Below are 106,613 nucleotides of genomic sequence, written 5' to 3'. Positions count from 1 at the left end.
GGGGAGGGAGAGGACGGCAGCGGGGCGGGCGGATGCTCGGCTCGGGCATGCGATAGGGCCAAGCCCAGCCCCGCCAGGGCACGCGAAAGGGCCCGGGATGCGTGCATCCCGGGCCCTTCGCTCAGCGGGTCAGCTTAGAGCTGGCCAGCCTCTTCTCCGATGTTGGAGTAGGTGTTGCCGTTGCCGTACTGGTAGATGCCGATCGTGGCCTCTGACGGGTCGCCGTTCTCGTCGAACGAGATCGGTCCGGAGACGCCGTCGTAGTCGATGTCGGTTCCAGCTTCGAGGAGCGCGACGCAGTCGGCGTAGGTGGTGCACTTCTCACCCTCTACGGAAACCTTCTGCATGTTGTCCTTGATCGTCGCCGGGTCAGCGGCACCGCCGGCCTGTGCGGCGAGGGCTGCCAGGATGACCGCGTCGTACGACTCAGCGCCGTACGTGAAGTCCTTCAGGTCCGGGTCGATACCGAGCAGCTGGGCGCGGAAGTCGTCGGAGGCGACGACACCGGGGATGGTGCCCTTGGCGCAGTTCAGCGTGCCCTCTTCGAAGTCAGCGGAGTAGTCGGCCATGTTGCCGTCCACCATGTAGAGCTTGTCGGCGGGGAAGCCCTTGGTGCCGATGAGCTGCGGAACGATGGTCGCCGTCTGGTCGAACGCGACGAGCGCGATCGCGTCGGGGTCGGCGGCCGTGACGGCGTCGATCTGCGCGGAGAACTGGCTGTCGCCCTCGTTGAAGGCTTCAGACGCGACGACCTCGCCGCCAGCAGCCTCGACTGCTGTGGTGATGCTCTCGGAGAGGCCCGAGCCGTAGGCGTCATTCAGGTAGATGATGCCGACGGATGCGTTGCCGTCGTTGACGATCGTGTTTCCGTTGACGCGTCCCTGGAGGATGTCCGAGGGGGCCGTGCGGAAGTAGAAGCCGTTGTCGGCGTAGGTGGAGAACTCGGCCGAGGTGTTCGCCGGCGAGATCTGCACGACGCCTGCACCGGTGATCTGGTCGATGACCGTCATCGAGACGCCCGAGGATGCCGCGCCGACGATGGCGGACACGTTCTGGCTCAGCAGGTCGGTGACCGACTGCGTCGCGATGTCGGTCGACGTGTCGCCCGAGTCACGGTGGACGACGGTGATGTTGCCGCCGAGCACACCGGACGGCGAGGCGTTGATCTCGGCGACTGCGAGGTCGACACCCGCGATCTCGGGCGGGCCGAGGAAGGCGAGGGTTCCGGTCTGCGGAAGCAGCGAGCCGATCTTGAGCGCCTCGGAGCGCTCCTGAGCGGTCGGTGCGTCGACGGGCGTGACGTCGGCTACGGATGCAGCCGTGTCGGGCCCACAGACGGCAGCGGCAGCATCGCCCTCCGCATCTGGACTGCCACCTTCGGTCGTCGACGAGCACGCAGCCAGCATGAAGACGCCGACGCTCATGGCGGCGATTCCTGTGGTGATGCGCAACTTCCTGGAGGGAGACGACTTGGCAAAGTTACTCATGGTGCTCCTTTATACGTAAGCAGAGAGCGAGCGCCGCGCAGCGGCGCCCGGATCTCAAGCTAGCCGCGGCACTGCGACCAACTGATTCATGCTTGTTACGAGCGAGTAAATCATGAGTCAGGGCTCGATGTGTATTTCACCATCGGCACGTGGGGAATGTCGTCCTCCATGAAGTTCTCACCGCATCGTTCGAACCCGAATCTCGCGTACCAGGATTCGAGGTGGGCCTGCCCGTTGAGGGAGGTCGAGAGGCCTTCACTCTCGGCGATCTCGACGAGGTGGCGGATGATCTGAGCCGAGTATCCGAGGCCGCGGGAGCTCTCGGCCGTCACGACCCTGCCGATGGGGCGTGACAGGTGCGTCGGCAGGTGCTCGTCCGGCCAGCCGATGGGGAGGAGTCTCGCGTAGCTGTGCGGGTAGAGGGGGTCGTCGCCGATGAACGCATGCAGGGTGCCGTCGGCGAAGTCGGCCGTGTCCGGGTCGAGGTACACGCAGTCCTGCTCGACGACGAAGATGCTCGAGCGCAGGTGCAGGATGCCCCAGAGCTCGGCGGCACTGAGTTCGGTGAAGGTGCGGACCGTGATCATGCCAGCCAGTCTTGCAGAGCGGCAGCGCAGCAGAGCAGCGAGCGGCGAGCGGTCGGCTCCGTGCAGCGGATCCTGGGGAGCTCTGATCCGCGCCCCCTACGATGGCGCCATGGTTCGCGGATACCTGACGACGAAGTCCACCGACGACGCGGGGAAGCCTCGCATCGACGTCGCGTTCGATGAGCTCGGCGACGAGCTGTTCGGCGACGGCCGCCTCCATCGCGGCCAGGTGCTCGTCGACGTGGCCTACTCGAGCCTCAACTACAAGGACGCCCTGCTGCTCGCCGGCAGGCCCGGCGTGAGTCGAGCGGATGTGCTCGTCCCGGGCATCGACGTCGTCGGCGTCGTTCGGGAGTCGCGCACGCCGAACTTCGTGCCAGGCGACCGCGTCGTGCTGAACGGTGCGGGGCTCGGCGAGAGCAGGCACGGCGGCCTCGCCGAGCTGTGCCTCGTCGACGACGAGTCGCTCATCCACCTACCCGAGGAGATGTCCCTCATGCAGGGGGCCGCCATCGGCACTGCCGGGTACACGGCGATGCTGTCGGTGCTGGCGCTCGAGAAGCAGGTCGCGCCCGGCGACGGCGATGTGCTCGTGACGGGTGCGGCGGGTGGCGTCGGCAGCGTCGCGATCGCCCTGCTGGCGGGACTCGGCTACCGGGTCGTCGCATCCACTGGCCGCGGTGACGAGGAGGGTGACTACCTGCGCCGCCTCGGCGCGGCCGAGATCATCGACCGGCACGTGCTCTCCGATGCGCCGGGCAAGGGACTGCAGACGGAGCGCTGGGCCGGGGCCATCGACGCGGTCGGCTCGACGACCCTCGCGAACGTGATCGCGCAGACGAGACGAGAAGGGCTGGTGACGGCGTGCGGGCTAGCGCAGGGTACCGACCTGCCGACGACGGTCCTGCCGTTCATCCTGCGCGGCGTGACGCTGCGCGGCATCAACTCGGTCGTGCAGAGCCTGGAGGTGCGGGCCGAGGCCTGGAACAGGCTCCTCGAGCTCGACAGCGAACTGCTCGAGTCGATGACCGAGGTCGTCGCCCTCGAGGAGGCGGTCGAGGTCGCGCAGCCCATCCTCGATGGGGCGGTGCGCGGGCGAACGGTCGTGCGCGTGCGGGGTGACGCCTGATTCGAGGGCGACTGACGCTGGATCAGGTCAGCGGGGCGTGCTCGAGGTTCTCCGATGCCCACGTGCCGAGCTGCTTGAGCACCGGGATGAGGCGCTGACCGGCCGTCGTGAGCTCGTAGCTGACCGAGATCGGCGGGCCATCGTTGACGGTGCGCGCGACGAGTCCGGCCCCGGCGAGCTCGGTCAGGCGGTCGGAGAGGACCGCGTCGCTGATGCCCGTCACCGCGCGGCGCAGGGCGACGAAGGTGAGGGGCTGCGAGCCGAGCACATCGATGATCATGCCGTTCCAGCGCTTGCCCAGCAGCGTGAAGGCGAGCGAGATGGCGCCGTCGCATTCCGCGGCGCCGTGCTCCTGCGCTTTCTCTGCCATGCCGCCAGTGTACCCGTGCTAATCTGCACAGAGTCGCTCTGGTTTTCATAGCGACTCTGTGAAATTTCAAGGAGCCCCGCATGTCCCTTCTCCGTATCGATGCCAGCCTGCTCCCCGCCACCTCCGCCAGCCGCGCGCTCGGCGACCTCGTCGAGGCCGAGTGGACCCAGGCACACCCCGACTCGGTTGTCACACGCCGCAACCTCATCGAGTCGCCCATCCCCGCCGACGCCTGGCAGAACGCCGTCTACGCTGGCTTCACGCCCGAGGACGACCGCACCGAGGAGCAGCGCGCCGCCGTCGCCCTCGCAGCGCAGCTGGCCGACGAGATCATCGCGGCCGACGCCCTGCTCTTCACCGTGCCGCTCTACAACTACGGCATCTCGCAGCACTTCAAGCTCTGGTTCGACCTCGCCTACACCGACCCGCGCACCAACGCTGGAAGCACGACGCTCGCCGGGAAGCCCGCAACCCTCGCGACCGTCCTCGGTGGCAACTACGACGAGGGCACCCCGAAGGAAGGCTGGGACCACTCCACGCCGTACCTGACCCGTCTGCTCCAGGACGCATGGGGCCTCGACCTCCGCGTCGTGCAGCGTCCCTTCACGCTCGTGGGCGTCAACCCGGCACTCGACCAGTTCGCCGACCTCGCCGCCGACCTCAAGTCCGAAGCCGAGACGAAGGCGGCGGAGTCCGGCCGCGAGCTCGCCGAGCTCCGCGGCAAGACCGACGCCGCGTAGGCAGGCGGAGCCCAGCTCCACCGCTCCGACCGTCGACAGCCGGGCAGTCTCGGGATACGGAACTCGCTTCCTCGAGGGGAACGCCTCTCAGCGAAGCGCGTTCTGCATCCCGCAGACTCTCCGACTCCGTGGGCGGGGTGCCCTAGCTTGCGACGTCGGCCTTCCGGCGGTCCGTGAGCTTCTCGAACCAGCCGTTCACCACCTGCGCGAGAAGGCCAAGAGCGATGGCCGTGACCACGGCGAGCACCATCATGAGCAGCGGGTTGTCCGTGCTGAACGAGCCGAACACGGCGCCGATCACCACCGCGTAGCCAACCCACACGGCACTCGCGAGCACGGAAAGCGGAAGGAAGGTGGGCATCGGCATCCGGGCGTCGGATGCGGCGAGCACCGTCGCGATGCGCCCAAGCGGCAGCAGCCGCACGGTGACCATGACCCACTTCGGACGGGTCTTCAGCTGATCGCCGACTCGCGTGCGCACGGCGGTGAGCCGGCGCCCGTTCATCCAGCTCCACTTGCCGAACCCGACGCCCCTGGCGAGCCAGTACGTGCCGATGTCGCCGAGCACCATGCCGACGACGCAGAACGCGAAGAGTCCGAAGAGGTTGATGAGGGCCGTCCACCCCTGATCTCCGGCGGTGAGGGCGGAGATCGCCACGACCAGCGATTGACTCGGCAGGAAGGTGACGACGCCGCCGACGAGCAGCACGAGCGCCACGACCGCGAAGCTCCAGCCGGAGCCCCTCAGGTCGAGCACCCAGTTGGTGAGTTCCTCCACGTGGCTTCTAGGCCCTTTCGTCGACGGCTCGGCGTTCCAACGCGGCCCTACTCGGGTGCCGAGGCGTTGGCCGCGGCCCGGGCTGCTGCGGGGAGCGCCGCGAGAACGCGGTCGATGGCCGCATCGTCGTGGGCAGCCGAGACGAACCAGGCCTCGAAGACGCTCGGCGGCAGGTTGACACCGGCGTCGAGCATCGCGGCGAAGAACGGCGGGTAGCGCCAGGCCTCCTGGCGCTTGACCTCGTCCTCGTTCCGCGGCCCGCCGCCGGTTCCGGTCCAGCCGAGCGCCGCGCCATCGCCGAAGGTGAAGCTGAAGAGGTTGCCGACGTTCTGCACCGAGTGGGCGACGCCCGCGGCGGTGAGCGCCTCGGAGGTCGCGGTGCGGATGCGCTCGGCAGCCGCGTCGACGCGAGCGTAGACGGCGTCGTCGGCGTGCGAGAGCGTCGCGATGCCGGCGGCGACCGCGACGGGGTTCCCCGAGAGCGTGCCAGCCTGGTAGACGGGGCCCTGCGGGGCGAGGTGGCTCATGATCTCGCGCGGACCGCCCAGGGCCGCGACGGGCATGCCGCCGCCGATGACCTTGCCGAACGTGTACAGGTCGGCCTGCCATCCGCTCGAGGACTCGGTCTTCTGCTCCTCGCCCCACCAACCTGCTGGCCCGGTGCGGAACCCGGTGAGCACCTCGTCGCAGACGAGCAGGGCACCCTCGGACGAGCACAGCTGGGCGAGCTCGCGATTGAAGCCAGGCTCGGGAGGGACGACGCCCATGTTCGCGGGTGACGCCTCGGTAATGACAGCGGCGATCTCGCCGGGATGCTCGGCGAACGCGGCGCGCACGGCGTCGAGGTCGTTGAACGGGACGACGATGGTCTGCGAGGTGATGGCTTCCGGCACACCGGCAGAGCCCGGGAGCGCGAGCGTGGCGAGGCCCGAGCCCGCGGCCGCGAGGAGGCCGTCGGAGTGGCCGTGGTAGCAGCCCGCGAACTTCACGATGAGGTCGCGGCCCGTGTAGCCGCGTGCGAGCCGCAGGGCCGTCATGGTCGCCTCGGTTCCCGTGGAGACGAGGCGCACCTGCTCGATGGGGGCGATGCGATCGACGACGAGCTCCGCGAGCTGCGTCTCAGCGGGGGTGGGGGCTCCGAACGAGAGTCCGCGAGCCGCCGCGTCTTGGACTGCCTCGACGACGGCGGGATGCGCGTGCCCGAGCAGCATGGGGCCCCACCCGCTGACGAGGTCGACGTACTCGTTGCCGTCGACGTCGGTCAGGTACGGACCCGTCGCGGAGGCAGCGAAGGGAGGCGTGCCCCCAACCGAGCCGTACGCGCGGACCGGCGAGTTCACACCCCCGGGCGTGACCTCGAGCGAGCGGGCGAAGAGCGAGGCGGAGACGTCGTGGTTCATCGTGCATCCACTCTGCCATGGGCCGCCGACACTGGCGTGCCCGACTGCGACGCCAGGGTGCGCGCGAGCTCACTCGCGTAGTAGGTCAGCACGGCATCGGCGCCAGCGCGTCGAATCGACGTGATGGACTCCGCGATCGCGCGATCGCGGTCGATCCAGCCGTTCGCCGCGGCGGCCTCGATCATGGCGTACTCGCCGCTGACCTGGTAGGCCCACACGGGAACGATCGACTCCGCGGCGACATCGGCGAGCACGTCGAGGTACGAGCCAGCCGGCTTCACCATGACGACGTCGGCGCCCTCATCGATGTCGATGAGCGCCTCCCGCATGCCCTCGCGGCGGTTGGCCGGGTCGAGCTGGTAGGTGCGACGGTCTCCCTGGAGCTGCGAGTCCACAGCCTCCCGGAACGGGCCGTAGAACGCCGACGCGTACTTCGCGGAGTAGGCGACGATCGCGACGTCGGTGTGCCCGGCTGCGTCGAGGGCGGCCCTCGCACTCGCGACCTGGCCGTCCATCATCCCCGACATCCCGAGCATCGCAGCACCGGAGTCGGCTTGGGCGATCGCCATCGCGTCGTACCGCTCGAGCGTCGCGTCGTTGTCGACACGACCGGCCGCATCCAGCACGCCGCAGTGGCCGTGGTCGGTGAACTCGTCGAGGCAGAGGTCGGTCTGCACGACGATGTCCTCGCCGAATTCCTCCGCGAGCTTGCGGGCCGCGACGTTGAGGATGCCGTTCGGATCGGTCGCGCCCGAGCCCACGGCGTCGCGAGTCTCCGGCACGCCGAAGAGCATCACCCCGCCGACTCCGAGCGTCGCCGCCTCCTCGACCGCGCGGCGCAGCGAGTCGAGCGAGTGCTGCTGCACGCCGGGCATCGACGAGATCGCGATCGGCTCGCTCACGCCCTCGCGGACGAACAGCGGCAGGATGAGGTCGTTCGGGTGCACGCGCACCTCGCGGACCTGGCGGCGCACGGCGTCGCTCTGGCGCAGGCGACGAGGCCTGCGGCTCGGGGAGATCATGCGATCGTGTCCTTCCTCAGGAGTTCTGCGCCGACGGTCGCGGACGCGGCCCGGCTTGTCGGCATGTGGGTCCGATCCGCCCAGCAGGCGGCGAACTCAGCGGTCATTGGGGGCTTGACCGCGTCCCTCGTCGAGGGCAGGGATGTCTTCCTTCGGCACCGGTCGACTGTCGTGCTCGGCCTGCAGCTCGCTCGCCTCGAACGCGCGAAGCGCCTTCAGATCGATGGCCTCGGTCACCGGCATGTCGCTGCCGCTCGCAAGCCACTCGAGGCCGTCGAGCAGCGATGCGACCGAGCGCTGCTTGGCGACGACGTCGACGCGGAGACCCAGCTGCCTGGCGTCCTTCGCGGTCCGGGGGCCGATCGCGGCGATGTAGATCTCATCAGGGATCGGCGAGAACTGCTTGTGCACCTGCTCCGCCACGGAGCCGCTCGTCACGAGGATCGCTCGGATCCGGCTGTTGCGGATGTCGTACTGGATGCTCTCCGCCGCCGGCACACCCACCGTGCGGTACGCGACGACCGAGTCGACGAGGTGCCCGCGCCTGGCGAGCCCTTCCGCGAGCGTCGGTCGAGCGACCTCCGAGCGCAGCCACAGCACCGAGATGGGCGGCTGGCGGCGAGCCGCCTCGGCCCACTCCAGGAGCAGCCCCTTGGCGGAGTTGTCGTGCGTGGGAACGAAGTCCACCCGGTACCCGGCCGTCGTCAGCGAGGCCGCGGTCGTCTCGCCGACCGCCGCGATGAGCGTGTGGTCCGGCACCTTCACGCCGAGCGAGTGCATGACATCGGCAGCCGTGGCGCTCGTGACCGCGATCCAGTTGTAGTGCCCGCTCTCGAGCAGGCGGATCTTGTCGCTCAGCACCCGGGAGTCGTCCTCGTTCGGGCTCGCGAAGTTGATGAGCGGGGCCGTGATGGGGAACGCCGAACGGGCGCGAACGGCCTCCGCGACGTCGCCACCCCAGACGCCTCCACGGGGTACGAGGATCTTCCAGCCCTTCAGCGGTGCATCCATCGTGGTTCCTCCGTTCACGTCCGGACCCTCCGTTCAGGCCATCAGCGCGACAGCACCCTGATCGAAGAGGTCCGTCGAGATGAGCGAGACCAGTTCTGCCTGGGCGGCATCGAATGCGCCGGGGTCGGAGACCTCCACGGCACGCCTGCTGGAGACCCGCGAAGATCCGTCTACTGCATACACGGTAGCCCACGCCTCGAGTTTTCCGTCGGCGTACCGGGCTGCAGCGCCGACGGGAGCCGCGCATCCGGCTTCGAGCGTCGCGAGAATGCCGCGTTCGACGAGCACCGCCGCACGCGCTTCTCGGTCGTCGAGTTCGGCGACGCCCGCAGGTGCGTCGTCGTCGCGCACCTCGATGGCCAAGCAGCCCTGACCGGGAGCGTTGGGGAAGTCGGCGAGGTCGAAGCGCTCGGTGATGGCATCCGCGAAGCCGAGCCGCTCGAGCCCGGCAGCAGCGAGCACGACGGCGTCGAGCTCGCCGTCCGTGACGAAGCGGAGACGACGCTCGACGTTGCCGCGGATATCGCGGATCTCGAGGTCGGGCCGCAGCGTCAGGAGCTGCGCCACGCGCCGTGGCGAACCGGTGCCGACCTTCGCGCCGTGCGGAAGCTCCGCGAGGGAGAGTCCGGAGGCTCCGCCGAGCGAGCAGAGCGCGTCACGCGCATCTTCCCGCACGGGGTACGCGGCCACCGTGAGGCCGGGAGCCTTCGCGGTCGGGAGATCCTTGAGCGAATGCACGACGAGGTCGCACTCCCCCGCGAGCAGCGCATCCCGCAGCTCGCTCGCGAACACACCGGTGCCGCCGAGCGACGACAGTGCGGCGCGCGTCACATCGCCATGGGTCGTCACTCGCACCAGCTCGGTCTGCTCACCCGTGATGCGCTCGAGCTCCCGAGCCATCGTCGACGTCTGCGCGACCGCGAGCGCGCTGCCTCGCGTGCCGATCCGCAGGGTCACGGCAGCAGTCCGGAGACCGCCGGCTTGAAGCCCAGTCGCTTGTTCGCGCAGCACCCTGGGCGGCATACGTCGAACCACGGTCCGATCGAGGTCATCGCAGGACGCTCTTCGACGGGGAGCGCGTCGCGGCGCTCCAGTACGAGGTCGACGAGACCTTCGACGTACTTGGCGTGGATGCCGGGGGTCGGAGTGCGGCGGAACGCGAGTCCCGCATCCGCTGCCGAGTCCTTCGCCTCGTTGTCGAGGTCCCAGAGCACCTCCATGTGGTCGGAGACGAAGCCGATCGGCACGACGACGACCGCCTTGGTGCCCTTCGAGGGGAGCTCGGCGATGACGTCGTTGATGTCGGGCTCGAGCCACGGCTGCGAGGGCGGGCCGGAGCGCGACTGGTAGACGAGCTGCCAGGAGAGCTGCTCTGGCACTCGGTCTGAGATGGTCGTGTCCTCCGCGAGCTCCTGCAGGGCCGCGAGGGCCACGACTTCCGCGACGGCGAGATGCTGGGCGGCGTATGCGCCGCTCTCACCGAAGCCCGCGCCAGGAGGGCCCGAGTTCGCGGCGTCCGCCATCGGCACCGAGTGCGTCGTGAAGAGCACCTCGACCTCGGTGGCCAGGTCGAGCTCGGCGTCTTCTCGAGCGAGGCTGAGCACGGCGTCGCGAACACCCTCGATGAAGGGGGCGATGAAGCCAGGGTGGTCGAAGAAGGCGCGCACCTTGTCGATCGTGAGCTGCCCGCCGAGCCCCGTGTCCTCGAGCGCGTCAGCGAAGTCCTCGCGGTACTGACGGCAGCTGGAGAACGACGAGTAGGCGCTCGTGGCGACTGCGATGAGCGTCGAGCAGCCCGCTTCGCGGGCGTCGAGCAGCACGTCGTTGAAGTACGGCTCGGAGTTGCGGTTGCCCCAGAAGACGGGCAGGTCGATGCCGCGCCGCTCGAGCTCCCGCTCGATGGAGGCCTTCAGCTGACGGTTCTGCTCGTTGATGGGGCTCACGCCGCCGTAGTGCCGGTAGTGGTGGGCCACCTCCTCGAGCCGCTCGTCGGGGATGCCACGGCCTGCCGTGACGTTGCGCAGGAACGGGATGACCTCGTCCTGTCCTTCCGGGCCGCCGAAGGAGGCGAGCAGGATGCCGTCGTAGGCGACCGGCTCGGTCGTGTGCTCGGGGCCGAACTTGGCGGCATCGGAGGCGGCGCTCACGGCAGCATTGACCTCGACGCGGGTGAAGGTCGCCGGGCCTGGCTTGCGGCCCTGCGGCTTCGAACCGGTCTGCTGTGCGGCGACGTCGGTCACTGCAGTACCTCGACGATCTCGGAGGTCTGCAGGAAGCGACCCGTGTAGAACGGCACCTCCTCGCGCACGTGGCGCCGAGCGTCGGTCTGTCGCAGGTCACGCATCATGTCGACCAGGTTGAGGAGGTTGTCGTCCTCGAGCGCGAGGAGCCACTCGTAGTCGCTGATGCCGAAGGATGCGACGGTGTTGGTGAGCGTCGACGTGTACGCCGATCCGGCTCGGCCGTGCTCGGCGAGCATCTGACGACGCTCGTCCTCTGGGAGCAGGTACCACTCGTAGGAGCGCACGAACGGGTAGACGGTGACCCACTGGCGCGGCTCCTTGCCGAGCATGTACGCCGGCATATGGCGCGCGCTGAACTCGGCGGCGCGATGCACCCCGACGATCTGCCAGGACGGCGTGAGCGGCGCGATGAGCTCGCTTCGGCGGATCTGGCGCAGGCCCCACTGCAGGCTCTCGGGCACCTCACCGTGCAGCCAGACCATGAGCTCGCCGTCGTGCCGGAACCCGGAGACGTCGTAGAAGCCGCGCACCTTGACGCCGTTCTCCGCCAGCTCCGCGACGATGCCGTCGAGTTCGTCGACGGCCTTGATGGCGTCGCGCCCGGACAGGACGAGCTCGTTGAGCGTCTCTCGTCGGAAGACCGAGATCATCGTGTACTCGGTGAGCGTCGCGCCTCCCCCCTGCTCCTCAGCGCCATGGTGGGCCTCTGGGGCGCCCTGCTGAGCAGCCGATGCGTGCTCTGCGGGGACTGCGGACGTTGCGTTGGGCTCGGCGGCGAAAGCCGGGACCTCATTCGAGTGGGTCATGGTCCTATTCTACGAAATGTCGAGGAGTGTTTGGGGTGCGGCGCACAGCCGACCACGAGCTCAGCGGGAGCGGCGGTACAGGGCGACGGCGGCGGTCACGCCACCGGCCACGACGACCGCGGCACCAGTTGCGATGCCCGCGAGCAGGAGCGGATTGTCTTCCTTCAGGCGCTGGATGCTGTGACGCGTTGATTCGAGGAGTTCGCGGCCGCGGATGCGCGGGTCGACCTTCACCTCGATCGCGTCGAGCGTCGCCGCGAGCTCACGTCGGGTGCGCTCGATGTCGGCCTTCAGCTGGCCGTCGTTGCGCTTGTCTTCCTTCTTCGCGAGAGTCGCCTCGCCGTTCTGCTCACTCATACTGTCCGAGCCCCTTCACTGCGTTGACATCCTGCTTGACGCTGGCAATCGTGCGCTCCGGCGCGAGCTTGCCCGCGCGCTTCAGCGCGAGGTAGCCGGCGAGGCCGAGCACGATGACCAACAGCAGGAACGCGCCTGCCACGATGAGCGCGGAGAGCCACGGCGCGAACACCGTGTTGAGTCCGAGGACGGCGGCGGTCACGAGCACAGCCCACAGCGTGAGCGCGAAGAACGCCGCGGCGGCGAAGAGACCGACCGCGATGCCGTACTTCGTGCCGGTCGAGATGAGCTCTCGCTTGCCCTGCTCGACCTCGTCGCGCACGAGCTTCGTGAGGAGCTTGGGGACGTCGGTCACGAGCGTGCCGAGGCTCGACCGTGACTTCGGGTTGGCCCTCGTGCGGCCGATGCCGGGGAAGGGCCCGCGGATCGGCGTCTTTTCTGACGACTCAGACATGGGTGTGTCGCTCTCTGCTGGGAGTGCTGGTTAGGACGCGTCGCTGCTCGGGTTGCCGACGGTTCCGGAGGGAGCAGGCGGGTTCGACTTGCCGGACGAGCTCTTCTTGCCGTTGTCCTTGACCGCCTTCGTGACCTGGGCCGTCACGAGCTTCGCACCGCTGACGGCCGCGTCGGCGACCTTCGGAGCCAGCTTGCGGGAGAACTCGTCGACCTCAGCGCGCTTGGAGCGGACGAGCTTCGTGTCCCACACCGTCTGCGCGACGGAGGAGATCTGCTCGTAGCGCTTGCGCCCCGCGCGAGCACCAAGGACGTACCCGGCACCGAGGCCAAGCACAAACACGAACTTCTTCATGAAAACTCCTATCGTTCGCCGGTACGCCAGCGATCGGTCAATCGGGCGCGATCAAGCCACGGAGCAAGCCTAGCCCCGCGAGGCATCTCAACTCGCGCTAAGCCTGTGCGTCCTCGGGGAAGAGCTCATCCACGGCGCGCAGCACCCCTGGGATGACGCTCGCGAGCCCCGTTCCGTCGATCCAGGTGCCGGCGAGCGCGACCCCAGCCGTCCGCCGCGCCTCGTCCCGCGCACCCCGGAGCTCTGTGGATCGTCCGATGCGCGCGGCCGGGGCCGGGATGCGCCAGACGTGCCTGGCCATCGCGATGACGTCCTCGCGCTCGATGGTCGTGCCGAGCAGGCGCCCGGCATCGCCGCGCGCGAGCTCGGTCGTCTCGTCGTCGCTGAGCGAATGCGTGAGCGGCTCGCTGCCCCCGCGAGCGTGTGGACCGTAGGAGAGCCGGAGCACGTGCATCCCGTCGGCTGCCGCCTCCTGCCAGGCCCATTTCGCGGTGACGTGAGTCAGGGCCTTCGCCCGGATGGTCGTACTCGGGTCGCCGACGAGCACGCCAGTGCCTCGCGGGTGAGCGTCGAGCTGCGGGGCTCGCACGAGCAGCGCGACGACCTCGGCGGGGACTGCGGCAGCGCCGCCGATCGCAACCGCCTCGCCGGATGGCCCCTCGGAGTCGTCACCGCGGGCGGAGACGGAGCGCGGCACGGCGACGGTCGACAGGATGCGCTTCGCGAAGAGCGACCCAGCGCCCTCGAGCTCGACGCGCCAGGCCTGCTCGAGGGCGGAGCCGTCTTCGAGCACTGAGGCGACGCGAGTGGAGAGCCGGACATCGACGCCGAGCTCGGCGAGCTCGTGCTCGAGCCGCGCCACCACGCGGTGCATGCCTCCCTCGACGGTGCGAACTGCGGCGCCAGGGGGCGCGCTCTTCCTGAGCGCCGCGACGGCGGCCGACAGGGAGCCGTGCTCGTGGACGCGCTCGGCGAGACCGGGGATGAGCACCCGGTGGTCGAGCTCCGCCGGGTCGAGCGAGTACACGCCCCGCGTGACCGGCGCGACGAGCCGGCCGAGCACCGTCGGCCCCATGCGCGCGAGCACCAGCGACTCGAGGTCGGAGGCGTCGGCGCCGACACGCGGGTCGAGCGTCCGGTCGCGTTCGAGCTCCGCGATGCCCTCATCGCCGATCGCGGCGTGCACCGCGGCGCGGGACTCCGCATCACGCAGAGCCGCCTCCCCGGGTATGCCGAGCATCCCCCCAGCCGGCATCGGAGCAGCAGTCGCATCGGTCACGACCCAGGAGCCCAGTGCTCGCGGCTCGACGATGTCATCGTGCATCCCGAGCTCGTGCAGCAGGGCCGCGAACGCGCCACCGCGCGTGGCGAACGCCTCCGCACCGATGTCGATCGGCAGCCCGCCCAGGTCTGCGCGGCAGATCATCCCGCCGAGCCGATCTCCCGCCTCGACGACCACCACGCTGGCACCGCGGCCCGCTGCCCGTCTGGCGGCGAGCATGCCCGCGATGCCCCCGCCGACGACGACGAGATCGGGCGTCGACTGGCCGAGGGACGATCGGTTCACTCGACCCGACCGCCGTCCGGCAGCGAGTGGGCGAACTCCACGAGGCCGGTCAGCACCGCTGGATCGGCGGACGGCGGGACGCCGTGGCCGAGGTTGAGGATGTGCGCGGGCGCCGAGTTCCCCCGGCGAACGACATCTCGCACGTGCTCCTGCAGCACCGCGGCGCCCGCTCCGAGCACAGCAGGGTCGACGTTGCCCTGCAGCGGCACTCCGCCGCCGAGGCGCCGCGAGGCCTCGTCGAGCGTGATGCGGTCATCGACCCCCATGACGTCGGCCCCGATCGCGTGCATGTCCGGCAGCAGCTCGGCAGTGCCCACGCCGAAGTGGATCGTGCGGACCCGCTCGCCACCCGGCGTGCGCAGGGCCCGTACCCGCTCGAGCGCCAGGCCGCTCGAGGCGGCGATCGACTTCTGGTAGCGATCGCGACTGAGCGAGCCAGCCCACGAGTCGAAGAGCTGCACGATGCTCGCCCCCGCGCGCACCTGCGCCTCCAGGAACGCGGCCGAGAGCTCGGCGATCGCGCCGGAGAGGTCGGCCCACGCCTCGGGGTCGGCCTGCATGAGCGTGCGCGTGCGGAGGTGGTCCTTCGAGGGACCGCCCTCGACGACGTACGCGGCGACCGTGAACGGCGCCCCGGCGAAGCCGATGAGCGGCGTGGAGCCGAGCTCCGCCACCGTCAGCGAGACGGCCTCGGTGATGGGAGCGAAGAGCTCCGGGCTGATGCGGGCCCTGATGCGCGCAGCGAACTCGTGTGCCTCCTGCGAGGAGCGCACCGGGTTGTCGAAGACCGGGCCTGTGCCTGGAACGATATCGACGGCCTCGCCGATGAGCTTGAGCGGAACCACGATGTCGCTGAAGAAGACCGCCGCGTCGACGCCGTGACGGCGCACGGGCTGCAGCGTGATCTCCGCGGCGAGCTCCGGGCGCAGGCAGGAGTCGAGCATCTCGATGCCCTTGCGCAGCTCGCGGTACTCGGGCAGCGAACGGCCAGCCTGTCGCATGAACCACACCGGGAGCGTCTCAGGCCGGTCCCCGCGTGCCGCGCGGATGAGCGGAGCATCGGCGGTGAGGCCTGAGGAGAGGGGGTGCGAGTCGCTGAGCGGCAGGGGTGCAGGAGCTGTTTCGGTCACCCGCCCATTCTCCACCCGGCACCCGAGCGGGGCCGTACAGCGGGCATCCGACGACGAATTCCCGGCTGTGCCGGATCGCAAGAGGTTTAAGGGAAGGTATGGCTCAGAAGCGAAAACGCGGAGAACTTCTACAATAAGTAATCGTGTTGCTGTGTCTGAGTGCCAATCACCGCACCGCGAGCTTCCCAGTCCTTGAAAAGCTCGCGGCCCGCGAAGATGGCGGACTTGAGTCCGCGCTCCGCGACGCCCCAGGCGTCGACGGAGCCATTGTGCTCGCCACCTGCAACCGCTTCGAGATCTACCTCGACATCGACACGGCGCAGCCGGTCGCTCCCGAGCTCATGCCGACCATCGCGACGGCACTCGACGTCTCCGTCGAGACGCTCCGCGCCAACATGGCCGTCATCCACGACACGCAGGTGCCCGAGTACCTCTTCGCCGTCTCGAGCGGCCTCGAGTCCGTGGTCGTGGGCGAGGGCGAGATCTCCGGTCAGGTGCGCCGCGCGCTCGAGGAATCACGTGCGGCCGGCATGTCGACCTCGCAGCTCGAGCGTCTCTTCCAGTCGGCGTCCACCACATCGCGTGGCATCAAGTCGGGCACGAAGCTCCAGAGCGCTGGCCGATCGCTCGTGCGCCTCTCGCTCGAGCTCGCCGCATCCCAGATCGCCGACTGGAGCACCGCGCAGGTCGTGCTCGTCGGCACCGGCTCGTACGCGGCAGCCTCGCTCAAGGCCCTGCAGGACCGCGGCGTGACCCGCGTCGGCGTGTACTCCCCCTCGGGTCGCGCCCACAAGTTCGCCGAGCGCGACGGCGTCTTCGTCATCGACGGCCAGAATCTCCCAGAGCACCTCTCGAACGCCGACCTCGTCGTCACCTGCTCGAGCGCCGACACGGTGGTCATCGACTACGACCTCATGCTCGGCGCGCGACTCGCGCCCGGATGCGCCGAGGCCACGCTCATCATCGACCTCGGCATGCCGCGCAACGTCGACCCGGCCGTGGGCCGCCTCGACGGCATCTCGGTGCTCGACCTCGAGACCATCCGCATCCACGCTCCCCTCGAAGAGCTCGGGGCCGCCGATGAGGCTCGCTGCATCGTGTCCCGCGCAGCCAGCGAGTTCGTCGAGCAGCAGGCTGAGACGAGCGTCGCGGAGGGCATCGCAGCGCTTCGCTCGCACATCACCGACATCGCGCGCGCGGAGACCGAGCGCGTCGCGAACAAGGACGAATCGGGCGTCGCCGAGGCTGCTCTGCGTCGCCTCGCGAACACGCTCCTGCACAGCCCGTCGGTGCGCGCGAAGGAACTCGCCCGCGCTGGTCGCGGCGACGAGTACCTCGACGCGATCGAGCTGCTCTTCGGCATCACCGTCGAGCGCGAGACCCCCGCGACGAAGCCGGCGACCCCGGCGGCGGCACCCGTCGTGCCCACCGCGCTCCCCCGCGTCGCTCAGGCGGAAGACGACGGGGCGCTCGAGTGCCCCGTGCACACCTCCTAGCAGCCCCCACCCGACGCCGAATGCGCGGCACTGCGGTCAGGCTCACCCGAATCCTCGAGCACACGGGGCAGAATCGATGCGCGCCGGCGATCTCGGGAACCGCACCTTCTCGCCCTGGGCTGAGCATCCCGAGATGACCACCGAGTGCACGCTCCGTCGATGGGAACCCCTGCGAATGCTCCGCGAACACCGCTCCAAGCTGCTTGTCGGCACCGTTGCTGCGACCGCGCTCCTCGCGCTGAGCGGATGCTCGGGCTCCGGGCAGACCGATGGTGCCGTCCCCGAGGAGGGCATGCAGCCGCCAGACACGTCGATCGCGGATGCCCTGAGCGAGAACGAGATGGGGGCCACCCTCGATTTCGCCGCGCTTCTGCCGAGCGGCGCGACCGGCGCGGTCATCGCCTGCCCCGGCGATACGGTCGAGTCGCTTGCTGAGAGCACTGGCATCGACGCGGGGAACTACGAGCTCGCGGATGGAACCCTGCCGGTCGCCGATGGCTCGTTCGCCCTGCTCTTCGGCGATGCGGAAGACAGGATCACGACGTCGACCCTGTACACGGGGGAAGGCGTCGACCTGTGTGCAGGTGACGCCGTCGCGTCGACGTACCTGGGTTCAGGCGCCCGCATCATGCTGACGGGGTCGACCGGGGCCTGGGCACCGATCGGCGTCGAGTAGCGGCGCAGCGACGAGACGAGACGACGCCTCCCGGAGCCGTCTTGCGTCCCGGGAGGCGTCGAGGTGATGCCTGGCTCAGCGCCCGGCTACCAGATGGTGACCCGGGATTCGGGGGCGAGCCAGAGGGCATCGCTCTCGGTGACGTCGAAGGCGTCGTAGAAGGCATCGACGTTGCGGACGATCTGATTGCATCGGAATTCGGCGGGCGAATGCGGGTCGACCGCGAGGAGCAGCTTCGCGTACTCGGGGCGCGCCTTCTGCTGCCACGCCTGCGCCCAGCTGAGGAAGAACCGCTGCGCCGCGGTGAGCCCGTCGATGACGTTCTCGTCGTCTGCGTCGAAGCCGGCGTCTGCGCGGTAGGCGCGGTACGCCTTCCAGGCGATGCCGAGTCCGCCGAGGTCGCCGATGTTCTCGCCGATGGTGAGCTCGCCGTTGACCTTCTGGCCCTCGGTGCCCTCAGGTGAGAGTTCGTTGTACTGGTCGATGAGCGCCCGGGTGCGCTGCTCGAAGGCGGTGCGGTCGGTCGCGGTCCACCAGTCCTCGAGGCGCCCGTCTCCGTCGTACTTGGACCCCTGGTCGTCGAAGCCGTGCCCGATCTCGTGGCCGATGACGGCGCCGATGGCGCCGAAGTTCGCGGCGGGGTCGCGGTGCTCGTCGAAGAATGGCAGCTGGAGGATCGCGGCGGGGAAGACGATCTCATTCTCGCCTGGCGAGTAGTAGGCGTTGACGGTCTGTGGCGGCATCATCCACTCGTCGCGTCGCACGGGCGTGCCGAGCTTGGCGAATTCGTAGGCCGCCTCGTAGACGGAGGCCCGGCGCGAATTGCCGACCACGTCGTCGTCCCTGATCTCCAGGTCGGAGTAGTCGCGCCAGCGGTCGGGGTACCCGATCTTGGTGACGAACTTCTCGAGCTTGTCGAGGGCTCGCTCACGGGTCTCTGGGCTCATCCACTCGAGTTCGGCGATGGATGCGCGGTAGGCCCCGGTGAGGTAGCCGACGAGCTCGAGCATCTTGGCCTTCGCGGTCGGCGAGAAGTGCCGCTCGACGTAGGCCTTGCCGATGGCCTCGGGGAGCTTGCCCTCAGCGTGGCCCGTGCCCCGCTTCCAACGCTCGCGCTGCTCTGGCGTGCCCTGGAGGGTCTTGCCGTAGAAGTCGAAGTTGGCCGCGGAGACCGACGGGGCGAGGATGCCCGAGTACTGCGAGACGATGCCCCAGACGAGCCAGTCCTGCCAGGCCTGGAGCCGCTCGTGCGTGAGCAGGTCAGCTGCACCCTCGAAGAAGTCGGGCTGACGGACGATGACGCGGTCGAGTGCGCCGGCCGGTGCACCCCAGCGTGCGGTCCAGCCCGCGAAGTCGACGTTCGCGTAGGCCGCGCTGAGTTCCGCGAAGGTGCGCGGGTTGTACGCGAGCTCCGCCTCGCGCGACTTGACGACGTCCCAGTGGAGCTTGGCGATCTCGGTCTCGAGCGCGAAGACGCGCGCGGCCCGAGCCTCCGCGTTCGGCAGTCCGGCGAGGCCGAGCATGCGGGCGATGTGCGCCGTGTACTGCTCGCGGATCTCGGCGTACTGCTCCTCGCGGTAGTAGCTCTCGTCAGGCAGGCCGAGGCCCGACTGCTCGAAGTAGAGGGCGTACTCTGCGGGCGACTTGAGGTCGGGGTAGACGTAGGCCGAGACGAACGAGCCGAGGCCGGTGCGCTCGAGGTCGCCGAGCACGTGGAGGAACTCGTCGATCGTCGATGCGGCGAGTGCGCGGTCGATGTCGGGGCGAACCGGGTCGAAGCCGAGGGCCTCGAGCTTCTCCTCGTCCATGAACGCCGCGTAGGCGTCTGCCGCTTTGCGCAGCTCCGACCCGGGCTCCGCGTCCGTGCCGCTCTTCAGGATGTCGAGGACCGCCTTCTCGGCGTCTTCGCGCAACTGGATGAAGCTGCCGTAGGCGGGCAGGTACGCGGGCACCTCCGTGGCAGCGATCCACTTGCCGTTGGTGTGCCTGAACAGGTCGTCTGCGGGGCGGACCGAGGCGTCGAGCGCCTCCAGGTCGATGCCCGAGGGGAGCTGCTCGGTTGCGGGAGCGGTGGAGGCGAGGTCGTCCGTCTGTGACATGTCCCTCAGGCTAGAACACGCCACCGACACAGGCGCTGAGATCACCTCAGGGCGAACACGCGAGGGGACGCGGGGTCACCCACCGTGCACCTGCCCGCGTCTGGGCAACGGGCTTCGCGCTGACTCCTGGGAGGATGGATCCGTGCGCGCAACTCGGAACTCCCAACCCGCTGGACGCGCCGATGCACGCGCGCTCGACCGCAGCATCCTGACCCTCGCGGTTCCGGCGTTCGGGGCGCTCGTCGCCGAGCCGCTGTTCCTGCTCACCGACACGGCCCTCGTCGGCCACCTCGGCGATACGGCGCTCGCTGGCCTCGGGGTCGCGGCGACGATCCTGCACACGATCGTCGGCATCATGGTGTTCCTGGCCTACACGACGACCCCGGTCGTGGCGCGGCTGCTCGGCTCCGGCAACCGGCCAGGCGCCATCCGCGCCGGTATCGAGGGCATGTGGCTGGCGGCCTTCTGCGGGCTCGTGCTCCTCATCGTCGGCCTCCCCCTGAGCGCTCCGCTCGTCGGCGTCTTCACGAGCGATCCCGGCGCCATCGATGCCGCGAACACGTACCTGTCCCTGAGCCTGTGGGGTCTCCCCGCGATGCTGCTCGTCATCGCCGCCATGGGCCTGCTGCGCGGCCTGCAGAACACCAAGGTGCCGCTGGTCGTCGCCATCGCGGGCTTCGCCGTGAACGGGGCGCTGAACGCGGTCTTCATCTACGGCTTCGGCTGGGGCATCGCGGGGTCTGCCCTCGGCACGGTCATCGCGCAGTGGGGCATGGCCATCGTCTACATCGTCATCGCGGTCCGGGCTGGCCGCGAGCTCGGCGTCTCGCTGCGGCCGGGGATCGGCGACCCTCGGACGGTGTTCTCGGCGAACGCGTTCATGGTGCTGCGCACCCTCACGCTGCGCGCTTCCCTCGTCGTGCTGGTCTGGGCGGCCGGGCAGCAGGGGGTCGCGGAGCTGGCCTCCCTGCAGATCCTCCTCTCGGTCAACAGCCTCATCGCCTTCACCCTGGATGCGCTCGCCATCGCGGGCCAGGCGATGGTCGGGCACGCCCTCGGTGCCGGTGACACGAAGCGGGTCACGGCGATCTCCCGCCGCCTCAAGCAGTGGGGGTTCTGGTTCGGCGTGATCCTCGCGGTCGTGTTCGCGGCCCTCGCGTGGGTTCTCGGGTACGTCTTCACGAGCGACACCGCCGTGCTCTCCCTCTTGCCCGTCGGGTTCCTCATCCTCGCTGCCGGGACTCCGATCGCGGGGTTCGTCTACGTGCTCGACGGCATCCTCATCGGGGCGGGTGACGTTCGCTACCTGGCGCTGGCTGGCATCCCGCCGCTGCTCGTGCTGGTGGTCGGCGTGACGGTCGTGCTGCAGCTCGGGATGCAGGGTGCGGCTGGTCTCGGAGTGCTGTGGGCGTCGTTCGCCGTTGGCACCATGGGCGCTCGGGCGCTCGTCCTGGGTGCCAGGGAGCGCGGCACGAAGTGGCTCGTCCCGGGCGCCGCGAGGTAGCGGACGCACGGATCCGCTCGCTCGGCTTCGCGGATCCGAGCCGAGCCACGGGGAGTTCTCCCCATCGCTCCCCGGGTGATTTCCTGCAAATGTGGGGATTGCGGGTCGCCCCTGGGCTCGCAGACGCTGCGCGCATCTGACGCCGGCGCCAACAGATCCCCCTCTGGAGTTCCACCATGCGTGCATCCCTTCCCTCGAACAGCAGCTCGACCGACAAGCAGCTCCCCTCGCGGCGCGCCATCGTGACTGCCGGCGCCTGGAGCATCCCCCTCGTGACACTGGCCGTCGGAGCACCGTCGGCGTCGGCGAGCACGACGACCGCCGGGTTCGACCTCGCGATCGTCGGCCTGCAGTTCGGGGAATCCCTCCCCCTCTTCACGCCGGACTACTCCCAGCGGTACACGTCGTTCGTGCCGCTCAGCAACTTCGCCGTCGCGAACTTCGGCGACACGCCTTCCCCTGCCTCGGGCTTCCAGGCCAGCTACACGGTCGACAACGAGGTGGCCACGATCGACCGCGTCGGGTACCGGGTCGCCGGGGCCGCTGAGCCCACGTACGTCGACGATGTCGAGACGATCGTGACCGGAACGCGCACCGAGCACAGGTGGCTCGTCCCCGTCTCGGTTCCCGTCAACGAGTCCGACGACCCGATCTTCCCCACCGGTGCGGTGGTGCTCGTCGTCGAGTCGACCGTGCTCCTGCGCTACCCGAACGACGCGTACGACCCGGCGAAGATCACGGGATCCCGGGTCAGCGCCACGTCTCTGGCTCCCGAGACCAAGACCGACAACAACGTGCTGCAGGGCGTCGGCGTCACCGAGCTCGAGCCGGCCGCACCGTACGCCGCGGAGACCGAGGCGAGCTTCGAGACGGTGCCCCTCGGCACCGGGCCGGCCCGCACGAGCCGTCCGACGTCGGTCAAGATCACGTCGGTCGGCCCGAGCCCGCTTCCCGCGTCGGGCTCAGCCGTCGTCAGGTTCGACTACCGCTCGACGACGACCTTCTCCATCGCCAACGTCCGCCGCAACGGCACCGCGACCGGTGACTTCCTCCAGAACGTGACCGCACCGGAGCGTCAGGCAGGCTCGAGTGTGCAGGAGCTTGTCGCCGTGTTCGGGACACCACTCGACGCTGACGATTTCCTCGAGTTCGACATCGTCTACGACGCTCCGGGCGCTGGTTCCTTCGACGTGGCGTCGACCGCTGGGCACGTGGGCTTCCTCCCGGCCGACAACAACGATCGCAACCAGCGCACCACCGAGTTCGCCTACGCCTACGGCGTCGTCCCGGCCTGAGCGTGAAGGGCGGGCCTCCGAAGGGCTCCGGCTGAGAGCGAGGCCCACTCGGGGAGGCTCCGAACATGGGCCTGACCGTCCCCCAGGCTCGCTCGCGCTCGGGCCTCGGGAGCGGTACGTTCTCGTCATGGTCCCACTCGACAGCCTGCTCGCCTTCGCCATCGCGTCGGTGCTGCTCATCCTCATCCCGGGGCCGAGCGTGCTCTTCGTGATCGGCAGGTCGATCGCGCTCGGCCGTCGGGCCGGCGTGCTGAGCGTCGTCGGCAACGCCATCGGGATGATCCCGGCGGTCCTCGCGGTGGCGCTCGGGGTCGGGGCCCTTGTCGCCTCGTCGGTCGTGGCGTTCACGATCATCAAGATCGTCGGCGCGGTCTACCTCGTCTGGCTCGGCGTGCAGGCGATCCGCACGAGGAACGCCCACCTCGAGGCCGCACCGCCCGTTCCCGCGAGCGCCTTCAAGCTACTCACGCAGGGCTTCATCGTCGGCAGCACGAACCCGAAGACGATCGCGTTCTTCGTGGCCGTGCTCCCCCAGTTCGTGTCACCGGCGGCCGGGCCGGCCTGGCTCCAGCTCATGGAGCTCGGCGTCTGCTTCCTTCTGCTGGCGCTCGTCTTCGACGGTGCGTGGGCGCTCTTCGCCGGCACCGCACGGGCCTGGTTCGCACGCTCCCCCAAGCGCATCTCCGGCATGTCAGCGACGGGTGGAGCCATGATGATCGGGCTCGGCGGGGCGCTCGCCTTCACCGGCGCGAAGTCCTAGAGACGCGGTCAGGCTGGCCGGTCCCGTGCATCCGGGACCGGCCAGCCATGCGCTCCGCGCGCGAGCGGCGTGCTCTTGGTGACGCCTCGCTGTTGGGAGCTCCTCCGCTACTCGCGCTCGGTCGCGGCGCGGCGACGGGCGACGAGTGCCACGGTGATGCCTGCGGCCAGGAGCAGACCAGCGCCGATCGCGATGGGCGCTGCACCGTCGGCGCCGGTCGTGGCCAGCGAGTCCCCGCCCTGTCCGGTCGCCGAGGTGCTCGTGGGTGCTGGGGCCGCAGTGGCCGCAGCGGTGGCGGATGCCGTCGTGGACGCGGTCGGCTCGGTCGTCGCCGTCGGTTCGGTGGTCGCGGTCGCCGTCGGCTCTGTGGTCGCGGTCGGCACGGTCGTGGCCGTCGGCTCGGTCGGCACGGTCGGAGCCGGCGGAGCGACCTCGACCCACGCGGACGTCAGCAGCCACTGCGCCATCTCGGTGTTGTCGAGGTAGTGGCCGCGCAGCGGGTCGCGCTGATCGGCGAGCGCCGTGAGCTGCTCGGCACCTGCACCCTTGTAGAAGAAGGGCACGAGCTGGTTGGTGTGGTTCGTGGAGTTCCACGAGTGGGTGGCGTAGTCGAGGTGGTTCTCGACCGTCATGGGCGTGAACTGGCCTTCGACCGGGCCAGAGAGGTAGCCGGTCTCGTGGTCGGCGGTGACGACGACGAGCGTCTCATCCCAGCTCGACTCGGTCTCGACCCAGTCGATGACGGAATCCACGGCGTCGTTGAAGTCGAGGGTCTCCTCGAGTGCTCGGTCGGTCTGGTTGGCGTGCCCGGTCCAGTCGATCGCGCCGCCCTCGACCATGAGGAACATGCCGCTGTCGTTGTTGTCGAGCACGTTCAGGGCGCCCTCGGTGAGCGTCGCGAGACTCGGCACGTCGTTCCTCGCGCCGCTGTCCGTGCGGCCCTGCTGCAGTGTCGAGCCGACCTGGGGGACCCCGAAGACCTGCTCGGGGGTGTCGCCCTCGGTGAGCGCCGCGAAGTCCTCATTCGTCTCCAGGAAGGCGTAGTCGCTCGCGCCGTTCGTGGCGGCCTCCCACTCCGCTTGGCCGACGTACTGGTAGTTCGGTGCTGCCAAGGGCTGGTTGTCGTCGTCGTAGAACGGGTGGCCCGCGCCGATCACGACATCCATCTCGCCAGAGAGCTGCTGGGCGGCGATGCCGTGGTAGTCGTTGCGCGACACGTTGTGTGCCGAGTAGGCAGCGGGTGTGGCGTGCGAGAACGGCACGCTCGTGACGACGCCCGTCGACTTGCCGAGCGAGTTCGCACGCTCCGAGAGGTTCTCGACCACGTTCTCGTCGACGTCCACTCCGATGCCCGCGTTGTAGGTCTTGACGCCTGTCGCCATGGCGGTTCCTGCCGCGGCGGAGTCGGTCGGGTCGTTCTTGTTCCACTCGAAGTCGGTCCAGGACTCCGCGGGGTCGTACGCGGGGCCCTCAGCCCAGTTCGTGGACATGCCGGCGAGGTCCCAGCTCTGGAAGCCCTCCGTCGGCCGGTCAGCGTTGCTGCCAGCTGGGATGACCTTCCTGTCCCCGCCCGTGGTGACCTGGTAGTAGGTCTCGCCGCTGGTGTGGGCGTTCGCGAGGTCGACGAAGTTGTAGCCCATGCCGTCGCCGATGAGCACGATGACGTTCTTCGGGCCGGTCTCGTCGGCGACGGCCGGCGTCGCGGCGAACGCGGTGCCTGCGATGGCGAGCGCGGTGAGCGCGACTGCGCCTCCGGCGAGTGGTCTGCGGATGATGCTGGGCATCTGGTTCCTTCCGGTCCGTCTTCGGGGTACCTCGGCGACGCTATGAGAACCATTCGCATGTCCGGCGAAGCCGCACTTTCCCCCGGGTAGCTCCCCGGTGAATTTCGAGTGACCTCATCGAGGGCCGAAACCGGCGCGCACGACCACCCGGTGCATCGGGAGCGATTACCCTCGTCAGGTGCGTCTTGTCATTGCGAACTGCAGCGTCGATTACATCGGCCGTCTCACCGCCCACCTCCCCATGGCCCCACGGGTGCTCATGCGCAAGGCCGACGGCAGCCTCCTGGTGCACTCGGACGGCGGCAGCTACAAGCCGCTGAACTGGATGAGCGCACCCTGCTCCATCGTCGAGGAGGAACCGGACGCGACCCAGCTCGAAGCTGGCATCACCGCGCTCTGGCGGGTCACGCAGACGAAGACCGGCGACCAGCTGCTCGTCACGATCGGCGAGGTCTTCGGCGACCACTCGCACGAGCTCGGCAAAGACCCCGGCCTCGAGAAGGACGGCGTCGAGGCGCACCTCCAGAAGCTGCTCGCCGACCAGATCGACCTGCTCGGCGAGGGGCATGCCCTCGTGCGCCGGGAGTACATGACCGCCATCGGGCCGGTCGACATCCTGGCGCGCGACGAGAGCGGCGCTTCTGTTGCCGTGGAGATCAAGCGCCGTGGAGGCATCGACGGCGTCGAGCAGCTGACGCGCTACCTCGAGCTCATGAACCGCGACCCGCTGCTCGCTCCCGTCTCGGGGGTGTTCGCCGCGCAGGAGATCGCCCCGCAGGCACGCACGCTCGCCGAGGACCGCGGCATCCGCTGCGTCATCCTCGACTACGACGAGATGCGCGGCGTCGACCCGCGCCACATGCGCCTGTTCTAGCCGCGCGCATCCCAACCGTTCAGCGGGCTGTCGCCTGCCGCTCGGCCAGCCCTCACTACACTGACTCGGACATGACGCACACAAGCTCTCCAGAAACGGAAGGCCGGGTCCCGACAGACCCGCAGCCGGCACCGGCCGTCCAGCCTGCGGCGACTACGACGACGCGCAGGGTCGACCTCGAGCGCGGTACCGGCATCGCCCCGTACACGGCGGTGCTCTGGGACCTGGACGGGACGATCAGCGACTCGGCGCCGGGCATCCTGAACAGCCTGCGCACCGTCCTCTCGAACTACGGGCTGCCGATCCCGAGCGACAGCGAGCTGCTCAAGCACGTGGGCCCGCCGATCCACGAGACGTTCGCCGCCTACGGGCTCGACCCCATCGAGGCGACCGAACGCTATCGCGCGATCTACCGCGCCTCTGAGTCGTTCATCGGCGACGCGTACCCGGGGGTGCTCCAGGTCATCCGCGACGTGCACGCCGCGGGCATCCCGCAATCGACGGCGACGAGCAAGCCGGAGAGCTCGGCGAGGGTCATCCTCGAGAGCTACGGGGTCGCCGACAGATTCCTCACCATCACGGGAGCCTCCGACGACGAGGTGCGTTCGGCCAAGGCCGACGTCATCGAGGAGGCGCTTCGTCGACTCGACGTCGCGGGCGTCGACCTCAGCAACGTGCTGATGATCGGCGACCGGTTCTACGACGTCGAGGGGGCTGCCGAGCACGGCGTGCCCGCGGTCTACGTGTCCTGGGGCTACGGCCGCCTCGGCGAGGAGGCGGGCTCCGTCGCGGTCGCCGATTCGGCGGAACGACTCCGAGCCTTCCTCTCGCTCGACTGACCACGCCGGAGTTCCCGTCGCTTTGTCGGTGCGTCGTCGTATCCTCATGGCATGCGCGCAGAGAGCTCTTTCACCATCGAAGCCTGGGACGCCAACGGCAGGGCCGTCGGCGTCGAGACCGCCGCACCGCTTGGCGGTGCATTCATCGTCCGTGCGATCTCGGGCGGTGACATCGAGGGGCGCAGCGAGGTGCTCTTCGCTGGTGCCTTCAACGAGAAGCACGGTTCGGGCACGTACGTCGCGATCGACGCCTTCGAGGGCTCGATAGCGGGCAGGACCGGCACGCTCGCGTTCTGGCACGCGAACACGGTCGCGAGGGGCCGTCCTGCTGCTGGCGGCGGCGTGCTGCATATCGTCCCCGACTCGGGCACCGGAGAGCTGATCGGCGCGAGCGGCACGGGGGAGATCATCGCCCGTGGCGACGACCACACGCTTGTCCTGCAGATCGAGTTCGACGATGCCGACGACGTGGAGATCGACGGCGAGGTGCTCGCGGGCGAGGTCGAGGCGGGCTCGTCGAAGAGCGAGGCCTGACCGGAAGCCGGCCGCCCGTGCCAACGAAGGCGGGAGCCGCATCCACGCGGCCGAACCCCTTCACGCCCTCATTCGGCGTGACGCCGCCGCTGCTTGTCGGCCGGTCGGCGATGCTGGCGTCGTTCGAAGCGGCGATCGACGGCACGCCGGGCGAGGTGGGGAGGGCGACCCTCGTCACCGGGCTGCGCGGCGTCGGCAAGACCGTCATGCTCAACGCGCTGGAGGACATCGCCGTCACACGCGGCTGGCTCGTGATCTCGGAGACGGCCACGAAGGGACTGGCCGAGCGGATGACCACCGAAGCGCTCCCCAAGCTCCTGGCCGAGCACGACCCGAGGGCCAGCAAGCGCCGCATCACGGGAGTCACCCTGCCGATGGGCACCGGAGGGTTCGTGTCGACGGTCGAGGAGCGCTACCGACCCGTCGCCAACCTGCGGTCACAGCTGACGGAGCTCACGCGTCTGCTCGCCCCGAACGGCACAGGGGTCCTCATCACCGTCGACGAGATCCACCGCGGCGCGATCGACGACCTCCGCGAGATCACGACGGTCGTGCAGCACGCGTTCCGCGAGGGGCTCGACGTCGCGTTCGTCGGCGCCGGCCTCAAGCCGAACATCAACGAGCTGCGCAGCGACCGCATGCTGACGTTCCTGCGCCGCGCGCACGTCCAGGAACTCGGGCAGCTCGACTACGAGGCGTCGGCGAGGGCTCTCCGGGAGCCCATCGCGGAGGGTGGGCGCAGCATCGACGACGACGCCCTCGACTACGCGGTGCGGGGCACGCAGGGGTACCCGTTCCTCGTGCAGTTCATCGGCTCGAAATCGTGGCAGGAAGCAGGCGCCGCCGAGCGCATCCAGCTCGCGCACGCCCGCCGGGCCGTTCGGCTCGCACGGCAGGCCATGGGCCAGTACATCTACGAACCCACCCTCGCCGCACTGTCCGTCGGCGACCGGACCTACCTGGCCGCCATGGCGAGCGACGACGGGCCGTCGCGCTCGAGCGATATCCGGTTGCGGATGCGCGCGAAGGCCGGCTACGTGGGCGTGTACCGCCAGCGGCTCATCAACGCCGGCATCATCGAGCCCGCGGGCTACGGCAGCGTGCAGTTCACGACGCCGTACCTGCGGGAGTATCTGCGAGAGCACGTGGTGAGCGAGGCCATCGCGCTTCCGCAGGGGCGGGCATTCCCGCCGCCGCCCGATGAGGACGAGGACCTCGACGACTGAGCCCCTCCGGGCCCAGTCGTAAGGGGCGGGGTCGGCCTCGACGGACTCAGGGAACGCGCACGCCGGTGAACGGCGTCGCTCGACGCAGCTCGAAGCCCAGCTTCTCGTACGCGGCGATGGCACCCGTGTTGGCGGCCGCAGCGTGCATGAGCGCACGATCGCCGCGTTCTTGGATGTGGAAGGCGACGTCGAGCACAAGACGTGATGCGAGTCCCTGTCGGCGGTAGTCGGCGTCGGTCGCGACCGCGCTGATCTCCGTCCAACCCGCCGGGTGGAGTCGCTCTCCGGCCATGGCGATGAGCTTTCCGTCGCGGCGGATGCCGACGTAGCGCCCGAGCACGTACGTTCGCGGCAGGAAGGGGCCGGGCTGGTTGCGCTCCACGAGCGCCAGCATCTCGGGGGCGTCGTCTGCCCCGAGCTCGACGACCTCCTCGTCGGGTCTCGTCTGCAGGCGAGGCGTCTCGACCAGCTGCACCCCTTCGCCGCGCCAGGTCTGCGCCCAGCCGGCCGGAACCTCGGGGTCTGCGTGCGAGATCGCGAGCTCGGCCCCGGAGCCGAGGAGCTCGGCGATCGCGTCCCAGACGCCGGGCGCCTCCCAGGAGCGGACGCCCACGAACGGCGACACGTCGGCCGGGTATCGCTTGACGAGGTCGCCACCGACAGCGAGGTGCGCGTGGGCGCCCGTCAGCGAGTTCCAGGCGGGGTTGTCGAGCACGGAGGTGGAGGTGATGGTGGTGTCGGTCATGGGGTCCTCGAGACGGTGGATGTGTCTCCGATTGTCACGCACACGGCACGATGCTCTCGACGTCGTGACCGACGGTTACGACCCGTTGCCTCCCGCTCGGCTCAGATGCCGAGCTTCGCGCGCAGCTCCTCCACGTGGCCGTCCGGGTCGATGTCGTAGGCGACCCAGGAGAGCTTCCCGGTGGCATCCACGATGAACGTCGACCTGATGACTCCGGTCCCCGCGATTCCCGCGACGGGACGCTCGCCCCACGCGCCCCATTCCATGGCGGTCGCCCCCGAGTCGCTGAGGAGCGAGTAGGGCACCCGCTGCTCCTCGCCGAAGATGGCGAGCTCTCGCGGCTGGTCGAGCGAGATGCCGAGCACGGTGACTCCGGCGTCGCTGAGTGCGGCGTAGTTGTCGCGGAAGTCGCATGCCTGCTGCGTGCACTTGCGCGTGCCGGCCTTCGGGTAGAAGTAGACGACGACTGGCGAGCCGGCCAGGTCGCTGAGGCGGATGATCTCGCCGTGCTGGTCGGTGAGCGCGAAATCGGGGGCGCTGTCGCCAACGCTGAGAGTGGTGACCAAGATTGCTCCTCGCTCGGGAATCAGACCTGCCCGACTCTAGCGAGCGCGCATCCACCGTCGCCTGTGAACGAGTCGCGGGCCACCCGCCCACCGGGGGCGAGCGGCCCGCAACTGCAGAACGGAACCGAGCGATCGGCGCGAAGCCGACCCTGGCTGGACTCTCTAGGCCTCCACGGTGATGCCGAAGGCTTCTGCGAGGCGCAGGATCTTGCGTGCGCGACCGAGACGCGGGAGGTCGCTGCCGTCGCGGACCACGCCGCCGGAAGCGTCGAAGTCGGCGAGGAACTCGCGTGCCCAGAGGATGTCGCTCGTCTGCGGGCAGATGACCTCGTTGACGACGGCCGTCTGCTCGAGGCGGAGGCACAGCTTGCCGGTCATGCCGTGCTCGAGCGTCCACTCGGACTCGTTGCGGAGGACACGGAGGCTCTCGTCTGTGGTGGGTCCGTCGACGGGGCCCGGGAGGCCGGCCGCCTTGGAGGAGACGGTGAGGCGCGAGCGTGCGTAGGCCATGGCCTCGCGCGTCGCCCACATGCCGGTGTCGCGACGGAAGTCGCCGCTGCCGAAGGCGAGGCGGAAGGCGCCGTCAGCGCGGGCGATGTTCGTGGCCTCTTCGAGTCCGAGTGCCGACTCGATGAGCGGCACCACGGGGATGCGGGCGCCGAGTCGCTGGTACGTGTTGACGACCTGCTCGGCCTGCTCCGTCTTGGCGAGCACGACTCCGAGGAGACCGGGGACTCCCGCGAGCTCGTCGACGTCGTCGGCCCAGAAGTCGGACAGGGTGTCGTTGATGCGCACCCAGGCGGCGTTGCCGGCCTTGAGCCAGGCGATGACATCAGCCCGGGCGGCGGCCTTGTGCTTGGGGTCGACGGCGTCCTCGATATCGAGGATGACGACGTCGGCGCGCGAGGCTGCCGCAGCGTCGAAGGCTTCGGGCTTGGACGCCGGGACGAGCAACCAGGACCTGGCGTCTGCCGGGGGCACGACGTGTCCGGCGGTTGACTTGGGGTGGGGGCTCGCTGGAGCGTTCAGAACTCTCGCCTCATTCATCGACTGGATGCACGGGTCTGCTCGACCGCGTACGGCCGCGTGACACGCAGCCAAGGTGTGAGCTTAGTACGACGAAACGCGGTGTCCTCTTGCGGACCTCTACAAGAACGGCCAGGGATCCTGATCAGTAGGAGAACGGGATCAGGCCGATGAGGAAGAAGAGAACTGCGGGAACGAGGGTGATGACGCCGACGACGGAGCCGACAGCGGCTGGCATGTTGCGCCATCCGCTCGCTCGAAGCGCGAGGACGCCGAAGACGATGGCGGCACCGGAGGTCAGCAGCTGCAGGATGCCGGTCGCGGGGCTCAGCACCCCGTAGATCTCGTAGCCGCCAGTGCGCGCCAGGATGCTCATCACGAAGGAGAGGAACGTGTTGATCGCCCACCCTCCGAGCGCGCTCGCCAGCGAGATCATGCCGAAGCGGTTCGTCGTGAAGGAGAGCTCTTCGCGCAGGCTCGAGAAGCTGGCCAGCTGCGTTCGACTCGGCGCCTTGGCCTGCTGGGGGCTGCCCGGCTGCTGGTAGCCACCCGGCTGGGCGTACTCGCCAGGCTGGGCATAGCTCCCCGGCTGCTGGTGGGCATCGGGCTGGGCGTAGCCCCCAGGCTGGGCATAGCCGCCGGGCTGTGCATAGCCGCCGGGCTGCTGGTACTCGCCAGGCTGCTGAGGGTCACCCGCTACCTGACCGTATCCCTGCCCCGACGGCGCCTGACCAGCAGGACCGTAGGCGGCGGGTGTGCCGCTCGGCGGGGTGCCGTAGCCGGACGCGCCCTGGGCTGCGTTCGACTGGGGGTCGGGGCTGTGCTGTCCGTTCCACTGGCTCGGTGTCGTCATGCGTTCACCCTAGGACCGTTGGTGTGTTCGTGACGCGGGCACCTCTGCCCGTCGCCTCTCTGCAATACGATTCGGTGCATGACGACGACGTTCTCCCCCTCGCCTGTTCTTGCCATCGACGCTGGCCAGAGCGGCATCCGCTCGCAGATCGATTCTGGCGAGGTTCGCTCCTTCGCCGCGATTCGCACCGACCTCCCGTTGGCGCCCCAGCTCGCGAGCGTCGTGGAGCAGTCGCTGCGAGATTCTGGGTTGACGGGGGTCACGGTGTCCGGTGGCGTGTCGGGGGTGACGCACGCGCAGACGGTTGCGGATGAACTCGCTCTGCTGGTCGGGCAGTTCGGCGTCGCGAGAGTCTTCATCGCGCACGATTCGATCTCGGCCTTCCTGGGGGCCCTCGGGTCCGAGCTCGGTGCGGTCGTCGCCGCTGGCACGGGTGTCGTGACGCTCGCGGTCGGCGAGGAACGCCTCGCGCAGGTCGACGGCTGGGGCTACCTCGTCGGAGATGCAGGTTCCGGGTACTGGATCGGTCGCGCCGCGCTGGACTCGGTGATGCGCGCCTTCGATGGCCGTGGCCCGGAGACGGCGCTCACCGAGGTCGTGCTCGCCCACCACCCGGATCTGCCGAGCATGTACGTGTCGCTGCAGACGAACGAGGGGAAGGTCCGTCACATCGCGTCGTTCGCTCGGTCGGTCGGCGACCTGGCGGAGACGGATGCGGTCGCTGCTGGAATCCTGGCGGCGGCGGGCTCGGAGCTGGCCGCCTCGGTCGCGGCCGGGCTCGCGCGGGTCGGTCTGCCCGGCGGGCGTGAGGTCGTGCAGGTGCGGGCGATCGGCAACGTGTTCTCGTCGCCGCATGTGGCCGCGGCGTTCCGGCGCTCGCTGCTCGAGCGGGTGCCGGAGGCTCGGGTGGCGGTGGGCGAGAGCCACCCGCTGGACGGGGCGGCGATGCTCCCCCATCTGGAGAGGGACCACGCGCTCATCGCCTCGATCGGGGTCGTGACGCTCTAGGTCGTGACGCTCGAGATCGTGACGCTCGAGGCCCGCGCGCGGACGGCCTCCCTGAGAGGCTCGATCGTCAGATCGCGAAGATGCGCTGCGAGGTCTCCAGCTTCTCGCCGGGCTCGAGCCAGGCGAGGTCGAGGCCGGAGTTGAAGGCGTCGGGTGCGCAGGTCATGGGCTCCACCGCGACGGCCTGGCGGTCCCATTCGATGCCAGGCTGGTCGCTCGTGAAGACCTGCACCCACGGTGCGTCCGTGCCCCAGGTCATGCCGACGCCCGTGCCGTCGGGGGTCGTGAGCGTCACCGTGGCGGTGTCGCCCTCGCCGAAGACATCGGTGAAGGCGTGGTCAATCTCCATCTCGCCGATGCGCCGGGCGGCGCGGAAGTCGAAGGCCCCCGCGACCTCTTCGACCGAGACGACAGAGCCGGGGAGCAGACGTGCGCCGTGGGCGTGCATGAGCTTCTGCGCGGGAGACTCGAGGGTCCATTCGTCGATCTGTCCCTCGCCGGCGACCAGGTACGAGTGCGTGGATGCGCCGGCCGGTGCGGTCCCGGCTCCGACGTTCCGCAGCTCCACCGTCGTGGTGAGGCCGTCGTCGCCGAGCACATAGCTCGTGCGCACCTCGATGCGGAACGGGTAGCCCGTCTGCGGCTCGATCGTGGCCGTCAGCACGACGAGGTCGGGGCGCACATCCTCCGGTGTGAAGTCGAGCCAGAGGGCGAGGCCGTGCAGGGCGTGCCCGCGCTTGGGTTCGGAGAGGGGCAGCTGCAGCTCCTGCCCCTCGATGCGATACCGACCGTCGATGATGCGGTTCGGCCATGGGGCGAGCGTCGCCCCCTTGTACGCGGGCCGAACCTCATCCATGTCGAAGGTGTGCACGAGGTGCCTGCCGTTGTGCGTGAGCTCGCGCAGGGTCGCGCCGACGCTGGAGATCGAGGCCTCGTAGGCACCGTGCGAGAGGAAGTAGGAGGAGCCTGAGCGCGGGGTGATCGACATCTGTGGGGACTCCTCGGTGCTGTCGGGGGTAGGACCAAGGCAGTCTTTCACGCCGAGGCGAGGCGGGCGGGTCGCAGGAGCTCACGGAGTGCTTCCCAGACCGCGTCACTAGCCTGAGACGATGACTCCAGCTCCTCAGCCCTGGCCGCAGACCGCACTCTGGTGGCACGTGTACCCGCTCGGCTTCGTCGGTGCGGATACGGCGGGCACTCCTCTCTCGAGCCCGGTCGAGCACCGCCTCGATCGCATCACGGCGTGGCTGGACGAACTCGTCGCTCTCGGCCTCAACGGCTTGCTGCTCGGCCCGATCTTCGCGTCGCAGACCCACGGCTACGACACGGTCGACCATCTCCGCATCGACCCGCGGCTCGGCGACGACGCGGACTTCGACGCGCTCATCGCCGCCTGCCGTGAACGCGGCGTGCGCGTGCTCCTCGACGGAGTCTTCAACCATGTGGGCCGCGAGCACCCGTGGTGGCGCGAGGCGGTCGAGGCGGGGCCCGACTCGGGAGCCGCCGCGCGGTTCGCGAGAGGCGCGGATGCACGCGAGGTCGATGGACTCCCCGTCGACGTGTTCGAGGGCCACGACGCGCTTGTGGTGCTCAACCACCAGCATCCGGAGGTCGTCGAGCTCGTCGAGGTCGCCATGGCGCACTGGCTGGAGCGGGGCGTCGACGGATGGCGCCTCGACGCGGCCTACGCGGTCCCGCCGCTGTTCTGGCGGTCGACGATCGACCCGTTGCGCGAGCGGTTCCCGGACTCCTGGTTCGTCGGCGAGGTCATCCACGGCGACTACGAGGGGTACGTGCGAGAGTCCGGCCTCGACTCGGTGACGCAGTACGAGCTGTGGAAGGCGCTGCGCTCGTCCGTGCAGGAGCAGAACCTCTTCGAGCTCGACTGGTCGCTGCAGCGACACAACGACTTCGCGGAGCATTTCCTGCCGATGACCTTCCTCGGCAACCACGACGTGACGCGCATCGCGAGCGCCATCGACGATGAGCGCAACCACGCCATCGCCATCGCCATGCTGTTCTTCTTCTCGGGCGCCCCGAGCGTGTACGCGGGCGACGAGCGAGGGCTCGAGGCGCTGAAGGAGGAGCGGGCCGGTGGAGACGACGCCATCAGGCCGGAGTTTCCCCGCGACCCGAGGGAGTGGCCGGAGAACGCCTACTCGCAGGCGCACCGAGACGCGATCGCGTTCCGGCGCCAGCATCCCTGGCTCGCGACAGCGCGCATCCGCACGGAAGAGCTCGCGAACACGGCGGCCCTGTTCATCGCCGAGGGCAGCGAGGGCGAGCGTGCTCTCCTCGCGGTGAACCTCGGCGACGACTCGGTGCAGCTCGGCGGCCGATCGGTCGACGGCCACGGTCTCGAGCGCTGGAGTGACGGCAGCTAGCGACGACGACTGACCAACTTCAGTGCAGAGAAGCCCCGGATTCGCCCGAGACGACCCGGAACGACCAGATCAGCACTGAAGTTGGTCAGGGCGCGCGTCAGTGCATCGAGACGAGGGAGTCCTGCTCTGCTGTTTCCGACTGCACGAGCGGGCGGTCCTTGGTGCCCCTGATCATGAAGCCGGCGATGAGCGCCGCGAGGAGCATGGCACCCGCCGCGGCCAGGAAGACCGCCGAGTAGCCGTTCGTGAAGGCCTGCAGCTGCGTCTCGCCCGCCTCCAGTCCCGAAGCGACGGCGTTCGCGTAGAACACGGTGAAGACGGAGAGGCCGATCGACCCGCCGATCTGCATGGTCGAGTTCACGGTTGCCGCGGCGGCGCCAGCGTCGTGCGGCTCCACGCCCGTGAGCGCGAGGTTCTGCAGCGGGACGAAGATCATCGAGAGGCCGATGCCGAGCAGCACGAGTCCGGGCAGGATGTGCGTGAGGTAGCTGCCGTCGACGGTCACACCGGAGAGCAGCAGGAGTCCGCCGGCGACGACGATCGGGCCGACGACCATGAACGGGCGTGGCCCGAACTTGGGGAGCAGACGCGCCCAGACGGGGACGCACACGAGGATGACGACGGTCATCGCGACGTTCGCGAGGCCAGCGACGAGCGGCTCCATTCCCATGACGATCTGCAGGTGCAGCGCGAGGTACATGGTGGCACCGATGAGCACGCTGCCGATGACGGCCTGGATGAGGAACGCTCCGCCGCGCACCCGGTCGAGCACGACCCGCAGCGGGAGCAGGGGCTGGGCGACGCGGGTCTCGATCCACACGAACGCGGCGAGGAGTGCAACGCCGAGCGCGAGGAAGCCGATGGTCCCGAGGGATCCCCAGCCCTCCTCGGCGAGGCTGAACCCGTAGACGAGCGAGCCGAGCCCGAGCGACACCGTGACGGTGCCCCAGAGGTCGTAGGTGTTGTCGCCCTCTGCCTTGCTCTCCTTCAGGACGATGAGCGCGCCGATGACACCGGCGATGACGAAGAAGACGTTGACGAGCAGGCACCAGCGCCAGCTGGCGAACTCGGTGAGCGCTCCGCCGAGCACCAGGCCGACCGCGGCCCCGCTTCCGCCGATGGCGCCGAAGACGGCGAACGCGGTGGTGCGCTCCTTGCCGGAGGGGAAGCTGACGGTGAGCAGCGCGAGAGCGGCTGGGGCGAGGAGCGCTGCGAAGAGCCCCTGGAGTCCGCGGGCGAGGATGAGGTCGAAGGCACTCTGGGCGAAGCCGCCGTAGACCGAGGCGACCCCGAAGCCGATCATGCCGACGAGGAAGGCGCGCTTGCGTCCCCAGTAGTCGGCGATACGACCGCCGAGCAGGAGGAGCGCTCCGAAGACGAGGGCGTACGCGGTGACGACCCACTGCCGCTGCACGTCGGTGAGGCCGAGGTCGATCTGCGCCTGCGGCAGTGCGATCGTGACGATCGTGCCGTCGAGCACGACGACGAGCTGGGTGAGGGCGAGCACGGCGAGTGCCCACCACTTGGAGATGGTGCGTGGCGCGGATGCGCGCTCGACGGAAGACGCGTCAGAAGACAAGAAAACCCTCCAGGTTCTCAGAAAGCGAGTGCTGGAGGTTTCAAGCCTCGGACCGAGGACGTCGCCGCCTCGACCTACCCGAGCGGCGACGCTCGACAGATCGGCCACCTTAGCAAGTCCTGAAGCTCGACATAAGTCCACCGGTGTGGGTTCGCGCCGGGACGACAAAACCCCCGGAACCGAAGTTCCGGGGGTTTCGCATTCCCAGTGCTCTTGCTCTGGGACCCTGGTGCGCGAGGGGGGACTTGAACCCCCACACCCGAAGGCACACGGACCTGAACCGTGCGCGTCTGCCAATTCCGCCACTCGCGCCAACCTCCGAGAGATTACCAGACACTGTCGCAGAGTGCGAAACCGAGGCGTGGATGCACGCGTTTCAGACCCGAGAACGCCCTCCGGGAAGCGCCCAGGCGGGGCACCGGAAGCCCATAGCCAAGGCAAAGAAGTCGGACATCCAGCCCAGTGCCGTTAGCATGAAACAGATTCGCGCCACCCGGTGCGGGCTGTTGCGTGCCCTCGAGAACCAGGAGACATGTGGGAATCCTCGACAGATTTGAGCGTGGGCTCGAGCGTCTCTTCAATGGTGCGTTCGCGAAGACCTTCCGCTCTGGGCTCCAGCCCGTCGAGATCAGCGCCGCGCTGAAACGCGAGATGGACACCAGGGCGTCGATCGTCACACGCGACCGCGTACTGGTCCCGAATCGCTTCAACGTGCAGATGTCGCAGGTCGACTACACGCGCATCTCGCAGATCGCTGGCATCCAGGACGAGCTCATGCGCGTCGTCGAGCAGCACGCCGCCAAGCAGGGCTACCAGTTCTCGGGCGGCCTCAGCATCAAGTTCCTGGAGAACGACTCGCTCTCCGAGGGGCGCATCGAGGTCGACTCGCGCAGCGTGCAGGGCCAAGTCGCCTGGGCTCCCATCCTGGACGTCGATGGCGAGCGCATCCACGTGGGCGTCGGATCGACGGTCATCGGGCGCGGCTCCGAAGCCGACATCACGATCGCGGACACCGGCGCCTCGCGAAAGCACGCCGAAGTCGTGTGGGACGGGAAGCGTGCGGGTATCCGCGATCTCGGCTCGACGAACGGCACGAAGGTCAACGGCCGTTCGATCTCCCAGGCGGGTCTCGAGCCCGATTCGACGATTCAGATCGGTCGTCACCGTATTGTGTTCCGGGTGATCCCCCAGGCCGACCCGAGCGACGACACCGGGTACCTCCCGCGACAGGGAGGCCTCACGTGACCAGTGAGCTGACTCTCCTCGTCTTGCGCCTCGCCTTCCTGGCCGCGCTGTGGATCTTCGTGTTCTCCGTCATCTACTCGCTTCGCAGCGACCTCTTCGGCACTCGGTCCTCCGCCTACAAGCAGGCCATGGAGAAGTCGCGCCAGCAGGTGTTCGCCTCGGCCGACAACGACGCGGCACCGGCGGCGGCACCGGCCCCCGCGCCTGCTGCTCCCGTCCGCTCCTCCGACTCGGGCGATGCTGGTCCCGGCAGCCACCGGCCGCCGACCCCCGTGCCCAGTCCGGCTGCGCGCTCCGAGCGGCCGAGCAAGCTGGTCATCACCTCCGGGCCGAAGCGCGGCACGGAGCTGTCGCTGCGCAGCGAACCGCTCTCGATCGGCCGATCCGGCGACTCCGACCTCGTCATCCAGGACGACTACAGCTCCACGCACCACGCGCGCCTGCTGCTCTGGAACGATGCGTGGATGGTGCAGGACCTCGACTCGACGAACGGCACCTACGTCAACGGCAAGCGCGTCTCCCAGCCGACCCACGTACCGGTCGGCACGCCTGTCCGCATCGGGACGACGACGTTCGAGCTGCGATAGGCATGCTGGTCATCGCGCGCGCCGGCGCCGTCTCCCACGTCGGCAAGGTCAGAAGCAACAACCAGGACTCCGGCTTCGTCGGCACCAACCTGTTCGTCGTCGCGGATGGCATGGGCGGGCACGCCGGCGGTGACGTGGCGAGCGCGATCGCGGTCAAGCACTTCGCGGAGAACGACGAGCAGTACTCGAGCACCGATGATGCCGAGCAGGCCATGACGGAGATGCTCCTCGACGCGAACGCCCTCATCGCGGGTGCCGTCGAGGAGCACAGCGAGCTCCGCGGCATGGGAACCACGGTGAGCGCCCTCAGCCTCGTCGGCCAGTCCCTCGTGCTCGCGCATATCGGCGACTCGCGGGTGTACCGCTTCCGCGAGGGATCCCTCGTGCAGATGACCGTCGACCACACGTTCGTGCAGCGGCTCGTGGATGCGGGCCGCATCACAGCGGAGGAAGCGCTCACGCACCCAAGGCGCTCGGTGCTCATGCGCGTGCTCGGCGACGTCGAGACCAGGCCCGACGTCGACACCGAGGTCTTCGATATCCAGGAGGGCGACCGCTGGCTGCTCTGCTCGGACGGCCTCTCGAGCTACGTCGACGAGTCGCAGATCGAGCGCACCCTGGCCCGCATGGACGAGTCGAGCCGCGAGATCAGCGATGACCTCGTGCAGCTCGCGCTCGACAACGGCGCACCGGACAACGTGACCGTGGTGATGCTCGAGATCGGCCCCGAGCCGCTCGAGCCGATGAAGACGCGAGTCGTGGGGTCGGCCGCGAACCCCCTGCGCTACTCGGCGAACCTGCAGAAGCGCAGCAACCAGATCATCCCGTCCATCCTGCACCCCCTACGGCGGCCAGCCCCTCGCCCGCAGGACGAGGAGTTCGTGCCGTTCAGCGACGAGGCGCTGCAGGAGCTCATCGCGGAGGACAAGCGACGCAAGCGGCTCCGGCAGGTCTCGTGGCTCGCGGCATCCATCGTCTTCCTCGCGGCGGTCGCCGGTGCTGGGCTCCTCGCCTACAACTGGACGCAGCAGCAGTACTACGTCGGTGAAAGCGTCGGCTACGTCGCCGTCTACCAGGGCGTGCAGCAGGGCATCGGCCCGATCACCCTGCACGAGCTCACCGAGACGACCGACATCAAGATCTCGAGCCTGCCTGAGTACCAGCAGTCGCAGGTCGACAAGACGATCAGCGCCGGCGACCGCGAGGCCGCCAACGAGATCGTGGAACGGCTCCGAGATGCCATTCCTGAGTAAGCAACGCGAAGAGGCGCCAGTCGTACCAGGCGCCCCGAGGAAGACGGGTCAGGGGCTCCGCAACATGGAGCTCGGCCTGCTGGTCTTCGCGTTCATCATCAACTTCTCGGCGCTGCTGCTCGTGCAGCTCGGCGTGCGCGGCACCTTCGACTTCAACGTCGTCACCCTGTCGGCCATCATCGGCGCGCTGACCCTCGGCGTGAACATCGTGCTGCGCTTCCGCGCGCCGGGCGCCGACCCGTTCATCCTGCCCATCGCGGCGGTGCTCAACGGCCTCGGCATCGCGATGATCTACCGCATCGACATCGGCAATTCCGATAACGACGGTGTGTTCTGGACTGCTTCGACGCAGCAGATCGTGCTCACGATGCTCGCCGTCGGCGTCGCCATCGTGGTGCTCATCCTGCTCAAGAACCACCGAGTGCTGCAGCGCTACACGTACGTGTTCATGGCCATCGCCATCGTCCTCCTGCTGCTGCCGCTCATCCCGGGCCTCGGGCGCACCGACGTCGCCGCGCGCGTGTGGATCAGCGTCGCGGGCTTCTCGTTCCAGCCCGGTGAGATCGCGAAGATCGCGCTCGCCATCTTCTTCGCGGGCTACCTCGTGACCGCGCGCGACTCGCTCTCCGTCGTCGGCAAGAAGTTCCTGTGGATGCGCTTCCCGCGCATCAGGGACCTGGGACCGATCCTCGTCGTGTGGGCCGTGTGCATGGGGGTCTTGGTCTTCCAGCGCGACCTGGGAACCTCCCTGCTGTACTTCGGACTGTTCCTGGTCATGGTCTTCGTCTCGACGGGGCGCCTCTCGTGGGTGCTCATCGGCCTCGGCCTGTTCATCGGCGGCGCAATCATCGCGGCGACGTCGCTGAGCTACGTCGAGTTCCGCGTCCACGCCTGGCTCGACCCGTTCGAGGACGAGATGTACTTCGCCGACGGCGGCAGCGGGCAGCTCGTGACGGGACTCTTCGGCCTCGCGGCCGGCGGTCTCATCGGCAAGGGCCTCGGCTCGGGCAGCCCAGGCACGACCCCCCTCGCGTCGAGCGACTTCATCATCGCGGCCATCGGCGAGGAGCTCGGCATGGCCGGCATCTTCGTCGTGCTGCTGCTCTTCGTGATCTTCGTGGCGCGCGGCTTCCGCATCGGCCAGCAGGGGGTCGACGACTTCGGGCGGCTCCTCGCGACGGGCCTCGCGTTCACGATCGCCGTGCAGGTCTTCGTCGTGGCCGGTGGCGTCATGCGGGTCATCCCCCTGACGGGCCTCACGATGCCGTTCATGGCGGCAGGTGGCTCGAGCCTGCTCGCCAACTGGATCATTGTCGCGATCCTTCTCAGACTGAGCGACACCGTGCGTAACGTGCCGACGGAGGCGATCGACGAATGAGCAAGAACATCCGCCTCGTTGGCGTCCTCGTCATGATCATGTTCATGTCGCTGTTCGTGGCGTCGACGAGCATCCAGGTCTTCCAGGCCGAGTCGCTCCGGGACGACCCGCGCAACAGCCGGACCCGTGAGGAGAGCTTCGAGATCCAGCGTGGGCCGATCCTCGTCAACGGGACGCCGATCGCATCTTCGACGCCCGTCGACACTGCCTACAAGTACGAGCGACAGTACGAGAACGGCCCCCTCTACGCCGCCGTGACCGGGTACTACTCGGTCGACGGGGCATCCACGGGCCTCGAGGGCGCCCTGAATCCCGAGCTCTCGGGCAACAGCGACACGCAGTTCTTCCAGGGCCTCGAGCGTCTCTTCACTGGCCAGGACCCTGCTGGCGCATTCGTCGAGACGACGATCGACCCCGTCGCCCAGCAGACGGCGGCGGATGCTCTCGGCGAGTACAAGGGTGCGGCTGTGGCGATCAACCCGGCGACGGGCGCGATCCTGGCCATGTACTCGACGCCGACCTACGACCCGGCGCTGCTGGCGAGCCACGATCAGACGAGCGTGCTCGAGTCGTACAACGCGCTCCTGGCCGACCCGAACGATCCGCTCAGCAACCGCGCGATCGGCGGTGACATGAACCCGCCCGGCTCGGTGTTCAAGCTGGTCGTCGCCGCCGCGGCACTGGAGAACGGGCTCGCGACGGCCGAGTCCCCGCTCCCGAACCCGGCGACGCTCACGCTCCCGGGCACCAACGTCTCGGTGAACAACCCGTCCGCCGGCGCGAAGTGCGGAAGCGGCGACACGACGAACCTCCGTATCGCCATCGAGCAGTCGTGCAATGTGCCGTTCGCGCAGCTCGCCATGGACCTCGGTGCCGACAAGGTACGCGCTATGGCCGAGGCGTTCGGCTTCAACCACGAATTCGAGATCCCGATGACGGCGAGCGCGAGCAGCTACCCGACGGCGCTCGACGACGACGCGCAGCTCGCCCTGACGGGCTTCGGCCAGTTCGACGTGCGGGCGACCCCACTCCAGTTCGCGATGATCTCGGCGGCCATCGCCAACGGCGGCGAGGTCATGAACCCGTCGCTTGTCGAGAGCATCCAGACTCCGACGTTCCAGGAGATCCAGGGGCCGGAGATCTCGAGCTATGGCAGGGCCATCAGCGAGGAGACTGCGGCGTCACTCCAGTCGATGATGGAGGGCAGCGTGAACTCGGGCGTTGCCAGTAATGCAAGAATTGACGGGATCAACGTGGCTGGCAAGACAGGGACCGCGGAGAACGGCCAGGGTGAGCCGTACTCGCTGTGGTTCACAGGATTCGCCGAATCGGGCGATACGCAGATCGCGGTCGCGGTAGTGCTCGAAGACGGTGGCGGAATGGGACAGTCTGGGACCGGAAACGGCCTGGCGGCGACGATTGGGCAGCAAGTGATGAAGGCGGTGCTGAGCAGATGAGACCAGCTGCAGGTGTTTCGTTCGGAGACCGATACAAGCTGAGCTCGCGCATTGCCATCGGCGGCATGGGCGAGGTCTGGGAGGCGACCGATCAGGTGATCGGGCGCACCGTTGCCATCAAGATCCTCAAAGACGAGTACATGGGCGACCCTGGCTTCCTCGAGCGCTTCCGCGCTGAGGCGAGGCACGCCGCACTCGTGAACCACGAGGGCATCGCCAACGTGTACGACTACGGCGAGGAGAACGGCTCCGCCTACCTCGTCATGGAGCTCGTGCCGGGCGAGGCGCTGTCGACCGTGCTCGAGCGCGAGCGGGTGCTGCCGCCCGACCAGGTCATGGACATCGTGTCGCAGACGGCGCTCGCCCTGCACGCCGCTCACAAGGCGGGTCTCGTGCACCGCGACATCAAGCCAGGCAACCTGCTCATCACGCCGGACCGTCGCGTGAAGATCACCGACTTCGGCATCGCTCGGATCGCCGACCAGGTGCCGCTCACGGCGACGGGCCAGGTCATGGGCACCGTCCAGTACCTCTCGCCCGAGCAGGCCTCCGGCCACGCCGCGAACCCGTCCACCGACATCTACTCGCTTGGCATCGTCGCCTACGAGGCGCTCGCCGGCAGGCGACCATTCACCGGCGAATCGCAGGTCGCGATCGCCATGGCGCACATCAACGACGAACCCCCGGCGCTTCCCGTGACGGTGCCAGAGCCGGTTCGCAACCTCGTGCTCGCTGCCATCGCGAAGAAGCCGGAAGACCGGCCGGTCTCGGCGGAGGTCTTCGCGCGAGCTGCTCGCGCGCTGCGCGACGGCAACGTCACGCGTGCAGCGCAGGCGGTCCCCGCGGTCCTCGGGCTGACGTCCGCCGACGAGGTCGGTGACGCCACCGCTCCGCTCGATCGCACCGCCATCATGGACGAGGGTGCGCGCACCACCGTGCTCGGCACGGCCGCGGGCACGACCGAGGTCATGAAGGACGACTTCGACACGCTCATCGGCGGACCCCCCGTCGAAGGCGCGGAAGAGGAGTCGACCTCGCTCGTCTCCCCGGCCGACGAGGAGCGCAAGAAGCCGGCTGCCTGGCTGTGGGTGCTCATCGGCGCGATCATCCTGTTCGCTGCGGCCCTCGCCTGGTTCGCGTTCGCGCTGGTGACCAACAACACCGACGCCGATGGGGCGACGACACCGCCGCCCTCGATCACCCAGACCACGCCGGCCGAGACTCCGTCGCAGGAGCCGACCCCAAGCGTGAGCACGCCGACCACCGTCTCGATCGCGCAGGCTGACTTCCTCGGCCTCGACTACGACACGGCGGCGAACCGCATCTCCGAGCTCGGGCTGACGCCGGCGCGAGCCGAGGGCCCTGTCGCGACGAACCAGGAAGACGTCAACACGGTCACGGCGGTGAGCCCCACCGGGACCGTCGACCTCGGTTCCACCGTGACGCTCACGGTCTACGCGAACGTGGAGACGCCGAACACCCCGACGACGGCACCTACCGTCACCGTCAACGCGGCCGGCACGCAGGCCACCATCAGCTGGCCTTCGTTCCAGTGCCCTCCAGGACAGAGCCTCTCCGCGTACAACGTGAACGTGTCCGGCGCCGAATCACCGGGCAGCGTGACGGGAACCTCGGTGAACGTCAACGTCGAAGAGGGTTCGACGATCGTCGAAGCCTCGTACAGCGCCACCTGCGGCTCGGGCAACACGAGTGCCGACTCGCCGACCGGTTCGGCGACCGTCCCCCAGCCGACGCCGACCAGTTCCACTCCCCCGACGAACGGCACGGGAGGCTGATCTCGGAGGCCCGGCGGGCGGCTCCGGAAAGCAACGAATTCGCTCAACTCCATGCATCCACATGGACTGCGCGGTTCACAGCTTCGATGGCACCGATCACTCATTCACGTCGAGATAAGATCGGCAGACTAACGAGGCTTGAGCTTGGCGACCACTGCCAAGGGGAGAGGAGCTTGCTTCCGTGATGCAGGGCGAACGCACGCTCGCTGGCCGATACGACATCGGCCGGCGTATTGGTCGTGGAGGTATGGCTGAGGTCTACCTCGGGACCGACGAGCGTCTTGGCCGCCGTGTCGCCGTCAAGCTCCTCAACACACAGCTCTCCGGCGAGCCCGACTTCCGGTCGCGCTTCCGACAGGAGGCCCAGGCCGCTGCACGGATGACGCACCCGACGATCGTCCGCGTCTTCGACGCGGGTGAGGACACGTTCGTGCGCGCCGATGGTCATGAGCTCGTCGTGCCCTACATCGTCATGGAGTACATCGAGGGACAGCAGCTCCGCGACGTCATGGCCGGTGCCCCGCTCGCCGACACGCAGATCCACGAGTACATGACGGGCATCCTGACGGCGCTCGAGTACTCGCACCGCGCTGGCGTCGTACACCGCGACATCAAGCCGGGCAACATCATGATCACGCCGGAGGACACGGTCAAGGTCATGGACTTCGGCATCGCCAGAGCCATCTCCGACACGGCGGGCACGATCGCCCAGACGACGGCGATCCTCGGCACCGCCTCCTACTTCTCCCCCGAGCAGGCCAAGGGCGAGAACGTCGACGGGCGAAGCGACCTCTACTCCGCGGGCATCGTCCTCTACGAGATGCTCACCGGCAAGGTCCCGTTCCAGGGTGACTCCGCCGTTGCCGTCGCCTACCAGCACGTCACCGAGCGCCCCATCGATGCCAACGAGATCAACCCGAAGGTCTCGAAGGCGATGAACGCGGTCGTCAAGCGCTCCCTCGCGAAGAACCGCGAGGACCGCTACCAGTCGGCTTCGGAGTTCCGTCGCGACCTCGACCTCGCAGCGCAGGGCATCATGCCGGCGTTCGCCACCAAGGTCGAGGACGACGACCGCACCCAGCTCTTCGGGCCGGCCCCTTCTGGCGTGAGCGCCACGGAGTCTGCCTTCAATTCGCTCTCCGAGACCGATGACCGCGCACCACAGGTGCAGCGGCGTCCCCCCGCGATGTGGATCTGGGGCGCCGCGGCGCTCCTCGTGGTCGTCATCGTGGCCGTCAGCATCTGGGTCTCCTCCCTCCCCGACGTCGGCCAGCTGCCCGAAACGAGCGTCGATGTGCCAGACGTCGTGGGCGAGCAATGGGATGCGGCTCGCACAACGCTCGAAGACGCGGGCTTGACGCCCGTGCGCGCGGCGCAGACGAGCGATGAGGTTCCCGAGAACCAGGTCATCAGCACCACCCCGGGCTCAGGACTGAGTGTGTCTCCCGGCCAGGAGATCACCGTCCTGGTCTCCACCGGCCCGTCCGCGGTCACGATGCCCGACATCAACGGCATGACCGTGGAGCAGGCGACTGTCGCTCTCCAGGGGGCGGGCTTGAGCGTCGGCCAGATCACGTCAGAGGACTCTCCGACGGTCACTGCCGGCACGATCGTCCGCAGCGACCCTGCCGGTGGGTCCAGCGTCGCCGCGGGCTCCAGCATCAACCTCGTGACCTCCACGGGCAACGTGGCGCTGCCTGACCTCATCGGTCAGCCCCTCGAATCCGCGACCGCCACGCTCCGAGAACTCGGACTCCTCGCGGTCGTGAAGCAGGACCCTGGATGCCTCGCGGTCGACGGCGACCCGATCGTGAACATGTCGGTTCCACCAGGACCAGTCGCCCAGCACTCCCAGGTCGAGGTCACCTACTGCACGTCCGTGCCCGCCCCACCGGAGACGACCGCGCCAGCACCCGAGCCCACCTCGAGCGCAGGGCCCTCCTCCTCGACGGAGAACTAGGGCCGCACGACGACCCGCGGCCACGGTCGCGGCGCCCGCGCAACGCGCTCCGGCTCCTTCCGATGACCGGGAGGAGCCGTTGCCGTCAGGAGCGCAGTGCGGCCGCGGAGCCGCCGACTCCAAGGCCGACGGTGACGTCGTTCTGGGGCGTGAGCAGTGCATCCGCCCACGGGAACGCGTAGAAGACCAGGCCGTACAGGACGGCTGCGATCACGACGAGCGTGATCAGGAGCTTGACGGGCCAGGGCCCGGGGAGCACACGCCAGAGCGCGCCGTACATCAGAGACCCCCTTGCGTGGCGACGGACGCGGCGATCGACGCCGGCGGGCCGTCGGCCCGCGGCGTGAAGCTGTCGAACACCGCGTAGCCGATGATTCGCTCTGCCGTCGACCAGAACGGGTTGCAGCTCATGATCATCATGAGCCGGTCGGTGCCGGTCTGCTCCGGATAGCGAGGCACCGAGCCGAGGACGTCGACCTGTGTGGGGGCGACGTACTCGCCGGAACGGTAGGAGTAGGTGTACCAGCCGTCCGCGGTCTCCACGACGAGTTCGTCGCCGAGCTGCAGCTCGTGGATCTTCTGCATCGAAGCCCCGTAGGCAAGACGGTGGCCAGCAATGGCGAAGTTGCCGACCTCACCGGGCATCTGCGAGTCGGGGTAGTGGCCGATGTTGTTGTCGAGAACCTCGTGCTGTTCGATGCCCTGTGCGATGGGACGGGCGTAGTCGGCCCCCCAGGTGGGAACGTAGAGGATCGCGAAGCGCTCGTTCGTGACCGTCGGCGCCGAGGAGATGGGGATGCCGATCGCCGGATCTGTTGTGGTCACGGTCGTCGCTTCTTCACCGCCATCCGCGAGCACCTGGCTGAGTTCCTGCCCGGCCTGGTTCTGCTCATCGCCGACGATGAGGTCGTTGAGCCAGTACTTCCACCCGACGAAGAGCAGGACGACGACCCCGAGGGTCATGAGCACTTCACCCGAGACGCCGATGATGCTGAGCCGCCGCCTCGGCTTCGAGCCGGTGGGCTTCGAGGGGTTCTTGTGCTGCTGGGATGCGGCCCGCTGCTCTCGCAGGCGTCGCTCCGACCTGGTCTCGTAGCCGTCGTCGGCCGCGAGGAGAGACTCGATCGAGGTCGTCCCGTCGTCTCGTCCGGGCCGTTCAGCAGATGGCATAGGAGCAATCATAGATAGGATGGCCCGCATGTCTCGTGAGAAGTCCAGCGACTCCAAGTCCGACGAGCCGGAGAAGAAGACTCCGGCCGGTACGAAGAAGCACCGTTCCTCGGAAGCGTCCGCAGCTGCGGCCGCTCTCGCGGCGACGGAGAAGCAGCGTCGGCAGAAGCGCAGCTCCGGGGTGAGCGACAGCGACGAGCGCAACCCGAACCCGGTCTGGTTCAAGCCGCTCATGTTCGGCTTCCTGCTGCTCGGCTTCCTCTGGATCATCGTTTTCTACCTGACGAGCGGCGCTCTCCCGATTGCCGAGCTCGGCTCGTGGAACATCCTCGTGGGCTTCGGCATCGCGTTCATCGGCTTCATCATGACGACGAACTGGCGATAGCAGACTCCACGAGTTATCCACAGGGCCTCGAATGACAGCTGTGTAATTCATCCCCAGGTGTGCATAACCCTGTGGATAACTCTCACACAACACAGAGAAGCCGCGCATCCGACCGGATGCGCGGCTTCTCTCGTTCTGCGACGGAGACGGGGAGCTAGCCAGCTGCCGCCAGCGGCAGTTGGGAGACGCTGACGGAGGCACCCACGACGATGAGGACGCCGAGTGCCGCCACTATCCAGAGCCCCTTCTGCGAGGGCTTCGCCGACTTCGACTCCCACAGGAACAGCCAGGAGCACAGTGCTCCCGTGACCAGCCCGCCGAGGTGCGCCTGCCAGGCGATACCTGGGATCACGAACCCCATGACGACGTTGATGCCGACCAGCACGATGAGTGACATGGTGTTCATCCGCGCCTGACGCATGACGACGAAGTACGCGCCGAAGAGTCCGAAGACGGCACCGGAGGCGCCGAGCACCGTGGTGTTCGGGGCAACCAGGGCGATCGCGAGCGAACCGCCGAGCGCGCTGACGACATAGAGCGCTGCGAACCTCAGGTGCCCGTAGACCTGCTCGAGCACCCGACCGAAGATCCACAGCGTGAGCATGTTGAACGCCAGGTGGAAGACGGTCGAGTGCGCGAACGCCGAGGTCAGCATGCGCCAGGGCTCGAATGCCCCGCTACCCGCGTGAGAGTAGATGCCGTGGTAGACGAGGATGCCCGTGAGCCAGTCCCCCGTCACCTGCTGCAGCAGCCAGAGGACCGCCGAGATGCCGATGATGGCGTAGGTGACGAGCGGACGCTGATCCTGCCCGAGCCGTCGCAGCCGCGTTCGAGCCGAGGGCCGCTGGGCGGCCTTGGCTTTCGCGTTCGCCTCCCGGATGCACTCTGGACAGATCACGCCGACCGGCGCGAGTGTCTGGCATTCGGGGCACACGGTGCGCCCGCATCGCTGACAGAGCACGAAGCTCTGTCGGTCTGGGTGCCGGTAGCAGAAGTTCTCACGCTGCTGCGACAGCTCGGGTGATGTCATGCGGGGAGTGGCTCCTGGAGGTTAGAGCTGCTCGACGGTGACGCTCTCGATGACGACGTCCTTGAGCGGCTTGTCACGGCCGTCGGTGGGGACCTTCGCGATCGCGTCGACGACGGTGCGCGACTCATCGTCCGCGACGCGGCCGAAGATCGTGTGCTTCCCCTGGAGCCAGGGAGTTGGGTCCGTCGTGATGAAGAACTGCGAGCCGTTCGTGCCGCGCCCCATCTGCTTGCCGGCGTTCGCCATGGCGAAGATGTAGGGCTCGTTGAAGTTGAGCTCGGGGTGGATCTCGTCGTCGAACGCGAATCCGGGACCGCCGGTGCCGGTGCCCGTGGGGTCACCGCCCTGGATCATGAAGTTGGGGATGATGCGGTGGAAGATCACGCCGTCGTACAGGGGCGTGCTCTTCGTCTGGCCGTCACGAGGGTCGGTCCATTCGAGCTCACCCGTGGCGAGGCCCACGATGGTCTTGACCGTGTTCGGCGCGTGGTTGCCGAAGAGCTCCACCTTGATGGGGCCGTGGTTCGTGTTGATCGTTGCGAGTGCAGTGGCGATTGACATGCTGGTCATCTTTCCATAGCCCCCCGACTTCTCTCCCCCCTGTCCGCCGACAGCGTGCGGTGATTCAGGTTCCGTGTGGCAGAAGCGTGCCAAGATATGCAGTACCTACTTGTCAACGTCCGGAGGTACCAATGGCCCTTTCACGGAAGCAGTCGCGTGAACTCAAGCGTCTCCGCAAGGACGCAACAAACTTGTGGAGCGAGCAGCAGTCTGTCATCGAGCACGCTCGAGGCATCCTGCAGTCAGCAGGCGTGAGCGCGAAGGGCTTGGCTGAGTCCGAGCTCGTGCCAGCGCTGCAGAAGAGCTACGACAACAACGTCCGCCCCAGCTTCGACCGCAGCTACAACGCCGCGCGCGACAAGTACGAAGACGCGAGCGTCCGCTTCAACGGCAAGGTCCTTCCTGTCGTGGCCGGCCTCTCCGGCTCGCTTGCCGGCACGGTCAGCAACCTCGCTTCGAAGAACAACGACTTCAAGGACGCCGCTGGCACCGCGAAGAAGGTCTCGAAGGAGCTCAACTCGCGCGCCAAGAAGGCTTCGAAGGCGTACGACAAGAAGTACAACAGCTCCGGCGTCGGTGTCGGTGGCTGGCTGCTCATCGGCGCAGGCGTCGCAGCCGTCGCCGCTGTCGGCTATGCCCTCTGGCAGACCTTCCGTGCAGACGACGACCTGTGGATCGCCGACGAGGAGCTCGACGCTCCCGTCACGACGGTCTCGCCCGCTTCGGCAGCGAAGTAGTCCGCGCCGCACACGCGCACGACTGGCCCCGCACTCACCTGGTGAGCTGCGGGGCTTCGTCGTAGGCGGCGATGATGACCTGCGCGAGCGCGTCGGCCATCGCTGGCTTGGCGCCTCGCCACCACGCGAGTCTGACCTCGATCGTGGGGGCGTCCCGCAGCGGCCGGTAGGCGATGCCGGGCCGCGGATGCTGCGCCGCCGTGGCCTCGCTTGTCACCCCGTGGACGCCGCCGTCCGCGATGAGGGTGAGCCACTCGTCGAGTGAGCTCGTGGGGATGAAGACCGGGGCGCGTTCCGCCGGCCAGAGTGAGCCGACCGTCGTGCCGGTGCGTGCATCCACCGCCATGGTCCTGCCGGCGAAGTCGTCGAGGAGCAGCGCCCTGCGTCTGGCGAGCGGATCGTCGTTCGCGAGGACGGCGACGCGTCGTTCCTCGCCGAGGCGGACCGTCTCGATTCGGGGATCACGGGGAACCGTACGGAACACGGCGAGCTCGACCTCGCCGTCGAGGAGCCCCGCCGTCGCCGTGTTGCTCTGCCGGAAGACGAGGTGCGACTCAGGATGCTGTGCTCGCCAGGTGCGCTGCACGGCACCGGTGTGCGCGCCGAGGGTCGACCAGGCATAGCCGACGCGCAATTCCCGGGTCGTCTCGGCGACCTCGTCGCTGATGAGACGCACCTCGAGCAGCACCCGGCGGGCGCGGGTCAGGACACGCTCGCCGAGTGGGGTGAGCGCGACGTGCCGAGTCGACCTGGAGAGCAGCTGGGCTCCGAGCTGCGTCTCGAGGGCGAGGATCGCCCGGGAGACGGCCGCCTGCGAGCAGTGGAGCTCGATCGCCGCATCGGTGAAGGTTCCCGTGTCGACGACCGCGGCGAGGGCGCGTAGGTGGCGAATCTCCAAACTCATGCGTCCAGCGTATAACTCACGCGTGTCGCGCATTTCTGGGCCTGCGCAGGCGGGTTCACCATAGGCGCATGACAGGAACCGGGAGAACGGCCGCCGCTGCCGCACCACGCAGCGTGGTGACGGGTGCAGCGATGCTGACCGGAAGCGGACTCTCCAACCAGCTCGGCGCGGCGCTCGGCGCACTGGCCTTCGGCCCCCTCGGCACGTCGGGCGTCGTGGCCATCCGCCAGCTCGTATCCGCAGCCATCCTGCTGCCTGTCGCGCGTCCTCGCCTGCGGAGCTTCACGTGGGCGCAATGGTGGCCCGCGCTGTTGCTCGGCGTCGTCTTGGCGACCATGAACCTGTCCTTGTACGGAGCCGTCGACCGCATCGGGCTCGGCCTTGCCGTGACCCTCGAGTTCCTCGGACCCCTCGCCGTGGCCCTCTGCGCATCCCGCACGAAGGCCGATCTCCTGCTCGCGGTCGGCGCCGCCGTCGGCGTGTACGTGCTGCTGCTCCCAGACGCGTCGAGCGACATCCTCGGCTACGCCCTCGGGCTGCTCGCGGCATGCTGCTGGGCGAGCTACATCCTGCTCAACCGGATGCTCGGCGGTCGCCTGAGCGGCCTCCAGGCGCCCGCTACGGCAACGCTCGTGTCGAGCCTCCTGACGGTCCCGATCACGGTGCAGCTGATCGCGGAGGGCCGGATGCTCGGCTGGCCGCTATTGCTGGCTGCGCTCTCCGGCGTACTGTGCTCCGTCATCCCGTACTCGATCGACGTCATCGCGCTTCGCTGGGTGACGACGAGGTTCTTCGGGGTGTTCATGAGCATCAACCCGATGTTCGCCGCCATCGCCGGCGTCGTGGTGCTCGGTCAGGTGCCCGCCACCCATGAGTGGGTCGGGATGGCGATGATCGTGGCCGTCAACGCCGTCGCGGTGTCTCGCAGCCTTCGGGGGTCTCGTGTCGCCCACGAGCCCCGTGACGGGGTCGCGCCCTTAAGCGCCTAGCGGGGGGCCCGAGTCGAACGCAGGTGGCCATTGGCCGGACGCTCCTCGTGGAGCCTGAGCCCCACGTCCACGAGCGACACCGTGCGGAGCGCAGCTATCTCGTCGAGGTCGAACCAGCGAGCCTCGTCCGTCGAGCCGCCCCGCTCGTTGCGGAGCTCGCCGCTCACGATGCTGGCCTCGTAGACGACCCGAACCGACTGCATGGGCGTCTTGCCTGGCTCGAGCCGGTCGCGGCCCGCGATGATGTGCGAGTCGATGCCGAGGAGCCGGTCGATGGACGCGTGGTAGCCGGTCTCCTCCCAGATCTCGCGGACGACGCCGTCGATCGGATCCTCACCGGGGTCGGTCCCACCGCCGGGCAGGGTCCAGCCGGAACGACCACGGTCACGCCAGTGCGCAAGGAGGATCTGCCCGTCGCGCACGATGACACCGTAGGAAGCGAGTCGTCGATGCACGGAACCCCCAAAGATCTCTGCCGAGGTCTCGAGGTCAGCGGCCTGATGCCTGGGCCGACCCGAACCACGGGCGATCGCTATCGTACGCCGCCGCGCGCCGGGCCTCCGTACAGGGAGGCGCCGACGCGCGGTCGCCGGGCACTGTCGTCTGCCCGGATCAGCGGCGCAGCGTCTTGCGCGCCGCCCAGTTGCCGAGGAACTGCAGACCCTGCACGATCACCACGATGACGATGACCGCAGCCCACGTGACGGCCGGGTTGAACTGGCGGTAGCCGTATTGGATGGCGAAGTCACCGAGACCACCTGCGCCGATCGCACCGGCGATGGCCGACATGTCGACGAGCGCGACGACCGCGAATGTATAGCCAAGGATGAGGGGCCCGAGGGCCTCGGGAACGACAACCGACCATACGATCTGGAAGCGCCCCGCTCCTGCGGACCGTGCGGCCTCCACCACGCCTGGCGACACCGTGAGCAGGTTCTGCTCGACGAGGCGCGAGATACCGAACGTCGCAGCGAGCGACATGGCGACGATGGCCGCTTCTGCCCCGATCCCCACACCGACGATCATCCGTGAGACCGGCTGCACCGCAGCGATGAAGATGATGAACGGGATGGGTCGGAAGAAGTTCACGATGATGTTGACGATCGTGCTGACGACCGGCTGCTCGTAGAGGTTGCCCTTGCGCGTCAGATACAGCAGCAGGCCGACGAAGAGTCCGCCGACGCCACCGAAGACGAGGCTCAGGGCCACCATGTAGAGGGTGGCGCCTGTGGCTTCGAAGAGCTTCGGCAGCAGGTCGATCACATCGTTCATGCGGCACCTCCAGCGTTGGTGTCCTGGAATTCCGTCACGACGGCGAGTTCCCTGATCTGGTCGAGCGCTCTGCGCTGCGCTGCGGCATCGCCCTGCAGAGCGAACGTCAGGTCGCCGAACGACCGACCGCGGATCTCGTTCATGCCTCCGTAGACGAGCTCGACGGTGATGCCGGCGTCGTGCAGGATGCGCAGCGCCTGGCCCTGGTTCGTCCGCCCGTCGCGGAAGCTCAGCGTCACGAGAGTTCCCGGGTGTCGCGCATGCAGGTCGAACCGCAGGCCAGCATCCGGAACTCCCTGGACGACCGTTGAGACGAACCGCTGGGTCGCGGGCGCCTGCGGGTTCGCGAAGATGTCGAAGACCTCGCCCTGCTCGACGATCTTGCCGTGCTCCATGACGGCGACGTGACTCGCGATCTCCTTCACGACGTCCATCTCGTGGGTGATGACGATGATCGTGACCCCGAGCTCCTGGTTGGCCTTCTTGAGCAGCTGCAGCACGTCGGCCGTGGTCTGCGGGTCGAGGGCGCTCGTGGACTCGTCGGCGAGCAGGATGCTGGGATTCGTTGCGAGCGCACGGGCGATGCCGACACGCTGCTTCTGACCGCCGGAGAGCTGGTCGGGGAAGGCCCGAGCCTTCTCGGAGAGCCCGACGAACTCCAGGAGCTCGGCGATGCGCTTCTCACGCTCCGCCTTTGGCGTCTTCGCGACGCGCAGCGGATACGCGACGTTGCCCGCGACGTTGCGGGAGTTGAAGAGGTTGAACTGCTGGAAGATCATGCCGATGCCCGCGCGCACCGAGCGCAGCTTCGTCTCGCTGAGCGTCGTGATGTCGACGCCATCGACGTGGATGCTGCCGGACGTGGTCGGCTCGAGCGCATTGATGAGGCGCACCATGGTCGACTTGCCAGCCCCCGAGTAGCCGATGACCCCGTAGATGTCGCCGGCCTCGACGTTGAGCGAGACGCCGTCGACGGCTCTGGTCGCCGGGGCTCCGCGCTTCGGCGACGGATACTCCTTGACGACGTCGGTGAGTGTGATGAGGGCCATGTCTTCGCTCTCGCCTTCTTTCACGGTCGAACCGTGTGGGTGGTGCTGGTGGACGACGTCGGGATGCCGTCCGTCGGTGCAAGCGAGATCGCCGCCCGAGGCCTGATGATCATCATCGGGTCCCGGGCGGCGAGCACGCGAGCGGTGGGTTCTAGCCCTGCGCTTCGATCTCGGCGACGAGCTCGTCGAGCGTCGTCTGCAGCTCGTCGACGGGGGTCTTGGTGAGCACGGCGGTGTCGCCGAACGTCTCCTTGACCGAAGCCGCGACTGCCTCGGAGTTCTGGTAGATCTCGACCAGCTTCAGGTAGTTCGCGTTGTCGGCGTTCTCGGCCGACGTGACGAAGATGTTGATGTACGGGAACGCGGAGGCGTTCTGGGGGTCATCGCGAGTGAGCGCGTCTTCCGTCGTGAGGCCTGCGTTCTCGACGAAGTCGTTGTTGATGATCGCACCGGCGAGGTCGGGCAGCGAGGTCGCCGTGAGCGAGGCCTCGAGCTCGGTCACCGTGACGCGCGACTCGGGGAGCACGTCGTCGAGGGTCGAGAACGGCGAGCCGCCGTCCTTGAGCGAGATGAGACCGGCTTCCTGGAGCACGAGGAGGCCACGTGCGCGGTTCGACGCGTCGTTCGGCACCGCAACCTCGGCGCCATCCGGGATCGCCTCGACGGAGTCGTACTGCGAGGAGTAGAAGCCGAGGGGGTAGATCGCGGTCGAGCCGATCGGCACGAGGTCGTCGCCGCTGGCGGCGTTGTGTTGCGCGAGGTAGATGATGTGCTGGAACGCGTTGACGTCGAGCTCACCCTCGGTCGTCGCCGGGTTCGGCTGGTTGTAGTCCGAGAAGTCGACGAGCTCGACCGTGAGGTCCTGGGCTGCGGCCTCCTCGACGAGCACCTCCCAGTACGGGTCGGATGCGCCGACGACGCCGAGCTTGATGGTGTTCTCATCGGATGCGCCGGTGGAGCACGCGGAGAGGCCTCCAACGAGGGCGATCGCGCCGATTGCTGCGGCGATCTTGGTGAGACGTGACATGGAGGAGGGTCCTTTCAATGCGGCGCGCAAGCGCCGGCCATCCTCTAAGGGTCTAGAGGGCCTCGCAAGAAGAGCCACGAGGCGTCGCAAGAATAAGAGAACAGAGGGTCTCCGCGCCGATACATCCTGACACGTTGCGTAACAGTCCACTGACGGGGTCATGAACGCAAGAATATTGCGGTCGGACCCGCATTCAGCTCAGGGGAGGAGCCCCAGCTGCCTCGCCTTGGCAAGAGCTTGGTAGCGCGAGCTCGCATCCAGCTTCGTCATTGCCGTACCGAGGTAGCTCTTGACGGTGCTTTCGGTCAGGATCAGCTTTCCGGCGATGTCCCGATTGGAGAGTCCGAGGGCGATCTGCCCGAGCACGTCGAGCTCCCGTGGCGAGAGCCTGACTGGTGCCTCGGTCGACTCGACAGCTTTCGAGTGCTCCCGATCGCGGGGGTCGCCGTGATCTCCGGCGAATCTGACAAGCCGCTCCTCGACGCCTCGAAGGCGCGCACGGACGCGCGCGTCGCCGAGCATCGACGAGACCTCGCGCAGATCGGAGAAGGTGCCCCGCAGCTCCTCCAGCTGGGCTGCAGTGAGTCCGCCGGATCCGAGTTCGGAGATGCTCGCGGACCCCACCCGCATTCGGCGCCTCAGCTCGTCTCGGAGACGCAGCTCATCCTCGACCTTCTTGCCGAGTGCGACGGCCTGACCGAGCGACATCGATTGGGAGTCCGGAGCCGCGCGGAACCCGCCGTAGAGCACGCCCCGAACATGCTTGTCGACGATGACCGGAACCGCCATGAGGCTCTGGACGTCCTCAGACAGGACCTGCACGTCGTAGTCGTGCGTGATGCGGCTGCTGCCGCGGTAGTTCGTCGTGACCTTCGCGCGACGCTCCAGCATCGCGCGGCCGCCGAGTCCTCGACCGAGCTGCACTCGCAACCCGACCAATCCACGACCCTGATTCCCACAGATCGTGTGCACGTTCGTCGTGTCGCGATGGGTGGGTCCGCCGAACGAGAGTGAACACCCCGTGGTCTCGCGCAGGCGGGCGACGGCCTCGGCGAAGACGTCCGCCTCAGTGGCTGCCTCTGGGAACATCATGTGGTCACTACCAACTTCCGGGGGTAGTTCGATACTTCGTCGTATGCGTAGCGTGGATGCTATCACGCAGGCAATGAGGCTTTCGTGTTCGCAACGATGCGAAGAAGCCCCGCCTTTTGCCGTCGAGAACTGCACGCACATATCTGACGAACGCAGCAATGCACTGAGGCAAGGAGGCCCCATGCGACACGAAACGTCATCTCAACCGCCAGGCGGAATCGACTACGTCGCATTCGAGGAAGCGGCTGAATTCAAGGAGCTGAAGAAGCGCCAGCGCTCCTTCGTCTTCCCACTCTCGATCTTCTTCCTGGTCTGGTACGGCGCATACATCATCGTGGCCGCCTACGCGCATGACTTCATGGCCACCCCGGTCTTCGGCAACATCAACGTAGGTCTGCTGCTCGGCATGGGCCAGTTCGTGACGACCTTCGCAATCACCATGTGGTATGTCTCCTACGCCAACCGGCGGCTCGATCCGCTCGCGAACGACCTTCGCGTTGAGCTCACCAAGGCGGACCAGGCATGAGCGGGCAGCTGCTGGCACCCCAGGCCAGCGCTGTCGCGAACAATGACCCCGTCCTGAATATCGCGATCTTCGCGGCATTCGTCGCGGTCACTCTCTTCATCGTCATTCGCGCAAGCCGCAACAGCAAGACCGCAGCCGACTACTACGCCGGCGGGCGATCCTTCTCCGGAACCCAGAATGGGTTCGCGATCTCGGGTGATTACCTGTCAGCAGCGTCGTTCCTCGGCATTGTCGGCGCTATCGCCATCAATGGCTACGACGGATTCCTCTATTCGATCGGCTTCCTCGTCGCCTGGCTCGTCGCTCTGCTGCTCGTCGCCGAGCTCATGCGCAACACCGGCAAGTTCACGATGGCAGACGTGCTCTCGTTCCGCCTCAAGCAGCGTCCGGTGCGCGTCGCCGCAGCCCTCACGACCCTCGCGGTGTGCTTCTTCTACCTGCTCGCGCAGATGGCGGGAGCCGGCGGCCTCGTCGCCCTCCTCCTCGGCATCACGGACGACATCGGGGTCGCGATCGTCGTCGCCGTCGTCGGCGTGCTCATGATCATTTACGTGCTCATCGGCGGGATGAAGGGCACCACCTGGGTGCAGATCATCAAGGCCTTCCTGCTCATCGGCGGCGCGGGGGCGATGACCATCTGGGTGCTCGTCATCAACGGCTTCGATCTCTCCGCGCTCCTCCAGGCGGCGGTCGACAAGGCGGCCCTCGACGGTGCGGAGGATCCGGCCGCGATCCTCGCGCCGGGCCTGCAGTACGGCAAGAACCCGATCGACTTCGTCTCGCTCGGACTTGCGCTGGTGCTCGGCACAGCTGGACTCCCGCACGTGCTCATGCGCTTCTACACGGTGCCCACCGCCAAGGAGGCCAGGAAGTCGGTGGTCTGGGCCATCTGGCTCATCGGCGGCTTCTACGTCTTCACACTCATCCTCGGCTACGGCGCAGCGGCACTCGTGGGGGCCCCGGCCATCAAGGATGCGCCAGGAGGCGTCAACTCTGCTGCCCCGCTGCTCGCCCTCGAGCTGGGCGGGCCGATCCTCATGGGCTTCATCTCGGCGGTCGCATTCGCCACGATCCTCGCGGTCGTCGCGGGCCTCGCGATCACGGCTGCCGCATCCTTCGCCCACGACATCTACAACAGCGTCGTGAAGCGTGGAACGGCGACCCCAGAGCAGGAGGTGAAGGTCGGCAAGTACACGGTGGTCGTCCTCGGTGTCGTCGCCATCGTCGGTGGCATCGGCGTGCAGGGGCAGAACATCGCGTTCCTCGTGGCGCTCGCCTTCGCTGTCGCGGCCAGCGCGAACCTGCCGACGATCCTGTATTCGCTCTACTGGCGCAAGTTCACGACCCGTGGGGCGCTGTGGAGCATGTACGGCGGACTCGCGACGGCCATCATCCTGATCGTCTTCTCGAAGGTCGTCTCCGGCGCCGAGACGGCGATGCTCGGCGAGGGAATCGACTTCGCCTGGTTCCCACTCAACAACCCCGGCATCGTCTCGATCCCGGTCGGGTTCTTCCTCGGCTGGCTCGGTTCAGTGCTGCCGCAGAAGAAGGAAGACCCTCGGGTCGCCGCGGAGATGGATGTGCGCTCGCTCACGGGCTACGGCGCGGAGGAGGCCGTCGAGCACTAGGAAGCTCGCTGCACCGCGTTCGTCGACACGTCGCGTTCGCGAATGGTCGCTCTGACTCGCTCAGGGCGGCCATTTGCGCGTCCGCGTTGTCTCGGTGCCACAACGCACATGAGGTTCCGCAGGCGCGTGGGTAGCGTGGGCCTGTCCACGATGCACATGGAGGTGCGGATTTGACGCAGTCAGCGGAGACAGGTTCCCTCGCGGGGAAGACCATCATCATGTCGGGCGGGAGCCGCGGCATCGGACTCGCAATCGCGAAGCGCGCCGCGCGTGACGGTGCGAACGTCGTGCTCCTCGCCAAGACCGGGGATCCGCATCCGAAGCTGCCAGGGACGGTGTACACGGCCGCTGAGGAGATACGCGAGGCCGGCGGACGCGCGCTGCCGGTCGTCGGCGACGTGCGCGACGACTCCGACCTGCAGCGGGCGGTCGACAGCGCCGTCGCCGAGTTCGGCGGCATCGACATCGTCGTCAACAATGCGAGCGCCATCGACCTGCGCTCGACGCTCGACATCGACGAGAAGCGCTACGACCTCATGCACCAGATCAACCAGCGCGGCACATTCATGCTCTCGCGGGCGGCCCTGCCGCACCTCCTCGAGTCACCGGATGCGCGCATCCTGTCGCTCTCGCCGCCCCTCAACCTCGCCCCCCAGTGGCTCGGCGCCTACCCGGCGTACATGACCGCGAAATACGGCATGACGCTCGCCACGCTCGGTATCGCGGCCGAGTTCGCTGAACGGGGTGTGGATGCGAACACCCTGTGGCCCCGCACCACCATCCAGACAGCAGCGGTAGCCAACATCATCGGCGGCGAGGAGCTCATGCGCCGCAGCCGCACCCCTGAGCTGTACGCCGACGCCGCCCACGCGGTGCTCACAGCCCCGCGGGGCCGGTATCGAGGACAGACGCTGCTCTGCGAGGACGTGCTCGCAGACACCGGCGTGAGCGACCTCAGCGTGTACTCGCCGGGAGTCGACGCCTCCGAGCTCTACCCCGACGCCTTCCTCGACTGATCGGGTGCGGAACAATTGTAGGCAACTGTAGGTAAGTATAGTTATTTGCTATACATGGCTACAGTTCGCTAGCAAGTGCTTGGAGTCACATGGATCCGGTCAAGAACCCCTACGTGCCAGGTGCTGGTCGCAAACCGGCCGCTCTCGTAGGTCGCGACTCATCGATGACCGGGTGGCGGATCGCACTACAGCGAGCCGAAAACGGGATCACTGATCAACCGTTCGTCCTCTACGGCCTCCGCGGGGTCGGGAAGACCGTGCTCTTGACTCAGTTCCGACATGACGCCGAAGACCGCGACTGGTGGGTCGTGCAAATCGAGGCCGGTTCCGATCGTGAGCTCAGAGAGCTGATCGGTGAGGGCCTCTACGAACCGCTGTCTGACATCAGCCGACCATCGGCGGGCCGCAAAGTTCTCAAGGCCCTCCGGACGGCTCTGTCGTTCAAGGCGTCCTACGATGCGAACGGATCCTGGACATTCGGCGTGGATCTGTCTGACACGCCAGGTGGCGGTGCGGACAGTGGCGTCCTGCATACAGATCTCCGCAAGATCATCAAGGATGTGAGTCTCGCCGCGCGGGAAGAGGGAGTCGGGCTCGCAATCCTCATCGATGAGGCGCAGGACCTTTCAGCGGAAGAACTCACGACGCTCGCCGCAGTCACACAGTCGGCTGCCCAGGACAACTGGCCAGTATTGTTTGCTCTCGCTGGGCTGCCCAACCTGCCCCAGATCCTCGCCGAGGCGAAGTCGTATACGGAACGGTTCCAGTTCAACCAGATCGAGCGACTCTCGCGCGCTGACGCCCACCTCGCGATCGCTCAACCTTCGGCCGCGGAACTCGTCACCTGGGCAGAGGATGCCGTCCAGCACCTCATCACGGAGTCCGGACAGTACCCCTACTTCATTCAGCAATTCGGCCGTGAAGCTTGGAATGTCGCCACCGGAAGCCAGATCACCCTCGCAGACTCTCGTCTTGGGGTAGCGACCGGACAGAACCTCCTCGACAACGGGTTCTTCCGAGCGCGGTGGGACCGGACAACGGCATCGGAGAAGCGATACCTCCGGGCAATGTGCCCGGAAGGCGATGCTGGCGTTGGATCCGGCGAGGTGGCCGCACGACTGAAGAAGTCCATCAGCAGTCTCGGCCCCGCCAGAGCTCAACTCATCCACAAGGGCCTGATCTACGCGCCGGACCACGGGGTCGTGGCCTTCACTGTTCCCGGTATGGCGTCGTTCATCGAACGGCAGATCGAATCCTGAGCCACCGTGGCCAGCGACTCGTTCGGATGCGGAACCTGTCACCGCGTCACGAGACGAGACGCTGCTCTGCGAGGACGTGCTCGCAGACTCCGGCGTGAGCGACCTCAGCGTGCACTCGCCGGGAGTCGACGCCTCTAAGCTCTACCCCGACGCCTTCGTCGACTAGGCAGACAAGAAAGAACCCCGGTCAGATTTCTCTGACCGGGGTTCTTTGTCACCGTGGAGCCTAGGAGATTCGAACTCCTGACATCCTGCTTGCAAAGCAGGCACTCTACCAACTGAGTTAAGGCCCCGTTCGGGTGGAAACGATACCAACCTTCAGTATCGAACCGTGGGGCTACCAGGACTTGAACCTGGGACCTCTTCGTTATCAGCGAAGCGCTCTAACCGCCTGAGCTATAGCCCCCGAAGCGACTGCCCCAACATACACGAAAAGTGCACGTCAAGGGAAATCGAGCCGCTAGCTGTTCGTGAAACCGAACACGAGGCCCCCCGTGACCTTCACAGCGAGGTTGTAGAGGAACGCCGCGACTGCGCCGAGGGCCGTGCCCGCGACGAGGTTGAGGAGTGCGACCACAAGGGAGAACAGCATCAGCTGAGGCAGGGTGACGAAGTCGTCGACTCCCACGCCGGCCGAGCCGGAGACGTCATTGAGCAGGTCGTTGACGCTTCCAAGCACACCCGTGTTCTCGATGACGGTCCACATCAGGAACGTCGCGACGATCGTGATGATGCCGAAGCAGATCGACAGGAGGAAGGAGAACTTCACGACAGACCAGAAGTCGATGTGCACCAAACGGAGGCGCACCTGCTTGCTCGCAGTCTTCTTGCTGGACTTCTGGGCCAGCTTGTCAGCAACGCTCGTCATAGATCAGTACCTCAGTCTTCGGTCTCGTCCTGCTCGAACGACGTGACAGAGTCTGCCACAGTCTCACTCTGGGCACTCTCGGCTGGGGCAGTCTCGCCGTCAGCTGATCCTGCAGACGCTTCCTCGAGGGCGGAGTCGGCGGCGGTGACGTCCGTCTCACCGTCCTCACCTTCCTCGTCTTCCTTCTCGAGTTCGCGGTCGGCGTTCTGCGCGATCGCGATCACGTAGTCGCTGCTGTCGAGCCTCGCGAACGTCACGCCCATGGAGTCGCGTCCCGTCACCGAGACCTCGGCGACGTTGGAGCGAACGACCTTGCCGGAGCCGAGGATGACCAGGACCTCTTCGTTGTCGTGGACGAGCAGCGCGCCGGCGAGGCCGCCGCGCTCCTCGTTCAGCTTCGCGACCTTGATGCCGAGTCCGCCGCGCTTCTGGATGCGGTACTGCGACACCGAGGTTCGCTTCGCGTAGCCGCCCTCCGTGACGATGAACACGTAGGCATCGTCGCTCGAGGTGACCGCGGCCGTCAGCAGGTAGTCGCCGTCGCGGAACGACATTCCCTTGACGCCGGAGGTCGACCGGCCCATGGGCCGAAGCGCCTCGTCGTTCGCCTCGAAGCGAAGCGACATTCCGAGGTGCGAGACGCAGAACACGTGGTCCGACTCGTCGGCGAGCATGGCGGAGACCAGCTCGTCCCCTTCGCGAAGGTTGACCGCGATGATGCCAGCCTGACGGTTCGTGTCGTACTCCGTGAGGGCCGTCTTCTTGACGAGCCCCTCACGCGTCGCGAGGACGAGATACTGCGCCTGGCGGTAGTCGCTGATGTCGAGGATCTGCGCGACCTTCTCATCAGGCTGGAGCGGCAGGAGGTTCGCGATGTGCTGCCCCTTCGCGTCCCGTCCCGCCTCCATGAGCTCGTACGCCTTCGCCCGGTACACGCGGCCCAGGTTGGTGAAGAAGAGCAGCCAGTGGTGTGTCGTCGTCACGAAGAACTGCTCGACGACGTCATCCGCTCGGAGCTGCGCGCCCTTGATGCCCTTGCCGCCGCGGTGCTGCGAGCGGTAGTTGTCGCTGCGCGTGCGCTTGATGTAGCCGCCGCGGGTCACGGTGACGACCATCTCCTCCTCGGGGATCAGGTCCTCGTCGGTCATGTCGCCGCCAGAGCCACGGAGGATCTCGGTGCGACGATCGTCGCCGAACTTGTCGACGACCTCCTGCAGCTCTTCGCCGATGATGGTGCGCTGGCGCACTGGGTCGGCGAGGATCGCCTTGTACTCGGCGATCATGGCCTCGAGGCGGGCCGCGTCTTCCATGATCTTCTGGCGCTCGAGCGCCGCGAGGCGGCGGAGCTGGAGGTTCAGGATGGCGCTTGCCTGCAGCTCGTCCACGTCGAGCAGCTCCATGAGGCCGGTGCGCGCCTCTTCGACGGTCGGCGACCGGCGGATGAGCGCGATGACCTCGTCGAGCATGTCGAGGGCCTTGAGGTAGCCGCGGAGGATGTGAACCTCGTCCTCGGCCTTCTTGAGGCGGAACTTCGTGCGACGCACGATGACTTCCACCTGGTGCTGCACCCAGGCGGTGATGAAGCCGTCGATGGCGAGCGTGCGCGGAACCCCGTCGACGATCGCGAGCATGTTCGCGCCGAAGTTCTCCTGCAGCTGCGTGTGCTTGTAGAGGTTGTTCAGCACGACCTTGGCGACGGCGTCGCGCTTGAGCACGATGACGAGGCGCTGTCCCGTGCGGCCGGAGGACTCGTCGCGGATGTCGGCGATGCCGGAGAGTCGCTGATCCTTGACCAGCTCGGCGACCTTGAGCGCGAGGTTGTCCGGGTTGACCTGGTACGGCAGCTCGGTGATGACCAGGCACGTGCGTCCGTGGATCTCCTCGATCGCGACGACCGCGCGCATCGTGATGGAGCCGCGACCGGTGCGGTACGCCTCCTGGATGCCCTTGGTGCCGAGGATCTGCGCACCGGTCGGGAAGTCTGGACCGTGAACGCGCTCCATGAGCGCATCCATGAGCTCCTCGCGAGAGGCGTCCGGGTGTTCGAGGTGCCAGAGCGCGCCTGCTGCGACCTCGCGGAGGTTGTGCGGCGGGATGTTCGTGGCCATTCCGACGGCGATGCCGACGGAGCCGTTGACAAGGAGGTTCGGGAAGCGAGCGGGCAGCACGGCAGGCTCACGCGTGCGGCCGTCGTAGTTGTCCTGGAAGTCGACGGTGTCCTCGTCGATGTCCCTGACCATCTCGAGCGCAAGCGGCGCCATCTTCGTCTCGGTGTAGCGGGGGGCGGCGGCGCCGTCGTTGCCGGCGGAGCCGAAGTTCCCCTGGCCGAGCGCAAGCGGGTAGCGAAGGGACCACGGCTGCACGAGGCGGACCAGCGCGTCGTAGATCGCCGAGTCACCGTGCGGGTGGAACTGCCCCATGACGTCGCCGACGACGCGGGCGCACTTCGAGAACGCCTTGTCCGGGCGGTACCCGCCGTCGTACATCGCGTAGATGACGCGACGGTGCACGGGCTTGAGCCCATCCCGGACCTCGGGCAGTGCTCGTCCGACGATGACGCTCATCGCGTAGTCGAGGTACGAGCGCTGCATCTCGAGCTGCAGGTCGACCTGTCCGATGCGGTCGCCGCCGTCGGCGTTGGTGGTTGTGACGCGTTCTTCAGCCATAGAGGTGCCTGTGTGCCTTAGATATCGAGGAAGCGCACGTCGTGCGCGTTCTGCTGAATGAAGGTCCGGCGAGATTCGACGTCCTCGCCCATGAGCGTGCTGAACACGGCGTCAGCCGCCTCAGCGTCGGTCACCTTGACCTGCAGGAGCGTGCGCACTGCGGGGTCCATGGTCGTCTCCCAGAGTTCCTGGTAGCTCATCTCGCCGAGGCCCTTGTAGCGCTGGATGGCGTTGTCCTTGGGGATGCGTCGGCCAGCTGCCTTGCCGTCTGCGAGCATCGCGTCGCGCTCACGGTCGGAGTACGCGAAGTCGTGCGCGGCATTCGACCACTTGATGCGGTACAGCGGCGGCTGGGCGAGGAAGACGTACCCGAGCTCGACGAGGGGACGCATGTAGCGGAACAGCAGGGTGAGCAGCAGGGTCGTGATGTGCTGACCGTCGACGTCGGCGTCTGCCATGAGGATGATCTTGTGGTACCTGACCTTGTCAGGGTCGAAGTCGTCGCCGAGGCCGGCTCCGAAGGCCGTGATCATGGACTGCACTTCGTTGTTCTGCAGCGCACGGTCGAGCCGGGCCTTCTCGACGTTCAGGATCTTTCCGCGAAGCGGGAGGATCGCCTGCGTCTCGGGATCACGGCCCTGGACGGCGGAGCCGCCTGCCGAGTCACCCTCGACGATGAAGACCTCAGAGCGAGTCGGGTCCTTCGACTGGCAGTCCTTGAGCTTGCCGGGCATGCCGCCGGTCTCGAGGAGTCCCTTGCGCCTGGTCTGCTCGCGCGCGCGGCGGGCGGCGAGGCGGGCGGCGGATGCCTGACCGGCCTTGCGGATGATGTCCCTCGCCTGTGAGGGGTTGCGGTCGAACCAGTCCTGGAGCGCCTGCCCGACGATCCGCTGCACGTAGGACTTGGCCTCCGTGTTGCCGAGCTTCGTCTTCGTCTGGCCCTCGAACTGGGGCTCGCCGAGCTTGATGGAGATGACTGCAGCGAGGCCTTCGCGGACGTCTTCGCCTGAGAAGTTCTCGTCCTTCTCCTTGACGAGGTTCTTCTCCCTCGCGTAGCGGTTCACGACCGTGGTCAGCGCTGCACGGAACCCCTCGAGGTGCGTGCCGCCCTCCTTGGTGTTGATCGTGTTCGCGAACGAGTGGATGGATTCCGAGTAGGAGTCGATCCACTGCATGGCGAGCTCGAGCGAGATCTTGCGCTCGGTGTCCTCGGCGTTGACCTCGATGATCTCCTCGTGGACCGGCTGCTTCTTCCGGCGGCTGACGAGGTGCTGCACGTAGTCGACGAGACCGCGCTCGAACAGGTACGTCTGCGAGCGCTTCTGTGGGATCTCGATCGACTCGGTGACGCCCTTCGGCTCACCCGTCTCGGTGCGCTCCGCCTCGTCGATATCGGCGGCGGACTCGTCCTGCAGCTCCGTGATCTGAGCGGCGAGCCCATCACCCTGGAGGGTGGACTGGTCACGGTCGTCGGCCAGCGAGATGCGGAGGCCCTTGTTCAGGAACGCCATCTGCTGGAAGCGGGCGCGCAGCACTTCGAAGTCGTACTCGACGGTCTCGAAGATCTCGGAGTTCGCGTAGAACGTGATGGTGGTCCCGGTGTCTTCCGTCGGCTCACCCTTGCGGATGTCGCCCGTCGGGACGCCGTTCTCGAAGTCCATCTCCCATTCGAAGCCGTCGCGCTTGACCTGAGCGATGAGGCGGTACGAGAGCGCGTTGACCACCGAAGAGCCGACACCGTGGAGACCACCGGAGACGGCGTAGCCACCGCCACCGAACTTGCCGCCGGCGTGGAGCTTGGTGAGGACCACCTCGAGAGTGGAGATTCCCTCGATCGGGTGCAGCTCGACGGGGATGCCTCGTCCGTTGTCGCTCACGCGCACGGCGCCGTCTTCCTGGAGCGCGACCTGGATGTCGTCGCAGTACCCCGCGAGCGATTCATCCACAGAGTTGTCCACAATTTCGTACACCAGGTGGTGCAGGCCCTCGGGGCCTGTCGACCCGATGTACATGCCCGGGCGCTTGCGCACGGCCTCGAGCCCCTCGAGCACCTGGATCTGCCCGGCGCCGTAGTCGTTCTCGACGCGATCGTTCTGCGAGCGGGTCTCAGCCACTTCAGCGGGCGCCTCGCTCAGCCCTTCCGCCGCAGTCTGGCCTTCCGACGTTCCTGGACCGGCCGACTTCCCCGCATCTTCTGGCGTCTCAGTCGTGTTCTCGGGGTCGGAAGTTTCTGATGCCATAACTCGGGCGTCTCCTTGCTGTGTGGCGACATGCAAGATCCGCGTTGCGAGCAAACTCGCACGACGCGGATCCAGCGACTGTTCAGTCTACCAAGGAACCCGGCCCGAAGCCCGAAGAAGGCGCGTCAAGCGACGAAAACAATGGCCAGGACCGTAAATGCCTCGTCAACCGTAGGTATCGCGTGGGCCACGCCCTGGAACCGATCTGGGACCGCGTTTCCACGAGGGGGCACCCGGGTTCAGAAAGCGGATGCGCTCGACCTTCGCCTCGGCGTACCTCTCGATGAGGTTCGTGAGCAGCAGCGTCTGCATGCCGCGGAGCTGCGTCGCCCAGGCTGTCGAGTCGCACTGGACGAGCAGCACGCCGTCCTCGATGTGCAGGGGCGTCGAATGCGCGGCCGTCTCCTTGCCGACGATCTCGGGCCACGCATCCATCAGCTCCGCCTGCTTGATGGGGCCGTTCCAGCCGAACTGCCTGGTGAGCGCCGCGAGAGCGGAACCAGCAGCGACAGGGTCCCGGCCGAAGCCGAAAGGCTCGGACAGGTCGGTCCCCTGCTCGTCCTTCGCCTTGGCGGCCAGTCGCCTGCGCAGGGAGGTCGTCTTCCCGCCGAAGACCTCCTTGAAGCGCGCGTAGACTTCCGCGCCCTCACTCATCGGCTTGGCCCGTCTGTATCGTTCCGGCGCTGATGCGGATGACCTGCGACCGCAGCCCCGCTGGCACATCTTCGAGGACCGCCGCGGTGATCAGAACCTGCTCGAAGTCGCCGATCGCCTCTGCAAGGCGCGATCGGCGCGAAGCATCGAGCTCGGCGAAGACGTCGTCGAGGATCAGGACGGGATCCCCAGCGCGCGACTCGCTCCGCACCAGCTCGGCAGCGGCGAGCTTGAGCGCGAGGGCGAACGACCAGGACTCCCCGTGGCTGGCCGTGACGCGGGCCGGCAAGCCGTTCAACCAGAAGACGGCGTCGTCGCGGTGCGGGCCCACGAGGCTCACTCCGCGCTCGAGCTCCCGAGGACGCATGGCAGCGAGCTGTGCTGTGAACCGCTCGCGGATCTCAGACGTCGTGACCTCGCCACCCTCGACCTCGGCCCCCTCGCCATCCGCGTCGCCCATCACGGAGGCTGCGTGCCCGAATGCCGACACCCTCATGGAGAGCGTCGGACGGTGGTCGGCGCCGACAAGACGCTGATACGAACCGGCGAGGTGAGGCAGGAGCCGGTCGCAGAGCAGCAGCCGCTCCGCGATGATCTGCGAGCCGAGCTCGAGCATTCGCTCATCCCACACGTCGAGCGTCGCGATCATCGCGTCGGACGATCGCGGCCCGCGCATGGAGCGGAGCAGGGAGTTCCGCTGCCGAAGCACACGCTCGTAGTCGGCGATGACACCGCCAAGTCTGGGCGAGTGGGTCACGAGCAGGGAGTCCAGGAACCGACGCCGCGCCCCGGGCTCGCCGCGAACGAGCGTCAGATCCTCCGGTGCGAACAGCACACTGGCAAAGTACCTGGCCAGGTCCCGAGACCGGACGTTCTGTCCGCCGACCCGCGCCTTGTTCGCACCCGAGCTCGCGATCTGCACGTCGAGGTGCAGCGAGCGCGTCTCGTGGGCCAGCTCCATCTTGACGACGGCGAACTCCTGGCCGAAGCGCACCAGCGCCTGGTCGCTCGAGACTCGGTGCGAACCGAGCGTGGCCAGGTATCCGATCGCCTCGACGAGGTTGGTCTTTCCCTGGCCGTTGGAGCCGACGAACAGGTGAGCGCCGGGTCCAAGCGAGAGGTCGGCCGACTCGTAGTTCCTGAAGTCGTGCAGCTGCAGACGGGTGACGTGCACCGGTTACCGCATGAGCAGATTCGGCTGCAGCAGGTAGCGGTAGTTCGTCGACTCGCCTTCATCGCGCGAGGTCTGGCTCGTGAGCAGCACTGGTCCGGGCTTGTTGGGGTTCTCGGAGTTCGTGAACGCGATGCGAACGAACGGCGAGTGGATGGCCCCGACGCCGTCGAGCAGGAACTGCGGCTTGAGCGAGACGACCATGTCGTTCCCCTGGAGCACCGCGTCGAGGTTCTCGCTCGCCTGCGCCTGCTCGCTGCCGAGCGCTTCCAGGTGGAGTCCCTCGGTCGTGAAGGTGAAGCGCAAGGCCGCCTCGCGCTCAAGGACGAGCTGGACTCGACGAACGGCGTCGACGATGTCGCTCACCGTGAGCACCGCGTAGTGCGGCGTCTCGGCGGGGAACAGACGCTCGACGGCCGGGAAGTTGCCCTTGATGAGCAGCGAGGTGACGGTCTTGTTGCCGGCAGAGAAGGCGATCAGCTCGCGGATGTCGTCCTTGACGAGGGTGATGGTGATCTCACCTGAGCTGCCGAGCGACTTGCCGACCTCGGCGAGCGTCTTCGCCGGCACGAGCGCCGTCTCGGTCTCCGTGAGCGAGCTCTGCCATTCGATCGTGCGAACGGCGACGCGGTAGCGGTCGGTTGCGACGAGGCTCATGGAGTCTGCCTGCAGGGAGAGGTTGACGCCCGTGATGACGGGGGCGACATCTTCACGGGAAGCGGCGACGGCGACCTGGGAGATGGCTTCCGAGAAGACGTCGCCGGCGATGGAGCCGCTGGCACCCTCGACGACGGGAAGGCTCGGGAACTCCTCGATCGGCATCGTCGGGAGGTGGAACGAAGCGCTTCCACAGCGAATGACAACGCCGGAGTCGTCACGGCTCAGCTCGACGGGGGCCTGCGGGAGGCGGTTTGCGATGTCTGCGAGAAGACGACCCTGTACGAGGACCGCGCCGGGTTCCTGCACATCAGCGTCGATGCTGGTGCGGCTTGAGACCTCATAGTCGAACGACGAGAGCGTGACGCCTGCCTCGCCGACCTCGACGACGACACCGCTGAGGATGGGGAGGGTCGGGCGCTGAGGCAGAAGCTTGACGACAAACGACACCGCATCGCTGAAGACGTCACGGTTGACAACAAACTTCACTAGGCGTTCCTCTCGTTGGAATGCCCCAATGGTAGCCGCCTCGATTCGGTGTGTTGTGACCGATCGCCCGTGCATCCTGTGATGCACGCAGCAGCATGCCCGAGGCGTCGCGCACGCGAAAATACCAGCCCGCCGACGTCCAGCCGACCACCGTCCATCGATGTCATCGACTCTCCCAATATCTATAGATTTCTTGTCATCATCGTATTAACAGCTGTGCACACTGTGGATAACTCCGAACTCACCAGCAGCCCCACGGGAACTACAAGAATGTAAGTTGTGGTGGAGCGGTGGACGCCCTGTGCACGCTGACGAGCACTGGGGTGCACAACTTCGTGGACTCCACAGCGTCGAGGGCGTTTTCCACAGTCCGTGCTCGCGTGTCGATTCCACAGTCCACAAGTTATCCACAGGCGAAAACGGCAAGAAAAACTCCACATCCGAGCACGTGGCGTCGTGATGTGGAGCAGATGGGTCGCTCAGGAGCGGCCGTTGCCGTTCTGGCGGATGCGCGCGGTGAGCTCGGTGACCTGGTTGTAGACGTCTCGTCGCTCGGTCATGAGCTTCGTGATCTTGCGGTGGGCGTACATGACCGTGGTGTGGTCCCGTCCGCCGAACAGCTGCCCGATCTTCGGGAGCGAGAGGTTCGTCATCTCCCTGCAGATGTACATGGCGATCTGCCTGCTCGTCGCGATCGCCTGAGAGCGGGACGAGCCGTAGAGGTCATCGACGGTCAGCTGGAAGTACGCGGCAGTGCGGTTGATGATGTCGACCGGGGACACGATGCCCGTGTCCTGGTCGGAGACCAGATCCTTCAGGACGGTCGAGACGAGCGCAAGATCGACCTTCTCGCCGTTGAGGTTCGCATACGCGGTGACTCTGATGAGCGTGCCCTCGAGTTCACGGATGCTGGAGGACACCCGTGCAGCGATGAACTCGAGCGCATCGTCGGGAATCAGGAGGTTGTCGACCTGCGACTTCTTCCTCAGGATGGCGATTCGCGTCTCGAGGTCAGGCGACTGCACGTCGGTGATGAGGCCCCACTCGAAGCGCGACCGCATCCGGTCCTCGAAGCCCGTCAGCTGCTTCGGTGGTAGGTCACTCGTGATCACGACCTGCTTGTTGTGCTCGTGCAGGGTGTTGAACGTGTGGAAGAAGGCCTCCTGCGTCGAGTCCTTGCCCTGGAGGAACTGGATGTCGTCGATGAGGAGGATGTCGTTGTCGCGGTAGCGCGCCTGGAACGACTGCGTCCTGTTGTTGGCGATCGAGTTGATGAAGTCGTTCGTGAACTCTTCGCTCGAGACGTACCTGACCTGGATGCCCGGATAGATCGACTCGGCGTAGTTGCCGATGGCGTGGAGCATGTGGGTCTTGCCTAGCCCGGAGCCGCCGTAGACGAAGAGGGGGTTGTACGAGCGAGCCGGTGCTTCCGCTACTGCGACCGCGGCAGCATGCGCGAATCGGTTCGACCCTCCGATGATGTAGTTGTCGAAGGTGTAGCGCGGGTTGAGGCGCGACTCCGGGTCTGGCTGTGTGCGCGCTCCCTGATCCGACGAGGAATGGAGGCCGACCGCCTCCGACTCGACCACGGTGACGGAGCTCGTCGGCGCGGGAGCGGAGCGTGGTGGTGCCACCTCGATGTAGTCGTGCGAGTCCAGGGGCTCGCTCGCCGATGCTCGAGGCGCAGCATCCGGGTTGACGAGCACCGCGAAGGTCTTGATCTCGGACTCGTCGAGCTCAGCGATCGCGGCGAGCATCGGCACCCGCGCGCGCGTCTCGATCATCGTGCGAGTCATGTCGTTCGGGACTTCGAGGAGCAGGGCGCCGCTCATGACGCCCTTCGCCTCGACGAGGCCGAGGAACCCCAGAAGGGAAGCGGGGACGCGGTCGTCTTCACGCAGTGTGGAGAGCAGCATCTGCCACGTCTCCGAAACGGGGTCGGTCACCGAAGCACTCCCCCCGTCCCTCTGTACTTCCCAGCTCCGCATCTCTGTGGGCCGGCGTTTCTTCTTGGCTGCGCACTCGCAGCATGGTCAACGCACCGGCCGTGTGGCACTGGTGCGCAAGTCATTGTGATCTACCCGGTGAGATATCCACAACTTCTGTGGACAAACGGGCCTCTGCCTGTGCATAACTCGCAGAGGTAGGGGTCCAGCCTACGCCGGATCAGGGCGTGCGCCAATCGCTTTCGCTGGATCCGGCATGTCGCCGCTCCTCGGCACGAGCTCGTGAGCATAATGCGGGGCTTCTGGCGGCAGTTGACTGCCAGGCGCAGGTCACGTAGGTTAAGGCAGTTGTGCCCTTCGGTAGGGCACTTGTGAAAATCCGTACGGCGTCCGCCGATCGGGTCGTATCTTCCGGAGTTCTCATGTCGAAGCGTACTTTCCAGCCAAACAACCGCCGTCGCGCGAAGACCCACGGCTTCCGCCTGCGTATGCGCACCCGTGCGGGTCGCGCCATCCTCTCGGCTCGTCGCCGCAAGGGACGCACCGAGCTTTCCGCGTAGCTTCTTGCTTCCCTACGCGAACCGCGTCACGAAGGGCGATGACTACCAAGCCATCGTTCGACGCGGCGTTCGCGTGGGTGCTCGGGGAATCACGGTCAGCGTGCGCGAGCGCGACACCAACGACACACCTACTCGCTTCGGCTTCATTGTCTCGAAGCGGGTAGGTGTGGCCGTTGTGCGCAATCGCATCCGTCGTCGACTCAAAGCCGTCTCCAGGGAGCTTCTCCCTGAAGTGGGGTCGGGCTTCGACATCGTCTACCGCGTGCACCCTGAAGCAGCTGCGCTCGGATTCGAGGAGCTGCGGGAGCGTGCACGGTTCGGATCCTTACGAGGAGTGCGTCGTATCGCCGCCAGCGGCGACGAGAGTGCACCGAGAACCGTGAGCTCGAGCACCTGATGGGCGGCTCACTCCGCGCGGTCGCGCTGTTTCCCCGCAACGTCGTCATCGCTGTGCTCAACGGCTACCGGCTGTTGATCTCTCCGCTCTACGGAGATGTCTGCCGGTATCACCCCAGCTGCTCCGCGTACTCTTTAAGAGCCGTGCAGGTTCATGGCGTCCTCCGGGGCGGCTTCCTCACCGGGCGACGACTCGTTCGTTGCCACCCCTGGGCTGCCGGAGGCATTGACGACGTGCCAGAGCCTGAACACAGAACCACCACCACTACTGCCCACGGATTCGTAGTCCAGGGCAGCTAGCGGCATCTAAGAGAAAGACGTCACCACACTCATGGATATCCTCGGAACCATCCTGTGGCCGATCAAATGGGTCATCGAGCTCATCTTGGTCGGATTCCACTCGCTGTGGACGACGCTCGGTCTCGATGGCACAGACGGCTGGACCTGGATCCTGGCGATCCTCGGCCTCGTGCTCGTCGTCCGCTCCGCCATGATTCCCCTCATGGTGAAGCAGGTGAAGTCCCAGCGAGCCATGATGGATGTCGCTCCTGAGATCAAGAAGATCCAGGACAAGTACAAGGGCAAGCGCGACCAGTTCTCCATGGAGGCGATGCGCCGCGAGACCATGGCGGTCTACCAGCGCACCGGCTCGAACCCCATGGCTGGCTGCTGGCCGCTCCTCGTGCAGATGCCGATCTTCTTCGGCCTGTTCTCTGTGCTCAACGGCGCGCAGCACAACACGGTGGGTGTCGGCCTCCTCAACCAGGAGCTCGCCACATCCTTCTCGCAGGCAGACATCTGGGGCGCACCGCTGAGTGCGACGTTCCTCAACAACGACGGCAACGTCGGAGTGCAGATCCTCGCCGGCGTCATGGTCGTCGTGATGACGGTCTCCCAGTTCATCACCCAGAAGCAGATCACCTCGAAGAACGTGTCGCAGGCGACCAAGGAGTCGCCGATGTACCGCCAGCAGCAGATGCTGCTGTACATCCTGCCGCTCACGTTCCTGGTATCCGGTGTCATGTTCCCGCTCGGTGTCATGACGTACTGGCTCATCTCGAACTTCTGGACGATGGGGCAGCAGTACATCATCATCCGCAACATGCCGACGCCCGGCTCTGAAGCCGCGAAGGCTCGCGAGGACCGGCTCAAGGCTCGGGGCAAGTGGGTCGAGCCTGAGCGCAAGGACGCCAAGGGCAACGTCATCATCGAGGCACCCGTCCAGCAGCCGGTGCAGCGAACGCAGCCCGTGTCGAAGAACAGGGCCAAGAAGAAGGCCTCCGGCGGCAAGCCGAGCGGTGGCACCTCGTCGGGCAAGAGCAGCCCACCTGCCAAGAAGTAGCTCCCCAACTCTCGCTGCCACACTGTTTAAGGAACCCGCATGACTGAAGCAACTCCTGAGACCATCCCCGCAGATGTCAGCACGCCGGACCCCCGTGACGACGGTGACATCGCGGCGGATTACCTCGAGGAGCTGCTGGACATCAGCGACGTCGACGGTGACCTCGACATCGAGGTTCGCGAGTCTCGCACGTACATCTCCGTGAACTCAGACGGTGAGTCGAACCTCTCGAAGCTCGCGGATGGTGAGACGGTTGATGCTCTCCAGCACTTGACTCGTCTGGCCGTCCAAGCCGAAACCGGAGAGTTCTCGAGACTCATTCTGGACATCGGCGGCTCGCGCGACGCGCGCCGCACCGAGCTCGTCGGTCTCGTAGACCGGGCCGTGACTCGCATCGAAGAAGGCGCCTCATCGGCTGCGCTTCCCCCGATGTCGTCCTACGAGCGGAAGATCGTGCACGACATCGTCTCGGAGCGTGGCTACGTGTCCGAGTCGGAGGGCGAGGCGCGTGAGCGTCACACCGTCATCCGCCCAGTCGCGTCTGCCTGATCTAGGACTTATCCACAGGAGTTTCCACAGGCGAGAGTACGCTCCTCGGCGAGTTCTGCACCTTCCCTCGTTAAAAGCCTGGTCAGGGGCTTATTCCAGGTGATTTGACTCTTGTCCCGCCTCGATCCCGCGTTCTCCACAAAGTTATCCACAGCTTTGTTGTCCGTGGACGACTGTCAGGCGGGTGCGGTCGCCGCCGCACGTGTCAGACTGGTTCGAGCTGATTGCGGGAGGCACTGCAGTCTGGCGTCAACATTCACGTTCGAGAGGGATCTCCCGTATGACTGAGCAGCCGACCGAGGTCGAGGTCGAGCCGGCGATCGCCGCCGAGCTCTTCGCTGACCGTATCGACCTTGCGCGGGCGTTCACGTCCGACCTCGCCCAGTACGGGGAGCAGCTCGGTCTGGTTGGACCCCTCGAGTACCCGCGGTTGTGGACGCGCCATATCGTGAACTCGGTGCTCATGGCGCCGCTGCTCCGTCCGGGCCTCGTCGGAGACATCGGCTCTGGTGCTGGCTTGCCGGGTATCGTGCTCGCCATCGCACGTCCTGATGTCAACTTTGTGCTGATCGAGCCGATGGAGCGTCGTACCGACTGGCTGCAGCGTGAGGTGGATGCGCTTGCCCTCGAGAACGTGCAGGTGCGTCGTGCTCGTGCCGAAGAGGTCCACGATGAGTTCACGTTCGACCAGCTGACAGCCCGAGCAGTTTCAGCTCTGAGCAAGCTGATCCCGATCACGGTTCCGCTCGTCCGCTCAGGCGGCGAATTGGTCTTCCTCAAGGGACGCTCCGCAGAAGCGGAGATCGAGAAGGCCAGCAAGGTGATTCGCAAGTTCGGACTCATCGATGTTCGCGTCGAAGAACTCGGGGAAGAGCTGGACACCGAGACGACGCGAGTTATTCGCGCGACGGTCGACTGACTGCTCTCGTTCGGTCGTCCTCAGAGTCACAGTTAAACGCTGACTCTTTGTATCGGTGGAGTTCGATGCAGCTTGGTTTTCTTCGTGAACAACACGGGCGCGGTATTTATCTCACGTGAATCTGCCGGTCATTGTCGATCAGGTGTCCCGAAGTCGGATTCTTGGTCTGTCGGTGTTGAATCCGCACGGAACAGCGTGCCGTAGCTCTGGAATCGGAGTCAGTCGGTCAGACGCGAACCGTTCTCGCTCATAGATGGCCCAGGCGCCGTCCCCACGTCACCTGACGCCAACCCCTCGATCAGTTGCGAGAGCCTGTCGCGCACAGGCAGTCGAATTCGGGCCGTCGTTCCTTTCGAACTGTGTGCTCCCGACCCATTCGTATGAAGCTCTTCGTCAACGGCGGCTGTTTCACGTGAAACGGTGGATTTTCGTGGCGCGTTGTTATCCAGAAGGCCTATGCGCCGCGAAACTGTCGCTCGCTGCGCATCCATGAGTCGTGCCTGACCACCGTCTGACCGACGTGGCTCATGGCGGCGGCCACGGGGGTGTGGGGGGTTCAGATGCCTTGGAAGCGTGCCCCGGACATTGGCGGACTCGGAGAGCTGACCGGTGGCAGTGCCGATCGTGGTGTGGTGGTGGGCGGCAAATTCTCTTGCCTGTCGCCCTTAGCTCTGTCGCTCTCTGCTACCGCTCTCCGCCCGTTGCTCTTTGGATAGGTGTGGAAGGGCACATGAAGGCTCGAGCCTTCATGGCGCAAGCCGAGACAGTCCAGAGCGAGTGCAGGAAGTCTGAGGCCGCTGTGACCGCCCTGAACCGCCCCGACCGCCCCGACGCGGTTCACTGATCTCTGAAGTCTCGCGTGCCATCGCCGTGCTGGCGCGAGGAAGACTACGTGACGAGCTTGCGGCCAGCTACTGGTCACGGCGGGCTGCGGGCGACAGACGAATGGCGGTGGGGGTGCGGTTCCGGTTCAGTTGGGGCGATACAGGTATGAGCACGGGCTAGGGGCAGAGGAAGGAGGAGAGCGTCCGAGTCGGTAGCGTCTGCAAATCGAGGCGCGGCGCGTGAAAGCCGGCATTGTCACTGTCCGTCCACAAGCTTGTGGGAGCGCGCGTTGGGCGCTGGAAGCTGGTCTGGTGTGGAGATAGCTTCACTGTCACTGTCACTGTCACTGTGACTGTGACTGTGACTGTGACTGTGACTGTGACCCTGCCCCTCTCGTTGCCCCTGTCCGTGCGCGGATCGGCGTTGGCTGTCTGGTGGGGTGCGGTGCTGCTCCCAATCGTCTGGTTACCCGTGTGGGGCGCACAGACCTGGCTGTGGGACCGTACCCGCTCGGGACTACCAAGTGCGATTGCATTGATGATGAGCTCACGTGAGCCGCTCGGTTCGGTCGCGTCGCGGGCAGGGCCTTCACATGACTATGTTCACGTGATCGAACTCATGAACTTCAACCAGTCTCAATGTGTAGTCTTCAAATCGTTCCACGTGAAACATCGTGCAATTCAAGATCCAAGATCGAGAATTCCGCGATGGCCGCCAGTTGAGCTCCTCGCGCAGTTTCAGAACTTCCTTGTTCAAGACGGGCCGGTCGTCCCGTTGTCGATCTCACTACTGTTCATTCCAGGAACGGCTTGTGTTTGTTTCACGTGAAACGACGGTGGTCGGACCATCACAACGCTCAGGCCAAGGCTTGCAAGCTCGTGGTCACCCGATCGGGACATCGAGCTCGCGCACCCGCGTACTCCCGCACCCGGGTACTCGCTCGTTGAAGCGAGGAGGAAGTACTAGGCAAATAGGGTGCGTGCAATCCCTCGTACGCAGCCTGTTGGAATGACCATTGGGCTGAGCAAGCGCGTACACCCATGGATCTCCCAAGGCACTGCCGATCGGATTCCCTCTGCCCCCAGTGGCCCCGAAGTCCTGGGGACCACTCTCACCATGGGTTGGGAGAGGGGATGGGATGAGATTGAGCGGGCCAGCCGAAGCATATCGACCGTGTGAGTTTGCGGTCTGGAGTCCGAATCAAGTGCAGCGACAGCACTAGGGGTGCCAAGTTGAACTGCGTCTCTGCGTCTCTGCGGCGGCCTAGCTGCCTAGTGATGCAGTGATTCACTGACTCAGCTGCGTGAAGTTTCGAGCGTTGACGTTCGATGTGTCCGATCTCAATCGCACGCCGGAACCCGGTCGCGGCAAATTGGATCCAAGCTCGCGGCCGCTGGGGCCGGCTAACGGTTGGTGGAGCGCGAGAAGCAGTACTGCTTTCCATTGGGCCGTAGGCCCGGGCGTTCGGAGTCGCTGCACTTCGCCTCGTTCGGAAGGATACGGATCGTGTGACTGAGAGGGTTCGCGAGAATGCGTTTGTCATCGAATCAGGCGCGGCAGCAGAGTCCCAGACAGGTGCAACGACTGAACTGTGGATCGTAACCGCGGCGCGAAGTGGGTAGCGGTCCTGCTCCGGCTGTAGGTAGTGAGAGTCTCTAGGGCGGTGTGTTCCACGTGAAACGGATGATTGTTGGCGCTTGAAGCTAGAGCACCAGGACTCGAACACCATGAGGAGTCGGTGTCGCCTCGTTGTCGACTAGCGGGCTCCAGCAGCCGGCCGTCGCCGAATACTGAATGTTCAGCGGCGGCATCTGGTCCTCTCTGTGGGGCGGAGCGGAGTGTTCCACGGGGCTCAAGGAGTTCAGCTCGTCGAGCGCGCCGGCTGGGCTCACCGGCCTTGGGCAGGGGCGCAGAGCTCGGAACAGTGCCACCTTGTCAATCTGAGACTCTTGTCTGTCGACGAGTTGAGAGTGCTCTCTACGCCGTGGCCGGACTCGATTCAGCTCCAAGTAGGTTAATAGGAAAAGAGAACCTCAGGTCAGCCACCCACCATGTGGGAGATCTATCGGGACGCGTCTTCGGGCAGCGGGCCGGAGGAACGGTGTCATCCCAGCCGCGAATCCTGAGATGAGGGCTGTGTTCCACGTGAAACAGAACGTGACGGCTGACGACCGACAGCTGACAGATCGAGTCACGTCTCGGGCGATGATGATCGTGCGCAGAGGCCCTTCGCATAAAGCTAATGCAACGGAGTGGGCCGCCCTGCCAGACCGCATTTGTGTAAGCGTCGATGGTCCATCTCTCAACAGTGATCTGCTCCGCGATCGATACCTACGGGAGTTCTCGATCGATATCGGCATGAGTCGCCGTGGACTGTCCGTCTCCAGGTGCTCAAGCAGTGAGGTCAGGGTAGTTCCGGTGCCCGTGGCTGCTAGAGGTTCTGATCCGTGGGAGAGAGGGCGGCAGTCACGGATTGCGACTCGTGCGAATGAACGCTTCGGGCCAACTGCAACACAGTCCTACACGTCAATTGGGCCCGCCCGAGTTTTGGGAGTGAATTGCGTTCCACGTGAAACGTCACGTGAACGCTCAGGAAGGCACCGTCCAGTGGAGAAGGAACGACAGCTTGGTGAGATGCGCCCAGAGTCATGCTGGCTGGCCTCGTCAACGGTTCGCCGTTAGCGGCTGCTGCGCTGGGGCTCGACCACCGTATTGAGCGCTAGGAATGCGCCCCGTTTCACGTGAAACGTGGTCTGCTAGCTGGGTCACCTGAACTCTCAAACAGCAGCAAATGCCAAAGGGCAACAAGCAACAGCACCTCTGGATCATGGCACGTCTGTGCCGCGAGTGATCGGAGTGCGTTGAGAACAGGGGCTTGCTGGCGAGGTTAATGGGTGGGTCTAGGGGGCTGAGAGGCTCCCGCAGTGCTGACAGTCGACTGGTGTGGTGGAGTCTGGGTCCCAGTGCTGGACAGACATGGAACAAATGGAGTGGTCTGACGGGACTCGATTAGGTTCTCATATGAGTTGCGTGAGGTACTCATGTTCAACCGCTACCGACCCACGGGTACCCCGCGGTTGTGCTGCAACGTGGAATCGGCATGACACAAGACAGGGAGTGAAGGCGTTGGCGAAAGCAGTCGGTAGCCTAAGTTGAATTAGGCCCGTGGTTCCAGTCGTGACCGTCGCCGTGAGGTGCAGTTGCGATCCGCTGGTGTTCGGAGCTCATCATGGAGCCCTCATCACATGACCGGCGCGCGCTCGGCTATCCCTTGAATCTCAGCGTCCGATGGTCTTGTTTCTGAGCGCCGGACCGGACTCTTCGGTTCGAACTTCGAGGTCTCGCACTTGCGAGGTCCGGTGCTCATTCTGCGGCCCGCACAACCCGCTGACGTGGATATTGGAGTCCTCACACTCTTGTCGTGTCTTCCAGGTCGAGCCGTGCGGCTTTGTAGCTGTCGGGAGCTTGAGACCCGACCTGGCTTGAGGCCCGAACCGAGCTGTCAGCCGTCGGGTTCTGTTCCACGTGAAACGAAGCCAATACCTTCGTCTCGGGGTCTGTGGAAGGGGGGCGATCCATTAAGTCCCATCGTCACAAACAAGGCAGTCCCGTGGGACGTGTAAGCTGAGCGGTCGAATCTCGTCGTCCGTCGGTCCGTCCCATCAGGCCCTGTGAGCGGGCCCATACTGGGCCCCAGTAGGGCCGCCGCCTAGGGTCTGGGCGCAGGCTGATCGTGCAACGGACCAGAGCAGAACCAGCCTCTTTTCAGGTGTTTCACGTGGAACGAATCTTGAACGCCTAGCCCGCTGGGTGAGACCGAAGCCACGTGTGAAGTACTAGCCTCGGCTCGGCATTTCCAGCGAAGCAAAATACGCAGAGCAGGATGCACGTGAAAGCGTTTGCTGGGCGAGACACGGAGCCCATGCTGCGTCGCGGCGGGCATTAGACGAAGAAGCGTGAATGCTCATGGGCTCGTAGGGGCGCCGTACCGCGGAGATCTCGTTCCACAGTCTCCTTACCCGCACTGCGTGTGCGCAGTTGTTTGACTAATGATTGTCGCCGCATTTTGGGCCCGTAGTGGCGTTTGAGTGGTGGCGGGTGATTAGCCGAGGTGTCAACGAAGTGCCCGCGCCGGTGCATACAGGGGGTGGTACTTTCCCTTCGCCAGCTGCATCGCGATCCTGTTCGTCGACGTTGGGCGCCGTCGCCGGCTGAACATCAACGATTCGCTCCAGTGGTGAGGGTGGGTGCCTCGTAAGAGGGTCGCAAACCCCTTGCTAGTCTCTTGGCCCCCGCAGAGACGGTGGCGGGCGCCAAACAATGGTGGGCTCACGTCCTCCGTGTGTTCCACGTGAAACGGACTGCAGTGATGACGCTGACTTCCTTCAGAGCGATTGAAGGAGGTCAGCGGGTCAAGGTCACAGGTCAGTGAGAGCCGGCGATCAATCAACACAGGGATCTCGCGCGCAGGAGGCGAATGAGATCGAGTACTCTCCATCTCTCCATCTCTCCATCTCTCCATCTCCTCGTCTCTTCGCGTTCCGCGTTCCCGTTGTGTGCTGTGGGGCTGGGACCCTGCGGTTTGGTCTGCTGGCCCCTCAGTGCCCTGTCGTGTCTTGTGTCCGAAGTCCACGCTGATTTGCGTCTCTGACGGACTGGACTGGTGCCGAGGAGAGAGCAGACTAGGGCGATCCTCCTGTAGCGGCCGGAGCTCATTGGTTTCGTGGCCTGAGGAAGAGGTGAGTGTCCCATCGGGCCTATTTCGGCAGCCTCTATCGGTCCTGTCCTCAGATCGTTGCTCCTCGCCACTACTGCGGCAGCGATGATGACAACCATGGGTCGGCCCACTGGGACGAACTTGCGCGTCGCACACAGGAGGGTGACATTGGGCAACCCCGATTCAGGCCTGTCGAAAGCTCTGAGGTTCGGTCCGTCCTCAAGCTCTTCTTGCGCACCATGATCATCGGTCTTCAGTCGACGGTCGGTTCTGAGGTCGAGTGCGGGCTCGCTCGGGAACATTGAAGGACGGGGTAGCTTGGGTGCAATTCCGGCCGTTCCACGTGAAACGTAGTCGTCGAGGTGAATGGACGTCTGTTGAGTGGCACGCCTCTCCCTTCGCGCAGATTGCCCGCCACTGCAGTGGCCGGGGTGCGGTTCGAGTCCACTGAGGCGCACACAGCCGTGTGCCCGTTGGTGGACCAGGTCGTGCTCCTGCTTCGGCCTCCGCTTCCGCGGCGCCGGTTGTATCTCTGAGCTGCGGAGGGGCAGGCCACGCCGTCGCTTACGACAACAACAAGGACGCCGGCCTCCTGACTGCCCCGTCGGTCGTGCTGGTCTCGCTGATCCCTCCCACTTCATAGCCCGTAGGTCTGGTCAGCAGCAGGGTCCGCAGATCCGTTCGACAACGGGTCCCGACGGGCTGCAGAATCCAGTTCCGCCCCGTGATGGCTCGCCGGGTCCTTGGCCCCTCGCCATCGGCTTCTCTTCTGAAGGTCCGGGTGCTGTTGGCGGTAGACGGTGCGGTCGACGCGGGATGCGCCTACCGCGTTCGGATCGTGATTCAACGCAGGGTGCTACGCAGTCCAGTTACACGGTCCTGAGCTTCGCATCAGGGCGAGTAAAAATGCACGGCGGCGAGCTGTTCGTGTTCGCGGAGGAATGGGAGCGGGCGCCAGGCAGGCATCCGGGCTTTCGTGCAGTTACCCGATGACCAGCGTTTCACGTGAAACACAACCCGTTCGTGGGCCCCTGAGTCCGTGGATCCGCTCCGTGGGTCCGTGGGTGTGTACGCGCGTGCGCCACTTCCCCTCACCTCACTCCTGGGGGCTCCAAGTTTGAGGCTACGAGGAGGGCGGGCTTGGGCATGGGCGAGTTCGAGTTGGCTGGTCGAGCCTTTTCAGATCCCGCTAGGACCAGCTATCGGTGTCAGCTGTCTCCACGACACCTCAACCCTCTAGCTGAAGTTGATGATGCCGGGACTATGTTCCACGTGAAACCAACTACCCCCACCGCGGTGCACTGATTCCACAAGCCTGAGCGTCACCGCGTTTCCGCGTGCGATCTGGGGCACAATTGAGACGTCTACTTGAGGGAGAGCATTCTTGAAAGCTTCATCTGCCGGCGATGCCGCTTCGCCACCAGCGTCGCAGCTCGACGATTCACCGCTCGCCACGGCTCTCTCTGAACTGAACCAGCGGAGAAAGAGCCTCGTCAAACGAGAGGTTCCCCTCCCCGATCACACGCGCATCTTCACGATCTCCAACCAGAAGGGTGGAGTCGGGAAGACAACAACCGCGGTCAACCTCGCGGCGGCCCTCGCGACGCTCGGCGCCCGCGTTCTGGTCATAGACCTGGACCCACAAGGCAATGCTTCTACTGCGCTCGGTATCGAACACCGTGGTGAGACCGCGGGAACCTACGAGGCTCTCCTCGACGGAGAACCGCTCAGCGAGCTCATGCAGCAGTGCCCAGACATCGACACCCTCTGGTGCGTGCCGGCGACACTGGACCTGGCGGGCGCAGAAATCGAGCTCGTCAACCTCGACAAGCGCGACTACCGCCTGCGTCAGGCAATCGCTGGGCTCCTCGACGAGACCACAGGCACTGACCAGGAATTCCACTACGTCTTCATCGACTGCCCTCCCTCGCTCGGCCTGTTGACCATCAACGCCTTCGTCGCTGCGCGAGAGGTACTCATCCCCATCCAGTGCGAGTATTACGCCCTTGAGGGACTCGGACAGCTGATCTCGAACCTCAATCTCCTGTCACAGGACCTCAACCCGCAGCTTCGACTCACGACGATCCTGCTGACGATGTACGACGGGCGCACCAACCTGTCGCAGGAGGTCGCCGCCGACGTTCGAGAGCACTTCCCACAGGAGACGCTGAAGGTTGCGATTCCTCGCACCGTCCGTATCTCGGAAGCCCCGAGCTTCGGCAAGACCATCATTTCCCACGAACCAACCTCGACCGGCGCGATCGCGTATCTCGAAGCGGCCGTCGAAATCGCCCAGCGAGGAGCATAAACAACATGGCTACAAAAAAACGGACCGGACTCGGTCGGGGCATCGGGGCACTCATCCCCACGTCAGACCGAGGTGCATCACGCCCCTCCGACGTCTTCTTCGACAGCGACACACCTGCTTATCCCACGACTGCATCGACGCGTACCAATGCAGGAAAAGAGGCGACAACGGTCGCGTCTGATGCCGCGGCGGCCGAAGAGGCGGCATCAGACGACGCCAAGACCGCAGAGACGGGTACGGAAACGAAGCCCCCCGCGACTCGTGCAAGTCGTGCGAGAGCGGCAACGACCAAGGCCCCAACGGCCAAGGTGTCTGCTGCCAAGACCCCTGCTGCCAAGTCTCCTGCTGCCAAGGCCCCTACCGGAGCCAAGGCCCGCACCACGGCTGCGAAGGCAGCTTCAAGCACCTCCGCGACTCCGAAGAACGGGGCTGAATCGAAGAAGATCGATTCAACCAGCATGGTCGACGACACCCAGGAGCTCACGAGCACCAGCGCACCCGCGTCGGAGCGTTCGCCCGAAGCGCTCGATGCGGCTGCTGCGCCGAGCAGTGCGGACAGCGACAACGGCGTCGACGGAGACGGCCTTATCGAGATCCCTGGTGCGACCCTGCGCGCCCTGGACCCGAGCCGGATCGTTCCGAACGCGCACCAGCCTCGAACCGAGTTCGACGAGGCCGCGCTGCAGGAGCTCATCATCTCCGTCCGCGAGTTCGGGGTTCTCCAGCCGATCGTCGTTCGCCCGATCCCGGCCGACCACCCGCTCCGCGACGAAGCCGACTTCGAGCTCATCATGGGTGAGCGTCGCCTGCGGGCGACGAAGGCAGCCGGTCTCTCGAGCATCCCGGCCGTCATCCGCAATACCGAAGACGACGTCATGCTGCGTGACGCGCTCCTCGAGAACCTGCACCGGAGTCAGCTCAACCCGCTTGAAGAGGCGTCCGCGTACCAGCAGCTCCTCAACGACTTCGGGATCACGCAGGAGGTGCTCGCGGAACGAATCGGTCGATCGCGCCCGCAGATCAGCAACACGCTGCGCCTCCTTCGGCTTCCGCTGGAAGTTCAGCGTCGCGTCGCAGCCGGTGTGCTCTCAGCAGGCCACGCCCGTGCGATCCTCAGCGCCGGCGAACCGGCAGCCATGCAGCAGCTCGCCGACAAGATCGTCAACGAGGACCTGAGCGTTCGCTCGGCCGAAGCTGCCGCCGCCAAGTCGAGCAGCGCCAAGGCAGACACCCAGGCGCCCATCCACAAGGAGCCCCGCAGCGGCCTCACCGGGTACCTCGACGAGATCGGCGAGCAGCTCGGTGACCGCCTCAACACTCGCGTCAAGGTCACCCTGCGGCGCACCAAGGGCCAGATCGTCGTCGACTTCGCCTCCATCGCGGACCTGAATCGGATCCTCGAGGAGCTCGGGGAGTCGGCACCCGGCAAGTAGCTCGGCCCACGTCGGCGCCGCACCTGGCGGCGCCGACAGCCTGCCCGTCTCCCTGCCGTCCCTGGACTGCTTCGCCACGCGGGTGCAGGTCCAGCGAAGTCCCGCCCAGAAACAGCTGAGGTGGATGCGCGTCGACCGCACATCCACCTCAGCTGTTCTGCGGGGAAGAGCTGCCTACTCGAGTGGTCCGCGCGCTGCGGCAGATGCGGCGAGCTGCGCGTAGATCGCGCTGAGTTCGGAGTCGTCGGCCTCGATGCCGAGGGGCACGATCGAGGTCTCCGTGAGCCCCGGGATGGGGTCTGCCTCAAGGAACCACACGACGCCGGCCTCATCGACGATGAAGTCGACCCGTGCGATGTCGGAGAGACGGATCGTCGCGACCGCGTGCAGGGCCGCCTCGCTGACGCGTTGGGCTTCCTCGTCGGACAGTCTCGCCGGAGCGTAGTACGTCGTCTCACCGGCGTTGTAGCGGGCCTCGTAGTCGTAGACGCCCTTGTTGGCCACGACCTCGACTGCGGGCAGGGCAAGCGGTTCGCCGTCGAGGTCGAGCACGCCGACCATCACCTCGCGGCCCTCGATGCGCTTCTCGATGAGCACCGTGTCGTCGTAGGTGAACGCGGTGACGAGTGCCTGCGGGAACTCCTCGAACGTCGAGACCGACGTCACGCCCTGCGCTGACCCGCCCTCGACGGGCTTCACGACAGCTGGCAGCTCGATGCCGCGCGCGATGAGGCGCATGACGGCCTCGGCGCCGAGCTCGCGGAACGTGCTGTTCTCGAGCACGATCGAAGGGGGAGTCGACAGCCCTGCTCGCTTCGCGAGAGCCTTCGCGGTCGCCTTGTTCCACGCGAGCCGCGCGGACGTCGGCCGGGACCCCACGTACGGGATGCGTGCGGCGCGCAGCAGCGAGTACAGGGCACCGTTCTCGCCACTCGAGCCGTGCAGCAGGGGCCAGACGACGTCGGGTTTCGACTCTTCGAGAAAGCTGAGCAGGGAGGCGTCGGGTTCGCGGATGGTGACGTTCGCGCCCGCTCGGCTGAGCGCATCCGCGACCCGCCTGCCAGATCGCAGCGAGACGTCCCGCTCATGCGAGATGCCGCCGGAGAGGATGACGACGTGCAGGCCCTCGATGCTCAATGGGGTTCCCTTCGTAGGAGAGTCAGGTGCCGCGGTCAGGAGATGTTGGGCGGCGGCATGTTGACGCGGTCCGCGTCGGGCCCGCGCCGCGTCGACGTTCCGAACGTCTCGACGAGGTCGAGTTCGCCGTTGATGACATTCGCGAGACGCCGCACGCCGAGCTTGATGCGCTCGGGGGTCGGGTAGCAGAACGAGAGGCGCATCTCGTGGCGGCCGCGGCCATCGGCGAAGAACGCGGTTCCTGGCGTGTAGGCGACGAGCTCCTTCACGGCGCGGGGCAGCATCTGCTTCGAATCGAGCTGCTCGGTGAGGCGCACCCACACGAAGAAGCCGCCGTCCGGCTTCGTCCAGCTGAGCTGCGGGAGGTGCTCCTGCAGGGCCTGGTCCATGGCGTCGCGACGCTCCCGGTACACGTCCCGGTAGCCCTCGATCTGCTGTTGCCAGTCGCTCTGCCGCAGGTACTCGGTGACGACCCACTGATTGAACGTCGACGGGGAGAGGATGGACGCCTCGACGGCGAGGATGAGCTTCTCGCGGATGGCGTGCGGCGCGAGCGCCCAGCCGACCCTGAGGCCCGGCGAGAGGATCTTCGAGAACGACCCGAGGTACACCACGTTCTCTGCATCCATCGAACGCAGCGCTGGCAGGCCGGGCTTGTCGAAGTAGAGGAGCCCGTACGGGTTGTCCTCAAGGATCAGGATGTGCTCGCGCTTGCAGATCTCCAGCACGCGGATGCGCCGCTCGAGGCTCATCGTGACGCCGGCGGGGTTGTTGTAGTTCGCGACGGTGTACAGGAACTTGATGGTCCTGCCTTCGGCACGAAGGTGCGCGATGGTCTCCTCGAGCGCTTCTGGGATGAGTCCGTTGTCGTCGATCGTGACGTGGGCAACGTCCGCCTGGTACGACTTGAACGTGCCGAGCGCACCCACGTAGCTGGGTGCCTCCGCAAGGACGACATCTCCCGGATTCAGGAAGAGCTTCGACACGAGGTCGAGGGCATGCTGCGAACCGGTCGTCGTGACGACGTCGTCCGCTGACGCGTCGTTGATGCCTTCGAGGCTCATGACCTGCAGGATCTGCTCGCGCACCTCGGGGATGCCCTGCCCGCCCCCGTACTGCAGTGCCTCGGAGCCGTGCTCCCGCATCATCGTGGAGAAAGCGGAGTGGATGAGCTCTTCCGGGAGGGCCTGCACGAACGGCATGCCGCCGGCGAGCGAAACGACCTCGGGGCGAGAGGCGACGGCGAAGAGGGCTCGGACCTCGCTGGCGGCCAGACCGGCGGTGCGGTCGGCGTAGCTGGTGTACCACGGGTCAAGGTTTCGGCCTGTCTGCGGGCCGACGTCTCCTGGATGCGTCACGGGGTTCCTTCGCGAGAGTCGAAATCCCAGGATACGCCCGCGCCGAGCGTTGTCTCGCGAACCGCATGCAGGAAGTGGACTGATCGGCCCGCGTGCGTGAGCTGCAGGCGAAGTGCGTGCGCACCACTGGTCGCGTCCGGAGCCCCCGAATCAGCGCTTCGAGATCGGTGCGCGATGGCCGTCGACGACCTGCAGGAACGCCGTCGGCGCGACCTCGATGTCGAGCCCTCGGCGTCCGCCGGAGACGAAGACCGTCGGATGCGCGAACGCCGACTCGTCGAGGTACGTCGGCAGTCGCATCCGCTGGCCGAACGGACTGATGCCACCTCGCACGTACCCGGTTCGCTTCTCTGCGAGCGCGGTGTCGGCGAGCGCCGCACGCTTGCAGCCAGCTGCCTGAGCGAGCCCGCGCAGGTCGAGCGACCCGCTGACGGGCACGACGGCGACAGCCAGCTGCTTCTCGTCGAGCTGCACGATCAGCGTCTTGAAGACGCGGGCCTCGTCGATGCCGAGCTTCGCAGCCGCCTCGGCGCCGAACGCAGAGACGCCGGGGTCGTGCACGTAGCTGTGAACTACGTGCTCGACCCCGGCAGCGACGAGCGCCTTCGTTGCGGGCGTTATCGGCGCCCTCGCCATGTCTGCTTCCTTCGCCGGTCGGGTCTAGCCCAGGTAGTCGGCGAACTGCTTCTCGAGTGCCGCACGCGGGTATGCGCCGACGACCTCCTTGACGACCTCGCCGTTCGAGAACAGCTTGAGGGCCGGGATGCTCGTGATGCGGAACTTCATGGCCAGGTCAGGCTCGTCATCGACGTTGACCTTGACGATGGAGAGGTTCTCGTGCGCCTCGCTCATCTGGTCGAGCACTGGGGCGACCTGGCGGCACGGGCCGCACCAGGGCGCCCAGAAGTCGACGATGACGGGACCCGGGGCGTCTGCCACGATCTGGTCGAAGTTCGCCGTGGTGGCGACGATCGGTTCTGACATTGGTACCTCCGTGGGAGTTGTCGTGCTTCGTGGTGAATGGTGTTCGGGGCGGAGTGCCTGCTCGGATTGAGTCTGCGTGCGCTCCGGTCGATCAGACGATGACGGTTTCGCTCTCCGTCACCGCGGCGGCTGCCTGGTCTTCCGACTCCTCCGCGATCGGCTCGGGGAGAGCCGCCAGGAACGCTTCCGCGTCGAGTGCCGCGACCGTGCCGGAGCCCGCAGCCGTGATGGCCTGACGGTAGTGGGGGTCGATGACGTCGCCCGCGGCGAAGACACCGGGGATGCTCGTGCGCGAGGAGCGGCCATCCACCCAGATCGTGCCCTCCTCGGTGATGTCGAGGACATCCTTGAAGAGGTCGATGCGGGGGTCGTTGCCGATCGCGACGAACACGCCCGTCACGGGCAGCTCGGTGCGCTCGTCGGTCGCCGTGTTGAGGACGCTCGCCGACTCGACGCTCGCCTCACCGGTGATGTCCTCGATACGGGAGTTGAGCATCCACTCGATCTTCGGGTTCTGCTCCGCACGCTCGCGCATGATGACCGATGCGCGGAGGTTCTCGGAGCGGTGGATGATCGTGACCTTGCTCGCGAAGCGCGTCAGGAAGGTCGCCTCCTCCATCGCCGAGTCGCCGCCGCCGACGACCGCGATGTGCTGGTCCTTGAAGAACGCGCCGTCGCAGGTCGCGCACCAGGAGACGCCGCGGCCCGAGAGCCTGCCTTCAGCGTCGAGGCCCAGCTTCCGGTAGGCGGAACCGGTCGAGATGATGACCGTGCGCGCCTCGAAGTCGCCGCTGTACGACGTGGAGACCTTCTTGACGTCGCCCTCGAGGTCGACTGTCGTGACGTCGTCGTAGACGAGCTCGGCGCCGAAGCGCTCAGCCTGCGCCTGCATGCGCTCCATGAGGTCTGGGCCGAGGATGCCCTCGGGGAAGCCGGGGAAGTTCTCGACGTCGGTCGTGTTCATCAGCTCGCCGCCGACTTCGACGCTCGAGGTGATGACGACAGGCTTGAGGCCAGCACGGGCCGCGTAGATCGCAGCCGTGTAGCCGGCGGGGCCTGAACCGATGATGATGACGTTCCGCATGAGTCCTCCGCACTTCTCCGAGTCGCGGGAATCGCGGCTCGACATACAGGCAAACGCGTTGAGACTAGCGACTATTCCTTCGGACGAGGTGTTGAACCGCGCCCGTCGTCGTCATCGGCCTGGCTCCGGGCCTCACGGGCGAGACGCGCCTCTTCTTCACGGCGGGCGGCCAGCTCGATCACAGCTCGGCGCTCCTCCTCGCGACGCTCCCGGCGGGTGCGGGGCGGTTCCTGGCGGCCGACCTTCGGGATCTCGGTCGTCCGCGAGTGCATGGGCAGGATGATGCCGGCGGTCGAGAGGTCCTCGGTGGCGCCACCGAACGCCCAGGAGGCCGCGTTGACTCGCTCCTCGCGCTGTTCCTGCTCCGCAGCCTGCCTGCGTTCGTCCGCAGGGTCTGGCTCGATCTCCTCGGATGCGAGATTCCATGGCGTCGGTGCCGAGTCCTCCGCGCCAACGGTGACGGTTTCTGGGAACGCCGGAAGGTCATCCTCGTCGAGCCCCTCCTCGCCGGGTCGGGCTGGACTCGATGGCGGGTCGGGCTTGATGCCGAAACGAGCCAGGAGTGGGCCGGCGAAGCCCCGGAACTCGGGTGACTTGAGCAGCCAGAGCAGGGGGAAGTAGAAGAGGGCCATGATGCCGGCGCCGATCGCGCACGAGACGAGCGCCTGGAAGATGCCGGAGCGGGGGAAGCCGTCCTCCTGGAACGTGCCGAGCAGCACCATGACGATCAGGGCTGGGATGGATGCAGCGATGGCCGCGATCGTGAAGCGCACGTAGGAGCGAACGATGTTCGCGAAGTCGAGCTGGCCCATCCGCTTCCGCAGGATGAAGAGCAGGATCGCGAGCCGCAGGGTCGACATGATCGACTGCATCAGGGCGAGGCCCACGACGATGAGCTCGACCGGCCCGATCGCGGCGAGCGCCATGCCGAAGATGTGCAGTGGCAACGTGAAGAGGAACACGAAGAAGATGGTCTTGGTGTCCTCGAGCGCGTAGAAGGCGCGCTGCACGAGGAACAGGCCACTGAATGGGATGAGGCCGACCAGGAACGCGATGAGGATCGCCGCGATCGAGTTGATGCCGGCATCCGTCGTCGCGAAGATCCGCGCGAACGGCACAGCCACGAGTGCGAGGCCGAACCCGGCGAACAGCAAGAACATGCCGATGAGGCGCGAGCCCTCGGAGAGGTCGCGGATGAAGTCCTGGGGTCTGTCGTCACTGATCGCCGCGCTCATGCGGGTGAAGAACGCAGTGGCGATCGAGACGGCGATGACGGCGTGCGGGAGCGCGAAGATGAGGAACGCGTTCTGCATGGCCGCGATCGACGCGTTCTCACCGGATGCCAGGTAGGCGACGATCGTCTCGACGAGGCCGGCGAGCTGCATGACGAGCAGCATGCCGAGCGTCCACCCGGCGAGCTTGCCGACCTGACCGAGGCCCGTGCCGCGGAACTGGAAGTCCAGGCCGAAGCGCAGGCCGGCGCGACGCCAGAAGAACAGCAGCACGATCGTCTGCATCGCGACGCCGAGCGTGGCGGTGCCGCCGAGCATCGCGATCATCGTCGGGTCCCACGAGTCGATGTTGCGCCCGGTACCCGTCGGGTCGGCGCCGAACACGGAGCTGAACAGCAGCAGGCCTGCGATGCCGACGACGTTGTTGATGACGGGCGCCCACGCGAACGGCCCGAAGAGGCCGCGGGCGTTGAGGATCTCGCCGAGGACGGCGTACATGCCGTAGAAGAAGATCTGCGGCATGCACCAGTAGGCGAACGCCACGAGGAGCCCCAGCTGTTCGGGGCTGAGGCTCGCGCCGTAGAGCGCGCCGATGATGGGCGCGCCTACGGTCGCGAGGATCGTCAGCCCGCCCAGCAGCACCATGGCGAGCGTCACGAGCCTGTTGACGTAGAGCTGACCGCCGTCTTCGTGTCTCGCTGCCTTGACGACCTGCGGCACGATGACGGCGTTGAGGAGCCCGACCGAGATGATCGAGTAGATGTTGCTCGGCAGCTGGTTCGCCCCGGCGTAGGCGTCGGCGGAGACGCCGATGACACCGATCGTCTGCGCGATGACGATGGCCTTCACGAAGCCCAGCACGCGAGACACCATGGTGCCCGATGCCAGGAGCGCGCTCGCCCGAGCGATGCCCTGAGCCATGCCTACTCCTCGGTCTTCGCCGCGTCGGCGGTCTGGTTGTCAGCCGCGTCGGCTTGGGTGCTGTCCTCGGCGGAGGTCTGAGCGTCCGAAGGCTCGGCTCCGGGTCCGGCCACTGCCGCGAGCCGACGACGGATGGTGCGCACGAGACCCGCGATGAAGAGCACGGCCAAGCCGGCGCTCGCGACGAGGATCGCGATGCTCTCCCATTCGGCGCGCACATCCAGGCGAATCTGCTTCGTCGAGGAGAGCTGCTCGCCATCCGGGGTCATGACGTTCACGGTGACGTACGTCGGTCCGTTGGCGATCGCCTTGATGGGGATGCCGACCCGCGACATCGAGTTCGGCTCGATCGTGAGGGCGACGGCGTCGCCAGTCTCGACGGCGCCCGTCGTCGGCCTCAACTCGACGAGCACGGTGACTTTGCGGTCCTGGATCGCGTTGGACACGAAGAGCGGCAGCTCGGTGTCGCGGCCGACGATGAGCGCCTCGCTCGTGTCGCCGAGCTGGACATACGACTCCGTGAGCGTGACGTGGTTGCGGAGCCCGCTGACGGCAGTCTGCGCCTCTGCCGGTACGGTCGCCCACCCGGTTGCGAGGGCGCCGATGCCGGCGACTCGGACCGGGTCGCTGTAGTCCTGCGGGTCCTCGAAGATCGTCGAGATGACCTGCGCGCGCTCGATGGTCTGCATGACGTTCGTCATGCGGTTGAACGCGGACTCGCCGACGCTTCCGTCGATGAGGGAGGCCTCCCGCCGCCCGGTGTCGGCGTCGCTCGGGAACGTCAGCGGTGTCGCTGAAGCCCAGCTCAGCCCATCCACGAACTGCAGGGTCTGTGCGAGGCGATCGCCGTCGAACTCGTCGCGCGTCACCGTGCCGACCAGCGTGCGCGGCTCGTAGGGGAGTTCGCGCGTCACGACGGCCAGGAGCGTCGCGATGCGCGTCGCCGCCTCGTTCCATTCCTCGTCCGTGGTGGCGTGCACGGCGTCGTCGATCGCGTCGTCGAGGGTCTTCTCGGCGATGACCGCGCTCCAGCCTGCGACCGTGGCCTGCGCGCTCTCGGTGAAGTCCGCGTCCGCGCTGACCCCCGTGTTGGAGTCGTCCAGGATGAGGGACTCGCCGCCCCAGTCGCGGAACCTGTCGAGGTCTGCCGACTGGACGGTGCCAGCTTGCGGCCAGACGACGCCGCTCATCGTGTACGGGAAGCTGACGAGGCTCTCGGTCGTGGGCAGCGGCGGTGCGACCGGCTCAGGATCCTCTGTGGCGGTTGGCGCGGGGGACTCGGTCGTGGTCGCCTCGGGGGACGAGGACGATTCCGCGCTGCCCTCTGCGTCGGTGCCCGCCGCCTCGTCCTCGGAGGGGGTGAGCGTCCCGGTGTCGGCGCTCTCGGTCGGCGTCGGCGTCGGCGTCTGGGTTTCCGCGGGATCGGCGAAGTTCGCGGGATCGATGTCGAAGTCGAAGTTCGTGACCTCCAGCGGCTGCTGGGCCCCCCACTGCGACTGGAGGGTGAGGCTCGCGTCTGCGAAGGGAAGCTCGAACGTCTGATTGTCGATCGCCGTCAGCCGGTCCAGCCATGTGAGCGCCGATTGCGGCGCTGCAGAACCGAGCACGCGGATCGAGGCCAGGAGGCGGGGGTCGATTGCGACCGTCGAGTTCGGGCTGGCCTCGACCGCGGTGAGGATCTTCTCGAGGCGCCCGCCCGGGGCCGTCTCCTCGGCGAGCCGCGCACTGCTGAGCAGCGCCTCATCGGCATCGACGAACAGGCCGGAGGTGATGGGAACGACGGTCGAGACGAGCGTCGGCTCAGCGGCAGCGACGCCGTTGAGCACGATCGTGGAACGCGCCTGTGCGAGCTTCGAGTCACCGCTCGTGAGGGTCGCGGCCATGGCTCGGGGACCGAAGTCGTCGGTGGCGGCGAACGGCAGCCCCTCCGCAGATACCGACACGTTCACGAGCTCGGTCTCCCCGGGCGGGACGCTCTCCGTTGCGAGGTCCGCGACGACGTCGAGCCGGTCAACCGCGGACTCACTGCTCGAGGAGCTCCACGCAGTCAACGCGAACCTCGTGTCGATCGTCGACGAACCGACCGCGAGCTCGAGCTGGCCGGGCGCGATCTCGGCATCCGTCTTGTTCACGACGACGAGCTCCACGACGAGCGGTCCGCCTGGCTGCACGAGACCGCCGTCGGCCGGCGCGGCGAAGATCGAGACCTGCCCGTCCGGCGCGTCGGCGATGGCTCGCGGCGCGGCTGTCGAGGCGCTGACCGTGGCCGGGCTCGTCTGGTTCGTGGGTGCAGCTGACGCGCCACCGGTGACCCCGAGCGCCAGCACCGACGCCAGGAGCGTCGCAGGGACAACCCGGCGTGCACAGGCACGCAGGAACCGTGGCACAGCGGCGCGCGGTGCGTGGTCCATGACCTCCATAGTAAGGACGGACGGCGAGGTGGCGAGCTGAACGCGCCCTCAGAGGCGAGCCGACCGTCCGCCTCGCCTCGTAGAATGAGCGGATGCAAAACGTGCAGTCCGCCATGGAACGCCTTCGCGGACTCGCGACCGCGTCTCCCGTCGCCGAGCTCGCCTCCGCCTTCGAGGCCGCGGGCTTCGAGCTCGCCCTGGTCGGCGGTCCGGTGCGAGATGCCTTCCTCGGGAGGGACGTCACCGACCTCGACTTCACGACGAACGCTCGGCCAGATGAGATCCTCCGCATCGTCGCCCCGATCGCGGATGCGCACTGGGACATCGGTCGCGAGTTCGGCACGATCGGGGCACGGTTCTCCGGTGAGACCGTCGAGATCACGACCTACCGCGCCGACAGCTACGACGGGACCTCCCGGAAGCCCGTCGTGGCGTTCGGCGACACCATCGACGGCGACCTGCATCGGCGCGACTTCACCGTCAACGCGCTTGCCCTGCAGCTCCCGGCGCTCACGCTCGTCGACCCCTCCGACGGCACGAAAGACCTCATCGAGACGACCCTGCGCACGCCCATCGAGGCCGCAGTATCGTTCGGCGACGACCCGCTGCGGATGCTGCGGGCGGTGCGGTTCACCTCGCAGCTCGGCTTCCAGCTCGACCGCGACTCCTTCGACGCGATCGTCGAGCTGCGGCGGCGCATCCTCGACATCTCCGCGGAACGAGTGCGCGACGAGCTCGTGAAGCTGCTCAAGACGGACACGCCTCGGCCAGGCCTCGAGCTATTCGTCGAGACGGGGCTCGCCGAGCTCGTGCTGCCGGAGCTGCCCGCGCTGCAGCTCGAACGCGACGACGCGCACCGGCACAAGGACGTCTACGAGCACTCCATCACGGTGCTCGAACAGGCCATCAGCCTCGAGCGCGAGCGCAACCCCGGAGCGGACTCGGACCTCGTCCTGCGCCTCGCCGCGCTGCTGCACGACATCGGCAAGCCCAAGACGAGACGCTTCGGCGAGGGGCGGAAGGTCACCTTCTACAACCACGACGTCGTCGGCGCGAAGCTCGCGCGCAAGCGCCTCACGTCACTGCGGTTCGACAACGACACCATCAAGTCGGTGGCGCGCCTCGTCGAACTCCACATGCGGGTCTTCAACTACGAGGGCGCGGGCTGGACCGACTCGGCAGTGCGACGATTCGCGCGAGACGCCGGACCAGAGCTGCAGCGGCTCCTCATCCTCATCCGCGCCGACATCACGACGCGCAACCAGCGGAAGTCCGATCGGCTCCTCTTCGCGATCGACGACCTCGAGCGGCGCATCCTGGAACTGCAGGAGAAGGAGGAGCTCGACTCCGTGCGCCCCAGTCTCGATGGGGAGCAGATCATGGCGATCCTCGACATCGCCCCCGGCCCGCTCGTCGGGAAGGCATACAAGCACCTGCTCGAGGTGCGCCTCGACGAGGGCCCGCTCGAGCACGACGACGCGAAGCAGCGACTGCTCGACTGGTGGGATCAGAACCGGCCGTAGCGGCACCGCTCCGAAGCGGCACCGCTCCGAAGCGGCACCAGTCCGAGGCGGCACCGGTCCGTCGTGGCGCCGTTGAGGCGCGTGATGACTTTCGGCGACGGTGATGGGTTCTTTCCCATCACCGGTCGTGAAAACCCATCACGGACGGTGCACGTTTGGATGCACGGGCAGGGAATTCAGTGCGGCTGGTCTGCCAAGCGAACTCTGGCCTGTCGAAGCAACGCAGAACGGCCCCCTCCGAAGAGGGGGCCGTTCGTGTCGATGCGACTGGAGCTACTCGGCGAGCGCGTACTGCGAGAGGTTCGAGTCGTAGCAGGAGACGTAGCTTGAGCTACTCGCCTCCACGATCACGGTTCCATTGACCGTCAGGGTGCAGGAGAGCTCTGACTGGTCGTTGTAGTCGCTGTGGCTCGCGGAAACAGATGCGAGGGTGCTGTCGTATCCGTACGAAGCCTCGTACTTCATCGTGGTGGTCTCCGACCACGGCACTGCTGTCGCAAGCGCCTCCGTGTCGACCTGGACACGGTCCGAGCCAGCCAGGCCGTTCTCGTAGCTGTACGTGATGTCGACCGGGGAGGTGCCCGTGCTGGTGATGGTCAGTTCGATCTCCAGCTCACCGGATGACTCGTCCGAGAGCTCATCGATCTGTGTCGTGGCCTCGTCGGAGATGTCCTGCGCAACCCCTGCGCTCGTGGCCAGGGTGATCGCCCAGCCGCCGAGCAGCGCGATGCCGCCAAGCGCTACGCCGATGATTGCGAAGAGCTTCTTCGCGTTGAAGCGCTTGACGACGAGGCCGGCGATGCCCAGGCCGATCGCGGCGAGCGCGAACACGATCGCCAAGAAGTACCCGGCGAAGGGAATGAGGCAGATCAAGAGAGCCAAGGCACCCGCGATCGTTGCGATCAGGCCGAGAACGTTGAAGCCGCCCTTGCCCTGCGGGGCGTAGTTGCCATACTGCTGTTGCTGGCCTCCGCCAGCACCGCCGGCTGCTCCGTAGGCAGGAGCCGCTCCGTAGGCGCCGGGAGCTGCGTTCGGGTCCTGGGACTGGGCGCCGTAGGCGTTGCCCTGTCCGGACGTGCCGTACGCGTCGGGTGCCGGAGCCGAGCCGTACGCGTTGTTCTGCGCTGATGCCCCGTACGCGTCGGGTGCGGGTGCTGACCCGTAGGACCCGGGTGCGCTGTCGTTCCCGTAGCCGTTTCCGGCCGAGTAGTCGGGAGTGCTGCCGTAGCTCGGAGCCGAGTAGTCGCTTCCGGATGCGGAGGGTGCCGTGTACGAGGTGTCCCCCGTGTACGAGCCAGCGCTCGGCGACGAGTAGGAGTTGTCGCTCGACGCCCCGTAGCTGGAGTTGTCGCTCGACGAACCGTAGTTGGGGGTCGAGTAGCCCGAGTTCGACGATGCGCTCGGCACGCTCGAACCGGTCGAACCGGAGTAGGACGACTGCCCGCCCTGGTAGCCGGATGCGGAGCCCGGGGCCTCGTAGGAGCCGCCAGGCGCCGTGTAGTTGCCCGGGGCCTGGTAGTTGTCGCCGCTCGAGCCGTAGCTGCTGCCGACGCCGTAGCCGTTGCTCGAGCCCTGCTCGGCCGCGCCGGGCTGGTCGCCGAACGCCGCCTGAGGAGCTTGCGACGCCGCAGCGTCGCCTTCCTGCGGTGCTGAGTTCTGTGGCACTGGGGCGTTCGGGTCGCGTTCGCCCGCGCCGCCTGTTGGATCGCTCATGATTCCCCTAGGTAGTGGTGCGTTTCAGCGGACCACGGGGGCCGCCGGTTGTGCTGGAAAGAGCATATTCGTTCGCGAGTCGGGGAGTTCTTCCAATTGACTGGCATTTAGGAGCCGGAAGCGACTATGCTTGCCAGGTTGTCTGAGCGATCAACTGCCCAGGCACGCGCAATAACCCTCCTGCTGCAGATCGTCTGCAGCCGTTCTAGACCGAAGGAGGTGGGTTTATCGTGCATCAGTATGAGTTGATGGTGATCCTCGATCCAGAGATCGACGAGCGCACCGTAGCTCCGAGCCTCGATAAGTTCCTCAACGTCATTCGCAATGACGGTGGAACCATCGAGAAGACCGACATCTGGGGCCGTCGTCGCCTCGCCTACGAGATCAACAAGAAGAGCGAAGGCATCTACGCCGTCGTTGACTTCACGTCGACCTCGGCAACGGCGAACGAGCTCGACCGCCAGCTGAACCTGTCCGAAGCTGTCATGCGCACCAAGGTGCTCCGCGCAGAAGAGGCCATCGCTCGCGTCGCCTCTGAGGCGAAGCGCGACGAGGCTCGCAAGGCTGCCAAGGCCGCTGCTATTGCAGCGAAGCCCGCGGCGACCACCGAGGCCTAGTCATGGCTGGCGACACGATCATCACCGTGGTGGGCAACCTCACGGCTGACCCCGAACTGCGGTACACGCAGAACGGGCTCGCAGTCGCGAACTTCACCATCGCATCCACCCCCCGCGTGTTCGACCGTCAGGCGAACGAGTGGAAGGACGGCGAGGCACTCTTCCTTCGGGCGAGCGTCTGGCGTGAGTTTGCGGAGCATGTCGCCTCGAGCCTCTCAAAGGGCTCGCGAGTCATCGCGCAGGGTCGCCTCAAGCAGCGCTCCTACGAGACGAAGGAAGGCGAGAAGCGCACTTCCATCGAGCTCGAGATCGAGGAGATCGGTCCTAGCCTCCGCTACGCCACTGCGCAGCTCACCCGCACGTCCTCCGGCGGCGCCGGCGGACAGCAGGGTGGCGGCCAGGGTGGCTTCGGCGGTGGCCAGCAGCGTTCCTTCGGTGGCAACGGCGGCGGCAACAGCAACGGCAACGCGTCAGGTGGACGTCAGTCCGCCCCGGCGGACGAGCCATGGGGCCAGCCTGCTGGCCAGCCCCGCGACAACGGCGCATCCGGCTGGGCGACGCCCGGCGCATCGAACGATTTTGACGAGCCCCCCTTCTAAAGGGCGCTCGCAAACACACTCAACGAAAGAAGATCCCAATGGCTGGAAAGTCAAGCGGCGACCGCCGCAAGGGTGTACGCGGGAAGGGCGGCAAGCCCGCTGCTCCCGCGAAGCAGATCCGGGTCGGAGTCATCGACTACAAGGATGTCAACACCCTCCGCAAGTTCATCTCGGAGCGCGGAAAGATTCGCGCTCGTCGCATCACCGGCGTCTCCGTCCAGGAGCAGCGCCTCATCGCACGTGCAGTCAAGAACGCACGTGAAATGGCGCTCCTGCCCTACGCCGGCTCTGGCCGCTAAGGAGTAGTCGACATGGCAAAGGTAATTCTTACGCACGAGGTCTCCGGCCTCGGTGCAGCCGGTGACGTCATCGAGGTCAAGAGCGGGTACGCCCGCAACTACCTCGTCCCCAAGGGCTACGCAGTCAGCTGGTCCCGTGGCAGCGAGAAGCAGGTCGAGCAGATTCGTTCCGCTCGTGCCGCACGCGAACTCGCAACCCTCGAAGAGGCGAAGGCGCTCAAGGACAAGATCGAGTCCGCCATCGTCAAGCTTCACGTGAAGTCGGGCGCCGAAGGCCGCCTCTTCGGTTCCGTTCGCGGTGCCGACGTCGCGACCGCCGTCGAAGAAGCTGGCCTCGGCCAGATCGACAAGCGCAAGGTCGAGTTCCCGAACCCGATCAAGTACACGGGCAACCACGAGGCGACTGTTCGCCTCCGTGACGACCTCGTTGCGACCGTCAAGCTCCAGGTCATCGCCCAGCGATAGCCAGTAGCCGCCTCGGCGCTCGAGCAGCACCTCGGTAGCTGATCGACAGAGCACGGCCCCGGACACCTCGATGTCCGGGGCCGTTCCTGTCCCGCGTCGGGCCCCAAGGTCGCACCCCAAGGCCTGCTCGCGCCAGTCTGGGGTGGATGCGCGAGCGGACGCTATAAGGTCAGCGGAGTCCAGCATCCAGCTCGTTCCCTTTCCTGATTGACACACGAACATGTCGAACCACACGCACCGACCGGCAGCAGAGCACGAGCCGCGCCGGTTTCCGGTGACGGTGAGCCCGACGGTCCTCGGTTTCATCGGGTCGCTGTTCATCCTCGTCGGGTCGTTCGGCGCTGGCTGGATCGGCGACGGCCTCGGTATCCGCGAGTGGTTCCCCATTGCCTTCTTCCGCAGCTCGCCGGACCTGACTCGTCTCTGCACGATGCTGCTCATCGTCGGCGGCTTCCTGCTCCTCATCGCCTGGATCCGCTTCCGGCCGAGCATTCGCGACGACGACGCCTCGCTGCGACGCGTGATCAGGACGGCCGTCATCTGGGCCCTGCCGCTGCTGATCTGCATCCCCGTCTTCAGTCGGGACATGTTCTCGTACGTCGCGGTCGGACGCCTCATGGCGGCGGGGATCGACCCGTACCAGCATGGCGTCAACGAGATCGCCGGCTGGTACTCGCTCGGCGTCGATCCCTTCTGGTCCAGCACGGAGTCGCCCTACGGTCCGCTGTTCCTCGGCGTCGCGGCCGTCTTCTCCTGGCTCGGGGCAGAGATCCCCGAGTACGCCCTGTTCCTGAATCGCGTCGCCGCAACCGCGGGCGCCGTGCTCATGGTGGTGGCCTTCTTGAAGATCGCCGCACTTCGCGGGCGCAACCGCGCTTTCGTCGCCTGGATGATCGCAGCGAACCCCCTCACGCTCCTCCTGTTCATCGCCTCAGGGCACAACGACGGCCTCATGCTCGCCGGTATGGGGTTCGGCCTGCTCGCGGCGCTCAAGGGGCATCGTGTCCTCGGAGTGGTCTGGATCGCGCTCGCTGTGGCGATCAAGCCGATCGCGCTCATCGCCCTCCCCATCGTGGCGCTCATCGGCAGGCCCAGTTCACTCCCCGTGTGGGACAGGGTGAAGAGCTGGACACTGCACGGCGCCATCGCCATCGGACTGGTCGGTGCCATCGGCCTCGTGCTCGGGTTGGGATTCGGCTGGGTGACGGCCCTCACCGTGCCGGGGGCGATCCAGCACTGGTACTCCCCGTTGACGCTCATGGTCGGCACCGTGCGCGGCCTCGCGGAGCTCGTGACCCTCGACCCGTTCGTCTTCGAGGTCATCCTCAAGGTCATCGCCTTCTCGATCGCCGGTCTCGTCGCCGCGTGGGTCGTCCTCACGAAGCGGCCCATCGACCCGCTGCTGCGCCTCGTGCTGTGCACGGCGGTCATCGTCGCCGCATCGACTGCCATCCACCCCTGGTACGTCATGTGGATCCTTCCGTTCGCGGCCGTCGCGGGTCCGTGGAGGAAGGGGCAGGAGCACCTCGCGATGCTGGTGACCATCTTCTTCACGACGGTGACGCTCGCTGAGCCGACCGACTCGTTCTTCGAGGGGCCGTACACGCGCCTCGCGGTGGCCAGCATCACGGTGCTGTTCGCGCTGTCGGTGCTCGTCTGGTGGTGGCGGTCGAGCAACGTGTCGGGGCGGGCGGTGGTCATCGCCGTTCCATACGGGCAGGTGCTCGTCGATCGCTGGAGTGCGAGACGGCAGCGGAAGCTGCGGGAGCGCGCTCACACGCAGCGCTGAGCGCACGCTCGCGAGGTTGTGGAAAACGCCCGGATATCCCCGGTTTGCGTGGGGAAGCGGGCGGATGTTATGCACAGTCCCGCTTGCAGGTTTCAACCTTCAATGGATGCTTCACACCTGTTGTGCACAACAGATATGGGCGATAAAAAGCCTGGTCAAGGCTGCTATATCGCCTCAGCCTCGGCAAGTATCCCCGATGTTATCCACAGAGTTTCCACACATCGTCCGGCGCGTCTCCACAGTTACACACAGAGTTATCCACAGGCACGCCGGTGATGGTTCGCCCGGCTGGGGAGCTGGGGGCTACTGTGGTCAAATCTCTCACCGGCATTCGAGCGAAGTCAGGAGCATCCGTGTCGATCGCGCATCTCGGTTCCTCATCTCAGGGTGAGCGGGAGACGCACGACGGGGTTCGCACGCCTCCTCACGACCTGCTCGCCGAGCAGTCCGCCATCGGCGGCATGCTCCTCTCGAAGGATGCGGTCGCCGACGTCGTCGAGGCCGTGCGCGGCATCGACTTCTACGTGCCGAAGCACGAGATCATCTTCGACTCCATCCACGCGCTCTACGCCGCCGGTGAGCCCACGGATGTCATCACCGTCACCGACCACCTCACGAAGTCGGGTGAGCTCTCGCGCGCCGGCGGTGCCGAGTACCTGCACACGCTGGCCGGCATAGTGCCGACAGCAGCGAACGCCGGCTACTACGCGGCGATCGTCTCGGAGCGCGCCGTCCTGCGGCGCCTGGTCGAGGCCGGTACCCGCATCGTGCAGATGGGCTACCTCGCGGAAGGTGAGGTCGTCGACCTCGTCAACCAGGCCCAGGCCGAGATCTACGGCGTCACCGGTGCTGTCGAGAAGGAGGACTACGTCGTCCTCGCCGAGGCCATCCTCGAGGCCCAGAACGACATCGACGCCGCGCAGAACAAATCCGGCGGCATGACCGGAGTGCCGACCGGGTTCAGCGACCTCGACCGCATCACGAACGGCTTCCACGGCGGCCAGCTCATCATCGTCGCCGCCCGTCCCGGTCTCGGAAAGTCGACGGTGGCGCTCGACTTCGCACGGTCCGCATCCATCACGCACGGCAAGGCCTCGATCTTCTTCAGCCTCGAGATGGGCAAGAGCGAGATCGCCATGCGCCTGATCTCGGCAGAGGCGAGCGTTCGGCTCCAGCACATGCGTGCTGGCGGCCTCACGCAGGAAGATCTCACGCAGATCGCCCGCACGCAGGGCGATATCTCCGACGCCCCGCTCTACATCGACGACAGCCCGAACATGACGCTCGTCGAGATCCGCGCGAAGTGCCGCAGGCTCAAGCAGAAGGTCGGGCTGTCGCTCGTCGTCATCGACTACCTGCAGCTCATGACAAGCGGCAAGCGCGTCGAGAGCCGCCAGCAGGAGGTGTCGGAGTTCTCGCGTGCGCTGAAGCTGCTCGCGAAGGAGCTCGACGTTCCCGTTATCGCGCTGTCGCAGCTGAACCGTGGTCCCGAGCAGCGTGCAGACAAGCGTCCGGCGGCGAGCGACCTCCGCGAGTCCGGATCGCTCGAGCAGGACGCCGACATGATCATCCTGCTCCACCGCGAAGGCGCGTACGACCGGGAGAGCCCGCGCGGTGGTGAGGCCGACTTCATCCTCGCCAAGCACCGCAACGGTCCGACCGACACGATCACCGTCACCTTCCAGGGGCACTTCTCTCGCTTCATGGACATGGCGCCCGGCTACGCGACGGGGCAGTAGGCGAATGCGGCCGCGCCTCATCGACGACCTCGTCACCAACGCGCCGCCGGACAATCGCGAGGCGGAGGCGGTCAAGGGGCGCGAGCGGCATGAGAAGCGGATGGAGCGCGAAGCTCGTATCCGCAGCACGAGCTCGTCGGTCTCATCCCTCCGGCTATCGAGTTCAGCCCCGCGGCCGAAGCGCCGGGGCTCCTGTGCTTCGTACCTTGAATGCAGCACCCACTCGCGGTGACAAGGACAAGGGGGAGATCATGAACGCAGACGCGACGCAGCCGGCCAGCATGAAGCAGCGCCGATCGATACGCATCCTCACGATCGCGATGAGCGTTCTGCTGCTCGCGGTGCTCGTCATGCTGGTTGCCGGGGTCATGGCCAGCTCTGCGCCCATGATCATCGCCGGCAGCAGCGGATGCGCCGCGATCGCCACGGCCTGGACGACCGGCATCCTCGCGATCCGCCAGCAGGCCAGCAAGTAGCCCGAACGCGATCGCCGAGGCGGCGAGGCATCTGCCAGACTGAGCGCACCGACCCCAACTGGAGGAACCCAATGGTGAGTTCTGAAGAGATCGTTCTGGGCGACCTGCCCGCAGGTATCGTCCGAGCCGACGAGGCCGTGGCCGGCCGTGTCTGGAATGTGCTCGGCCACACCTACATCACGAAGGCAGAGAGCGCCTCGACCTACTCATGGCTCTCGCTCGACCCGGCGGGAACCGGGGTGCCGCCGCACGTGCACCCCACCCAGGACGAGTTCATCTACGTGTTCGAGGGGGTCTACACCCTCTACCTCGACGGCCAGTGGACCTCGGCCGGCCCGGGCGACCTCGTGCAGATGCCGAAGGGTATCCCGCACGCTTACTACAACAAGCAGGACGAGGCAGCGAAGTCGCTCTTCTGGGTGAGCCCAGGGGGCCAGCTGGCGAACCTCTTCAGCCTGCTGCACAACGTGACCGACCCGTCCGAGGTCGTGCGTCTCTCAGCCCTGAACGGCGTCGACTTCCTGCCAGAGGGTGCCGTGGAAGGCGCGTGAGGCGGCGCACGTGACGGATGCGAACGTCCGGGGCATGCCGGGCGACCCTGTGGCGAGGCGCGAGACATACGGGTCGGATGCAGATCAGCATCTGACGTTCTGGGCGGCTTCCGGGCCTGTGCGCGGGCTCGCCGTGCTCATCCACGGTGGGTATTGGCGATCGCAGTTCACCGACGAGCTCATGCTCCCGCTGGTGCCGGAATTCATCCGACGCGGCTGGTCCGTGGCGAATCTCGAGTACCGGCGGGGCGACGATGGATGGTCTGCGACGCGCGGGGACCTCTCGCGTGGCCTCTCGGCGGCGCGCAGCGAGGCGTCTCGGTTGACGCCGGATGCGCGGCTCGTGATCGTCGGGCACTCGGTTGGCGGTCAGCTCGCGCTGCTCGGCGGAGAACCAGGCGACGCGGTCGTGGCGCTCGCGCCCGTCACTGACCTCGCGCGCGGCTACGAAGAGGGCAACGGCGACGGAGCCGTCTCGGAGTTCTTCCGCGTGGCGCCTGCCCAAGCCCCGGAGGTCTACGCGTCGGCGTCACCGATCGAGCATTTGCCTCTGCAGGCACGGGCCCTGCTTGTGCACGGAGTCGATGACGGGCGTGTGCCGGTCGAGCACACCCGCGCCTACGTTGCCGCCGCCAGGCAGGCTGGCGCCGACGTCGAGCTCATCGAGCCCGCGACCCTCGAGCATCGCGCCGCGATCGCGCCGGATGCGCAGCACTGGCCAGACGTGCATGCCTGGCTCGACGCGTTCGCATTCGCGCGCCACACCTGAGGCAGTCGACCTTGACGCCAAGGAGGGATTGACAGGACCTGCCTGACGACCCCGCGCGTCTCCGCTGGGACGTATGCTTCCATCCGGCGAGAAGTCTGAGCACAGACCCCGCCGTCGTGGAGGGGAAGCCATTGGGCCAGCAGAAACAGGATTGGGTCCGTCTCGTCGCGGACCGTCTGCGCACCGAGTCGGGAAGCGCCCTCCTGCTCGTCGGCGTCGCGGTGTTCGCGCTGCTCTGGGCGAACTCGCCCTGGTCTGAGTCGTACGTGCAGCTGTGGGAGACCCACGCCGCCATCGGCATCGGCGATTTCCGCATCGACATGAGCCTGCACCACTGGGTGAACGACGGCTTCATGGTCATCTTCTTCTTCCTCATCGGTCTGGAGGTGCGACAAGAGCTCGCGGTCGGCTCGCTGCGTGACCGGCGCCAGGCTCTTGTGCCTATCGTCGCGGGCCTCGCCGGAGTCGCTCTCCCAGCGCTCATCTACCTCGTCATCGCCGGGCGGGACGCCCCGGAAGCGTGGGGAGCCGTCATCGGCACGGACACGGCGTTCCTCCTGGGCGCGCTTGCGCTGGTCGGTCCGAAGATGTCGAGCCAGCTGCGCGTCTTCCTGCTGACCCTCACCGTCGTCGACGACTTCCTCGCCGTCGCCATCATTGGCATCGTCTACACGGAGTCCGTGCAGTGGATGCCCCTCGGCATCGCCGTCGTCTGCCTCGTCTTCCTGTTCCTCCTGGCCCGCGCGAACGAGTGGCGTAGCAGTCCGTACATCGTCGTCATCGTCGTGCTGTGGGCCGCGACGCTGCTCTCCGGTGTGCATCCGTCGCTCGCCGGAATGGCGGCTGGGCTGCTCATTCCGGCCTCTGACCCGGATCGGGAGGACGTGGTGCGAGCGAAGCGGCTCTTCCGCGACTTCTGGCAGTCACCCCGCGCCGACGCTGCCCGCAACGTGCGGCTCGGCCTCGCCAAGTCGATCTCCGTCAACGAACGGCTCCACGAGGTGCTGCTCAGCCCCGTCGCGCTCTTCATCGTGCCGGTCTTCGCGCTCGCGAACGCGGGGGTCGACCTGCGGGGCGGGATGCTCGGCGACGCGCTCACCTCCCCGGTCACGTGGGGTGTCGTCGCAGGCCTTGTCCTCGGCAAGTTCGGCGGCATCGCCCTCGGCAGCTGGATCGCCGTGCGTGCTGGCCTCGGCACCCTCCCGCAGGGCGTCGGCATGGGCAGCGTCTTCGGCGGCGCCGCGCTCAGCGGCATCGGCTTCACGATGTCGCTGCTCATCATCTCGCTGGCGCTCGAGGGCGAAGTCGCCGGGCAGGCCATCGTGGGCGTCTTCATCGCCATGGTGCTCTCCTGGGTGCTCGGCTGGCTCACCTTCACGTTCGCGCGCGTCAAGATGAACGAGACGACGGCCGACCTGCCGACGAAGCTGTCGCGCCCCGTCGACCCCGAGCGCGACCACCTCCTCGGCGACCCGGACGCGCCGGTCACGATCGTCGAGTACCTCGACTTCGAATGCCCGTTCTGCGCGCGAGCGACCGGCATGTGGCAGGACCTCGGCGAGTATTTCACCGACGGAGGGGCGCGCTACGTGGTGCGCCACCTGCCGCTCGAGGACTACCACCCGCACGCCTTCCAGGCCGCGATCGCCGCTGAGGCCGCCGCGAACCAGGGGAAGTTCTGGGAGATGCACAACCTGCTCTTCGCGAACCAGGAGCGTCTCGACGTGCAGTTCCTGCGCGGCTACGCGGAGGAGATCGGGCTCGACCTCGACCGGTTCGACCTCGACATGCTCGACGACGAGCTGCCGAGGCGCATCCGCGACGACATGCAGAGCGCCATCGACAGTGGGGCGCGTGGCACTCCGACGTTCTTCCTCGGCGAGACACGCCACAGCGGTGCGCATGACGCGCGCACGCTCATCGCGACGATCGAGGCGCAGCGCAAGGAAGCTGCCATCCGCCGTCGTTCCTAGCGCGAAGCTCGACGCAGATTGGCCTTGGCATCCCCGGCACGAGGCGCCGGGTCGTACGATCTCCTCATGGCTGACACGAAGAGCGCTCTCGTCGAGGAGAGTGCGGCACCGGACACCGACGCTGTGCGATTCGAGGCACGCGTCATCGGCGCCCCGGTCGTCGGCGATTCGGGCGAGCGGTTCATCGTCCGGTTCCCGGACGACGCGAGCAGGATGCTGCCGTCCCGCG

The 106,613-nt window shown here is 66.8% G+C and carries 94 protein-coding genes, 3 tRNA genes and 1 pseudogene (1 of these 98 cut by a window edge); 47 read left to right on the top strand and 51 right to left on the bottom strand.

Annotation, left to right across the window (positions count from 1 at the left end; translation table 11 throughout):
- Positions 1–134: 134 nt before the first annotated feature.
- Together C5B99_RS16805 and C5B99_RS16800 are read right to left on the bottom strand one after the other, a co-directional pair.
- On the bottom strand, positions 135–1,487 hold the full coding sequence (locus tag C5B99_RS16805) for an ABC transporter substrate-binding protein (RefSeq protein WP_104244143.1): 1,353 nt from the start codon (positions 1,485–1,487) through the stop codon (positions 135–137).
- A 110-nt stretch (positions 1,488–1,597) separates the two neighbouring features.
- Positions 1,598–2,074, bottom strand: coding sequence for a GNAT family N-acetyltransferase (locus C5B99_RS16800; protein ID WP_104244141.1), 477 nt, complete (start codon positions 2,072–2,074; stop codon positions 1,598–1,600).
- A 109-nt stretch (positions 2,075–2,183) separates the two neighbouring features.
- On the opposite strand from C5B99_RS16800, the gene C5B99_RS16795 reads away from it, so the two are divergent.
- Positions 2,184–3,203 carry an acryloyl-CoA reductase gene (locus tag C5B99_RS16795; RefSeq protein WP_104244139.1) on the top strand — a complete coding sequence of 340 codons (1,020 nt, stop codon included), beginning with the start codon at positions 2,184–2,186 and terminating at the stop codon, positions 3,201–3,203.
- A 22-nt stretch (positions 3,204–3,225) separates the two neighbouring features.
- On the opposite strand, the gene C5B99_RS16790 is transcribed toward C5B99_RS16795, so the two are convergent.
- Positions 3,226–3,573, bottom strand: a complete 348-nt coding sequence (locus C5B99_RS16790; RefSeq protein ID WP_104244137.1) for a helix-turn-helix domain-containing protein — start codon at positions 3,571–3,573, stop codon at positions 3,226–3,228.
- A gap of 80 nt (positions 3,574–3,653) precedes the next feature.
- On the opposite strand from C5B99_RS16790, the gene C5B99_RS16785 reads away from it, so the two are divergent.
- Positions 3,654–4,313, top strand: a complete 660-nt coding sequence (locus C5B99_RS16785; RefSeq protein ID WP_104244135.1) for an FMN-dependent NADH-azoreductase — start codon at positions 3,654–3,656, stop codon at positions 4,311–4,313.
- A gap of 142 nt (positions 4,314–4,455) precedes the next feature.
- On the opposite strand, the gene C5B99_RS16780 is transcribed toward C5B99_RS16785, so the two are convergent.
- From C5B99_RS16780 to hemE, 12 genes are all read right to left on the bottom strand, one after another.
- On the bottom strand, positions 4,456–5,091 hold the full coding sequence (locus C5B99_RS16780) for a DedA family protein (RefSeq protein ID WP_181059529.1): 636 nt from the start codon (positions 5,089–5,091) through the stop codon (positions 4,456–4,458).
- Between the two features lie 47 nt (positions 5,092–5,138).
- Positions 5,139–6,491, bottom strand: a complete 1,353-nt coding sequence (gene hemL / locus C5B99_RS16775) for a glutamate-1-semialdehyde 2,1-aminomutase (protein ID WP_104244133.1) — start codon at positions 6,489–6,491, stop codon at positions 5,139–5,141.
- A complete protein-coding gene (gene hemB / locus C5B99_RS16770; protein ID WP_104244131.1) occupies positions 6,488–7,513 on the bottom strand; it encodes a porphobilinogen synthase in 1,026 nt (341 codons plus the stop codon). The genes hemL and hemB overlap by 4 nt, the downstream gene beginning before the upstream one ends.
- A 96-nt stretch (positions 7,514–7,609) precedes the next feature.
- Positions 7,610–8,524 carry a uroporphyrinogen-III synthase gene (locus C5B99_RS16765; RefSeq protein WP_104244129.1) on the bottom strand — a complete coding sequence of 305 codons (915 nt, stop codon included), beginning with the start codon at positions 8,522–8,524 and terminating at the stop codon, positions 7,610–7,612.
- A 33-nt stretch (positions 8,525–8,557) separates the two neighbouring features.
- Positions 8,558–9,481: a hydroxymethylbilane synthase gene (hemC, locus tag C5B99_RS16760; protein WP_258063490.1), complete on the bottom strand. Its 924-nt coding sequence runs from the start codon at positions 9,479–9,481 to the stop codon at positions 8,558–8,560.
- Complete coding sequence (locus tag C5B99_RS16755; RefSeq protein ID WP_258063497.1) at positions 9,478–10,671, bottom strand: ferrochelatase; 1,194 nt, start codon at positions 10,669–10,671, stop codon at positions 9,478–9,480. The genes hemC and C5B99_RS16755 overlap by 4 nt, the downstream gene beginning before the upstream one ends.
- An 89-nt stretch (positions 10,672–10,760) precedes the next feature.
- Positions 10,761–11,573: a hydrogen peroxide-dependent heme synthase gene (gene hemQ / locus C5B99_RS16750; protein ID WP_104244123.1), complete on the bottom strand. Its 813-nt coding sequence runs from the start codon at positions 11,571–11,573 to the stop codon at positions 10,761–10,763.
- Positions 11,574–11,633: 60 nt separating this feature from the next.
- A complete protein-coding gene (locus C5B99_RS16745; protein ID WP_104244121.1) occupies positions 11,634–11,930 on the bottom strand; it encodes a DUF3618 domain-containing protein in 297 nt (98 codons plus the stop codon).
- Positions 11,923–12,384 carry a phage holin family protein gene (locus tag C5B99_RS16740; RefSeq protein WP_104244119.1) on the bottom strand — a complete coding sequence of 154 codons (462 nt, stop codon included), beginning with the start codon at positions 12,382–12,384 and terminating at the stop codon, positions 11,923–11,925. Before C5B99_RS16740 ends, C5B99_RS16745 begins: the two co-directional genes overlap by 8 nt.
- 30 nt (positions 12,385–12,414) lie before the next feature.
- Entirely contained in the window at positions 12,415–12,738 is a 324-nt protein-coding gene (locus C5B99_RS16735) for a hypothetical protein (RefSeq protein WP_104244117.1), read from the bottom strand.
- Positions 12,739–12,835: 97 nt separating this feature from the next.
- Positions 12,836–14,305, bottom strand: a complete 1,470-nt coding sequence (locus tag C5B99_RS16730) for an NAD(P)/FAD-dependent oxidoreductase (RefSeq protein WP_104244115.1) — start codon at positions 14,303–14,305, stop codon at positions 12,836–12,838.
- Positions 14,302–15,435 carry a uroporphyrinogen decarboxylase gene (gene hemE / locus C5B99_RS16725; protein ID WP_258063484.1) on the bottom strand — a complete coding sequence of 378 codons (1,134 nt, stop codon included), beginning with the start codon at positions 15,433–15,435 and terminating at the stop codon, positions 14,302–14,304. Before hemE ends, C5B99_RS16730 begins: the two co-directional genes overlap by 4 nt.
- Before the next feature lie 143 nt (positions 15,436–15,578).
- On the opposite strand from hemE, the gene C5B99_RS16720 reads away from it, so the two are divergent.
- Positions 15,579–16,931 (top strand): glutamyl-tRNA reductase, encoded by a 1,353-nt coding sequence (locus tag C5B99_RS16720; protein ID WP_104244113.1) that lies wholly within the window; start codon positions 15,579–15,581, stop codon positions 16,929–16,931.
- A 175-nt stretch (positions 16,932–17,106) separates the two neighbouring features.
- Positions 17,107–17,607: a hypothetical protein gene (locus C5B99_RS16715; protein WP_146082038.1), complete on the top strand. Its 501-nt coding sequence runs from the start codon at positions 17,107–17,109 to the stop codon at positions 17,605–17,607.
- An 86-nt stretch (positions 17,608–17,693) separates the two neighbouring features.
- Here the strand turns inward: C5B99_RS16715 and C5B99_RS16710 are convergent, their stop codons facing one another.
- Positions 17,694–19,706 carry a M13 family metallopeptidase gene (locus C5B99_RS16710; RefSeq protein WP_104244109.1) on the bottom strand — a complete coding sequence of 671 codons (2,013 nt, stop codon included), beginning with the start codon at positions 19,704–19,706 and terminating at the stop codon, positions 17,694–17,696.
- Positions 19,707–19,848: 142 nt separating this feature from the next.
- Here C5B99_RS16710 and C5B99_RS16705 point away from each other — a divergent pair, with 142 nt between their 5' ends.
- From C5B99_RS16705 to C5B99_RS16695, 3 genes are all read left to right on the top strand, one after another.
- A complete protein-coding gene (locus tag C5B99_RS16705) occupies positions 19,849–21,210 on the top strand; it encodes an MATE family efflux transporter (RefSeq protein WP_258063483.1) in 1,362 nt (453 codons plus the stop codon).
- Between the two features lie 176 nt (positions 21,211–21,386).
- Positions 21,387–22,505 carry a hypothetical protein gene (locus tag C5B99_RS16700; protein WP_104244105.1) on the top strand — a complete coding sequence of 373 codons (1,119 nt, stop codon included), beginning with the start codon at positions 21,387–21,389 and terminating at the stop codon, positions 22,503–22,505.
- A gap of 127 nt (positions 22,506–22,632) precedes the next feature.
- A complete protein-coding gene (locus tag C5B99_RS16695) occupies positions 22,633–23,265 on the top strand; it encodes a LysE family translocator (RefSeq protein WP_104244103.1) in 633 nt (210 codons plus the stop codon).
- Positions 23,266–23,372: 107 nt separating this feature from the next.
- Here the strand turns inward: C5B99_RS16695 and C5B99_RS16685 are convergent, their stop codons facing one another.
- Entirely contained in the window at positions 23,373–25,049 is a 1,677-nt protein-coding gene (locus C5B99_RS16685) for an alkaline phosphatase (RefSeq protein WP_146082037.1), read from the bottom strand.
- A gap of 178 nt (positions 25,050–25,227) precedes the next feature.
- On the opposite strand from C5B99_RS16685, the gene nucS reads away from it, so the two are divergent.
- The 4 genes from nucS (at position 25,228) to C5B99_RS16665 (ending at position 28,522) form a co-directional block, all read left to right on the top strand.
- Entirely contained in the window at positions 25,228–25,923 is a 696-nt protein-coding gene (nucS, locus tag C5B99_RS16680) for an endonuclease NucS (RefSeq protein ID WP_104244101.1), read from the top strand.
- Positions 25,924–25,994: 71 nt separating this feature from the next.
- Positions 25,995–26,762 (top strand): HAD hydrolase-like protein, encoded by a 768-nt coding sequence (locus tag C5B99_RS16675; protein ID WP_104244099.1) that lies wholly within the window; start codon positions 25,995–25,997, stop codon positions 26,760–26,762.
- 51 nt (positions 26,763–26,813) lie between these two features.
- A complete protein-coding gene (locus C5B99_RS16670) occupies positions 26,814–27,296 on the top strand; it encodes a DUF3224 domain-containing protein (RefSeq protein ID WP_104244097.1) in 483 nt (160 codons plus the stop codon).
- 17 nt (positions 27,297–27,313) lie between these two features.
- Positions 27,314–28,522 carry an ATP-binding protein gene (locus C5B99_RS16665; protein WP_219819524.1) on the top strand — a complete coding sequence of 403 codons (1,209 nt, stop codon included), beginning with the start codon at positions 27,314–27,316 and terminating at the stop codon, positions 28,520–28,522.
- A 46-nt stretch (positions 28,523–28,568) separates the two neighbouring features.
- On the opposite strand, the gene C5B99_RS16660 is transcribed toward C5B99_RS16665, so the two are convergent.
- From C5B99_RS16660 to C5B99_RS16645, 4 genes are all read right to left on the bottom strand, one after another.
- On the bottom strand, positions 28,569–29,267 hold the full coding sequence (locus C5B99_RS16660) for a GNAT family N-acetyltransferase (RefSeq protein WP_104244095.1): 699 nt from the start codon (positions 29,265–29,267) through the stop codon (positions 28,569–28,571).
- A 101-nt stretch (positions 29,268–29,368) separates the two neighbouring features.
- Entirely contained in the window at positions 29,369–29,833 is a 465-nt protein-coding gene (locus C5B99_RS16655) for a peroxiredoxin (protein WP_219819525.1), read from the bottom strand.
- Positions 29,834–29,995: 162 nt separating this feature from the next.
- Positions 29,996–30,814, bottom strand: coding sequence for a CoA ester lyase (locus C5B99_RS16650; RefSeq protein WP_258063482.1), 819 nt, complete (start codon positions 30,812–30,814; stop codon positions 29,996–29,998).
- A 190-nt stretch (positions 30,815–31,004) separates the two neighbouring features.
- Positions 31,005–31,712, bottom strand: a complete 708-nt coding sequence (locus C5B99_RS16645) for a hypothetical protein (protein WP_104244090.1) — start codon at positions 31,710–31,712, stop codon at positions 31,005–31,007.
- A 78-nt stretch (positions 31,713–31,790) separates the two neighbouring features.
- Here C5B99_RS16645 and C5B99_RS16640 point away from each other — a divergent pair, with 78 nt between their 5' ends.
- Complete coding sequence (locus tag C5B99_RS16640; protein WP_104244088.1) at positions 31,791–32,720, top strand: N-acetylglucosamine kinase; 930 nt, start codon at positions 31,791–31,793, stop codon at positions 32,718–32,720.
- Between the two features lie 67 nt (positions 32,721–32,787).
- On the opposite strand, the gene C5B99_RS16635 is transcribed toward C5B99_RS16640, so the two are convergent.
- The gene (locus C5B99_RS16635) at positions 32,788–33,708 is read right to left on the bottom strand and encodes an aldose 1-epimerase family protein (RefSeq protein WP_104244086.1); all 921 of its coding nucleotides are present in this window, start codon (positions 33,706–33,708) and stop codon (positions 32,788–32,790) included.
- Between the two features lie 121 nt (positions 33,709–33,829).
- Here C5B99_RS16635 and C5B99_RS16630 point away from each other — a divergent pair, with 121 nt between their 5' ends.
- Positions 33,830–35,104 carry an alpha-amylase family glycosyl hydrolase gene (locus C5B99_RS16630; protein WP_104244084.1) on the top strand — a complete coding sequence of 425 codons (1,275 nt, stop codon included), beginning with the start codon at positions 33,830–33,832 and terminating at the stop codon, positions 35,102–35,104.
- Positions 35,105–35,201: 97 nt separating this feature from the next.
- Here the strand turns inward: C5B99_RS16630 and C5B99_RS16625 are convergent, their stop codons facing one another.
- On the bottom strand, positions 35,202–36,683 hold the full coding sequence (locus tag C5B99_RS16625; RefSeq protein WP_228496671.1) for an MFS transporter: 1,482 nt from the start codon (positions 36,681–36,683) through the stop codon (positions 35,202–35,204).
- 227 nt (positions 36,684–36,910) lie between these two features.
- Positions 36,911–36,995: transfer RNA gene (locus C5B99_RS16620), tRNA-Leu, on the bottom strand.
- A 222-nt stretch (positions 36,996–37,217) separates the two neighbouring features.
- Between C5B99_RS16620 and C5B99_RS16615 the strand changes: the two genes are divergently transcribed.
- From C5B99_RS16615 to pknB, 7 genes are all read left to right on the top strand, one after another.
- Positions 37,218–37,928, top strand: a complete 711-nt coding sequence (locus tag C5B99_RS16615) for a DUF3662 and FHA domain-containing protein (RefSeq protein WP_104244082.1) — start codon at positions 37,218–37,220, stop codon at positions 37,926–37,928.
- Positions 37,925–38,515: an FHA domain-containing protein gene (locus C5B99_RS16610; protein WP_104244080.1), complete on the top strand. Its 591-nt coding sequence runs from the start codon at positions 37,925–37,927 to the stop codon at positions 38,513–38,515. Before C5B99_RS16615 ends, C5B99_RS16610 begins: the two co-directional genes overlap by 4 nt.
- A gap of 2 nt (positions 38,516–38,517) precedes the next feature.
- The gene (locus C5B99_RS16605; protein ID WP_181063011.1) at positions 38,518–39,768 is read left to right on the top strand and encodes a Stp1/IreP family PP2C-type Ser/Thr phosphatase; all 1,251 of its coding nucleotides are present in this window, start codon (positions 38,518–38,520) and stop codon (positions 39,766–39,768) included.
- A complete protein-coding gene (locus tag C5B99_RS16600) occupies positions 39,752–41,146 on the top strand; it encodes an FtsW/RodA/SpoVE family cell cycle protein (protein WP_104244078.1) in 1,395 nt (464 codons plus the stop codon). The genes C5B99_RS16605 and C5B99_RS16600 overlap by 17 nt, the downstream gene beginning before the upstream one ends.
- Positions 41,143–42,603 (top strand): penicillin-binding protein 2, encoded by a 1,461-nt coding sequence (locus C5B99_RS16595; RefSeq protein ID WP_104244076.1) that lies wholly within the window; start codon positions 41,143–41,145, stop codon positions 42,601–42,603. The genes C5B99_RS16600 and C5B99_RS16595 overlap by 4 nt, the downstream gene beginning before the upstream one ends.
- Entirely contained in the window at positions 42,600–44,399 is a 1,800-nt protein-coding gene (locus C5B99_RS16590; protein WP_104244074.1) for a protein kinase, read from the top strand. The genes C5B99_RS16595 and C5B99_RS16590 overlap by 4 nt, the downstream gene beginning before the upstream one ends.
- 184 nt (positions 44,400–44,583) lie before the next feature.
- Positions 44,584–46,359 (top strand): Stk1 family PASTA domain-containing Ser/Thr kinase, encoded by a 1,776-nt coding sequence (pknB, locus tag C5B99_RS16585; RefSeq protein ID WP_104244186.1) that lies wholly within the window; start codon positions 44,584–44,586, stop codon positions 46,357–46,359.
- Between the two features lie 85 nt (positions 46,360–46,444).
- Here the strand turns inward: pknB and C5B99_RS16580 are convergent, their stop codons facing one another.
- Positions 46,445–46,639: a hypothetical protein gene (locus C5B99_RS16580; protein WP_104244072.1), complete on the bottom strand. Its 195-nt coding sequence runs from the start codon at positions 46,637–46,639 to the stop codon at positions 46,445–46,447.
- The gene (locus C5B99_RS16575) at positions 46,639–47,529 is read right to left on the bottom strand and encodes a class E sortase (protein WP_181065041.1); all 891 of its coding nucleotides are present in this window, start codon (positions 47,527–47,529) and stop codon (positions 46,639–46,641) included. Before C5B99_RS16575 ends, C5B99_RS16580 begins: the two co-directional genes overlap by 1 nt.
- Before the next feature lie 151 nt (positions 47,530–47,680).
- On the opposite strand from C5B99_RS16575, the pseudogene C5B99_RS16570 reads away from it, so the two are divergent.
- A pseudogene (locus C5B99_RS16570) lies at positions 47,681–47,914 on the top strand (cell division protein CrgA); the annotation flags it as partial.
- 154 nt (positions 47,915–48,068) lie between these two features.
- Here C5B99_RS16570 and C5B99_RS16565 read toward each other — a convergent pair.
- Positions 48,069–48,944, bottom strand: a complete 876-nt coding sequence (locus C5B99_RS16565; RefSeq protein ID WP_104244066.1) for a rhomboid family intramembrane serine protease — start codon at positions 48,942–48,944, stop codon at positions 48,069–48,071.
- A 21-nt stretch (positions 48,945–48,965) separates the two neighbouring features.
- Positions 48,966–49,505 carry a peptidylprolyl isomerase gene (locus C5B99_RS16560; protein WP_104244184.1) on the bottom strand — a complete coding sequence of 180 codons (540 nt, stop codon included), beginning with the start codon at positions 49,503–49,505 and terminating at the stop codon, positions 48,966–48,968.
- 191 nt (positions 49,506–49,696) lie between these two features.
- Here C5B99_RS16560 and C5B99_RS16555 point away from each other — a divergent pair, with 191 nt between their 5' ends.
- The gene (locus tag C5B99_RS16555; protein WP_104244064.1) at positions 49,697–50,242 is read left to right on the top strand and encodes a hypothetical protein; all 546 of its coding nucleotides are present in this window, start codon (positions 49,697–49,699) and stop codon (positions 50,240–50,242) included.
- A gap of 34 nt (positions 50,243–50,276) precedes the next feature.
- Here the strand turns inward: C5B99_RS16555 and C5B99_RS16550 are convergent, their stop codons facing one another.
- Positions 50,277–51,146 carry a LysR family transcriptional regulator gene (locus C5B99_RS16550; RefSeq protein WP_104244063.1) on the bottom strand — a complete coding sequence of 290 codons (870 nt, stop codon included), beginning with the start codon at positions 51,144–51,146 and terminating at the stop codon, positions 50,277–50,279.
- A 68-nt stretch (positions 51,147–51,214) separates the two neighbouring features.
- On the opposite strand from C5B99_RS16550, the gene C5B99_RS16545 reads away from it, so the two are divergent.
- Positions 51,215–52,135 (top strand): DMT family transporter, encoded by a 921-nt coding sequence (locus C5B99_RS16545; protein ID WP_104244061.1) that lies wholly within the window; start codon positions 51,215–51,217, stop codon positions 52,133–52,135.
- Here the strand turns inward: C5B99_RS16545 and C5B99_RS16540 are convergent.
- The 5 genes from C5B99_RS16540 to C5B99_RS16520 form a co-directional block, all read right to left on the bottom strand.
- A complete protein-coding gene (locus tag C5B99_RS16540; protein WP_104244059.1) occupies positions 52,132–52,590 on the bottom strand; it encodes an NUDIX hydrolase in 459 nt (152 codons plus the stop codon). The genes C5B99_RS16545 and C5B99_RS16540 overlap by 4 nt on opposite strands.
- 157 nt (positions 52,591–52,747) lie before the next feature.
- A complete protein-coding gene (locus C5B99_RS16535) occupies positions 52,748–53,407 on the bottom strand; it encodes a methionine ABC transporter permease (protein ID WP_104244057.1) in 660 nt (219 codons plus the stop codon).
- Positions 53,404–54,456 (bottom strand): methionine ABC transporter ATP-binding protein, encoded by a 1,053-nt coding sequence (locus C5B99_RS16530; RefSeq protein WP_104244055.1) that lies wholly within the window; start codon positions 54,454–54,456, stop codon positions 53,404–53,406. Before C5B99_RS16530 ends, C5B99_RS16535 begins: the two co-directional genes overlap by 4 nt.
- A 151-nt stretch (positions 54,457–54,607) precedes the next feature.
- The gene (locus tag C5B99_RS16525; protein ID WP_104244053.1) at positions 54,608–55,483 is read right to left on the bottom strand and encodes a MetQ/NlpA family ABC transporter substrate-binding protein; all 876 of its coding nucleotides are present in this window, start codon (positions 55,481–55,483) and stop codon (positions 54,608–54,610) included.
- 198 nt (positions 55,484–55,681) lie between these two features.
- Positions 55,682–56,575 (bottom strand): LuxR C-terminal-related transcriptional regulator, encoded by an 894-nt coding sequence (locus tag C5B99_RS16520; protein WP_181058070.1) that lies wholly within the window; start codon positions 56,573–56,575, stop codon positions 55,682–55,684.
- A gap of 181 nt (positions 56,576–56,756) precedes the next feature.
- Here C5B99_RS16520 and C5B99_RS16515 point away from each other — a divergent pair, with 181 nt between their 5' ends.
- From C5B99_RS16515 to C5B99_RS16500, 4 genes are all read left to right on the top strand, one after another.
- Positions 56,757–57,101 carry a DUF485 domain-containing protein gene (locus C5B99_RS16515; protein ID WP_104244049.1) on the top strand — a complete coding sequence of 115 codons (345 nt, stop codon included), beginning with the start codon at positions 56,757–56,759 and terminating at the stop codon, positions 57,099–57,101.
- On the top strand, positions 57,098–58,729 hold the full coding sequence (locus tag C5B99_RS16510) for a cation acetate symporter (RefSeq protein ID WP_104244046.1): 1,632 nt from the start codon (positions 57,098–57,100) through the stop codon (positions 58,727–58,729). Before C5B99_RS16515 ends, C5B99_RS16510 begins: the two co-directional genes overlap by 4 nt.
- Positions 58,730–58,899: 170 nt before the next feature.
- Positions 58,900–59,745 (top strand): NAD(P)-dependent oxidoreductase, encoded by an 846-nt coding sequence (locus tag C5B99_RS16505; RefSeq protein ID WP_258063474.1) that lies wholly within the window; start codon positions 58,900–58,902, stop codon positions 59,743–59,745.
- Positions 59,746–59,834: 89 nt separating this feature from the next.
- On the top strand, positions 59,835–61,004 hold the full coding sequence (locus C5B99_RS16500) for an ATP-binding protein (protein WP_104244044.1): 1,170 nt from the start codon (positions 59,835–59,837) through the stop codon (positions 61,002–61,004).
- Between the two features lie 220 nt (positions 61,005–61,224).
- On the opposite strand, the gene C5B99_RS16495 is transcribed toward C5B99_RS16500, so the two are convergent.
- The 9 genes from C5B99_RS16495 to dnaA all read right to left on the bottom strand — a co-directional run bounded on the left by C5B99_RS16495 (position 61,225) and on the right by dnaA (position 71,665).
- A tRNA-Ala gene (locus C5B99_RS16495) sits at positions 61,225–61,297 on the bottom strand.
- Between the two features lie 39 nt (positions 61,298–61,336).
- Positions 61,337–61,410 (bottom strand) — tRNA-Ile (locus tag C5B99_RS16490).
- Positions 61,411–61,464: 54 nt separating this feature from the next.
- Positions 61,465–61,872 carry a DUF3566 domain-containing protein gene (locus C5B99_RS16485; protein WP_104244042.1) on the bottom strand — a complete coding sequence of 136 codons (408 nt, stop codon included), beginning with the start codon at positions 61,870–61,872 and terminating at the stop codon, positions 61,465–61,467.
- Positions 61,873–61,883: 11 nt separating this feature from the next.
- Positions 61,884–64,538, bottom strand: coding sequence for a DNA gyrase subunit A (gene gyrA / locus C5B99_RS16480; RefSeq protein WP_104244040.1), 2,655 nt, complete (start codon positions 64,536–64,538; stop codon positions 61,884–61,886).
- 17 nt (positions 64,539–64,555) lie between these two features.
- A complete protein-coding gene (gene gyrB, locus C5B99_RS16475) occupies positions 64,556–66,778 on the bottom strand; it encodes a DNA topoisomerase (ATP-hydrolyzing) subunit B (protein WP_104244038.1) in 2,223 nt (740 codons plus the stop codon).
- Positions 66,779–66,943: 165 nt separating this feature from the next.
- On the bottom strand, positions 66,944–67,432 hold the full coding sequence (locus C5B99_RS16470; RefSeq protein WP_104244036.1) for a DUF721 domain-containing protein: 489 nt from the start codon (positions 67,430–67,432) through the stop codon (positions 66,944–66,946).
- The gene (gene recF, locus C5B99_RS16465) at positions 67,425–68,606 is read right to left on the bottom strand and encodes a DNA replication/repair protein RecF (RefSeq protein WP_104244034.1); all 1,182 of its coding nucleotides are present in this window, start codon (positions 68,604–68,606) and stop codon (positions 67,425–67,427) included. Before recF ends, C5B99_RS16470 begins: the two co-directional genes overlap by 8 nt.
- 3 nt (positions 68,607–68,609) lie before the next feature.
- The gene (gene dnaN, locus C5B99_RS16460; protein ID WP_104244032.1) at positions 68,610–69,749 is read right to left on the bottom strand and encodes a DNA polymerase III subunit beta; all 1,140 of its coding nucleotides are present in this window, start codon (positions 69,747–69,749) and stop codon (positions 68,610–68,612) included.
- A gap of 479 nt (positions 69,750–70,228) precedes the next feature.
- Complete coding sequence (gene dnaA, locus C5B99_RS16455; protein ID WP_258063496.1) at positions 70,229–71,665, bottom strand: chromosomal replication initiator protein DnaA; 1,437 nt, start codon at positions 71,663–71,665, stop codon at positions 70,229–70,231.
- A 452-nt stretch (positions 71,666–72,117) separates the two neighbouring features.
- Here dnaA and rpmH point away from each other — a divergent pair, with 452 nt between their 5' ends.
- The 8 genes from rpmH to C5B99_RS16405 all read left to right on the top strand — a co-directional run bounded on the left by rpmH (position 72,118) and on the right by C5B99_RS16405 (position 84,744).
- Positions 72,118–72,255, top strand: a complete 138-nt coding sequence (gene rpmH / locus C5B99_RS16450; RefSeq protein WP_068484134.1) for a 50S ribosomal protein L34 — start codon at positions 72,118–72,120, stop codon at positions 72,253–72,255.
- Complete coding sequence (gene rnpA, locus C5B99_RS16445) at positions 72,194–72,652, top strand: ribonuclease P protein component (RefSeq protein ID WP_258063465.1); 459 nt, start codon at positions 72,194–72,196, stop codon at positions 72,650–72,652. The genes rpmH and rnpA overlap by 62 nt, the downstream gene beginning before the upstream one ends.
- A complete protein-coding gene (yidD, locus tag C5B99_RS16440; RefSeq protein WP_104244026.1) occupies positions 72,652–72,951 on the top strand; it encodes a membrane protein insertion efficiency factor YidD in 300 nt (99 codons plus the stop codon). The genes rnpA and yidD overlap by 1 nt, the downstream gene beginning before the upstream one ends.
- Positions 72,952–72,982: 31 nt before the next feature.
- The gene (gene yidC, locus C5B99_RS16435) at positions 72,983–73,993 is read left to right on the top strand and encodes a membrane protein insertase YidC (RefSeq protein WP_104244024.1); all 1,011 of its coding nucleotides are present in this window, start codon (positions 72,983–72,985) and stop codon (positions 73,991–73,993) included.
- Between the two features lie 39 nt (positions 73,994–74,032).
- Positions 74,033–74,542, top strand: coding sequence for a R3H domain-containing nucleic acid-binding protein (locus C5B99_RS16430; protein WP_104244022.1), 510 nt, complete (start codon positions 74,033–74,035; stop codon positions 74,540–74,542).
- Positions 74,543–74,822: 280 nt separating this feature from the next.
- On the top strand, positions 74,823–75,461 hold the full coding sequence (gene rsmG, locus C5B99_RS16425) for a 16S rRNA (guanine(527)-N(7))-methyltransferase RsmG (protein ID WP_104244020.1): 639 nt from the start codon (positions 74,823–74,825) through the stop codon (positions 75,459–75,461).
- 6,926 nt (positions 75,462–82,387) lie between these two features.
- Positions 82,388–83,311: a ParA family protein gene (locus C5B99_RS16420; RefSeq protein WP_104244018.1), complete on the top strand. Its 924-nt coding sequence runs from the start codon at positions 82,388–82,390 to the stop codon at positions 83,309–83,311.
- 458 nt (positions 83,312–83,769) lie between these two features.
- Positions 83,770–84,744, top strand: coding sequence for a ParB/RepB/Spo0J family partition protein (locus tag C5B99_RS16405; RefSeq protein ID WP_104244180.1), 975 nt, complete (start codon positions 83,770–83,772; stop codon positions 84,742–84,744).
- A gap of 174 nt (positions 84,745–84,918) precedes the next feature.
- On the opposite strand, the gene C5B99_RS16400 is transcribed toward C5B99_RS16405, so the two are convergent.
- From C5B99_RS16400 to C5B99_RS16370, 7 genes are all read right to left on the bottom strand, one after another.
- A complete protein-coding gene (locus tag C5B99_RS16400; RefSeq protein WP_104244016.1) occupies positions 84,919–85,881 on the bottom strand; it encodes a D-alanine--D-alanine ligase in 963 nt (320 codons plus the stop codon).
- A 35-nt stretch (positions 85,882–85,916) separates the two neighbouring features.
- Complete coding sequence (locus tag C5B99_RS16395) at positions 85,917–87,239, bottom strand: PLP-dependent aminotransferase family protein (protein WP_104244015.1); 1,323 nt, start codon at positions 87,237–87,239, stop codon at positions 85,917–85,919.
- A 150-nt stretch (positions 87,240–87,389) separates the two neighbouring features.
- A complete protein-coding gene (gene ybaK / locus C5B99_RS16390; protein WP_104244013.1) occupies positions 87,390–87,875 on the bottom strand; it encodes a Cys-tRNA(Pro) deacylase in 486 nt (161 codons plus the stop codon).
- A gap of 24 nt (positions 87,876–87,899) precedes the next feature.
- Positions 87,900–88,223, bottom strand: a complete 324-nt coding sequence (gene trxA / locus C5B99_RS16385) for a thioredoxin (protein ID WP_104244011.1) — start codon at positions 88,221–88,223, stop codon at positions 87,900–87,902.
- Positions 88,224–88,314: 91 nt separating this feature from the next.
- The gene (gene trxB, locus C5B99_RS16380) at positions 88,315–89,307 is read right to left on the bottom strand and encodes a thioredoxin-disulfide reductase (protein ID WP_104244178.1); all 993 of its coding nucleotides are present in this window, start codon (positions 89,305–89,307) and stop codon (positions 88,315–88,317) included.
- A gap of 71 nt (positions 89,308–89,378) precedes the next feature.
- Positions 89,379–91,460 carry a murein biosynthesis integral membrane protein MurJ gene (gene murJ, locus C5B99_RS16375; protein ID WP_219819668.1) on the bottom strand — a complete coding sequence of 694 codons (2,082 nt, stop codon included), beginning with the start codon at positions 91,458–91,460 and terminating at the stop codon, positions 89,379–89,381.
- A gap of 2 nt (positions 91,461–91,462) precedes the next feature.
- Positions 91,463–93,871: a DUF6049 family protein gene (locus C5B99_RS16370; RefSeq protein ID WP_104244009.1), complete on the bottom strand. Its 2,409-nt coding sequence runs from the start codon at positions 93,869–93,871 to the stop codon at positions 91,463–91,465.
- A 92-nt stretch (positions 93,872–93,963) separates the two neighbouring features.
- On the opposite strand from C5B99_RS16370, the gene C5B99_RS16365 reads away from it, so the two are divergent.
- Positions 93,964–95,394 (top strand): CCA tRNA nucleotidyltransferase, encoded by a 1,431-nt coding sequence (locus C5B99_RS16365; RefSeq protein ID WP_104244007.1) that lies wholly within the window; start codon positions 93,964–93,966, stop codon positions 95,392–95,394.
- Positions 95,395–95,667: 273 nt separating this feature from the next.
- On the opposite strand, the gene C5B99_RS16360 is transcribed toward C5B99_RS16365, so the two are convergent.
- Positions 95,668–97,107, bottom strand: a complete 1,440-nt coding sequence (locus C5B99_RS16360) for a DUF308 domain-containing protein (RefSeq protein WP_104341962.1) — start codon at positions 97,105–97,107, stop codon at positions 95,668–95,670.
- Between the two features lie 227 nt (positions 97,108–97,334).
- Between C5B99_RS16360 and rpsF the strand changes: the two genes are divergently transcribed.
- The 11 genes from rpsF to C5B99_RS16305 all read left to right on the top strand — a co-directional run.
- Positions 97,335–97,724, top strand: a complete 390-nt coding sequence (gene rpsF, locus C5B99_RS16355) for a 30S ribosomal protein S6 (protein ID WP_104244003.1) — start codon at positions 97,335–97,337, stop codon at positions 97,722–97,724.
- Between the two features lie 2 nt (positions 97,725–97,726).
- Entirely contained in the window at positions 97,727–98,323 is a 597-nt protein-coding gene (locus tag C5B99_RS16350) for a single-stranded DNA-binding protein (protein WP_104244001.1), read from the top strand.
- Positions 98,324–98,361: 38 nt separating this feature from the next.
- The gene (gene rpsR, locus C5B99_RS16345) at positions 98,362–98,622 is read left to right on the top strand and encodes a 30S ribosomal protein S18 (protein ID WP_068482210.1); all 261 of its coding nucleotides are present in this window, start codon (positions 98,362–98,364) and stop codon (positions 98,620–98,622) included.
- A gap of 12 nt (positions 98,623–98,634) precedes the next feature.
- The gene (rplI, locus tag C5B99_RS16340; RefSeq protein WP_104243999.1) at positions 98,635–99,087 is read left to right on the top strand and encodes a 50S ribosomal protein L9; all 453 of its coding nucleotides are present in this window, start codon (positions 98,635–98,637) and stop codon (positions 99,085–99,087) included.
- Positions 99,088–99,307: 220 nt separating this feature from the next.
- Positions 99,308–100,876 (top strand): polyprenol phosphomannose-dependent alpha 1,6 mannosyltransferase MptB, encoded by a 1,569-nt coding sequence (gene mptB, locus C5B99_RS16335; RefSeq protein WP_104243997.1) that lies wholly within the window; start codon positions 99,308–99,310, stop codon positions 100,874–100,876.
- A 353-nt stretch (positions 100,877–101,229) separates the two neighbouring features.
- Positions 101,230–102,615 carry a replicative DNA helicase gene (gene dnaB, locus C5B99_RS16330; RefSeq protein ID WP_104243995.1) on the top strand — a complete coding sequence of 462 codons (1,386 nt, stop codon included), beginning with the start codon at positions 101,230–101,232 and terminating at the stop codon, positions 102,613–102,615.
- Between the two features lie 251 nt (positions 102,616–102,866).
- Positions 102,867–103,091 (top strand): hypothetical protein, encoded by a 225-nt coding sequence (locus tag C5B99_RS16325; protein ID WP_104243993.1) that lies wholly within the window; start codon positions 102,867–102,869, stop codon positions 103,089–103,091.
- Positions 103,092–103,162: 71 nt separating this feature from the next.
- Entirely contained in the window at positions 103,163–103,642 is a 480-nt protein-coding gene (locus tag C5B99_RS16320; protein WP_104243991.1) for a cupin domain-containing protein, read from the top strand.
- A 10-nt stretch (positions 103,643–103,652) separates the two neighbouring features.
- Positions 103,653–104,411 (top strand): S9 family peptidase, encoded by a 759-nt coding sequence (locus tag C5B99_RS16315; protein ID WP_146082035.1) that lies wholly within the window; start codon positions 103,653–103,655, stop codon positions 104,409–104,411.
- A gap of 131 nt (positions 104,412–104,542) precedes the next feature.
- Positions 104,543–106,384 (top strand): Na+/H+ antiporter NhaA, encoded by a 1,842-nt coding sequence (gene nhaA / locus C5B99_RS16310; RefSeq protein ID WP_258063457.1) that lies wholly within the window; start codon positions 104,543–104,545, stop codon positions 106,382–106,384.
- A gap of 66 nt (positions 106,385–106,450) precedes the next feature.
- A protein-coding gene (locus C5B99_RS16305) for a YdeI/OmpD-associated family protein (RefSeq protein WP_104243985.1) crosses the window boundary here: on the top strand, positions 106,451–106,613 show its beginning. 440 nt of this gene lie beyond the right edge of the window; only the first 163 of its 603 coding nucleotides appear in the window; it begins with the start codon at positions 106,451–106,453; the stop codon falls past the right edge of the window.

This window comes from Pseudoclavibacter sp. Z016 (genome assembly GCF_002931215.1).
Lineage (GTDB): Bacteria > Actinomycetota > Actinomycetes > Actinomycetales > Microbacteriaceae > Pseudoclavibacter.
This window is presented reverse-complemented; position numbering and strand designations above follow the sequence as displayed.

Excerpts from the sequence above, each read along its gene's own strand:
- C5B99_RS16710 (WP_104244109.1), bottom strand. The coding sequence starts at position 19,706 with ATGTCACAGACGGACGACCTCGCCTCCACCGCTCCCGCAACCGAGCAG.
- C5B99_RS16645 (WP_104244090.1), bottom strand. The coding sequence starts at position 31,712 with ATGACGACACCGAGCCAGTGGAACGGACAGCACAGCCCCGACCCCCAG.
- C5B99_RS16670 (WP_104244097.1), top strand. The coding sequence starts at position 26,814 with ATGCGCGCAGAGAGCTCTTTCACCATCGAAGCCTGGGACGCCAACGGC.
- C5B99_RS16520 (WP_181058070.1), bottom strand. The coding sequence starts at position 56,575 with ATGATGTTCCCAGAGGCAGCCACTGAGGCGGACGTCTTCGCCGAGGCC.
- C5B99_RS16370 (WP_104244009.1), bottom strand. The coding sequence starts at position 93,871 with ATGGACCACGCACCGCGCGCCGCTGTGCCACGGTTCCTGCGTGCCTGT.
- rpsR (WP_068482210.1), top strand. The coding sequence starts at position 98,362 with ATGGCTGGAAAGTCAAGCGGCGACCGCCGCAAGGGTGTACGCGGGAAG.
- C5B99_RS16580 (WP_104244072.1), bottom strand. The coding sequence starts at position 46,639 with ATGTACGGCGCGCTCTGGCGTGTGCTCCCCGGGCCCTGGCCCGTCAAG.
- murJ (WP_219819668.1), bottom strand. The coding sequence starts at position 91,460 with ATGGCTCAGGGCATCGCTCGGGCGAGCGCGCTCCTGGCATCGGGCACC.
- yidC (WP_104244024.1), top strand. The coding sequence starts at position 72,983 with ATGGATATCCTCGGAACCATCCTGTGGCCGATCAAATGGGTCATCGAG.
- ybaK (WP_104244013.1), bottom strand. The coding sequence starts at position 87,875 with ATGGCGAGGGCGCCGATAACGCCCGCAACGAAGGCGCTCGTCGCTGCC.
- C5B99_RS16550 (WP_104244063.1), bottom strand. The coding sequence starts at position 51,146 with ATGAGTTTGGAGATTCGCCACCTACGCGCCCTCGCCGCGGTCGTCGAC.
- C5B99_RS16565 (WP_104244066.1), bottom strand. The coding sequence starts at position 48,944 with ATGACATCACCCGAGCTGTCGCAGCAGCGTGAGAACTTCTGCTACCGG.
- yidD (WP_104244026.1), top strand. The coding sequence starts at position 72,652 with ATGGGCGGCTCACTCCGCGCGGTCGCGCTGTTTCCCCGCAACGTCGTC.
- C5B99_RS16510 (WP_104244046.1), top strand. The coding sequence starts at position 57,098 with ATGAGCGGGCAGCTGCTGGCACCCCAGGCCAGCGCTGTCGCGAACAAT.
- C5B99_RS16630 (WP_104244084.1), top strand. The coding sequence starts at position 33,830 with ATGACTCCAGCTCCTCAGCCCTGGCCGCAGACCGCACTCTGGTGGCAC.
- gyrB (WP_104244038.1), bottom strand. The coding sequence starts at position 66,778 with ATGGCATCAGAAACTTCCGACCCCGAGAACACGACTGAGACGCCAGAA.
- C5B99_RS16660 (WP_104244095.1), bottom strand. The coding sequence starts at position 29,267 with ATGACCGACACCACCATCACCTCCACCTCCGTGCTCGACAACCCCGCC.
- C5B99_RS16685 (WP_146082037.1), bottom strand. The coding sequence starts at position 25,049 with ATGCCCAGCATCATCCGCAGACCACTCGCCGGAGGCGCAGTCGCGCTC.
- C5B99_RS16795 (WP_104244139.1), top strand. The coding sequence starts at position 2,184 with ATGGTTCGCGGATACCTGACGACGAAGTCCACCGACGACGCGGGGAAG.
- C5B99_RS16320 (WP_104243991.1), top strand. The coding sequence starts at position 103,163 with ATGGTGAGTTCTGAAGAGATCGTTCTGGGCGACCTGCCCGCAGGTATC.
- C5B99_RS16800 (WP_104244141.1), bottom strand. The coding sequence starts at position 2,074 with ATGATCACGGTCCGCACCTTCACCGAACTCAGTGCCGCCGAGCTCTGG.
- C5B99_RS16640 (WP_104244088.1), top strand. The coding sequence starts at position 31,791 with ATGACGACGACGTTCTCCCCCTCGCCTGTTCTTGCCATCGACGCTGGC.
- C5B99_RS16535 (WP_104244057.1), bottom strand. The coding sequence starts at position 53,407 with ATGAACGATGTGATCGACCTGCTGCCGAAGCTCTTCGAAGCCACAGGC.
- C5B99_RS16790 (WP_104244137.1), bottom strand. The coding sequence starts at position 3,573 with ATGGCAGAGAAAGCGCAGGAGCACGGCGCCGCGGAATGCGACGGCGCC.
- C5B99_RS16530 (WP_104244055.1), bottom strand. The coding sequence starts at position 54,456 with ATGGCCCTCATCACACTCACCGACGTCGTCAAGGAGTATCCGTCGCCG.
- mptB (WP_104243997.1), top strand. The coding sequence starts at position 99,308 with ATGTCGAACCACACGCACCGACCGGCAGCAGAGCACGAGCCGCGCCGG.
- C5B99_RS16405 (WP_104244180.1), top strand. The coding sequence starts at position 83,770 with ATGGTCGACGACACCCAGGAGCTCACGAGCACCAGCGCACCCGCGTCG.
- C5B99_RS16500 (WP_104244044.1), top strand. The coding sequence starts at position 59,835 with ATGGATCCGGTCAAGAACCCCTACGTGCCAGGTGCTGGTCGCAAACCG.
- C5B99_RS16325 (WP_104243993.1), top strand. The coding sequence starts at position 102,867 with ATGAACGCAGACGCGACGCAGCCGGCCAGCATGAAGCAGCGCCGATCG.
- pknB (WP_104244186.1), top strand. The coding sequence starts at position 44,584 with ATGCAGGGCGAACGCACGCTCGCTGGCCGATACGACATCGGCCGGCGT.
- C5B99_RS16785 (WP_104244135.1), top strand. The coding sequence starts at position 3,654 with ATGTCCCTTCTCCGTATCGATGCCAGCCTGCTCCCCGCCACCTCCGCC.
- C5B99_RS16365 (WP_104244007.1), top strand. The coding sequence starts at position 93,964 with ATGCAAAACGTGCAGTCCGCCATGGAACGCCTTCGCGGACTCGCGACC.
- C5B99_RS16740 (WP_104244119.1), bottom strand. The coding sequence starts at position 12,384 with ATGTCTGAGTCGTCAGAAAAGACGCCGATCCGCGGGCCCTTCCCCGGC.
- C5B99_RS16575 (WP_181065041.1), bottom strand. The coding sequence starts at position 47,529 with ATGCCATCTGCTGAACGGCCCGGACGAGACGACGGGACGACCTCGATC.
- C5B99_RS16805 (WP_104244143.1), bottom strand. The coding sequence starts at position 1,487 with ATGAGTAACTTTGCCAAGTCGTCTCCCTCCAGGAAGTTGCGCATCACC.
- hemQ (WP_104244123.1), bottom strand. The coding sequence starts at position 11,573 with ATGACCCACTCGAATGAGGTCCCGGCTTTCGCCGCCGAGCCCAACGCA.
- C5B99_RS16590 (WP_104244074.1), top strand. The coding sequence starts at position 42,600 with ATGAGACCAGCTGCAGGTGTTTCGTTCGGAGACCGATACAAGCTGAGC.
- C5B99_RS16735 (WP_104244117.1), bottom strand. The coding sequence starts at position 12,738 with ATGAAGAAGTTCGTGTTTGTGCTTGGCCTCGGTGCCGGGTACGTCCTT.
- C5B99_RS16700 (WP_104244105.1), top strand. The coding sequence starts at position 21,387 with ATGCGTGCATCCCTTCCCTCGAACAGCAGCTCGACCGACAAGCAGCTC.
- C5B99_RS16430 (WP_104244022.1), top strand. The coding sequence starts at position 74,033 with ATGACTGAAGCAACTCCTGAGACCATCCCCGCAGATGTCAGCACGCCG.
- C5B99_RS16715 (WP_146082038.1), top strand. The coding sequence starts at position 17,107 with ATGCTCCGCGAACACCGCTCCAAGCTGCTTGTCGGCACCGTTGCTGCG.
- C5B99_RS16765 (WP_104244129.1), bottom strand. The coding sequence starts at position 8,524 with ATGGATGCACCGCTGAAGGGCTGGAAGATCCTCGTACCCCGTGGAGGC.
- C5B99_RS16675 (WP_104244099.1), top strand. The coding sequence starts at position 25,995 with ATGACGCACACAAGCTCTCCAGAAACGGAAGGCCGGGTCCCGACAGAC.
- hemB (WP_104244131.1), bottom strand. The coding sequence starts at position 7,513 with ATGATCTCCCCGAGCCGCAGGCCTCGTCGCCTGCGCCAGAGCGACGCC.
- C5B99_RS16635 (WP_104244086.1), bottom strand. The coding sequence starts at position 33,708 with ATGTCGATCACCCCGCGCTCAGGCTCCTCCTACTTCCTCTCGCACGGT.
- C5B99_RS16515 (WP_104244049.1), top strand. The coding sequence starts at position 56,757 with ATGCGACACGAAACGTCATCTCAACCGCCAGGCGGAATCGACTACGTC.
- C5B99_RS16695 (WP_104244103.1), top strand. The coding sequence starts at position 22,633 with ATGGTCCCACTCGACAGCCTGCTCGCCTTCGCCATCGCGTCGGTGCTG.
- C5B99_RS16485 (WP_104244042.1), bottom strand. The coding sequence starts at position 61,872 with ATGACGAGCGTTGCTGACAAGCTGGCCCAGAAGTCCAGCAAGAAGACT.
- trxB (WP_104244178.1), bottom strand. The coding sequence starts at position 89,307 with ATGCGGAACGTCATCATCATCGGTTCAGGCCCCGCCGGCTACACGGCT.
- rsmG (WP_104244020.1), top strand. The coding sequence starts at position 74,823 with ATGACTGAGCAGCCGACCGAGGTCGAGGTCGAGCCGGCGATCGCCGCC.
- hemL (WP_104244133.1), bottom strand. The coding sequence starts at position 6,491 with ATGAACCACGACGTCTCCGCCTCGCTCTTCGCCCGCTCGCTCGAGGTC.
- gyrA (WP_104244040.1), bottom strand. The coding sequence starts at position 64,538 with ATGGCTGAAGAACGCGTCACAACCACCAACGCCGACGGCGGCGACCGC.
- C5B99_RS16605 (WP_181063011.1), top strand. The coding sequence starts at position 38,518 with ATGCTGGTCATCGCGCGCGCCGGCGCCGTCTCCCACGTCGGCAAGGTC.
- C5B99_RS16350 (WP_104244001.1), top strand. The coding sequence starts at position 97,727 with ATGGCTGGCGACACGATCATCACCGTGGTGGGCAACCTCACGGCTGAC.
- C5B99_RS16545 (WP_104244061.1), top strand. The coding sequence starts at position 51,215 with ATGACAGGAACCGGGAGAACGGCCGCCGCTGCCGCACCACGCAGCGTG.
- C5B99_RS16560 (WP_104244184.1), bottom strand. The coding sequence starts at position 49,505 with ATGTCAATCGCCACTGCACTCGCAACGATCAACACGAACCACGGCCCC.
- C5B99_RS16470 (WP_104244036.1), bottom strand. The coding sequence starts at position 67,432 with ATGAGTGAGGGCGCGGAAGTCTACGCGCGCTTCAAGGAGGTCTTCGGC.
- C5B99_RS16600 (WP_104244078.1), top strand. The coding sequence starts at position 39,752 with ATGCCATTCCTGAGTAAGCAACGCGAAGAGGCGCCAGTCGTACCAGGC.
- rplI (WP_104243999.1), top strand. The coding sequence starts at position 98,635 with ATGGCAAAGGTAATTCTTACGCACGAGGTCTCCGGCCTCGGTGCAGCC.
- C5B99_RS16745 (WP_104244121.1), bottom strand. The coding sequence starts at position 11,930 with ATGAGTGAGCAGAACGGCGAGGCGACTCTCGCGAAGAAGGAAGACAAG.
- C5B99_RS16595 (WP_104244076.1), top strand. The coding sequence starts at position 41,143 with ATGAGCAAGAACATCCGCCTCGTTGGCGTCCTCGTCATGATCATGTTC.
- rpmH (WP_068484134.1), top strand. The coding sequence starts at position 72,118 with ATGTCGAAGCGTACTTTCCAGCCAAACAACCGCCGTCGCGCGAAGACC.
- C5B99_RS16525 (WP_104244053.1), bottom strand. The coding sequence starts at position 55,483 with ATGTCACGTCTCACCAAGATCGCCGCAGCAATCGGCGCGATCGCCCTC.
- trxA (WP_104244011.1), bottom strand. The coding sequence starts at position 88,223 with ATGTCAGAACCGATCGTCGCCACCACGGCGAACTTCGACCAGATCGTG.
- C5B99_RS16360 (WP_104341962.1), bottom strand. The coding sequence starts at position 97,107 with ATGAGCGATCCAACAGGCGGCGCGGGCGAACGCGACCCGAACGCCCCA.
- dnaA (WP_258063496.1), bottom strand. The coding sequence starts at position 71,665 with ATGCTGCTCTCCACACTGCGTGAAGACGACCGCGTCCCCGCTTCCCTT.